General features: G+C 65.2%; 105 protein-coding genes, 1 tRNA gene and 1 pseudogene (1 of these 107 cut by a window edge). 41 read left to right on the plus strand and 66 right to left on the minus strand.

Annotated elements, in window-relative coordinates:
• Positions 1–294, plus strand: a 294-nt coding sequence (locus tag C4S71_RS07595; protein WP_200825256.1) for a transposase, incomplete at its 5' end; no start/stop codon positions are given.
• A 39-nt stretch (positions 295–333) separates the two neighbouring features.
• On the opposite strand, the gene C4S71_RS07600 is transcribed toward C4S71_RS07595, so the two are convergent.
• The 3 genes from C4S71_RS07600 to C4S71_RS07610 are packed head-to-tail and all read right to left on the minus strand — an operon-like array spanning position 334 to position 3,226.
• Positions 334–1,476, minus strand: coding sequence for a four-carbon acid sugar kinase family protein (locus C4S71_RS07600; RefSeq protein ID WP_103968738.1), 1,143 nt, complete (start codon positions 1,474–1,476; stop codon positions 334–336).
• Complete coding sequence (gene pdxA, locus C4S71_RS07605) at positions 1,473–2,465, minus strand: 4-hydroxythreonine-4-phosphate dehydrogenase PdxA (protein WP_103968739.1); 993 nt, start codon at positions 2,463–2,465, stop codon at positions 1,473–1,475. The genes C4S71_RS07600 and pdxA overlap by 4 nt, the downstream gene beginning before the upstream one ends.
• Positions 2,462–3,226 (minus strand): SDR family NAD(P)-dependent oxidoreductase, encoded by a 765-nt coding sequence (locus C4S71_RS07610; RefSeq protein WP_103968740.1) that lies wholly within the window; start codon positions 3,224–3,226, stop codon positions 2,462–2,464. The genes pdxA and C4S71_RS07610 overlap by 4 nt, the downstream gene beginning before the upstream one ends.
• A gap of 162 nt (positions 3,227–3,388) precedes the next feature.
• Here C4S71_RS07610 and C4S71_RS07615 point away from each other — a divergent pair, with 162 nt between their 5' ends.
• The gene (locus C4S71_RS07615) at positions 3,389–4,552 is read left to right on the plus strand and encodes a fumarylacetoacetate hydrolase family protein (protein ID WP_103968741.1); all 1,164 of its coding nucleotides are present in this window, start codon (positions 3,389–3,391) and stop codon (positions 4,550–4,552) included.
• Positions 4,553–4,577: 25 nt separating this feature from the next.
• Here C4S71_RS07615 and hpaI read toward each other — a convergent pair whose 3' ends face one another.
• A complete protein-coding gene (gene hpaI / locus C4S71_RS07620; protein ID WP_103968742.1) occupies positions 4,578–5,348 on the minus strand; it encodes a 4-hydroxy-2-oxoheptanedioate aldolase in 771 nt (256 codons plus the stop codon).
• A 160-nt stretch (positions 5,349–5,508) separates the two neighbouring features.
• Here hpaI and dgoD point away from each other — a divergent pair, with 160 nt between their 5' ends.
• The 3 genes from dgoD to C4S71_RS07635 are packed head-to-tail and all read left to right on the plus strand — an operon-like array spanning position 5,509 to position 8,323.
• Positions 5,509–6,657 (plus strand): galactonate dehydratase, encoded by a 1,149-nt coding sequence (dgoD, locus tag C4S71_RS07625; protein ID WP_103968743.1) that lies wholly within the window; start codon positions 5,509–5,511, stop codon positions 6,655–6,657.
• 11 nt (positions 6,658–6,668) lie between these two features.
• A complete protein-coding gene (locus C4S71_RS07630; protein ID WP_103968744.1) occupies positions 6,669–7,676 on the plus strand; it encodes a 2-dehydro-3-deoxygalactonokinase in 1,008 nt (335 codons plus the stop codon).
• On the plus strand, positions 7,673–8,323 hold the full coding sequence (locus tag C4S71_RS07635) for a 2-dehydro-3-deoxy-6-phosphogalactonate aldolase (protein WP_103968745.1): 651 nt from the start codon (positions 7,673–7,675) through the stop codon (positions 8,321–8,323). The genes C4S71_RS07630 and C4S71_RS07635 overlap by 4 nt, the downstream gene beginning before the upstream one ends.
• A 13-nt stretch (positions 8,324–8,336) precedes the next feature.
• Here C4S71_RS07635 and C4S71_RS07640 read toward each other — a convergent pair.
• The 4 genes from C4S71_RS07640 to lhgO all read right to left on the minus strand — a co-directional run bounded on the left by C4S71_RS07640 (position 8,337) and on the right by lhgO (position 11,717).
• A tRNA-Arg gene (locus C4S71_RS07640) sits at positions 8,337–8,413 on the minus strand.
• Between the two features lie 102 nt (positions 8,414–8,515).
• Positions 8,516–9,634, minus strand: a complete 1,119-nt coding sequence (locus C4S71_RS07645) for a hypothetical protein (RefSeq protein WP_086509085.1) — start codon at positions 9,632–9,634, stop codon at positions 8,516–8,518.
• The gene (locus tag C4S71_RS07650; RefSeq protein WP_235014249.1) at positions 9,631–10,464 is read right to left on the minus strand and encodes a hypothetical protein; all 834 of its coding nucleotides are present in this window, start codon (positions 10,462–10,464) and stop codon (positions 9,631–9,633) included. Before C4S71_RS07650 ends, C4S71_RS07645 begins: the two co-directional genes overlap by 4 nt.
• Positions 10,465–10,517: 53 nt before the next feature.
• Positions 10,518–11,717, minus strand: a complete 1,200-nt coding sequence (gene lhgO / locus C4S71_RS07655) for an L-2-hydroxyglutarate oxidase (RefSeq protein WP_103968747.1) — start codon at positions 11,715–11,717, stop codon at positions 10,518–10,520.
• A 235-nt stretch (positions 11,718–11,952) separates the two neighbouring features.
• Here lhgO and C4S71_RS07660 point away from each other — a divergent pair, with 235 nt between their 5' ends.
• A complete protein-coding gene (locus C4S71_RS07660; RefSeq protein ID WP_103968748.1) occupies positions 11,953–12,810 on the plus strand; it encodes a c-type cytochrome in 858 nt (285 codons plus the stop codon).
• Between the two features lie 122 nt (positions 12,811–12,932).
• Here C4S71_RS07660 and rep read toward each other — a convergent pair whose 3' ends face one another.
• Genes rep through pyrE form a run of 4 tightly spaced genes read right to left on the minus strand, consistent with a single transcriptional unit; the run spans position 12,933 to position 16,826 of the window.
• Positions 12,933–15,011, minus strand: a complete 2,079-nt coding sequence (gene rep / locus C4S71_RS07665) for a DNA helicase Rep (protein ID WP_103968749.1) — start codon at positions 15,009–15,011, stop codon at positions 12,933–12,935.
• Positions 15,008–15,502: a tRNA (uridine(34)/cytosine(34)/5-carboxymethylaminomethyluridine(34)-2'-O)-methyltransferase TrmL gene (gene trmL / locus C4S71_RS07670; protein ID WP_103968750.1), complete on the minus strand. Its 495-nt coding sequence runs from the start codon at positions 15,500–15,502 to the stop codon at positions 15,008–15,010. Before trmL ends, rep begins: the two co-directional genes overlap by 4 nt.
• Before the next feature lie 58 nt (positions 15,503–15,560).
• The gene (locus C4S71_RS07675; protein WP_103968751.1) at positions 15,561–16,127 is read right to left on the minus strand and encodes a YfaZ family outer membrane protein; all 567 of its coding nucleotides are present in this window, start codon (positions 16,125–16,127) and stop codon (positions 15,561–15,563) included.
• Positions 16,128–16,169: 42 nt separating this feature from the next.
• Positions 16,170–16,826, minus strand: a complete 657-nt coding sequence (pyrE, locus tag C4S71_RS07680) for an orotate phosphoribosyltransferase (RefSeq protein ID WP_103968752.1) — start codon at positions 16,824–16,826, stop codon at positions 16,170–16,172.
• A 169-nt stretch (positions 16,827–16,995) separates the two neighbouring features.
• Between pyrE and C4S71_RS07685 the strand changes: the two genes are divergently transcribed.
• Positions 16,996–17,763, plus strand: coding sequence for an exodeoxyribonuclease III (locus tag C4S71_RS07685; RefSeq protein WP_010625890.1), 768 nt, complete (start codon positions 16,996–16,998; stop codon positions 17,761–17,763).
• A gap of 72 nt (positions 17,764–17,835) precedes the next feature.
• Here the strand turns inward: C4S71_RS07685 and rph are convergent, their stop codons facing one another.
• Complete coding sequence (rph, locus tag C4S71_RS07690; protein ID WP_086509079.1) at positions 17,836–18,573, minus strand: ribonuclease PH; 738 nt, start codon at positions 18,571–18,573, stop codon at positions 17,836–17,838.
• A gap of 172 nt (positions 18,574–18,745) precedes the next feature.
• Between rph and C4S71_RS07695 the strand changes: the two genes are divergently transcribed.
• The 5 genes from C4S71_RS07695 to glsB all read left to right on the plus strand — a co-directional run bounded on the left by C4S71_RS07695 (position 18,746) and on the right by glsB (position 25,675).
• Positions 18,746–19,624: a YicC/YloC family endoribonuclease gene (locus C4S71_RS07695; RefSeq protein ID WP_086509078.1), complete on the plus strand. Its 879-nt coding sequence runs from the start codon at positions 18,746–18,748 to the stop codon at positions 19,622–19,624.
• Between the two features lie 55 nt (positions 19,625–19,679).
• A complete protein-coding gene (locus C4S71_RS07700) occupies positions 19,680–21,416 on the plus strand; it encodes a transporter substrate-binding domain-containing protein (protein ID WP_103968753.1) in 1,737 nt (578 codons plus the stop codon).
• Entirely contained in the window at positions 21,413–22,846 is a 1,434-nt protein-coding gene (locus C4S71_RS07705) for a sigma-54-dependent transcriptional regulator (RefSeq protein ID WP_103968754.1), read from the plus strand. The genes C4S71_RS07700 and C4S71_RS07705 overlap by 4 nt, the downstream gene beginning before the upstream one ends.
• 328 nt (positions 22,847–23,174) lie before the next feature.
• Entirely contained in the window at positions 23,175–24,653 is a 1,479-nt protein-coding gene (locus C4S71_RS07710; protein WP_103968755.1) for an alanine/glycine:cation symporter family protein, read from the plus strand.
• Positions 24,654–24,751: 98 nt separating this feature from the next.
• Positions 24,752–25,675, plus strand: a complete 924-nt coding sequence (gene glsB / locus C4S71_RS07715) for a glutaminase B (RefSeq protein WP_103968756.1) — start codon at positions 24,752–24,754, stop codon at positions 25,673–25,675.
• Here the strand turns inward: glsB and C4S71_RS07720 are convergent.
• Together C4S71_RS07720 and ppk1 are read right to left on the minus strand one after the other, a co-directional pair.
• Positions 25,656–27,170 carry a Ppx/GppA phosphatase family protein gene (locus tag C4S71_RS07720; protein WP_103968757.1) on the minus strand — a complete coding sequence of 505 codons (1,515 nt, stop codon included), beginning with the start codon at positions 27,168–27,170 and terminating at the stop codon, positions 25,656–25,658. The genes glsB and C4S71_RS07720 overlap by 20 nt on opposite strands.
• A gap of 88 nt (positions 27,171–27,258) precedes the next feature.
• Positions 27,259–29,508 carry a polyphosphate kinase 1 gene (gene ppk1, locus C4S71_RS07725; RefSeq protein ID WP_103968758.1) on the minus strand — a complete coding sequence of 750 codons (2,250 nt, stop codon included), beginning with the start codon at positions 29,506–29,508 and terminating at the stop codon, positions 27,259–27,261.
• 260 nt (positions 29,509–29,768) lie between these two features.
• On the opposite strand from ppk1, the gene gmk reads away from it, so the two are divergent.
• The 6 genes from gmk (at position 29,769) to C4S71_RS07755 (ending at position 34,508) form a co-directional block, all read left to right on the plus strand.
• Positions 29,769–30,383, plus strand: a complete 615-nt coding sequence (gene gmk / locus C4S71_RS07730; RefSeq protein WP_086509067.1) for a guanylate kinase — start codon at positions 29,769–29,771, stop codon at positions 30,381–30,383.
• A 133-nt stretch (positions 30,384–30,516) separates the two neighbouring features.
• Positions 30,517–30,777 (plus strand): DNA-directed RNA polymerase subunit omega, encoded by a 261-nt coding sequence (rpoZ, locus tag C4S71_RS07735; RefSeq protein ID WP_010625900.1) that lies wholly within the window; start codon positions 30,517–30,519, stop codon positions 30,775–30,777.
• 21 nt (positions 30,778–30,798) lie between these two features.
• Positions 30,799–32,934 (plus strand): RelA/SpoT family protein, encoded by a 2,136-nt coding sequence (locus C4S71_RS07740; RefSeq protein ID WP_086509066.1) that lies wholly within the window; start codon positions 30,799–30,801, stop codon positions 32,932–32,934.
• Positions 32,935–33,024: 90 nt separating this feature from the next.
• Positions 33,025–33,414 carry a RidA family protein gene (locus tag C4S71_RS07745; protein WP_086509065.1) on the plus strand — a complete coding sequence of 130 codons (390 nt, stop codon included), beginning with the start codon at positions 33,025–33,027 and terminating at the stop codon, positions 33,412–33,414.
• A gap of 6 nt (positions 33,415–33,420) precedes the next feature.
• Positions 33,421–33,933, plus strand: a complete 513-nt coding sequence (thpR, locus tag C4S71_RS07750; RefSeq protein WP_103968759.1) for an RNA 2',3'-cyclic phosphodiesterase — start codon at positions 33,421–33,423, stop codon at positions 33,931–33,933.
• Positions 33,934–34,001: 68 nt separating this feature from the next.
• Positions 34,002–34,508: an acyloxyacyl hydrolase gene (locus C4S71_RS07755; RefSeq protein WP_103968760.1), complete on the plus strand. Its 507-nt coding sequence runs from the start codon at positions 34,002–34,004 to the stop codon at positions 34,506–34,508.
• Positions 34,509–34,628: 120 nt separating this feature from the next.
• Here C4S71_RS07755 and C4S71_RS07760 read toward each other — a convergent pair whose 3' ends face one another.
• Positions 34,629–35,501, minus strand: a complete 873-nt coding sequence (locus tag C4S71_RS07760) for an NAD-dependent epimerase/dehydratase family protein (protein ID WP_086509062.1) — start codon at positions 35,499–35,501, stop codon at positions 34,629–34,631.
• A gap of 77 nt (positions 35,502–35,578) precedes the next feature.
• Here C4S71_RS07760 and C4S71_RS07765 point away from each other — a divergent pair, with 77 nt between their 5' ends.
• Together C4S71_RS07765 and recG are read left to right on the plus strand one after the other, a co-directional pair.
• Complete coding sequence (locus tag C4S71_RS07765; protein ID WP_086509061.1) at positions 35,579–36,499, plus strand: hydrogen peroxide-inducible genes activator; 921 nt, start codon at positions 35,579–35,581, stop codon at positions 36,497–36,499.
• Positions 36,409–38,589 (plus strand): ATP-dependent DNA helicase RecG, encoded by a 2,181-nt coding sequence (gene recG / locus C4S71_RS07770; protein WP_235014268.1) that lies wholly within the window; start codon positions 36,409–36,411, stop codon positions 38,587–38,589. The genes C4S71_RS07765 and recG overlap by 91 nt, the downstream gene beginning before the upstream one ends.
• Before the next feature lie 150 nt (positions 38,590–38,739).
• On the opposite strand, the gene yccS is transcribed toward recG, so the two are convergent.
• Positions 38,740–40,959 (minus strand): YccS family putative transporter, encoded by a 2,220-nt coding sequence (yccS, locus tag C4S71_RS07775; RefSeq protein ID WP_103968762.1) that lies wholly within the window; start codon positions 40,957–40,959, stop codon positions 38,740–38,742.
• Between the two features lie 205 nt (positions 40,960–41,164).
• On the opposite strand from yccS, the gene C4S71_RS07780 reads away from it, so the two are divergent.
• The 5 genes from C4S71_RS07780 to C4S71_RS07800 all read left to right on the plus strand — a co-directional run bounded on the left by C4S71_RS07780 (position 41,165) and on the right by C4S71_RS07800 (position 46,178).
• The gene (locus C4S71_RS07780; RefSeq protein ID WP_103968763.1) at positions 41,165–41,986 is read left to right on the plus strand and encodes a DUF3100 domain-containing protein; all 822 of its coding nucleotides are present in this window, start codon (positions 41,165–41,167) and stop codon (positions 41,984–41,986) included.
• Positions 41,973–42,473, plus strand: coding sequence for a hypothetical protein (locus C4S71_RS07785; protein ID WP_103968764.1), 501 nt, complete (start codon positions 41,973–41,975; stop codon positions 42,471–42,473). Before C4S71_RS07780 ends, C4S71_RS07785 begins: the two co-directional genes overlap by 14 nt.
• Positions 42,474–42,483: 10 nt before the next feature.
• Positions 42,484–43,644 carry an amidohydrolase gene (locus C4S71_RS07790; RefSeq protein ID WP_103968765.1) on the plus strand — a complete coding sequence of 387 codons (1,161 nt, stop codon included), beginning with the start codon at positions 42,484–42,486 and terminating at the stop codon, positions 43,642–43,644.
• A 99-nt stretch (positions 43,645–43,743) separates the two neighbouring features.
• Positions 43,744–44,631: an NAD(P)-dependent oxidoreductase gene (locus tag C4S71_RS07795; protein WP_103968766.1), complete on the plus strand. Its 888-nt coding sequence runs from the start codon at positions 43,744–43,746 to the stop codon at positions 44,629–44,631.
• Entirely contained in the window at positions 44,628–46,178 is a 1,551-nt protein-coding gene (locus tag C4S71_RS07800) for an aldehyde dehydrogenase family protein (protein ID WP_103968767.1), read from the plus strand. The genes C4S71_RS07795 and C4S71_RS07800 overlap by 4 nt, the downstream gene beginning before the upstream one ends.
• Here the strand turns inward: C4S71_RS07800 and C4S71_RS07805 are convergent.
• From C4S71_RS07805 to C4S71_RS07820, 4 genes are all read right to left on the minus strand, one after another.
• Complete coding sequence (locus tag C4S71_RS07805) at positions 46,175–47,104, minus strand: LysR family transcriptional regulator (RefSeq protein WP_086509054.1); 930 nt, start codon at positions 47,102–47,104, stop codon at positions 46,175–46,177. The genes C4S71_RS07800 and C4S71_RS07805 overlap by 4 nt on opposite strands.
• 49 nt (positions 47,105–47,153) lie before the next feature.
• Positions 47,154–47,510 (minus strand): hypothetical protein, encoded by a 357-nt coding sequence (locus tag C4S71_RS07810; RefSeq protein ID WP_103968768.1) that lies wholly within the window; start codon positions 47,508–47,510, stop codon positions 47,154–47,156.
• A gap of 79 nt (positions 47,511–47,589) precedes the next feature.
• On the minus strand, positions 47,590–47,868 hold the full coding sequence (locus tag C4S71_RS07815) for an HU family DNA-binding protein (RefSeq protein WP_010625919.1): 279 nt from the start codon (positions 47,866–47,868) through the stop codon (positions 47,590–47,592).
• A 192-nt stretch (positions 47,869–48,060) separates the two neighbouring features.
• Positions 48,061–49,221, minus strand: a complete 1,161-nt coding sequence (locus C4S71_RS07820; RefSeq protein WP_103968769.1) for an FAD-dependent oxidoreductase — start codon at positions 49,219–49,221, stop codon at positions 48,061–48,063.
• A gap of 105 nt (positions 49,222–49,326) precedes the next feature.
• Between C4S71_RS07820 and C4S71_RS07825 the strand changes: the two genes are divergently transcribed.
• The 4 genes from C4S71_RS07825 to phoR all read left to right on the plus strand — a co-directional run bounded on the left by C4S71_RS07825 (position 49,327) and on the right by phoR (position 52,901).
• Positions 49,327–49,884 (plus strand): chorismate--pyruvate lyase family protein, encoded by a 558-nt coding sequence (locus C4S71_RS07825; protein ID WP_234277982.1) that lies wholly within the window; start codon positions 49,327–49,329, stop codon positions 49,882–49,884.
• A gap of 29 nt (positions 49,885–49,913) precedes the next feature.
• Positions 49,914–50,807: a 4-hydroxybenzoate octaprenyltransferase gene (ubiA, locus tag C4S71_RS07830; protein ID WP_103968770.1), complete on the plus strand. Its 894-nt coding sequence runs from the start codon at positions 49,914–49,916 to the stop codon at positions 50,805–50,807.
• Between the two features lie 83 nt (positions 50,808–50,890).
• On the plus strand, positions 50,891–51,580 hold the full coding sequence (gene phoB / locus C4S71_RS07835) for a phosphate regulon transcriptional regulator PhoB (protein WP_086509050.1): 690 nt from the start codon (positions 50,891–50,893) through the stop codon (positions 51,578–51,580).
• Between the two features lies 1 nt (position 51,581).
• Positions 51,582–52,901, plus strand: coding sequence for a phosphate regulon sensor histidine kinase PhoR (phoR, locus tag C4S71_RS07840; RefSeq protein WP_103968771.1), 1,320 nt, complete (start codon positions 51,582–51,584; stop codon positions 52,899–52,901).
• A gap of 21 nt (positions 52,902–52,922) precedes the next feature.
• Here the strand turns inward: phoR and cysZ are convergent, their stop codons facing one another.
• From cysZ to C4S71_RS07870, 6 genes are read right to left on the minus strand one after another with little or no spacing between them, the layout of a single operon-like run.
• The gene (gene cysZ, locus C4S71_RS07845) at positions 52,923–53,654 is read right to left on the minus strand and encodes a sulfate transporter CysZ (protein ID WP_103968772.1); all 732 of its coding nucleotides are present in this window, start codon (positions 53,652–53,654) and stop codon (positions 52,923–52,925) included.
• 6 nt (positions 53,655–53,660) lie between these two features.
• Positions 53,661–54,389 carry a phosphate signaling complex protein PhoU gene (phoU, locus tag C4S71_RS07850; RefSeq protein ID WP_103968773.1) on the minus strand — a complete coding sequence of 243 codons (729 nt, stop codon included), beginning with the start codon at positions 54,387–54,389 and terminating at the stop codon, positions 53,661–53,663.
• A 24-nt stretch (positions 54,390–54,413) separates the two neighbouring features.
• A complete protein-coding gene (pstB, locus tag C4S71_RS07855; RefSeq protein ID WP_103968774.1) occupies positions 54,414–55,229 on the minus strand; it encodes a phosphate ABC transporter ATP-binding protein PstB in 816 nt (271 codons plus the stop codon).
• 17 nt (positions 55,230–55,246) lie between these two features.
• The gene (gene pstA / locus C4S71_RS07860) at positions 55,247–56,791 is read right to left on the minus strand and encodes a phosphate ABC transporter permease PstA (protein ID WP_086509041.1); all 1,545 of its coding nucleotides are present in this window, start codon (positions 56,789–56,791) and stop codon (positions 55,247–55,249) included.
• Positions 56,788–57,921 (minus strand): ABC transporter permease subunit, encoded by a 1,134-nt coding sequence (locus C4S71_RS07865; protein WP_103968775.1) that lies wholly within the window; start codon positions 57,919–57,921, stop codon positions 56,788–56,790. Before C4S71_RS07865 ends, pstA begins: the two co-directional genes overlap by 4 nt.
• A 45-nt stretch (positions 57,922–57,966) precedes the next feature.
• Positions 57,967–58,929: a PstS family phosphate ABC transporter substrate-binding protein gene (locus tag C4S71_RS07870; protein WP_103968776.1), complete on the minus strand. Its 963-nt coding sequence runs from the start codon at positions 58,927–58,929 to the stop codon at positions 57,967–57,969.
• Positions 58,930–59,083: 154 nt separating this feature from the next.
• On the opposite strand from C4S71_RS07870, the gene C4S71_RS07875 reads away from it, so the two are divergent.
• Positions 59,084–59,491, plus strand: coding sequence for an acyl-CoA thioesterase (locus tag C4S71_RS07875; RefSeq protein WP_103968777.1), 408 nt, complete (start codon positions 59,084–59,086; stop codon positions 59,489–59,491).
• Positions 59,492–59,548: 57 nt separating this feature from the next.
• Here C4S71_RS07875 and C4S71_RS07880 read toward each other — a convergent pair whose 3' ends face one another.
• From C4S71_RS07880 to hexR, 3 genes are all read right to left on the minus strand, one after another.
• A complete protein-coding gene (locus C4S71_RS07880; protein ID WP_103968778.1) occupies positions 59,549–60,637 on the minus strand; it encodes a TRAP transporter substrate-binding protein in 1,089 nt (362 codons plus the stop codon).
• 422 nt (positions 60,638–61,059) lie between these two features.
• Positions 61,060–63,267: a DNA helicase II gene (uvrD, locus tag C4S71_RS07885; RefSeq protein WP_103968779.1), complete on the minus strand. Its 2,208-nt coding sequence runs from the start codon at positions 63,265–63,267 to the stop codon at positions 61,060–61,062.
• Between the two features lie 191 nt (positions 63,268–63,458).
• Positions 63,459–64,322, minus strand: coding sequence for a transcriptional regulator HexR (gene hexR, locus C4S71_RS07890; RefSeq protein ID WP_086509035.1), 864 nt, complete (start codon positions 64,320–64,322; stop codon positions 63,459–63,461).
• Between the two features lie 192 nt (positions 64,323–64,514).
• Between hexR and C4S71_RS07895 the strand changes: the two genes are divergently transcribed.
• Positions 64,515–64,715, plus strand: a complete 201-nt coding sequence (locus tag C4S71_RS07895) for a PA3496 family putative envelope integrity protein (protein WP_086509034.1) — start codon at positions 64,515–64,517, stop codon at positions 64,713–64,715.
• An 88-nt stretch (positions 64,716–64,803) separates the two neighbouring features.
• Here C4S71_RS07895 and C4S71_RS07900 read toward each other — a convergent pair whose 3' ends face one another.
• Entirely contained in the window at positions 64,804–66,150 is a 1,347-nt protein-coding gene (locus C4S71_RS07900) for a sodium-dependent transporter (RefSeq protein WP_103968780.1), read from the minus strand.
• 130 nt (positions 66,151–66,280) lie between these two features.
• Positions 66,281–67,147, minus strand: coding sequence for a DUF72 domain-containing protein (locus C4S71_RS07905; RefSeq protein WP_103968781.1), 867 nt, complete (start codon positions 67,145–67,147; stop codon positions 66,281–66,283).
• A 99-nt stretch (positions 67,148–67,246) separates the two neighbouring features.
• Here C4S71_RS07905 and C4S71_RS07910 point away from each other — a divergent pair, with 99 nt between their 5' ends.
• Positions 67,247–67,849, plus strand: a complete 603-nt coding sequence (locus tag C4S71_RS07910; RefSeq protein ID WP_086509031.1) for a phosphatase PAP2 family protein — start codon at positions 67,247–67,249, stop codon at positions 67,847–67,849.
• A 42-nt stretch (positions 67,850–67,891) separates the two neighbouring features.
• On the opposite strand, the gene C4S71_RS07915 is transcribed toward C4S71_RS07910, so the two are convergent.
• The 5 genes from C4S71_RS07915 to C4S71_RS07935 all read right to left on the minus strand — a co-directional run bounded on the left by C4S71_RS07915 (position 67,892) and on the right by C4S71_RS07935 (position 74,965).
• Entirely contained in the window at positions 67,892–69,601 is a 1,710-nt protein-coding gene (locus tag C4S71_RS07915) for a DUF945 family protein (RefSeq protein WP_103968782.1), read from the minus strand.
• A 126-nt stretch (positions 69,602–69,727) separates the two neighbouring features.
• A complete protein-coding gene (gene glmS, locus C4S71_RS07920) occupies positions 69,728–71,563 on the minus strand; it encodes a glutamine--fructose-6-phosphate transaminase (isomerizing) (RefSeq protein ID WP_103968783.1) in 1,836 nt (611 codons plus the stop codon).
• A 21-nt stretch (positions 71,564–71,584) separates the two neighbouring features.
• Positions 71,585–72,952, minus strand: coding sequence for a bifunctional UDP-N-acetylglucosamine diphosphorylase/glucosamine-1-phosphate N-acetyltransferase GlmU (glmU, locus tag C4S71_RS07925; protein ID WP_086509028.1), 1,368 nt, complete (start codon positions 72,950–72,952; stop codon positions 71,585–71,587).
• Between the two features lie 98 nt (positions 72,953–73,050).
• Positions 73,051–74,121, minus strand: coding sequence for an FAD:protein FMN transferase (locus C4S71_RS07930; protein WP_103968784.1), 1,071 nt, complete (start codon positions 74,119–74,121; stop codon positions 73,051–73,053).
• A gap of 31 nt (positions 74,122–74,152) precedes the next feature.
• Positions 74,153–74,965 (minus strand): undecaprenyl-diphosphate phosphatase, encoded by an 813-nt coding sequence (locus C4S71_RS07935; RefSeq protein WP_086509026.1) that lies wholly within the window; start codon positions 74,963–74,965, stop codon positions 74,153–74,155.
• A gap of 352 nt (positions 74,966–75,317) precedes the next feature.
• On the opposite strand from C4S71_RS07935, the gene mgtE (C4S71_RS07940) reads away from it, so the two are divergent.
• Positions 75,318–76,667 (plus strand): magnesium transporter, encoded by a 1,350-nt coding sequence (gene mgtE / locus C4S71_RS07940; protein WP_086509025.1) that lies wholly within the window; start codon positions 75,318–75,320, stop codon positions 76,665–76,667.
• A 329-nt stretch (positions 76,668–76,996) separates the two neighbouring features.
• Complete coding sequence (locus tag C4S71_RS07945) at positions 76,997–78,154, plus strand: cation diffusion facilitator family transporter (protein ID WP_103968785.1); 1,158 nt, start codon at positions 76,997–76,999, stop codon at positions 78,152–78,154.
• Between the two features lie 289 nt (positions 78,155–78,443).
• On the opposite strand, the gene C4S71_RS07950 is transcribed toward C4S71_RS07945, so the two are convergent.
• The 18 genes from C4S71_RS07950 to argC all read right to left on the minus strand — a co-directional run bounded on the left by C4S71_RS07950 (position 78,444) and on the right by argC (position 95,652).
• Positions 78,444–79,124: a hypothetical protein gene (locus tag C4S71_RS07950; protein ID WP_103968786.1), complete on the minus strand. Its 681-nt coding sequence runs from the start codon at positions 79,122–79,124 to the stop codon at positions 78,444–78,446.
• 196 nt (positions 79,125–79,320) lie between these two features.
• A complete protein-coding gene (locus C4S71_RS07955) occupies positions 79,321–80,451 on the minus strand; it encodes an SLC13 family permease (RefSeq protein WP_422666843.1) in 1,131 nt (376 codons plus the stop codon).
• Between the two features lie 18 nt (positions 80,452–80,469).
• A complete protein-coding gene (gene mgtE / locus C4S71_RS07960; protein ID WP_086509020.1) occupies positions 80,470–81,843 on the minus strand; it encodes a magnesium transporter in 1,374 nt (457 codons plus the stop codon).
• Between the two features lie 157 nt (positions 81,844–82,000).
• Entirely contained in the window at positions 82,001–82,429 is a 429-nt protein-coding gene (locus C4S71_RS07965; protein WP_103968788.1) for a F0F1 ATP synthase subunit epsilon, read from the minus strand.
• 25 nt (positions 82,430–82,454) lie between these two features.
• On the minus strand, positions 82,455–83,831 hold the full coding sequence (gene atpD / locus C4S71_RS07970; RefSeq protein ID WP_086510229.1) for a F0F1 ATP synthase subunit beta: 1,377 nt from the start codon (positions 83,829–83,831) through the stop codon (positions 82,455–82,457).
• A 67-nt stretch (positions 83,832–83,898) separates the two neighbouring features.
• On the minus strand, positions 83,899–84,783 hold the full coding sequence (gene atpG, locus C4S71_RS07975; RefSeq protein ID WP_086510228.1) for a F0F1 ATP synthase subunit gamma: 885 nt from the start codon (positions 84,781–84,783) through the stop codon (positions 83,899–83,901).
• Between the two features lie 68 nt (positions 84,784–84,851).
• Complete coding sequence (gene atpA, locus C4S71_RS07980) at positions 84,852–86,396, minus strand: F0F1 ATP synthase subunit alpha (RefSeq protein ID WP_086510227.1); 1,545 nt, start codon at positions 86,394–86,396, stop codon at positions 84,852–84,854.
• Positions 86,397–86,412: 16 nt separating this feature from the next.
• Positions 86,413–86,949: a F0F1 ATP synthase subunit delta gene (locus C4S71_RS07985; RefSeq protein ID WP_103968789.1), complete on the minus strand. Its 537-nt coding sequence runs from the start codon at positions 86,947–86,949 to the stop codon at positions 86,413–86,415.
• Positions 86,950–86,961: 12 nt separating this feature from the next.
• The gene (locus tag C4S71_RS07990) at positions 86,962–87,432 is read right to left on the minus strand and encodes a F0F1 ATP synthase subunit B (RefSeq protein WP_010625957.1); all 471 of its coding nucleotides are present in this window, start codon (positions 87,430–87,432) and stop codon (positions 86,962–86,964) included.
• 73 nt (positions 87,433–87,505) lie between these two features.
• Positions 87,506–87,733, minus strand: a complete 228-nt coding sequence (gene atpE, locus C4S71_RS07995; protein ID WP_010625958.1) for a F0F1 ATP synthase subunit C — start codon at positions 87,731–87,733, stop codon at positions 87,506–87,508.
• 64 nt (positions 87,734–87,797) lie between these two features.
• Positions 87,798–88,625 (minus strand): F0F1 ATP synthase subunit A, encoded by an 828-nt coding sequence (atpB, locus tag C4S71_RS08000; protein ID WP_086510225.1) that lies wholly within the window; start codon positions 88,623–88,625, stop codon positions 87,798–87,800.
• Positions 88,626–88,636: 11 nt separating this feature from the next.
• Positions 88,637–89,023, minus strand: coding sequence for an ATP synthase subunit I (locus C4S71_RS08005; RefSeq protein ID WP_234277991.1), 387 nt, complete (start codon positions 89,021–89,023; stop codon positions 88,637–88,639).
• Between the two features lie 213 nt (positions 89,024–89,236).
• The gene (locus tag C4S71_RS08010) at positions 89,237–90,154 is read right to left on the minus strand and encodes a ParB/RepB/Spo0J family partition protein (RefSeq protein WP_103968847.1); all 918 of its coding nucleotides are present in this window, start codon (positions 90,152–90,154) and stop codon (positions 89,237–89,239) included.
• A 51-nt stretch (positions 90,155–90,205) separates the two neighbouring features.
• Positions 90,206–90,976, minus strand: coding sequence for a ParA family protein (locus C4S71_RS08015; RefSeq protein WP_086510223.1), 771 nt, complete (start codon positions 90,974–90,976; stop codon positions 90,206–90,208).
• 29 nt (positions 90,977–91,005) lie between these two features.
• Positions 91,006–91,671, minus strand: a complete 666-nt coding sequence (gene rsmG / locus C4S71_RS08020) for a 16S rRNA (guanine(527)-N(7))-methyltransferase RsmG (RefSeq protein WP_103968790.1) — start codon at positions 91,669–91,671, stop codon at positions 91,006–91,008.
• On the minus strand, positions 91,668–93,563 hold the full coding sequence (gene mnmG / locus C4S71_RS08025) for a tRNA uridine-5-carboxymethylaminomethyl(34) synthesis enzyme MnmG (RefSeq protein ID WP_103968791.1): 1,896 nt from the start codon (positions 93,561–93,563) through the stop codon (positions 91,668–91,670). Before mnmG ends, rsmG begins: the two co-directional genes overlap by 4 nt.
• Positions 93,564–94,099: 536 nt before the next feature.
• A complete protein-coding gene (gene erpA, locus C4S71_RS08030) occupies positions 94,100–94,453 on the minus strand; it encodes an iron-sulfur cluster insertion protein ErpA (protein WP_086510220.1) in 354 nt (117 codons plus the stop codon).
• Between the two features lie 164 nt (positions 94,454–94,617).
• Complete coding sequence (gene argC / locus C4S71_RS08035) at positions 94,618–95,652, minus strand: N-acetyl-gamma-glutamyl-phosphate reductase (protein ID WP_103968792.1); 1,035 nt, start codon at positions 95,650–95,652, stop codon at positions 94,618–94,620.
• Positions 95,653–95,791: 139 nt separating this feature from the next.
• Between argC and C4S71_RS08040 the strand changes: the two genes are divergently transcribed.
• The 6 genes and pseudogenes from C4S71_RS08040 (at position 95,792) to C4S71_RS08060 (ending at position 101,979) form a co-directional block, all read left to right on the plus strand.
• Positions 95,792–97,555, plus strand: coding sequence for a chloride channel protein (locus tag C4S71_RS08040; RefSeq protein WP_234293610.1), 1,764 nt, complete (start codon positions 95,792–95,794; stop codon positions 97,553–97,555).
• Between the two features lie 75 nt (positions 97,556–97,630).
• On the plus strand, positions 97,631–98,062 hold the full coding sequence (gene hemJ / locus C4S71_RS08045) for a protoporphyrinogen oxidase HemJ (protein ID WP_086510217.1): 432 nt from the start codon (positions 97,631–97,633) through the stop codon (positions 98,060–98,062).
• 2 nt (positions 98,063–98,064) lie between these two features.
• Positions 98,065–98,856: pseudogene (thiD, locus tag C4S71_RS22595) on the plus strand (bifunctional hydroxymethylpyrimidine kinase/phosphomethylpyrimidine kinase); the annotation flags it as partial.
• Between the two features lie 189 nt (positions 98,857–99,045).
• On the plus strand, positions 99,046–100,329 hold the full coding sequence (gene hemL / locus C4S71_RS22600) for a glutamate-1-semialdehyde 2,1-aminomutase (RefSeq protein ID WP_200825258.1): 1,284 nt from the start codon (positions 99,046–99,048) through the stop codon (positions 100,327–100,329).
• A 23-nt stretch (positions 100,330–100,352) separates the two neighbouring features.
• Positions 100,353–101,594 (plus strand): P-loop nucleotide/nucleoside kinase family protein, encoded by a 1,242-nt coding sequence (locus C4S71_RS08055; RefSeq protein WP_103968795.1) that lies wholly within the window; start codon positions 100,353–100,355, stop codon positions 101,592–101,594.
• 58 nt (positions 101,595–101,652) lie between these two features.
• Entirely contained in the window at positions 101,653–101,979 is a 327-nt protein-coding gene (locus tag C4S71_RS08060; protein ID WP_146064589.1) for a hypothetical protein, read from the plus strand.
• A gap of 27 nt (positions 101,980–102,006) precedes the next feature.
• Here the strand turns inward: C4S71_RS08060 and C4S71_RS08065 are convergent, their stop codons facing one another.
• From C4S71_RS08065 to C4S71_RS22290, 11 genes are all read right to left on the minus strand, one after another.
• On the minus strand, positions 102,007–102,327 hold the full coding sequence (locus tag C4S71_RS08065; RefSeq protein ID WP_103968797.1) for a hypothetical protein: 321 nt from the start codon (positions 102,325–102,327) through the stop codon (positions 102,007–102,009).
• Complete coding sequence (pgaC, locus tag C4S71_RS08070) at positions 102,320–103,567, minus strand: poly-beta-1,6-N-acetyl-D-glucosamine synthase (protein WP_103968798.1); 1,248 nt, start codon at positions 103,565–103,567, stop codon at positions 102,320–102,322. The genes C4S71_RS08065 and pgaC overlap by 8 nt, the downstream gene beginning before the upstream one ends.
• A complete protein-coding gene (gene pgaB, locus C4S71_RS08075) occupies positions 103,564–105,432 on the minus strand; it encodes a poly-beta-1,6-N-acetyl-D-glucosamine N-deacetylase PgaB (protein WP_307718939.1) in 1,869 nt (622 codons plus the stop codon). Before pgaB ends, pgaC begins: the two co-directional genes overlap by 4 nt.
• Positions 105,433–105,518: 86 nt before the next feature.
• Positions 105,519–107,948, minus strand: a complete 2,430-nt coding sequence (pgaA, locus tag C4S71_RS08080; protein WP_103968800.1) for a poly-beta-1,6 N-acetyl-D-glucosamine export porin PgaA — start codon at positions 107,946–107,948, stop codon at positions 105,519–105,521.
• Between the two features lie 114 nt (positions 107,949–108,062).
• Complete coding sequence (locus tag C4S71_RS08085) at positions 108,063–109,016, minus strand: hypothetical protein (protein WP_160113367.1); 954 nt, start codon at positions 109,014–109,016, stop codon at positions 108,063–108,065.
• 181 nt (positions 109,017–109,197) lie between these two features.
• Positions 109,198–109,752 (minus strand): hypothetical protein, encoded by a 555-nt coding sequence (locus C4S71_RS08090; protein WP_146064590.1) that lies wholly within the window; start codon positions 109,750–109,752, stop codon positions 109,198–109,200.
• Positions 109,753–109,901: 149 nt separating this feature from the next.
• Positions 109,902–110,738 carry a CsgG/HfaB family protein gene (locus C4S71_RS08095; protein WP_103968803.1) on the minus strand — a complete coding sequence of 279 codons (837 nt, stop codon included), beginning with the start codon at positions 110,736–110,738 and terminating at the stop codon, positions 109,902–109,904.
• A gap of 11 nt (positions 110,739–110,749) precedes the next feature.
• On the minus strand, positions 110,750–111,169 hold the full coding sequence (locus C4S71_RS08100) for a curli assembly protein CsgF (protein ID WP_103968804.1): 420 nt from the start codon (positions 111,167–111,169) through the stop codon (positions 110,750–110,752).
• Between the two features lie 34 nt (positions 111,170–111,203).
• Complete coding sequence (locus C4S71_RS08105) at positions 111,204–111,731, minus strand: CsgE family curli-type amyloid fiber assembly protein (RefSeq protein WP_103968805.1); 528 nt, start codon at positions 111,729–111,731, stop codon at positions 111,204–111,206.
• An 18-nt stretch (positions 111,732–111,749) separates the two neighbouring features.
• On the minus strand, positions 111,750–112,454 hold the full coding sequence (locus tag C4S71_RS08110; protein ID WP_103968806.1) for a LuxR C-terminal-related transcriptional regulator: 705 nt from the start codon (positions 112,452–112,454) through the stop codon (positions 111,750–111,752).
• 275 nt (positions 112,455–112,729) lie between these two features.
• Positions 112,730–112,969: a hypothetical protein gene (locus C4S71_RS22290; RefSeq protein WP_146064591.1), complete on the minus strand. Its 240-nt coding sequence runs from the start codon at positions 112,967–112,969 to the stop codon at positions 112,730–112,732.
• A 448-nt stretch (positions 112,970–113,417) separates the two neighbouring features.
• On the opposite strand from C4S71_RS22290, the gene C4S71_RS22480 reads away from it, so the two are divergent.
• On the plus strand, positions 113,418–113,500 hold the 5' end (the start) of the coding sequence (locus C4S71_RS22480) for a hypothetical protein (RefSeq protein ID WP_160113368.1). The gene runs 1,084 nt beyond the window's last position; only the first 83 of its 1,167 coding nucleotides appear in the window; it begins with the start codon at positions 113,418–113,420; the stop codon falls past the right edge of the window.

Below are 113,500 nucleotides of genomic sequence, written 5' to 3' on the forward strand. Positions count from 1 at the left end.
AAGGATCGGGAGGAGCTGCTGGCGTTCTATGACTACCCGGCAGAACACTGGGTGCATATCCGCACCACCAACCCGATCGAGTCGACCTTCGCCACGGTCCGCCTGCGGAGCAAGCGCAGCCGGAACTGCGGCTCCAGAGCGACGACCCTGGCGATGGTCTTCAAGCTGCTTCAGAGCGCCCAGAAGCGCTGGAAGCGGATCAAGGGGTTCAACAAGCTGGAGCTGGTCGTGAACAACGTCCAGTTCAAGGACGGCGAGCCCTTGACCGATCAGTCAGACAGGACTGCCGCCTGACTTGCCGTACACAGGATTTGACAATAACTCCGGGCAGGATCAGGCCCGACGAAAGACGCCGGAATCCGTGACTTCCTCATGTAGCCGCACCAGCAGATCCGGGTCGCCGAAGCCCCCCGCCTTGGTCATCACCAGGCGCTGCGGCGCGCCTTCCAGACGCCCCAGAGCAATCCCCGGGGCCCACTCCGCCTCCACCGCGATGGTGGTGGCCCCCAGCCTGGAGAGGACCGCCACGGCAATGTCGCCGCCGCTGAGAAAGAGCAGCCCCGTGGCCACCTGCGGCCAGCGCGACACCGCCCGGGCCGCCGCCTCGCCCATGGCGGCGGCAACCTGCGGCGGCGCCAGCGCGGTATCGCCATCAGCACCGGGGGTCAGCAGCACTGCCGTGGCCTCTTCATCGCCACCTTTCAGCGCCGTCAACCGGGCCAGGGCCGGGGCATGCTCACGCAGTCGCCGCTCCTGCTCCAGGGTTCGTTGCGCACGCGAGCCCAGCGCATAGAGCACTCGCTCGACGCCTGCCAGTGGGCAGGGGGCGGCTCGCAACAGGCCAAAGCAGCGCTGGGCGACGGCCGTTGCCAGCCCCGCGGCCCCCACCAGCAGCCAGTGACCGGTGGATCTCAGTACCGCATCGTAGAGGCAGGCCAGGTCGCGATCGCTGGCCGTATCGGCCACGCAGTCTCCCTCGGGAAGCGGCGCGTCACAGGGCCTGGCGTGCCTGACCAAGGGCACCCCCGCGGCAGCGAAAACACGGTCCAGGGAGCCGCCCAGCGGTTCCCCTTCGACCCACACCCGCCCCTCGCGCACCGTCCGCCCCTGGGCCGGCACCGCCGGTGCCACCAGCAAACGCCGCGGGACGACATCCCGCATGGCCAGGCTCTCGGCCACCACCTGGCCGCGCAGGGTGGAATCCACCTTCTTGAACCACACCCCGGGACCGAGCGGGGCGAGACGCCGGGTTACCGCGGCCACCCGCTCGGCTGCCGCGGCCGCCGACAGGTGGCGCGACTCCGTGTTCACGGCGATCACTTCTGGCGGGGCTTCGCCCCAGGCACTCAGCGCTGCCTCGAGCCGTTCGGGAGCGATCACCACACGGGTCTGCGCCCCACGGGAGGCAAAAGGAGCCGCCGCATCCAGCGCGCCGGTGAGATCGTCGGCGACGATGGCGACCCGACAACGGCTCATGACTCGCCACCCGTGGCCAGGCGGCGCGCGTAGGCGATGGCCGCCCCCAGGTTGGTGGCGTCCGCGCACCCCTGCCAGGCGATGTCGAAGGCGGTGCCGTGGTCCACCGAGGTGCGCTGAAGCGGCAGCCCCAGGCTGACGTTGACCGTGGTGTCGAAGGCGATCAGCTTCACCGGGATATGGCCCTGGTCATGGTACTGGGCCACCACCAGATCGAACTCGCCGCGCGAAGCCCGGTAGAAGACGGTATCGGCCGAGATCGGCCCCTGCACCTCGAAGCCGCGCTCGCGCAGCTCACGCACCGCCGGCGCGATGATCCGCTCGTCCTCGTCGCCGAAGATGCCGCCTTCGCCGCAGTGTGGGTTGAGTCCGGCCACGGCGATGCGCGGCTGCGGGATGCCCATGCTCACCAGGTGCTCATGCCCCACCGCCACGGTGGCGGCGATGCGCGCCTCGGTGACCCGCTCGATGGCGTCGCGCAGCGACACGTGGGTGGAGACGTGCAGCGTGGAGAGGGTCTCGGAGGCGAGCAGCATGAAGGAGGAGGGCGCACCGGTGAGTGCCGCCAGCATGCCGGTATGGCCATCGTAGTGATGCCCTGCGGCATGCAGCGCCGCCTTGTTCAGCGGCGCGGTGACGATCACCCGGGCACGGCCCGCCTGCACCAGCTCCACCGCCCGTTTCACGCAGCGAAAGGCCAGGTCTCCGCCGGCGGCACTGATGCGGCCATCGGCGATCTCTGCCTCGGCAGGCACCTCGGCTACCGCCACCCTGCCATCGCCGGCACGGGCCTCCTCCAGCGCAGCAAAGTCGAGCGCGGCACCGATCAGGGCGGCCGCCCGGCGATAGATGGCCGGATCGCCCACCAGCAGGGTGCCGTCGCGCTCCTCCGGCGACATCTCGGCCAGGGCGCGACAGATGATCTCCGGGCCGATGCCCGCCGGATCGCCCATGGTGATGACGATGGCGTAGGGTGCAGATTCCTTCATGGCATCAACTGACCTCCGTTGACCTCGATCACCTGGCCGGTGACATAGGCACTGAGCGACTCGCTGCCGAGGAAGAGATAGGCACCCACGCACTCCTCCGCCGTTCCCAGCCGCCCCATGGGAATGCCGGCGCGGGCCGTGGCCAGGTGTGCCTCGTTGGAGTGGCGAACGTGGAAGTCGGTGGCGATGGTACCGGGGGCCACGGCGTTGACGCGAATCCGCTCCGCCGCCAGCTCCTTGGCCATGTTGCGCGTCAAGGTGCTGACGAAGCCCTTGGCCGCAGCGTAGAGCCCCGCTCCCGGACCGCCGCCGTTGCGTGCGGCAATCGACGTGGTGTGAATGACATTACCGCCCCCGGCACGCCGGAAGTGGGGCAGCGCCGCCCGGGTAACCATCACCACCGAGCGGGCGTTGAGGTCCATGACCCTATCGTAGTGAGCGTCATCGATCTCCTCGAGGGCGACACGACCCAACATGTCGCCGGCATTGTTGATCAGCAACTCGAGACCGCCCAGCCTCTCTGCGGCCTCGTCCACCACCCGTTGCGCTTCGCTGGAGCGGCTCAGGTCGCCCGTCAGGGCGAAGGCCTCACCGCCCGCGGTGCGAATCGCCTCGACGACTTCTTCGGCCGCTTCGCTGCTGGCGTGGTAGTGCACGGCAACGCTGGCTCCGAGCGCTCCCATGCGCCGCGCCACCGCCGCACCAATGCCCCGGCTGGCGCCGGTCACCAATACCCGCTTGCCCTTCCACTCCTCGAACATCGTTTGCCCCTCGCGGTTCGTCTCGCCCCATCTTGCTCCTCGACCCCTCTGCGCCCTTGCGATAGAGTGAGGAGAGCTGGCATACCTGTCATACATGCCTACATCAATAACATGATAGGCGGAACCTGGCCAGGCGCCACTCCGCCCTCACCGGAGGCCCCCATGACCCCTCTCTCGTTACGCGACTGTCTGCCTAGGGACCTGGACCGTGCCTGCCTGGTCGGCCGGGTCTGGTGCGACACACCACATCCCGGCCCCGTCCTGATCACGGTGCGCAACGGAGAAGCCATCGACGTCACTCAACTGGGGCCGACCATGGCCGACCTGCTCGAACGCGACGACCTGCTCGAGGCGTTGGCGAATGCCGAAGGCCCCTCACTGGGCCCGGTGGAGCAGCTGCTGAAGAACGCCCTGGCCGAGCCGCAACAGGCCCCCTACCTGCTGGCCCCCTGCGACCTGCAGGCGGTAAAGGCGTGCGGCGTGACCTTCGCGGTGAGTCTGCTCGAGCGGGTGATCGAGGAGCAGGCGGGGGGCGATCCGGCCCGGGCCAGCGCCCTGCGCGCCGAGCTGCAGGCGCTGATCGGCAGCGACCTGTCGCGCATCGTGCCGGGTTCGGAAGAGGCCATGACGCTCAAACGCGAGCTGCAGGCCCGCGGCGGCTGGTCACAGTACATGGAGGTCGGCATCGGCCCCGACGCCGAGGTGTTCACCAAGGCGCAGCCGCTCTCCTCGGTAGGCTTCGGCGCCGGCGTGGGCCTGCACCCGGCGTCGCAGTGGAACAACCCCGAGCCGGAGATCGTGCTGGCGGTGGACAGCCGCGGCACGGTCAGAGGCGCCGCCCTCGGCAACGACGTCAACCTGCGCGACATCGAGGGGCGCAGCGCCCTGCTGCTGGGCAAGGCCAAGGACAACAATGCCTCCAGCGCCATCGGTCCCTTCATTCGGCTGTTCGACGAGAGCTTCGGCATCGATGACGTGCGCCGCGCCCGGGTCACCCTGCGCATCGAGGGCGCCGACGACGACTTCCTGCTGGAGGGCGAGAGCGACATGGGCGAGATCAGCCGCGACCCGCTCGATCTGGTCAGCCAGACCCACGGCGCCCACCATCAGTACCCCGATGGTTTCATGCTCTATCTCGGTACCATGTTCTCGCCGATCCAGGACCGCGATGGCGCCGGCCAGGGCTTCACCCATCATCTGGGCGACCGGGTCACCATCGCCACGCCGGCGCTGGGCGCCCTGGTCAATCACGTGGGCAGAAGCGACGCCCTGCCGCCCTGGCGCTACGGACTGCGCGCGCTGATGCGCGATCTTGCCGCCCGCTGAGCCTCAGCAACCGTTGCACGCGCGGTCAGGCCGGGCGGAAACGCCCTGCCAGGCCGCGCAGCGCCTGGGCCAGCAGCAGGGCATCGATACCCACCCCGACGAAGCCGCACCCCGCCGCCAGGTAGTCGTGGGCCTGCTGCTCGTCCAGCGTGAGAATGCCGGCCACGCTGCCGGCGGCGCGGATCCTGGCAATGGCATCGTCGATGGCGGCACGCACTTGCGGGTGCCCCGGGTTGCCGCGATGGCCCATCGCCGCGGAGAGGTCCGCCGGCCCGACGAACAGCGCATCGACCCCTTCCACGGCGGCAATGGCCTCGAGATTGGCCAGCGCACGGGGGCTCTCCAGCTGCAGGATCAGGCAGATCTCGTCATCGGCGCGGGCGACATAGTCTTCGATCTGGCCCCAGCGCGAGGCACGCGCCAGCATACTGCCCATGCCGCGAATGCCGTGCGGGGGATAGCGAGTGGCCGCCACCAGCTCGGCGGCTTGCTCGGCGGTCTCCACCATGGGGATCAACAAGTTCTGCGCGCCGATATCCAGGTACTGCTTGAGCAGCGCGGTGTCGCCATGGGGCGGGCGTACCACTGGCTGACTGGCATAGGGAGCGATGGCCTGCAGCTGGCCGAGCAGGCTGGCCAGGTCGTTGGGGGCGTGCTCGCCGTCCAGCAGCAGCCAGTCGAAGCCCGCGGTGGCCGCCAGCTCCGCCACATAGGGGCTGGCCAGCCCCAGCCAGATGCCGGTCAAGGGCTCGCCCGCGAGCAGCCGCCGCTTGAAGTCGTTGCGTCCCATGTTCATCCACACCCCCTCGTGTCCGGCCAAGCCGCCTCGCCATGGTGATGGCCCGTCATCTTGTCATACAAGCATACATGCTCTAATAGTGAATCCGCATGCCGACAGGCAAGCCTCGCTCCGGCCACCGTCGGTATGGAGCTCTGCGCAATCGAGGAGACCCCTGGTGAGAATCACCCGACTCAAGACCTGGCAGGTGCCGCCGCGCTGGCTGTTCCTCAAGATCGAGACCGACGAAGGCTGCTACGGCTGGGGCGAACCGGTCATCGAGGGGCGCGCCGCCACGGTGGAAGCCGCGGTACACGAGCTTGCCGACTACCTGATCGGCCAGGATCCGCATCGCATCGAGCATCTGTGGAATACGCTCTACCGCGCCGGCTTCTACCGCGGCGGCCCGATCCTGATGAGCGCCATCGCCGGCATCGACCAGGCGCTGTGGGACCTCAAGGGGCGCGACCTGGGCGTGCCGGTGCACCAGCTGCTGGGCGGCGCTGTGCGCGAGCGCATGCGCATGTACGCCTGGACCGGCGGCGACCGCCCCAGCGAGGTGGGCGCCGGCGCCCGTGAGCTGGTAGCGCGGGGCTTCACCGCGTTCAAGATGAACGGCACCGCCGAGATGCAGATCGTCGACTCGCACCGCAAGATCGACGAGGCGGTGGCGCGGGTGGCCGAGGCGCGCGAGGCGGTGGGACCCGAGGTCGGCATCGCCATCGACTTCCACGGCCGGGTGCACCGGCCCATGGCCAAGGCGCTGCTGCGCGAGCTGGAGCCCTACCACCCGATGTTCGTCGAGGAGCCGCTGGCACCCGAGCACCTGCCGGCGCTCAAGCACATCGCCGGTGGCCTGGCCTACCCGCTGGCCACCGGCGAGCGGCTGCACACCCGCTTCGAGTTCCGTGACCTACTCGCCGAGGGCATGATCGACATCGTGCAGCCCGACCTTTCCCACTGCGGCGGTATCAGCGAAGGGCTGAAGATCGCCGCGCTGGCCTCGGCCCACGACGTGGCCCTGGCGCCGCACTGCCCGCTCGGCCCGCTGACCCTGGCCGCCTCGCTGCAGTTGGACGCGGTGAGCCACAACGCCTTCATCCAGGAGCAGAGCATGGGCATCCACTACAACCAGGGCAACGACGTGCTCGACTACCTGGTCGACAAGTCGGCGCTGGCCATCGAAGAGGGCTTCTGCGCCATTCCCCAGGGGCCGGGGCTCGGCGTGGAGATCGACGAGGCCTTCGTCGAGGAGCGGGCCAAGCTGGGGCATCGCTGGCGCAACCCGGTGTGGAGCCACGAGGACGGCTCCATCGCCGAGTGGTGAGGAGGCCGAGCATGCACGAGGACATTGCTGAGCGGCTCGCCTGGGTCGCCGTGGACTGGGGCTCGAGCCAGCTGCGCGCCTGGGGCCTGGACGAGCGTGGCGAGGTGCTGGCCCGGGGCGGCAGCGACAAGGGCATGCTGGCGCTGACACAGGTGGAGTATGAGCCCGCACTACTCGAGGCCATCGGCGAGTGGCTGCCGCCATCCGGCCACGTGCCGGTGTGGATCTGCGGCATGGCCGGCGCCCGCCAGGGCTGGTGCGAGGCGGCCTATCTGCCGCTGCCGGCGCGTCTGGACCAGTTGGCCCGCGGCGCCGTTGCCCCGGCGGTAGGCGACCCACGCTTGAACGTATGCCTGCTGCCCGGCCTCTGTCAGTACGCCGACGGCGCGCAGCGGAGCTTCGACGTGATGCGCGGCGAGGAGACCCAGCTCGCCGGCCTGGTGGCCCGCGAGCCGGGCTTCTCGGGCCTGGCCTGCCTGCCCGGCACCCACGCCAAGTGGGTGTGGCTGGAAGCGGGCACGGTGGTGCGCTTCGCCACCTGCCTGACTGGCGAACTCTACGGCCTGCTGGCCGGCCAGTCGGTGCTCAGGCACTCGGTGGCCGACGCCGCGCTCGACGAGCCCGGCTGCCGCGAGGCCTTCGCCGATGCGGTACGCGAGGCCTCCAGCGCGCCCGGCCGCTTCAGCCAGCAGCTGTTCGGCCTGCGCGCCGCCGACCTGCTCGACGACTCGCTGCCCCACGGCCAGGCACGACGCGCCCGCCTGGGTGCACGTCTCTCCGGGCTCACCATCGGGCTCGAGCTATCCGCGCTCACCGACGAGCTGCCGAGCGATGCCGCCGTCACCCTGATCGGCAACGCAACCCTCTGCGACCGCTACGCCCTGGCACTGAGCGCCCTGGGCCGAAGCAGCCGGCACCTCGACGGCGAGACTGCGGTCTTAGCTGGACTCGAGCTAGCCGGGCTTGAACTGGCCGCGACCGGCATGGGCCCGGCGCACCCAACAGGAGAAACGCCATGAGCCTGCCATTGATCGCCATTCTGCGCGGCATCACCCCCGACGAGGCAGTGGCGGTGGGCGAGGCGATACTCGCCGCCGGCATCACCACCCTCGAAGTGCCGCTCAACTCCCCCGAGGCGCTGGAAAGCATCCGCCGGCTGAGCGTGGCGCTGGGCGAGCACGCCCTGGTAGGCGCCGGCACCGTGCTCACGGAAAAAGAGCTCAGCGAGGTGTACGCCGCCGGTGGCCGGCTTGCCGTCTCGCCCAACTGCCGCCCGGCGGTGATCGCCGCCGCCCGCCGCCTCGGCATGCAGAGCTGGCCCGGCGTGCTCACTCCCAGCGAGGCGTTCGACGCCCTGGATGCCGGCGCCACCGGGCTCAAGCTCTTTCCCGCGGTCCAGATGGGTACCGAGGGCATGCGGGCGCTGCGCGCGGTGCTGCCCCCCGGCACGCTGCTGTATGCCGTGGGCGGTATCGATGCCGACACCATGGCAGCCTGGCGTAGCGCAGGCATCGACGGCGCCGGCCTGGGCAACACCCTCTACCGGCCCGGCCAGACGCCCGAGCAGGTCGGCGAACAGACCCGCGCCCTGGTGGCAGCCTGGAAGGCTGCGGCAAAGGAAAGATTGGAAAAAGAACCAGAAAAAAGCCCCACGGTGAGACCGTGAGGCTTCGAATTCGTGGCGCGCCCGGCAGGATTTGAACCTGCGACCTTTGGCTTCGGAGGCCAACACTCTATCCAACTGAGCTACGGGCGCTTTGGGTGGTCCGGTTTCGCACTGGGCGACGGACGTATTGCTTGCTGAGAAGCGGCCAACATCGTAACCGCCGCCGCCCGGACTGTCCAGCCCGGGCGCTGCTCAGCGGCTTCCCAGGATGCGGTACTGCGTCGGCACCTGCGCCGCCTCTTCGGCGTCGTGGATGCCCTGCTGCAAGCTGCGCTCCAGGGTCTGCGTCCAGTCGCTCGCGGCGGCCTCGAGAGCCTGGCGTACCTCGGCCCTGGCGCGCGTGAGTTCGAGCTCCAGCTCGGCGTGCATGTCGTCGCGGTAGCGACTCTCCTCGGCCTTGAGCAGGGCGTACTCGGTGCCGGCAAAGCCGGCTAGTGCCACCGCCGTGGCGGCGGTGCCGGCCAACAGCGCCATCGGGCCGCTGGGTGCGGTGGCGGCCGTGGTTGCTGCGCCGGTGCCCACCGAACGCGCCGCATGCATGCCCAGGCGTGGCGCGATACGGGCCATCAGGGCACGCGAGCCCTGCATGGCCGTGCCAGCCACCAGCCGCTGTGTCAGTGCGCGCCCGGCGGCGAAGCCGACGACCCCGCCGGCCCCTGCCGCTCCCCAGCGCGCCTCGTCCCAGCGGCCCTGGAGCATGCCTTCGAGGGCCAGATCGAGATCGATGGTGGGGAGCTCATCCTCGTTTCGCGCCGCGGCCTGGCGGGGGGCGTAGCGTGTCTGCAGCGTGCTGCCGATCTCCCCCACGACTCGCTGCTGCACCTCGATCAGGCGGGCGCCGAAGTCGGCTTCCAGCTCTTCCAGCGCCGCGGCAATGTTGCTGCGCTCGAGGAGCCGTTCGTTCAGCTGTGCCTCGAGCCACTCGTCGAGATCGCCGCCCAGCGCCACCGCCAGACGCAGGTAGCTGCCCCGCAGCGAGAAGTGCCAGTCGAGATACTCGGGTATGGCCGCCTCCAGCGGTGCGAAGGCGGTATCGAGACGCGCATCCAGCCACGGCTGCATCTCGTCACGCAGATGAAGATCGAGCTGGCCGCTGAGCACGCTCAGCTCCTGACCCAGGGCGGCATGGGTTTCGCCGTCCAGAATCAGCGCCTCGCCATTGACGACGACCCGAAACAGCGGCGCCTCGCTGCGCTCCTGCAGCTGTCGATAGCCGTAGCCCAGCGCGAGCATCAACGTCAGCACGAGGAGCAGTGTCAGCCCCCAGTAGGCAGCCGGTACACGTCGCAGGGGCTCGGCCATCGATGTCATGGTGCATCCTTCCTTTCAGCGTTGCGCAAGTGCCCGAGCGTATCGCGCAGGGCATCGGCGCCGACCGTCAGCCTCACCACGGCCCAGGCGAAGGCGCTCTGGGAGAGCAGCAGCAGGAACCAGCCGAACACGGCCAACCCCTGGCCCAGGCCGTGCCGCTCGAGAGCATTCTGCATGGCCCAGTACTGGGTCAGTTCGAGCGCCTGGCCGAAGCGCTCGAACGCGCCCAGCAGGCCGCCGCCAGCCGTCGTCGAAGTGTGGCGTATCACGGCCTCTTCCCAGCCCAGCCCCACCAGGTAGGGTTGCGGCAGCCACAGCGCCGTGAGCACCAACAGCAATGCCAGCAGCGTACCGGCGGGCCACACCAGCAGACGTCGCACCAGAGCGGCGACGTACTCGTCAATGACGTGACGCTGCAGCTGTCGCCTCAGGAGCTGCTGAACGAGCACCAGCGTCACCAGCGACAGCAGCAGCACTGGCCAATAGACCGGTGGAAGGAGCCGCAGTTTCACCAGCAGCAGCAGGGCCAGCAGGATGGCGAGGCCCTGGTGCCACAGGGCCATGAGAAGACCGCCGCGCACCCAGCGATGCCAGGGCGAGGCGGAGTCGAGGTACTGCCCCAGCCAGGCCCGGCGGCGCAGACGTGCCGCCTCGAAGCTGCCGACGAAGATAAGCTGCGCCGCGATCACCCAGGCCGGCAGCAGCAGAGTGGCGGCAACTCCTGGCCCCAGCAGCGCCCACAGCCCCATGAAGCTGGCCACGCAGATGACGGGGCCATGCCGCCCCAGGACCTGCCGCCAACGTGCGGAAAGGCGCTTGGCCATGTTCATGCCTCGTTCGCCTGCGCAGCCAACACCTTACGATGGCCAGCGCACGGGTTCGATCAGCTCGACTGCACCATCGCGCTGACCTTGTCGAGAATGTGCCGGCCGATGGGCAGCGCCGAGGTGGCGGCCGGCGATGGGGCATTGCAGACGTTGACGGTACGCCGGGTGTTGACGAACAGGAAGTCGTCGATCAGGCGGCCATCGCGGGAGACGGCCTGGGCTCGCACCCCGGCGGGCCAGGGTTCGAGGTCGTCCAGCGTCAGGCTGGGGCAGTACTTGCGTACCTCTTCGAGATAACCGCGGCGCCACAGCGAATTCTTCAGCTCGTGTATGCCCGGCCGCAGGTTGCGCCCCAGCACCTTGAGAATGCCGGGGTTGCTGAACATGCGTGCCATGTCGGCGAGCGAGACGTCGCTCTTGCGGTAGCCTTCGCGCTTGAGCGCCAGCACCGCATTGGGCCCCACGGTCACCGAGCCGTCGATCATGCGGGTCAGGTGCACGCCGAGAAACGGCATGCTGGGATCGGGAATGGGATAGATCAGATGCTTGACGATATCGCTGTGACGGTCGGGCAGCCGGTAGTATTCGCCACGGAAAGGACAGATGGTGAAGCCCGGATCGCGGCCCAGCAGACGCACCACCCGATCGGCCATCAGGCCGGAGCAGGTCACCAGATAGCGGCTGTTGAACTCGCCCTGGGAGGTGCCGACGATCACCTCACCGGTGCGCTCGGCGAGGCCGGTGACATGGTGGTCGTAACGGATCTGGCCCCCGTGCCGCTGGAACTCGTCGGCCATGGCCTCGGCCACCCGGGCATAGCTGACGATGCCGCTGGAGGGCACGAAGATGGCACCCTGGCCGGTGATGTGCGGTTCGCGCTCCTTCAGCTCACCGGCGGAGAGCCACTCGCGCTCCAGCCCGTTGGCGGCGGTGCGCTCCCACAGCGCCTCCATGCGCTGCATCTCCTGCTCGTTGGTGGCCACCAGCAGCTTGCCGCAGACCTCGTAGGGGATGGCGTGACGGTCGCAGAACTCCTTCGTGGCGCGGTTGCCCTCGAGGCAGAAGCGCGCCTTGAGGCTTCCCGGCGCATAGTAGACGCCGGCATGGATCACACCGCTGTTGTGGCCGGTCTGGTGCTGCGCGGGGCCGCTCTCCTTCTCCAGCAGCAGCATCTTCTTTTCGGGGTAGCGTTCGATCAGCTGCATCGCGGTGGAAAGGCCGAGAATGCCGCCACCCAGAATGATGAAATCGTACACGTAGGCCTCGCGTCGCCAGTGTGATCGCCAGAAGGATGGCCATTACGATACTCTTGGCCCGTTGGGCTTGCCAGCCGTACCGCGAACCCTTCATGCCAAAGGCGTGGGCAACGGCGTTTTCCAGCGGTTTGGGTTGTCGGTATACTAGTGCGCATTGTTTGAGGCGCCCCGGTCGTTGCGTACAGACATCGCCATGGGCAGATAACGATTACAGGACCGTCGAGAGGTGGTGAGAGTGAAATCCAGCAAACTGATCTTGGGCTGTCTGGCCACCGTGGGCCTCACTGCAGGCGCTGCGACCGTGCACGCCGAAGTGGACCGCGATGCCATTGCCGAGCGCATCAAGCCCATCGGCCAGCTCTGCCTGGTGGGTGACGACTGCGGCACGGCTGCGGCACCCGCCAACGGCAACGGCGAGGCCGCGGCCAACGGTATCGATGGCGGGGCCATCTACCAGCGCGTGTGCATGGCCTGCCACGATACCGGCGCTGCCGGCGCTCCCCGCCGCGGCGAAGAGGGCGAGTGGAGCGAGCGTATCGACCAGGGCTGGGACACCCTGCTGGAGCACGCCATCAACGGCATCGGCGCCATGCCGGCCCGCGGCGGCAACCCCAACCTTTCCGACGAGGAGGTCGCGGCTTCCACCGCCTACCTGCTCGAGCCGGTGATGGACGTTCCCGAGATCGGTGACGATGCCGCTGCCGACGAAGAAGCCGTGACCGAAGAGGGTCCGGTGGAAGAGGAAGCCGAAGCGGCTGCCGTGGCAGCCGACGAGGCGGTCGAGGAAGAGGCCGTGGAAGAAGCCGCTACCGAAGAAGCGGCCGCTGGCGATGACGAGCCGGCATGGGCCGGTATCGACGGCGAGGCCATCTACAACCAGGCGTGCATGGCCTGTCACATGACCGGCGCCGCCGGTGCACCCCGCCGTGGCGAAGAGGGCGAGTGGGCCCAGCGCATGGAGCAGGACATGGACACCATCTACGAGCATGCCATCAACGGCATCGGCGCCATGCCGCCCAAGGGTGGCCACGCCAACCTCTCCGACGATGAAGTTCGCGCCGCTACCGACTACCTGGTCGAGCCGGTGCGCTGATCCAGCCTAGAGCGGTAACGCAAACGGGGCGCCAGTGGCGCCCCGTTTGCATTGGTGGCAGGAGCCTTCAGCTTGTGAAGAGCCTTCAGCTTGTGAAGAGCCCTCAGCTCAGTGGAGAGCCTTCAGCCCAGTAACGAACGCAGCCCGGCGATGGCATCCTGCCCCCGCGCCTGCTTCTTGTCCGGGTCCTCGCGGTCCGGCCGCCCCTCCCACTCCAGATCGTCCGGCGGCAGCTCGTCGAGAAAGCGGCTCGGCACGCAGTCCATCAGCTCGCCGAAGGCCTTGCGCTGTCGCGCCAGGGTCAGGGTCAGGGTCTGGCGCGCCCGGGTGATGCCTACGTAGGCCAGACGCCGCTCCTCCTCCACCGTGCCGGCCTCGATGGCGTTGCGGTGGGGAAGCAGCTCCTCCTCCAGCCCCATCAGGTAGACGTGAGGAAATTCCAGCCCCTTGGAGGCGTGCATGGTCAACAGCTGCACCCGATCGGTGTCATCCTCCTCGGCCTGCTGCTCGAGGATGTCGCGCAGCACCAGCCGCGAGATGGCCGCTTCCACGTCGTCGGTCTCGGCGTCGTCTTCTTCGCCGGCCTGCTCCGCACGCTCTTCGGGGCTCTCGTTTCCAAGGGCAGGCTTCATCGACTTCTCCAACTGGTCGATCAGCGTCCAGACGTTGGCCATGCGCTTTTCGGCGATGGTCGGCGCGCTGGCGTTCTGGTAGAGCCACGCCTCGTAGTCCATCTCGTGCAGCATGCCGCGAATGGCGGCCAGGGCGTCGCCCTGGTCCATGCGCCGACGCACGCCGTCGATGAAGTGAGTGAAGCGGCCAAGGCGCTCCACCGCCCGCGCCGGCAGCTGCTGCTCCAGGCCCAGCTCGTGGCAGGCGTCGAACAGCGAGACGCCGCGCTCGGTGGCGTAGTTGGCAAGCTTCTCCAGGGTGCCGGGGCCGATCTCGCGGCGCGGCACGTTGACGATGCGCAGGAAGGCGTTGTCGTCGGCCGGGTTGATCAGCAGGCGCAGGTAGGCCATGGCGTCCTTGATCTCGTTGCGCGAGAAGAACGAGGTGCCGCCGGAGAGCTTGTAGGGAATCTGGTAGTGCTGGAGCTTCAGCTCCAGCAGGCGGGCCTGGAAGTTGCCGCGGTAGAGCACGGCGAAGTCGCGCCACTCGGCGCGCTCCTTGATGCGTCGGGTGAGGATCTCGCTGGCCACCCGCTCGGCCTCGGCCTCCTCGTGACGGTTGACCACTACGCGGATCGGCGCGCCCTGGCCCATTTCCGACCACAGGGTCTTCTCGTAGACGTGGGGGTTGTTGGCGATCAGCGTGTTGGCCGCGCGCAGGATGGTGCCGGTGGAGCGGTAGTTCTGCTCCAGCTTGATCACGTTGAGCCGCGGGAAGTCCTCGCCCAGGGTCACCAGGTTCTCGGGCCGCGCGCCGCGCCAGGCGTAGATCGACTGGTCGTCGTCGCCCACCACGGTGAAGGTCTTGCGCTCCTCCATCAGCAGCTTGACCAGCAGGTACTGGGAGACGTTGGTGTCCTGGTACTCGTCCACCAGCATGTAGTGGATCTTGCGTCGCCAGCGCGCCAGCACCTCGGGGTCGCGCTGCAGCAGTACCACCGGCAGCAGGATCAGGTCGTCGAAGTCCACCGCGTTGTAGGCCTTGAGGTGGCGCACGTAGGCCTCGTAGACCCGCGCGGCGTAGTGCTCGTCTTCGCTGGCGGCATGCGACAGCGCTTGGCCCGGCAGCACCAAGTCGTTCTTCCACTCCGATATCTGATGCTGCACGGCATTGATCTGCTCGGCGTCGACCTGGGCGTCCTTGTTCATCAGGTCGCGCAGCAGCGCCTTGGCGTCCTCGGGGTCGAACAGCGAGAAGCCCGGCTTGTAGCCCAGCGCCTTGAGCTCGCCGCGGATGATGTTGAGGCCCAGGGTGTGGAAGGTCGAGACGGTCAGCCCGTGGCCCTCCTTGCCCTTGAGCATCTGCCCCACCCGCTCCTTCATCTCGCGGGCCGCCTTGTTGGTGAAGGTCACCGCGGCGATGCGCCGGGCGCTCATGCCGCACTCCTGCACCAGGTAGGCGATCTTGGTGGTGATCACGCTGGTCTTGCCGGAGCCGGCGCCGGCCAGCACCAGGCAGGGGCCGTCGATGTAGCGTACCGCTTCCTGCTGGCGCGGGTTGAGCTTGGCCAGGCGCTGCCGAATGCTCATGGGCGTGCCTCGGTTGGCCTGTCGAATTCCGCCGCCCCGGTGAAGCCGAGCTGACGCCAGGCCTCGAACACCAGGATGGCGCAGGCGTTGGAGAGGTTGAGGCTGCGGCTGTCGGGCAGCATGGGGATGCGCAGCCGCTGCTCGGGCGGCAGGGCGTCGAGCATGGCCTGGGGCAGGCCGCGGGTCTCGGGGCCGAACAGCAGCACGTCGCCGGGGCGGTAGCGCGGCTCGTGGTAGCCGGTGCGGCCGCGGGTCGAGACGGCAAAGACACGCTCCGGTTTCACGGCCTCGACGAAGCCCGGCCAGTCGCGGTGCACGCGCACGGCGGCCCACTCATGGTAGTCGAGCCCGGCGCGGCGCAGGCGCTTGTCGTCGAGCACGAAGCCCAGCGGCTCGATCAGATGCAGACGAAAGCCGCTGTTGGCGCAAAGCCGGATCAGATTGCCGGTGTTGGGCGGGATCTCGGGTTCGAAGAGTACGACGTCGAGCATGGCGGCCTGCCAGAGAACGCCGACGGACCCCGTCGGGGCCCGCCGGTACAGCGAGAGATCAGAAGCTCAGGCGAACCCCGACCTGGGCGCCACGATCCAGGGTGCGGTTGCCGTGACGGTTGTCGAAGTCGGCGGCCGCCTGGCGCAGGCCGACGTAGCCGTCGACGTTGGGCGTGAAGGAGTAGCGCGCACGCACGCCGAATTCGTAGCCGTCATCCAGGTCGCCGCTGGTCACCACGCTGGGGGTGTAGAAGCCGTAGCCGCCCACGGAGACGGACGGCGCCTGGGGCAGGTAGACGTAGCCATAGCCACCCAGGCCGAGACCGCCGCCGTTGCCGTAGTCGGTGTCGTACTGGGTCCAGCGGGCACCGATGCCCACGTCGCGCTCGCGGGTGCGCTGTGCGCCGAGCAGCTGGGCGTGGTAGATGGTGGCATCTTCGCGATAATCGCTGTGCAGGACGCCGCCGCCCAGCATCACACCGTGGGCAATCTCACCGGCTGCATCGAACTGCACGGCATCGGGCCCGAGATTGAGATCGAGACTGCCGGCGGCATGGGCGCCGGTGGCAGCGAAGAGAATGCCGGTGGCCAGCGCGGCCTTGGCGAAGTGTCCAAGCGTTTTCATCGACGACTCCTCAACAGATGCGCTTGAAGCGCGCTTCACGATTCACTCGGCGGTGACGCCGTAGCGCGCACGATAGTCGCGTATGGCGGCCGCATGTCCCTGTAATTCTTGGTTCGACTGCTGTTCGAGGTAGCTCAGCACCATATCCAGCGTGACGATGCTGACCACCGGCATGCCGTAGCGCGACTCGACTTCCTGGATGGCGCTCTGGCTGCCCTCGCCGCGCTCCTGACGGTCCAGCGCGATCACCACTCCGGCCGCCTCGGCGCCGGCGGCCTCGATCAGCGTCATCACCTCGCGAATGGCGGTGCCTGCGGTGATCACGTCGTCGATGATCAGGATACGCCCGGCCAGCTCGGCACCGACGATGTTGCCGCCCTCGCCGTGACTCTTCGCCTCCTTGCGATTGAAGGCGAAGGGCAGATCGCGGTCGTGATGGTCGGCCAGTGCCACCGCGGTGGTGGCCGCCAGCGGAATGCCCTTGTAGGCTGGGCCGAACAGCACGTCGAACGAGAGCCCGCTGGCCTCGATGGCATTGGCGTAGAAGCGGCCCAGTTGCGCCAGGGCGCTGCCGGTGCGAAACAGCCCGGCATTGAAGAAATAGGGGCTGACGCGGCCCGACTTGAGGGTGAACTCGCCGAACTTCAGCACGCCCTGCTCGATCGCGAACTCGATGAACTCCCGCTGATAGGCTTGCATGCTGGCCGACACCTCACTTCCCCTGCTATTCATAAGGCTCTGTTCATAAGCCCAGTTTTCTCATCCATGGGATGGGATCTGTGTCCTACCATGGAATATCCATGCGGGCCATTTACCCAAACGTCGAAACGTCGGGTATCATACACGCGCGACGTCAAAGGGACCATGTATGAAAATTGCCACCATCAATGTCAACGGAATCCGCGAAGCGGTCGGACGGGGCTTCCTCGACTGGCTGGCCGAGCAGGACGCCGACGTCATCTGCGTGCAGAACCTCAAGGCCAAGAGTTTCGAACTCGACGACAGCATTCTGTACCCGGAAGGCTACGAAGGCTACTTCCTCGACGCCGAGGAGGACGGCTTCTCCGGCGTGGGGATCTATTGCCGCAAGATACCCAAGGCGATCATGTACGGCCTCGGCTTTCCCCAGTGCGACCACGAGGCGCGCTTCCTGCAGGCCGATTACGACCGTTTCAGCATCGCCAGCTTCCTGATGCCCGACGGCAGCGATTATGCCGCCAAGCAGGCCTTCATGGCCCAGTATCAGGAATACCTGAACAAGATGGCACGCAAGCGTCGTGAGTACATCATCTGCGGCACCTGGCACATCGCCCACAAGACCATCGACCTGGAGAACTGGGCCGACAACCAGACCACGCCGGGCTTCAAGCCCGAAGAGCGGGCCTGGATGGACCAGGTATTCGGCCCCACCGGCTTCATCGATACCTTCCGCGAGATCAACCGCGACGCCGGTGAGTACACCTACTGGCCCAAGCTCGACCAGGATGTGCCGCGCTCACGTCAGGAAGGCTGGCGGATCGACTATCAGATCGTCGGACCCAACCTGCGCCGCCACGTGGTCGACGCCTGGATCGACTACGACGCCACCTTCAGCGAGTACGCCCCGCTGTTCGTCGAGTACGACCTGACGCTGTAAGCACACCCCTTCGTCGCGGCCCGACCGGGCTGCAGTGCGCCGGCATTGGATGCCGGCGCACTGCGTTTTGATTCAGCGACGAATGCCCAGGGCCTCGCGCTGGTGCTCGAAGAGCTGGGCGCCGGCGTTCTCGGCCAGCTCCAGCATGGCGTTGAGCTGCTCGCGGGAGAACACCCCCGCCTCGGCGGTGCCCTGCACCTCGATCAGCCCGCCCGACTCGGCCATCACCACGTTCATGTCGGTGTCGGCGCCGCTGTCCTCGGGGTAGTCGAGATCCACCACCGGCAGACCCTTGAACAATCCCACCGAGACCGAGCTGATCAGCTGCACGAAGGGATCGCCCTTGATCAGCTTCTTGCGCTGCAAATAGCGGATGGCGTCCACCAGCGCCACGCAGCCGCCGGTGATCGAGGCGGTGCGGGTGCCGCCGTCGGCCTGGATCACGTCGCAGTCCACGGTGATGGTGAATTCGCCCAGCTTCTTGAGGTTGACCGACGCCCGCAGCGAGCGGCCGATCAGGCGCTGGATCTCCAGCGTACGCCCGCCCTGCTTGCCGCGGGCCGCCTCGCGGCCGCCGCGGGTGTGGGTGGCGCGCGGCAGCATGCCGTACTCGGCGGTGACCCAGCCCTGCCCCTTGCCGCGCAGCCAGCGCGGCACGCCGGCCTCGACGCTGGCGTTGCACAGCACCTTGGTGTCGCCGAACTCCACCAGCACCGAACCCTCGGCGTGGCGGGTGAAATCACGGGTCAGGCGAATCTCGCGGGGCTGGTCGGGGCGCCGTCCGCTGGGGCGTTTCAGGTCGGAAGCCATGTTACCTCTCGAATCGATACGAACTGGGTGACGCCGGGCCGGGCGGGTGGCCCTGGGCATCGGTGTCGAATGGCTGGCCATTCTACACGGTCGGGGCGGGTAATCGGTTAAACTCCTCGTCTCACATCCCGTCCGTGCTGCCGAAGTGCCGACGACCGAACAAGGAGTTCCCATGGTTGACCAAAGCAAGGTTCACAGCATGACCGCCTTTGCCCGCCAGAGCCGTGAGGACGACTGGGGCAGCCTGCAGCTGGAGCTGCGCTCGGTGAATCAGCGCTACCTGGAACCCTTCTTCCGGCTGCCCGAGGCCCTGCGCGATCTGGAGCCCGCCTTCCGCGAGGCGCTGCGCACGCGCCTGGCCCGCGGCAAGGTGGAGTGTCACCTGCGCTTCGAACCCACCGACATCAGCGAGACCCTGGCGGTCAATCACACCCGCCTGGTGGCCCTGGCCGCGGCGCTGGGGGAGATTCGCGAAGCGCTGCCCCAGGTCGCCATGCCCGACGCCCTGTCGCTGCTGGAACACCCCGGCGTGCTCGATGCCCAGGGCATCGACCTGGACCTGGTGAAGGCGGAGGCCACGGCGCTGTTCGAGGCCGCCCTCGACGAGCTGATCGAGGCCCGCGCCCGCGAGGGCGACAAGCTCGCCGTGATGATCCGGGAACGCCTGAGCGGCGTGCGCGAGCAAGTCGCCGAAGTGCGCCGCCTGATGCCGACCATCCTCGAGCGTCAGCGCGCCCAGCTGCTGGAGCGTCTGGAGACGGTCAAGGCGGAACTCGACCCCCAGCGCCTGGAAGCCGAACTGGTGCTGCTGGCCCAGAAGGCCGACGTGGACGAGGAGCTCGACCGGCTCGAGGCCCACGTCAGCGAAGTGGAGCGCCAGCTCGGCCAGAAGGGGCCCAAGGGGCGCCGCCTCGACTTCCTGATGCAGGAGCTCAACCGCGAGGCCAATACCCTCTCCTCCAAGTCGGCGGTGGCCAGCACCACCCGCTGCGCGGTGGAGCTCAAGGTGCTGATCGAGCAGATGCGCGAGCAGATCCAGAATATCGAGTGACACGACCATGAAGGCGAACCGGGCAGTGCCTTGTCGAAGGCATCCATCCCGCGTCATGGGGTGGCTACGACGGCTGGCACTGGCCGTCTGCCTCATGGTACCCCTGCCGGGTTGGGGGCAGGCCGCGGTCGAGGGGCCCGAGGGGGCCAGAGACGTCATCGTCGTCGGTGGCGATTACTACCACCCGCCCTACGAGTTTCTCGACGATGACGGCGAGCCTGCCGGCTACAACGTGGAGCTGACCCAGGCCATCGCCGAGGTGATGGGCATCGAGGTGCGCATCGAGCTCAAGCCGTGGAGCGAGGTGCGCCGGGGGCTGGAGCAGGGGGAGATCGACATTCTCCAGGGCATGTCGTTCTCCGAGGCGCGCACCGAACAGTTCGATTTCGCCCCGCCCCATGCCATCGTCCATCAGTCGATCTTCGCCCGCCGCGGCGACCCGGTGGTCGAGGTCGAGGAGCTGCGTGGCAGGGAGGTGCTGGTCCAGCGCGGCGACATCATGCACGACTACCTGATCGAACATGACATCGGCGCCGTGGTGATCCCCGTGGACACCCACGCCGATGCGCTGCGGGCGCTGGCCGCCGGCCAGCACGACTACGCCCTGGTGGCCAACCTGCCGGCGCTCTACCTCAGCCGCGAGCTGGGCCTGACCAACCTGGTGCCGGTGGCGCGGCCCTTTTCGCTGCGCTACGGCTACGCGGTGCGCCAGGGCGACGCCAACCTGCTGGCCAAGTTCAGCGAGGGGCTGGCCATCCTCAAGAACACCGGCCGCCACCAGGCGATCTACGACCGCTGGCTGGGGCCATTGGAGGGCGGCGAGGGCTTCCCCTGGCACCGGGTCGGCCAGGTCGGCGCGGCGCTCTCGGCGCTGCTGCTGCTGATCCTGGGCGTCATCGTGATCTGGAACCGCCTGCTCAAGCGTGAGGTGGCGGCGCGCACCGAGGAGCTGCGGCTGCACCAGCAGCAGCTGATCCAGGCCGACAAGATGGCGTCGCTCGGCGTGCTGGTCTCGGGGGTGGCCCACGAGATCAACAACCCCAGCAGCCTGCTGCTGCTGAACCTGCCGGTGCTGCGCGACGCCTGGGCCGACGCCGAGCCGATCCTCGAAGCGCACTACCGCCGCCACGGCGACTTCCCGTTCGGCGGGCTGCCCTATTCGCGCATGCGCGAGGAGATCCCCGGCATGATCGACGACATGCAGGAGGGCACCCGGCGCATCAAGCGCATCGTCGGCGACCTCAAGGATTTCGCCCGCCAGGGCGGCAGCGCTCAGGCCGAGCTCTTCGATCTCAACGAGGTGGTGGCCACCGCCGTGCGCCTGGTGGACAATTCGATCCGCAAGGCGACCGGCCGCTTCGAGGCCCACTATGCCGACGACCTGCCGCCGCTGGTCGGCAACGCTCAGCGCATCGAGCAGGTGGTGATCAACCTGGTGCTGAACGCCTGTCAGGCGCTGGAGAACCCTGCCCAGGGCATCCGCCTGACGACGCGTCACGAGCGCAGCGAGGGCCGGGTGCTGGTGGAGGTGTGCGACGAGGGGTGCGGCATCGCCCCGGAGGACATGCACCGGCTGACGGACCCCTTCTTCACCACCCGCCGCGAGTGCGGCGGCACCGGGCTGGGCCTCTCCGTCTCCGCCAGTATCGTCAGCGAGCATCAGGGCGGCCTGACCTTCGACTCCCGGCCCGGCCACGGTACCCGGGCCGTGCTGTCGCTGCCAACCAGGCCGGCCGACGCGACGTCGACCAGCACGCCCCAGACCCGTGAGCAGGAGACAGACGCACCATGAGCACGCCCCTGACCACACCGCCCCTCTACCCCGCATTCGGCGTGCTGCTGGTCGACGACGAGCCCTCCTTCCTGCGCAGCCTGAGCATCGCCCTGGAGCGCAGCGGGGGCATCAACCACATTCACCGCTGCCAGGACAGCCGCGAGGTCATGGACATCCTGGCGCGGGAGAACATCGGCCTGGTAACCCTGGACCTGACCATGCCCCACCTGTCGGGCGAGGAGCTGCTGGCGCGCATCGTCGAGGAGTATCCCGACATCGGCGTGATCGTCATCAGCGGCCTCAATCAGGTGGAAACCGCGGTCAACTGCATCAAGCTCGGGGCCTTCGACTACTTCGTCAAGACCGACGAGGAGAGCCGGCTCATCGAAGGCATCCGCCGCGCCATTCGCCTGCAGGAGCTGAGCCAGGAGAACCAGGCGCTGCGTCGGCGCGTGCTCTGCGACACCCTGGAGCGGCCCGAGGCCTTCGCCCATATCCTCACCGCCGACAAGGCGATGCGCGCGGTCTTCCAATATCTGGAGTCGGTGGCGCTGACCCGTCAGCCCATCCTGATCACCGGCGAGAGCGGCGTGGGCAAGGAACTGATCGCCCGGGCCGCCCATGCCCTGAGCGGCTGCAGCGGGCCGCTGGTGTGCGTCAACGTGGCCGGCCTCGACGACAACGTCTTCGCCGATACGCTGTTCGGCCACCAGCGCGGGGCCTTCACCGGCGCCGATCAGCCGCGGGCCGGCATGATCGAGCAGGCCGCGGGCGGCACCCTGCTGCTCGACGAGATCGGCGATCTCAGCCCGGCCTCCCAGGTGAAGCTGCTGCGCCTGCTCCAGGAGGGGGAGTACTACCCGCTGGGCAGCGACCGGCCCAAGCGCCTGCAGGCCCGGGTGCTGGTGGCGACCCACCACGACCTGGCCGAGAAGCAGCGCACGGGCGCCTTCCGCAAGGACCTCTACTATCGCCTGCGCACGCATCAAGTACACATTCCGCCGCTGCGCCAGCGCAAGCAGGACATTCCTCTGCTGCTGGACCACTTCCTGACCGAAGCGGCCGAGGAGCTCGGCAAGCGCAAGCCGAGCCATCCCGCCGAGCTGGAGATCCTGCTCGGCGAGTACGCCTTTCCCGGCAACGTGCGCGAGCTGCGCGCCATGGTCTATGACGCCATGAGCCTGCACCGCAGCCACACGCTCTCCATGGAGTCGTTCAAGCGTGCCATCGGCCAGCCGGGAGCGGTGGTTCCCACGCACCAGCCCAGCCCAGGGCCCATGTTCGCTGCCGACGAGCCGCTGCCCACCCTGGAAGCGGTCGCCGAGGCGCTGGTGGAGGAGGCGCTGCGCCGCGCCGAAGGCAATCAGTCGATCGCCTCGCGCTGGCTGGGCATCTCGCAGCCTGCCTTGAGCAAGCGGCTGAAGAAGCGCCGCACGGAAGGGTCATAACCTGGGTTATAACGATAACTTGAGTTATAACTCTTTTTTGTCCTTCCAGTTCAATCAGTTAGCTTTATCGCTTAGCCCCTCTAGAACCTGGGTTATAGCGCTGACGATGGCGCAAAGCCTCACCCCTTGAATTTTTTCTCTCTGAATCAATAGGTTGCAGGAAAGCAGCGGAATGGCATGGAACTTGCGATGACAACCGGCCCGCTTACGGTGGGCCCAGTCGAAAAACATCAGCAAGAGGTTCCAGTTCCATGCCAAGAATAACGATACCCACCGCCACTCCCCGGTCCGTGCTGCTCCACGTCGCGCCCGAGCGGAGGAACGCCTGATGCTCGATCTGATCAACGACCTGCTGTGGGGCAAGGTGCTCATCGCCCTGCTGATCGCCGTCGGCGTCGGCTTCACCCTGAGCTCACGCTTCGTCCAGTTTCGCTATTTCGCCCGCATGTTCCGCATCCTCGGCGCCAGCCAGGCGTTCAAGCGTGACAAGCACGGCCATCTGAGCTCCTTCCAGGCGCTGCTGCTCTCCATTGCCGGCCGCGTCGGCGGCGGCAACATCGCCGGCGTGGCGGTGGCCATCACCCTCGGCGGCCCCGGGGCGATCTTCTGGATGTGGCTGGTCGGCCTGATGGGCATGGCCACCAGCTTCCTCGAGTGCACCCTGGCCCAGGCCTACAAGACGGCCCAGCCGGACGGCACCTACCGCGGCGGACCGGCCTACTACATTGCCCGCGGCCTCGGTAGCCGCTGGAAGTGGCTGGCCGCGCTCTACTCGGTGCTGCTGCTGGTCACCTTCGGTTTCGGCTTCACCGCGCTGCAGTCCTATGCCGTGGCCACCTCCTTCGACGACGCCTTCGGCATTCCGGTGCTCTATACCGGGATCGGCATGGCCGCGGTGGTCGGCCTGATCATCTTCGGCGGCATCAAGCGCATCGCCCGGGTGACCGAGGTGCTGGTGCCGGTCATGGCGGTGGGCTACCTGCTGATTGCCTTCGTGGTACTGGGCATGAACTTGCCGCGCATCCCCGAGGTCTTCCTGCTGATCGTCAACAGCGCCTTCGGCCTGGAGCCGGCGGTGGGTGGCGGTATCGGCGCCGCCATCATGATGGGGGTCAAGCGCGGCCTGTTCTCCAACGAGGCGGGCCTGGGCAGCGCGCCCAACGTCGCCGCGGTGGCCTATGTGCCGCACCCGGCCAACCAGGGGGTCGTGCAGGCCTTCTCGGTGTTCATCGACACCCTGATCATCTGCTCGGCCACCGCCTTCATCATCCTGCTCAGCGGCGCCTACGACCCGACCAGCGGTGCCGACATCGGCGGCGTGGCGCTGACCCAGGTCTCGCTGGCCGACCACGTGGGCGAATGGGGCCGCAGCTTCGTCAGCGTGGCGCTGCTGCTGTTCGGCTTCAGCACCATTCTCTACAACTACTACCTGGGAGAGAACAGCCTCAACTACTTCAGCGATGGCAACGTCACGCTGTTCAACCTGTTCCGCATCGCGATCGTCGCGCTTTGCGCCTGGGGCGCGCTGACCGACCTGGGCACGGTGTTCGCCTTCGCCGACGTGACCATGGGCTTCCTGGCGCTGGCCAACCTTATCGCCCTGCTCATGCTGTTCAAGCCTGGGCTGCGCCTGATGCGCGACTTCGACGAGCAGATCCGCGCCGGCATTCGCCACCCCGTGTTCGATGCCCAGAAGTTCGCCGACCTCGACATCGATCCCGCCGCCTGGGAGATCGAGCCCGAGGACATCGAGCGCCTTAAGCGTTACGGCGCAGCGGCACCGACCGCCGGCCAGCCGGTGAAGTAGCGGTGCGATACCCTCTGTCACGGCCTGCGGCCGGCCCCGATGCTTCGGGGCCGGCCGTTGGGGCTCAGAGCGTGCGAACCCTGCCGGAAGGGGAAGACATGCAGGCCTGGCTGGAGAGCATCCATGCCCGGGCCCGCTCCCGGCTCGGCAGCGGCCGGGTCGCCAGCTACATCCCGGCGTTGGCCGAACAGGACCCGGAACGGCTCGGCATCGCCGTGTGCACCAACGACGGCACGCTGTATGCCGCCGGGGACGCCGAGACGCCCTTCTCGATCCAGAGCATCGCCAAGGTGCTGCTGCTCACCCTTGCCCTGCGTACCCACGGCGAAGCGCTGTGGCAGCGGGTCGGGCTCAATCCGTCGGGCATGCCGTTCAACTCGCTGGCCCAGCTCGAGGCCGAACGGGGCAAGCCGCGCAACCCCTTCATCAATGCCGGCGCCATCGCGGTCACGGATCGCCTGGTCAGCGCCTTTGCCACCCCGGACAAGCACCTGCAGGACGTGGCCCGGCGGCTGGCGGGCAACGCCAGGATCCTGATCGACGACGAGGTGCTGGACTCCGAGTGGCAGCACCGTTCGCGCAACGCCGCCATGGCCTATCTGATGAAGGCCTTCGGCAACCTGGACAACGACGTCGACGAGGTGTTGCGCACCTACTTCTCCTGCTGTGCGCTGGCCATGAGCTGCACCGACCTGGCCGTGGCCATGAACTTCCTGGCGGCCGACGGCGAAGCCCGCGCCATGGGCGAGCGCTTCGTCTCGCCGGGACTGACGCGCCGCATCAATGCGATCATGGCGACCTGCGGCATGTACGACGCGGCGGGGGATTTCGCCTATCGCGTCGGGCTGCCGGCGAAGAGCGGCGTGGGCGGCGGCATCGTCGCCGTGGTGCCGGGACGGATGACGGTCTGCGCCTGGTCGCCGGCCCTCGACGACAACGGCAATTCCGTGGCCGCCCAGTACGCCCTGGAACTGTTCGCCGAGGAGCTCGATCCGGCTGGGATCAGCGTGCCCCGGGGATGATCTCGAGCCGATAGCCGGCGGCGAGCTGATGGTTTCTCTCCTGCTCGAGGGCGCCTAACAGCAGGGCGCTGCCGGTCAAGTCGCCGGGCAATGTCACGAGGAGAACATCGCCCTCGACGCCCAGGGTAACGTCGTCGGGCGGCGTTTCAGGTCGGGAGTGGTTGAGTATCGCCGCCAGACGCAGCAGTCGCGCCAGACGCGCATAGCGCTGGCGTACCGTTGCCGGAAACTCCTTGAGTTCCTTGATGGGGAACTTGCGCCGGTGCGCCCGTACCAGGAAGGCAAGGCCGCGCTGATCCGTGCGCGAGAAGCCCGGCAGGTCGGAATGCTCGAGCAGGTAGGCGCCATGCCGATGGAACTGGCTATGCGAAACGGCCAAGCCTATCTCGTGCAACCTGGCTGCCCAAGCCAGCAACTGGCGCTGCTCGTCGCCGAGCTGCCAGGCCTCGGCCACCTGGTCGAAGGCCGCCATGGCACTTGCAGCCACGTTGCCAGCCTGGCGCCTGTCGGTGGCATAGCGCAGATCGAGACCATCGAGTGTCTTGAGCCGCGAATCCTCCGGGGTGTTACGGCCGATCAGATCGTAGAGTATGCCCTCGCGCAACGCGCCGTCCGAATAGCGCAGAAACGGCAGGTCGAAGGCTTCGAAAACCGCGCACAGCACTGCCACGCCCGCCGGAAACACTCTGGCGCGATCGGGCTTGAGCCCAACCAGGGCGAGCTGGTCGATATGGCCGCAATCGATCAACTGCTGGCGCAACCGAAACAGCCCATCGCGACGAATGATGCCCTCGACGCTCGCCCCCTCGGCGGAGACGATGGCCGCCACGTTGCGGATAGTGCCGCTGGTGCCCACCGGATCCGACCAGCCCAACTGCAGGAATGGCTGGCGGATACTCTCCACTTCGTACAGCGCTGCGGTTTCGGCCTGGCGGAAGCGACTCTCGTCGATTGTGCCCTCGGCAAAGAAACGTCGGGTGTAGGAGACGCAGCCCATCTCCAGGCTCTCCAGGGCCTGAGGTTCGAACCGCTCACCGATGATGAACTCTGTCGAGCCGCCACCGATGTCGAGGATAAAGCGGCGGCCATGCACGTCGGCCAGCGAATGCGCCACACCCAGATAGATCAGACGGGCCTCTTCACGGCCGGAAACGATCTCCACCTCATGGCCAAGCAGGGCTTCGGCATGGGCAATCAGCTCCTGGCCGTTGCTGGCCACGCGCAGCGTTTGGGTACCGACGATACGCAGGTGCCTGGGGTCGATGTCGGCGACGAACGGCGCGAACCGGGCCAGGCACTCCATGGCGCGCTGCATGGCCTCGTCGCTCAGCCTGAGGTCATCGTCGAGCCCGGCAGCCAGTTGCACCTTCTCGCCGTACTTGGCGGTCACCTGGAAACGTTCGTGCTGATAGTTGGCGACCAGCAAGTGGAAGCTGTTGGAGCCCAGATCTATCGCCGCCAGGCGGCGAGGCTCGTCATGAGTCGATGGAGTCATCGGTGGCGAGTTCTTCCTTCAGAGGCCTGCCGAAGCAGACAAGAGCAAAGGGGGTGGCTACGGCCTCAGCCGGAACGGACAAAGCCACTCAGGCCTTCGCTGCATAAGCGTAGAGCAGTGTCTCCTGGGCGCTGATGGCCGGGACGCCCTCTTCGGGCACCTGTTTCACGTAGCGACCGTCAGCGGTCAGTACCCAGGCCTGGCAGTTGTCCACCAGGTAGGTCTCCAGGTCCTTGCGTACCTGCTGTGCCAGCTTCTTGTCGAGGATGGGGAAGCAGGTTTCCACGCGCTGGAACATGTTGCGTTCCATGAAGTCGGCACTCGAAGCCCACACCTCCGGCTTGCCATCGTTGTGGAAGGTGAAGACACGGGTATGCTCGAGGAATCGCCCAACGATCGAGCGTACCTGGATATTCTCCGACACCCCCGCCACACCGGGGCGCAGGCAGCACATGCCGCGTACGATCAAGTCGCAGCGCACCCCGGCCTGCGAGGCGCGGTAGAGCGCCCGGATGAGCTGGGGCTCGGTCAGCGAATTGCACTTGATGATCAGGTGCGCCTTCCTGCCTTTCTCGGCGTGCCTGGCCTCGCGCTCGATCATCTTCACCAGCCGGTCATGAAGCACGAATGGCGCATGCAGCAGGGTTTCGATCACCCTGGGCTTGCCCATTCCCGACAGCTGCTGGAAGACCAGATGCACATCCTCGCACAGCCGCTCATTGGCGGTCAGCAGGCTGTAATCGGTGTAGAGCTTGGCCGTGCGCGAGTGATAGTTGCCGGTGCCCAAGTGGGCGTAGTAACGCAGCCCACCCTTCTCGCGGCGCACGATATGCAGCATCTTGGCGTGGGTCTTGTAGGCCATCACGCCATAAATCACGATGGCACCCGCTTCCTGAAGGCGGGCCGCGAGAAGCAGATTGTCCGCCTCGTCGAAGCGCGCGCGAAGCTCGATCACCACCGTGACCTCCTTGCCGTTGCGAGCGGCCTCGACCAGCGCACTGACGATGGCCGAATCGGCACCGGTACGATACAGCGTCTGCTTGATGGCCAGCACGCCAGGATCGTTGGCCGCCTCGGCCAGCAGGCTCTCGATGGGCGTGAACGATTGAAAGGGGTGGTGGAGCAGAATGTCGCCCTGAGCGATCAGGCTGAACAGGCTTTCCTTGCGATTGTTGAGCACCTTGGGCAGCCCGGGAATGAAGGGCTTGTAGAGCAGATCGTGACGCTCGAAATCTCCCAACAGTGTCATCAACCGACTCAAGTTGACCGGGCCATCCACCAGATAGAGGTCGCGGGGCGCAAGGTTGAACTGGTTGAGCAGAAAGTCGGTGAGATGGGCCGGGCAGTCGTTGACCACCTCCAGGCGCACGCCGTCGCCATAGCGTCGCGCCAGCAGTTCACCCTTGAGGGCCGAGGCGAGATCGGAGATCTCCTCCGTATCCACCGAGAAGTCGGCGTTGCGGGTCAGGCGGAACTGATAGCAGCCGATGATCTTCATGCCGGGGAACAGCTCCTCGGCATGGGCATGGACCATGGAGGAAAGAAAGACGAACTCATCGCAGCCCGGACGACTCAGGTGCGCGGGCAAGCGGATCAGGCGCGGCAACGGTCGCGGGGCGGGCAGGATCGCCAGCCCGCCCTCGCGACCGAATGCATCCTGGCCCTCCAGCTCGACGATGAAGTTCAGGCTCTTGTTGACCAGGCGAGGAAAAGGGTGGGAGGGGTCGAGCCCGATCGGACTGATCACCGGCATGATCTCTTCGTCGAAATATTCCCTGACCCACTCCCGCTGGGATGCGGTCCAGCTCTCGCGGCGCAGGAAGAAGATGTTCTGCCGGGCGAGCTCAGGAATCAGCGTCTCGTTGAGAATGCGGTACTGTCGTTCCACCTGCTCATGCACTATGCGAGAAATCTCGTCGAGCAGCTCCGTGGGTCGCATGCCGTCGCTCCCCACCTCGTCGGGATGCAGGGCAATATGCCGCTTGATGCCCGCCACGCGAATCTCGAAAAACTCATCCAGATTGGAAGAGAAGATGAGCAGGAACATCAACCGATTGACCAGCGGATGCGACATGTCCAGCGCCTGCTCGAGCACGCGGATATGAAACTGCAGGGTCGACAGCTCGCGATTGAAGTAGAGGCTGGGAGACTTCAGGTCGAGTTCGGATGTGACAGAGGTCGGCTTGGCCCGCACCCCGGTACGGGTGTGATTGATCCGCAGCGGCGTTTCGTCAGGTGTTTCGGTGGCAGGCGCCAAAGGCTCGGGAAGCGCTGCCGCTATCACCTCCTGACTTCGCTGCGCCTCTATCTCCACCATGGTGCTCTGCTCTTCCGGCATGGCCTCTACCCCGCTGCAGCATGACCCCACCTCTCGGCGACATGACGCGCCGTGAGCCTAAGTGACGTTGTCACGTACCATACTCAGCCTTTGTGACAAGCTGATGTCCACCGGGCCGGAAGAGCGGTGTCGAGAGGCATTTTGGCGTAGTCTCGCCGGTGAAGACGGTCTGCCCCTGCAGCGCACCTGGAATTCATGAGATACTTCGCCTTTTCCTGCAGTCGCTCCATCACTCGTCGCCACATCAGGGACGCACGCTCATGTCTCAAGGTACGCTTTTCATCGTTTCCGCCCCCTCCGGGGCCGGCAAGACCACACTGGTACGCGAGCTGATCGAGAGCCTCGACGGCATCCAGGTCTCGGTGTCGCATACCACCCGGGGCCAGCGCCGTGGCGAGGTGGACGGCGTCAACTACCACTTCGTGACGGTGGACGAGTTCGAGGCGATGATCGCGCGGGGCGAATTCTTCGAGTACGCCCGGGTGTTCGACAACTTCTACGGCACCTCGCGGCCCGCGGTGGAAGCCCTGCTCGAAGCCGGCCAGGACGTGATTCTCGAGATCGACTGGCAGGGCGCCCGCCAGGTCCGCGAGCAGATGACCGATGCGGTGTCGATCTTCATCCTGCCGCCTTCCCGCGACGAGCTGGAGCGGCGCCTGGCCAACCGCGGCACCGACGAGCACGCCACCATCGCCCGCCGCATGCGCGATGCGGTCAGCGAGATGTCGCACTACGACGAATACGACTACCTGGTGATCAACGACGACTTCACCACCGCCCTGCGCGAGCTGCAGTCACTGGTGATCAGCCGGCGGCTGAGCCTGGCGCGGGTGAAGGAGAGCCACGGCCCGCTGCTGGATGCGCTGTTGTCCTAGCCGCGGAGCGCCTGTCCTGGCCCGCAGCCGCTTGTCAGGGTAGCCGAACGTCGAGTAATCTAGTCTGTCCTGTTCCATTTCGGTCCTCCGGCCGCTGCCGTGGGCCCACCACAGTTTTCGGGAAGTACCCTATATGGCGCGTGTCACCGTCGAAGATTGTCTGGAAAACGTCGAAAACCGCTTCAAGCTGGTGATGATCTCCACCCAGCGCGCTCGCCAGCTGTCGCGCGGCTCGCGCGATGCCCAGCTGCCCTGGGAGAACGACAAGCCCACCGTGATGGCGCTGCGCGAGATCGCCGCCGGGCTCGTCGACCATACCGTGCTAGACGAGCCGATCGAGGCACCGGTGAGAATTCGCCGCGAAGGCGAGCCGGGTATCGCTCTCGAGGAGTAAGCTGTCACTCAAGGCGCGCTAATGTTCACCATCGACGACCTGGCCGACAGACTCGGCGGCTATCTTCCTCCCGACGAGATCCAGCAGGTCAAGCGCGCCTTCTACTATGCCGAGCAGGCCCACGACGGCCAGCGCCGGCGCTCCGGCGAACCCTACGTCACCCATCCGCTGGCGGTGGCCAACATCCTCGCCAACATGCACATGGACCATCAGAGTCTGATGTCGGCCATGCTGCACGACGTGATCGAGGACACCGGGGTTTCCAAGGAGGCTCTCGCCGAGCAGTTCGGCAAGCCGGTGGCGGAGCTGGTCGACGGCGTCTCGAAGCTGACCCAGATCACCTTCGAGGACAAGGCCGTCGCCCAGGCCGAGAACTTCCAGAAGATGGTGCTGGCGATGTCCAAGGACATCCGCGTCATCATCGTCAAGCTCGCCGACCGCCTGCACAACATGCGCACCCTGGGTGCCCTGCGCCCGGAGAAGAAGCGCCGCATCGCCCGCGAGACGCTGGAGATCTACGCCCGCATCGCCAGCCGCCTGGGCATCAATACCATCCGCGTGGAGCTCGAGGATCTCTCCTTCCAGGCGCTGCACCCGATGCGCGCCGAGCGCATCAAGCGCGCCGTCTCCAGCGCCCGCGGCCATCGCCGTTCGGCGATCCGCCAGATCCAGAGCACGCTGCAGAAGAGCCTCGACGACGAAGGGCTGGCCGGCACCGTGGTGGGCCGCCAGAAGCACCTGCTGTCGATCTACAAGAAGATGCGCGACCAGCGCAAGCCGTTCGCCGAGATCATGGACGTGTTCGGCTTTCGCATCATCACCGAGGACGTCGACAGCTGCTACCGGATCCTCGGCGTGGTGCACAACCTCTACAAACCGGTGCCGGGGCGCTTCAAGGATTACATCGCCATCCCCAAGGCCAATGGCTACCAGAGCCTGCACACCACCCTGTTCGGCAGCGGCGGCATGCCCATCGAGGTGCAGATCCGCACCCGCGAGATGGAGGCCATGGCCAACAACGGCATCGCCGCCCACTGGCTCTACAAGGCCGGCCAGACCGATCACCCCATCGCCGAGGGCAGCCATGCCCGGGCCCGGGAGTGGGTCAAGGGGCTGCTCGAGATGCAGCGTCACGCCGGCGACTCGCTGGAGTTCATTGAACACGTCAAGAACGACCTGTTCCCCGACGACATCTACGTGTTCACGCCCCGCGGCGACATCATGGAGCTGCCCCAGGGCGCCACGGTGATCGACTTCGCCTACGCCGTGCACACCGACATCGGCAATAGCTGCATCGCCTGCCGCATCGACCGCCACCTGGCGCCGCTCTCGACCCGCCTGGAGAGCGGACAGACGCTGGAGATCATCACCGCCCCGGGGGCGCGTCCCAACCTGGCCTGGCTCAACTTCGTGGTCACCGCCAAGGCGCGCTCGGCGATCCGTCACGCCCTCAAGCACCAGCAGCAGACCGAGGCGGTTCAGCTCGGCCGACGGCTGCTCAACAAGGCCCTGGCGGATTTCGAGACCAGCCTGGAGGAGCTGCCGGAGAGCGTACTGCCGGAGCTGCTGACGGAGCTGTCGCTCAAGGACGAGGAGAGCCTGCTGGAGTCGATCGGTCTCGGCACGCGGGTGGCCCACGTGGTGGCCCGGCGCCTGATCGATCTGCTGCGCGGCGACATGGCCGAGGCCGGCGAGCGTGGGCTGGCCGCCCAGGGCCCCATCGTCATCAGCGGCGGCGAGGGCATGGTGATCAAGTTCGCCCGCTGCTGCCACCCGCTGCCCGGCGATCCGGTGGTGGGCCATCTGTCGGTGGGCAAGGGCATCGTGGTGCACCGCACCGAGTGCCGCAATCTCGACGAATTGAAGAGCGACCCGGACAAGCTGTTCGCCCTGGAGTGGTCCGAGGAGATCAGCGAGGACTTCCCGGTGGCCCTGCGCATCGAGATCGAGAGCCGCCGCGGGCTGGTGGCCGAGCTCGCCAGCCTGGTCACCGACGCCGACGCCAACATCGAGCGTATCGGCATCGAGGAGCGCGACGCGCGGCTCTCCATCGTGCACCTGACCCTGGCAGTACGCGACCGCGTGCACCTGGCCCGCATCATCAAACGCATTCGCAACCTGTCCCACGTCGGCAAGATCACCCGCGTCGGCAATTGAACCCGTTTCGGCCCGTTCGCCGCGCCGGCGGCGAACGGGCTTTTCATTGACCCTTGCCATGCAGTACATGGACACCAAGAGGAGCGCATCATGAGCAACAAGGCCGTGATCAATACCGATAAGGCCCCCGCCGCCATTGGCCCCTACTCCCAGGCCATCAAGGCCGGCAACACCGTCTATCTGTCCGGTCAGATTCCCCTCGACCCGGCCACCATGGAGCTCGTCTCCGACGACTTCGAAGCCCAGGCCCGCCAGGTCTTCATCAACCTCAAGGCCGTGTGCGAAGAGGCCGCCGGCTCGCTGGGCGAGATCGTCAAGCTCAACCTCTACCTGGTCGACCTGGGCAATTTCGCGGTGGTCAACAAGGTGATGGAGGAGTTCTTCGACAAGCCCTACCCCGCCCGCGCCGCGGTGGGCGTCAAGGCGCTGCCCAAGGGGGCGCAGTTCGAGGCGGAAGCAGTCATGGTAATTGGTGATTAAAGAGCCGTGAGGCTCTTCCTGGCACTGAATCCGCCACCCGAGCTGCGCGAGCGGCTCGGCGCGCTGGCGGATATCGCCCATGCCCGCTGCGGCGGAAGGCGCATGCCCGACCCTAGCCTGCACCTGACGCTGGCCTTTCTCGGCGAGGTGCAGGAGGCCAAGGCCGCCGAGCTCGTCGAGTGGGTCCAGGGCCTGGCCACCGAACCCGGCGAGTGGCGCCTCGACGGCTGGGGCTGCTTCCGGCGCCCCGGCATCGTCTGGGTAGGCGGCCGGCAAACCGACCACGGCCTGGCACGGCTGCAGGGCCAGCTGTGGGACGCGCTCGAAGCACGCGGGTTCGGTATTCGCCCCGGCGGCTTCACGCCTCACGTCACCCTGCTGCGCCGCGCCGCCTCGCTCGATCTGAACGGGCTTCCCGCCGTCGATCTGACATGGTCTTATGAACGGGTGGAGCTGCTTCACTCGGTCGTCGATCAGCGGGGCGCGCACTATCGCTCTCTGGCCGCAACTCAGCATTGATGCTGCAAGGATGAAGAGGCGCCGGACAAGCCAACACCAGATTGGCACACAAGAAAAAGGGGAACACTGTGAAACGTAGGAAGAACCTCGCCGCCGGGCTGCTGGCCGGCTTGGCACTGCTAGGCAGCTCTGCCGGGCTGGCCGACCTCTATCTCGACGCCGGCATGACCAGCGAATCGGCCGCCGCCGCCCGTATCGAGCTCGATACGCGTCCCGAACTCGAATTCCTGCCGTCAGCGCTCAGTCTGCGTCTGGCCACCGGTCTGCTGCTGCTGCAGGGCCGCGAGGGCAATCACAACGCGGCCTGGCTGGCCACCCCGGCGCTGCGCTGGACCTTCGGTGAGCAGCGCGGTGTGTTCGTTGAAGGCGGCATCGGCATGGCACTGTTTCTCGAATCGCGCCACGAGTCGCGCGAGCTCGGCAGCGCCTTCCAGTTCCAGGATCGCCTGGCGCTGGGCGGGCCACTGGGGCCCGGCGAGGTCGCACTGAGCCTGACCCATTACTCGAACGGCGGTATCCGCTCGCCCAATCAGGGCTTCGAGGTGCTGGCCATGGGCTATCGCCTGCCGCTCTAGCTCAGATTCAGCCCGGCTCGATACCCCTGCAGGTGTCCGACCAAGCAAACCGGACCTGGAATCGGTAACGCCAACGCAGGCACTTGGGCCCGCGTTGGCGTACCGCAATGACGAGCGGACTCAGACCGGCTCGGGCAGGAAGCCGCCCTCCTTCATGACCTGGGCATAGCCTTCCCGATAGCTGGGATAGCGGAACACATAGCCCGTTTCGCGCAGGCGGGTGTTGTCGCAGCGCTTGCTGGAGCGCTTGCGCAGCGGTGCCTGGATCACCTCGGTGGGCTCCACCTTGAGCTGGCCGGCCAACCACGCCATGACCTCGTGCAGCGGCTCCGGCGCACAGTCGCTGGCCAGATAGAGTTCCTCCAGCGACTCGCCTTGTGCCTCCAGGCCGATCAGGTGGGCCAGGACGCCTGCGCAATCGTCGCGATGGATGCGGTTGGAGTACATCGGCGGCGTTTCCGGCGCGATGCGGCCCTCCAGCACCTGCCGGATCAGGCGGTCCCGACCCGGTCCGTAGATGCCCGAGAAGCGCACCGTGGTACCCGGCAAGGGGCTCGCCCACAGGGCCTGCTCGGCCTCGCGCATCAGCGCGCCGGCAAAGCCCGCCGATTCGGCCGGGGTCTCCTCGTCGACCCGCTCACCCTCCTTCTGGCCGTAGACGCTGGTGGACGAAACGAAGAACAGGCGCTTGGGCGCCTGGTCGCGCCCTTCATAGACCTGCAGCACGGCCTTGAGGCCATCGAGATAGGCGGCCCGGTAGGCAGCCTCGTCGAAACGGTCGGCACTGAGGATGTAGACCACGTAATCGGCGTCGGGCAGCGCGGCCAGCGCCCCTTCGTCGTTCAGGTCGAGCGGTAGCGGCTCGATACCGCTGCCCTCCAGCGCCTTGGCGCTGCGGCGGGCCCCGATCACACGATGACCGGCCGCCAGCAGCTCCCTGCCCAGCACCATTCCGATGTCGCCACAGCCTAGAATCAGTGTGGTTTTCTTCACCTTTCTCTCGCCCCCTGATAAAAAGTCCCTATTGAAAGTCATCTATCGTCCGAGAGGATGCCCAAAGGGCACCAGTCATGACTCTAACAGAACTTCGGTACATCGTAACCTTGGCGCAAGAGCGTCACTTCGGCAGAGCGGCCGAGCGCTGCTTCGTTTCCCAGCCCACCCTGTCGGTGGCGGTGAAGAAGCTCGAGGAAGAGCTAGGCGTGGCACTGTTCGAACGCTCCAAGTCCACCGTGCAGGTCACGCCGCTGGGCGAGAAGATCGTCGAGCAGGCCCAGCGCGTGCTGGAGCAGAGCAGCGTGATCAAGGAGCTGGCCAATGCCGGCAAGGATCAGCTGGCAAGCCCGCTGCGCATCGGGGCCATCTACACCATTGGCCCCTACCTGTTCCCGCACCTGGTGCCGGCCCTGACCCGCAGCGCCCCGCAGATGCCGCTCTACATCGAGGAGGGCTTCACCGCCAGCCTGCGGCGCAAGCTGCGCAGCGGTGAGCTCGATGCGATCATCATCGCGCTGCCGTTCACCGAAACCGATGTGGTGACCAAGCCCCTCTACGAAGAGGAGTTCGAGGTACTGATCCCGGCCGATCACCCTTGGAGCCAGCGCGAGTTCATCGAGAAGGAGGACCTGCTCAAGGAGCGTCTGCTGCTGCTGGGCGAAGGTCACTGCTTCCGCGATCAGATTCTCGAGGCCTGCCCCGCCATCAGCCAGCAGCTCAACAGCCCCAGCAACACCCTGACCGCCGAAGGCGGCTCGCTGGAGACGATCCGTCACATGGTCGCCTCGAAGCTGGGCATCACCGTGCTGCCGCGCTCGGCCATCGGCACCGGCCACTACGAAAGCGGGCTGCTCACCAGCCGGCCGTTCAAGTCGCCGGCGCCATCGCGCACCGTGGCGATCGCCTGGCGCGCCAGCTTTCCGCGTCCCAAGGCCATCGACGCGGTGACCGACGCCATCCAGCTGTGTCACGAGGCGCTCCCCGAGCCCGCATGAGCGCCGACGTCAATGCGCTGGATGCGCCAGTCACCTCCCTGAAGGGCGTCGGGGAAGCGGTAGCGGTCAAGCTGGCCCGCCTGCGCATCGAGAGCGTGGCCGACCTGCTGTTTCATCTGCCGCTGCGCTATCAGGACCGTACCCGCATCACGCCGATCGGCACGCTGAGAGCAGGGCACGAAGCGGTGGTGGTGGGAGAGGTTTCGGCCAGCGATGTGGTGAAAGGGCGCCGCCGCAGCCTGCTGGTACGGCTGCGCGACGGCTCCGGCATCATCAGCCTGCGCTTCTTCCACTTCTCCCCGGCGCAGCAGCAGCAGTTCCGCCCCGGCACCCGGGTACGCTGCTTCGGCGAGGCGCGTGCCGGTGCCACCGGGCTCGAGATCTACCATCCCGAATACCGCCTGCTCAGCGCCGACGCGCCGCCGGTGGAAGACCACCTGACGCCGATCTACCCCACCACCGAAGGCCTCAATCAGGCGCGCCTGCGCTCACTGATCGAACAGGCGCTGGCGCGGCTGGACGAGGCCCCCGAGGCGCTGCCCGACTGGATCGGCGAAGAGCTGCGCACCCGCTTCGGCCTGCCCGAGCTGCACCACTGCCTGCAGACGCTGCATCAGCCGCCCCCCGACGCCGATCCGGAACGCCTCTCCAGCGGCAAGCACCCGGCCACGCGGCGCCTGGCCCTGGAGGAGCTGCTGGCCCATCGCCTGAGCCTGCAGCAGGTGCGCCTGAAGATTCAGGAGGACGGCGCCCCGGCGCTGCCCAGCGGGCGCAGCCTGCAGGCGCGCTTTCTGACTCATCTCCCCTTCTCGCTGACCGGCGCCCAGCGCCGTGTGCTCGACGAGATCGGGGCGGATCTGGCCCGCGAGGTGCCCATGCTGCGGCTGGTGCAGGGCGACGTCGGCTCGGGCAAGACGGTAGTGGCCGCCATGGCGGCACTGGCAGCGATTGCCGGCGACTGCCAGGCGGCCATGATGGCGCCCACCGAGATCCTGGCCGAGCAGCACTACCGCACGCTCAAGGCGTGGTTCGCGCCGCTCGGCATCGAGGTGGCGTGGCTGGCTGGCAAGCTCAAGGGCAAGACGCGGCTCGACACCAAGGCCGCCATCCTCGACGGCCGCGCGCAGATGGTGGTGGGCACTCACGCGCTGTTCCAGGGCGACGTGCACTTCAAGCGCCTGGGCCTGGCCATCGTCGACGAGCAGCACCGCTTCGGCGTGCACCAGCGCCTGGCGCTGCGCGAGAAGGGCGAGGCCGGCGGGCTGACGCCACATCAGCTGGTGATGACCGCCACGCCGATTCCGCGCACCCTGGCGATGAGCGCCTACGCCGACCTCGACGTCTCGATCATCGACGAACTGCCCCCCGGGCGCACGCCGGTGAAGACGGTGGTGGTGCCCGACGAACGCCGCCCCGAGGTGGTGGCGCGTATTCGTCACGCCTGCGCCGAGGGGCGCCAGGCCTATTGGGTCTGCACCTTGATCGAGGAGTCGGACGCGCTGCAGTGTCAGGCCGCCGAGGCGACCCGCGACGAACTCACCGAGGCGCTGCCGGAGCTGGCCATCGGCCTGGTCCACGGGCGCATGAAGCCGATCGAGAAGGCGGCGGTGATGGATGCCTTCAAGAGCGGCGAGCTCGATCTGCTGGTGGCCACCACGGTGATCGAAGTCGGCGTCGACGTGCCCAACGCCAGCCTGATGATCATCGAGAACCCGGAGCGCCTGGGGCTGTCGCAGCTGCACCAGCTGCGCGGACGGGTCGGCCGCGGCTCCAGCGAGAGCTTCTGCGTGCTGCTCTACCATGGGCCGCTGTCGGCCCACTCGCGGGAACGCCTGGCGGTGATGCGCGAGACCACCGACGGCTTTCGCATCGCCGAGAAGGACCTGGAGCTGCGCGGCCCCGGCGAGGTGCTCGGCACCCGTCAGACGGGCCTCGCCCAGATGAAGATCGCCGACCTGGAGCGCGACGCCGACCTGCTCGAACGGGTCGCGCCGCTGGCCGAGGCCCTGCTGGCCCGCCATCCCGAGGCGAGCCGGCCGCTGATTCGGCGCTGGCTGGGCGAGGAGGCCGGACGATACGGCCAGGTGTGAGCCGCTAAGGAAACGCTGCACAAATGTCTGCGCGGGCAAATCGCTACGTTGCGCGGTGCTCGGAATCCTCACATATACCCCATATGCTCCGGTTCCTCTGCTCCGTGCGCCTTGCGCTTCACTCCGCTCGCCAATTTGTTCAGCATTTCCCTAACCGGCGGCGTTCAGGGCCTCACGCTCAGGGCGGTCGCGCATCGCCACCAGCCGCTCGGCGGCCTCGCTCAGGGGCGTCAGCTGACGTGCGACCAGCAATAGCTGACCATGCATGGGCCGGTACTCCTGCTCCTCCTCTTCCGGCGACGGCCGCACCTCCTGCTCCAGGCTCGTCAGCAGGGCTTCGCGCTCTGCCTCCAGCTCCGCCACCGGCTGGCGCCGCTCGAGCCGTTCGGCCAGCGCGGCGAGGTACCCGGCAATCCGTTCGCCGTTCGGCAGCAGCTGCGCGTCGGCCTCTTCGGCATCGAGCCGATGGCGATGGGCGCCCAGCGCCGAGAGGTAGCCCAGCAGCGTATGCGAGTGCACCAGGAAGCGGAAGCCGTCGTCGGCGTCGCGCCGCCGGTAGTGCTCCGGCTCCTGCAGCATGTTGGCCAGCATCGTCGACAGTGCCGCATCGGCATTGTGGGCGTTGCGCCGCGCCAGGCGGTAGGCCAGGTCGTCCTGCTTGCCGCTGGCGTACTGATGCAGGATCTCCTCCAGGTAGCGCCGGCTCGCCTGCAGCGCCGCGGCAGCCTGGCGATGCAGGCGCCGGCCCTGCCAGTCGGGCAGGATCAGGAACACCGCGGCCCCGGCGATCGTGGCGCCGATCAGCGTATCGAAGAGCCGCGGCCAGATCAGATCGAAGCCGTCCCCCACCTGATTGAAGCTGCACAGCACCAGCAGCGTGATCGCCGCGGTGGCGATCACGTAGTGCCTCTCCCGCGTGGCGAAGAAGGTCACCCCCGCGGCTACCGCGATCAAGGTCTGCAGCAGGGGGCTCGGGAACAGCGTGATCGAGACCCAACCCGCCACCAGGCCCAGCACGGTGCCGACGATACGCTGGGACAGGAAACGCCGGGTGGCGGCAAAATTGGGGCGGCACACGAACAGCGTGGTGAGCAGGATCCAGAAGCCCTGCGTCGGATGGATCAGGTGCAGTACCCCGTAGCCGGCCAGCAGCGCCACGGCCAACCGCAGCCCATGGCGGAAGGTGGGTGAGGCCACCGTCAGATTGAGACGGATACGCTCCCAGGCATCCTTCACGCTGCCGGGCGAACGGTCGAACAGGCTGGTGTCACCGGGGCTCGAGTCGCTGTCGGGATTGTGCGCCAGGACCAGTTGGCTCTCGAGACTGGCCAGGTTGTCGGCCAGGGCGTTGAGCGGCGGCATCAGCTCGCGCCACGCGGGGTTGCGCATGCCTTTGAGATGATCGATGGAAGCGCGCAGATCGGCCAGCGCCTGCTCGCTCTGATCGTGCTCGAAGGGCTGATTGAGCAGCAGCGCCTTGGCCAGCCGCCGGCACGCCTGGCCCTGCTGGTCGAGCAGGCGCTGGCAGCGGAACAGCACGTCGTAATGGAAGAAGGCCTCGGTCAGCCGCGCGTAGGGGTAGTGCGAGGAACTGGCCCGCTCGTGGATGTCCTGGGCGATGAAGTAGATGCGCAGGTAGCGGTTGAGCTTGCCCTCGCCGCGCTGCCCCTCGAGGCGACGGAAGATCGTTTCCTTGGCCAGGTTCAGCGCCTCCACCACCCGGCCGTTCTGTCGCGCCAGGGCCAGACGTCGCGCCTCGACGTCGACACCGCGCAGCGGCTCGAACAGCTTGGCCTTGAGCATCAGGTAACGGGCCAGCTCACGGTAGAGCCGGGCCATGCTCTGCTTGACCGGCTGACGCGAGAACAGCGCGCACCACACCACCGAGATCGCACCGTACCAGGCCGCTCCGGAGAGGATCAGCAGCATCTGACTCCAGTCGCCCGCCTGAGGCACGCCGCCGTGGTGCTCGATGTTGATCATGGTGTAGATCGACAGGATCAGCGTGCCGGAGGCGATGGTGGCGTAGCGCTGCCCCACGGCGCCCAGCATCACCAGCACGAAGGTCGCGAGCCCCAGCCCCAGCGCGAACAGCCACGGCCAGGGAAACAGCCAGCGCACGATGAGCGAGGCGGCGGCAAAGCAGATCAGCGTGACCACCAGCGCCTGCAGACGGCCCTGCCAGCTGTCGTCGGTCTCGGAGAGGGCGCTGGCGATGATGCCGAGGAACAGCGGGATCACCAGCCCGATGTCGGCCAAGGCCCAGCTGAGCAACAGCGCCCCGCTGAAGGCGAGAAAGACCCGCAGGCTGTAGGCGAACTTGTCCAGCGTCCACAGACGCCGCAGCGACAGGGAGAGGGTGGTCGGCATGTGTTCGGCTTATGGTGGAATGACCATCGTCATGTTACTCGACGCTAGACTTTCGTATAAAGCCAAACCTTTCTTCGGCGCCGAGCCGCCCGTTCCCATGGGCACTGGGCCAAGCGTATCAAAAAGCAGAACACCGGCCACCTATCATTGGAACACCCTCCTTTCGATACTCGAAGACGTCCCCTAACACGACAAGGACAACCCAATGGACATGAAGCTGCTGCTCAACTGGCGCCTGCACCTGACGGTGATACTGGCGTCCCTGCTCGCCGAGTGGATCGGCATTCTGCGCATTCCCCTCGGCCCCGGTACCCTGCTGCTGCTGCCGCTGTTCTACGCCTTCATCATCGGCGTGCTGTTCAATCCTCACCTGTTCTCAAGCATGCAGCGGGTCATTCCCAAACCGGTCAGCAACGCTGCCGGGCCGCTGATCATGATCTCGATCCTGCCCTTCATCGCCAAGTTCGGCTCCACCATCGGGCCGGCCATCGAGCAGATCATCGCCGCCGGGCCGGCCCTGATCCTGCAGGAGCTGGGCAATCTCGGCACCATGCTGCTGGCGCTGCCCTTCGCCGTGCTGGTGCTGCGCATGGGGCGCGAGGCCATCGGCGCCACCTACTCCATCGCTCGCGAGCCCAACATTGCCATCATCTCGGACAAGTACGGCCTGAGAAGCCCGGAGGGCATCGGCATCATGGGCGTCTATGTGGTGGGCACCATGTTCGGCACCCTCTACTTCGCGCTGATGGCCGGCTATCTCGCCTCGCTGGACATCTTCGACATCCGTGCCCTGGCGATGGCCTGCGGCGTGGGCAGCGGCAGCATGGTGGCGGCCTGCTCGGGCGCCCTGGCCGAAGCCGCTCCCCATCTGCGCGACGACCTGCTGGCCTTCTCCGGCGCCAGCAACCTGCTGACCTACGCCACCGGTCTCTACGTTTCCCTGTTCATCGCCCTGCCCACGTCCGAATGGCTCTACAAGCGCCTCGGCGGCGCCACGCTCAAGGAGGCTCGCAATGAAACCCTCTGATACCACTGCATCCGACACCGGTTTCGACGCTTCCGCCCTGCAGGAGCTGCGCCCCGAGCAGCAGCTCGCCAAGACCGCGCTGCTGCTGGCCGTGGTGTGCGTCGCCGCCTGGATTGCCAACATCGTCAACGGCGCCCCGCTGCACCAGGCGCTGCCCGGCATGGTCATCCTCTACGGCATGGTGATGATCGGCCTGCTCATCGGCCGCTTCGCGCCGTTCTACCTGCCCAGCGTGGCCTGGGTCTCGCTGGTCAGCATTGCCATGACGCTGCCCTTCTTCCCCGGCAGCGGCTGGATCGTCGGCCAGCTCAGCCACGTGAACTTCCTCGCCGTGGTGACCCCGGTGCTGGCCTATGCCGGCCTGGCGCTGACCGGGCGCGAGTTCGCCATGTTCCGCCAGACCGGCTGGAAGCTGGTGATCGTCTCGCTGCTGGTTTTCACCGGGACCTTCGTCGCTTCGGCGTTCATTGCCCATTTGGTTATCTGAGGAGCCGCTCATGGATGAAAGCCTGCTGCCGACACCGGAACGCCTCGCGGCCTGGCGCCACGACTTCCACCGCCACCCGGAGACCGCCTTCGAGGAGCATCGCACCGGCGCCCGCATTGCCGAGCTGCTGCGCCAGGCCGACCTCGAGGTCGTCACCGGACTGGGCGGCGGCACCGGGGTGGTGGCGATACTCGACGGCAGGCGCGGTCCCGGGCGGGCCATCGGGCTGCGCGCCGACATCGATGCGCTCGACGTCGAGGAGGCCAACCGCTTCGCCCACGCCTCCCAGGTGCCGGGCAAGATGCACGCCTGCGGCCACGACGGCCACACCACCATGCTGCTGGGGGCAGCCTTTGCGCTGGCCGCCGATCCCGACTTCGCCGGAAGGGTATATTTCATCTTCCAGCCGGCGGAAGAGAGCGAAGGCGGCGGCCGCGTGATGGTGGAGGAGGGGCTCTTCGAGCGCTTCCCCATGGAGGCCGTCTACGGCCTGCACAATTGGCCGGGGCTCGCCGTGGGCGAGGCGGCGGTACACGACGGCGCGGTGATGGCCGCCTTCGACGTCTTCACCCTGAGGCTCAGCGGGCGCGGCTGCCATGCCGCCATGCCCCACCTGGGCAGCGACACCATCCTGGCCGCCTGTCAGCTGGCCAGCCAGCTGCAGGGGTTGATCAGCCGCGAGACGCCGCCCCACCAGAGCGCGGTGCTCAGCATCACCCAGTTCCACGCCGGCGACGCCTTCAACGTGATTCCGGAGACGGTGGAGCTGCGCGGCACCCTGCGCTGCTTCGACGGCGAGCTGCGCGCCTATCTCGAGCGCCGCTTTCGTCAGGCCGTCGATGCGCTGGCCGGCTTTCACGACCTCAGGGTCGAGCTCGACTATCAGTCGCGCTACCCCGCCACGATCAACGCACCCGAGCATGCGGCACGCTGCGCCGGGGTGCTCGAAGCGCTGCCGGGCATCACCCGCGTGCATCGCGACCTGCCGCCGAGCATGGCCTCTGAAGATTTCGCCTTCATGCTCGAGGCCTGCCCCGGCGCCTACATCTGGCTCGGCAACGGCGTGGAGAGCGCCGCCCTGCACAATCCGCACTACGACTTCAACGACGCCATCGCCCCGCTCGGCGTGGCGTACTGGCAGGCGCTGGTCACGACCCTGCTCGACGACTGACGGCGCCTTTCGCCACTGCTTCCATGGCCGCAGCGTCGCTGCGGCCCGGATCGACGCGCCTGCCAGGCACGACATCCTGCATCTTCTTGAGGAACGAGCATGAGAATCTGCGTTATCGGCCTCGGCCAGATGGGCGGCAACATGGCCCTGACCCTGCAAGCCGCCGGCTTCGACGTCACCGGCAGTGACCTGTTCGACAGCGCCCGCCAGCGCCTGGCCGACAAGGGGCTGTCGGTGGTTGCCCCCGACGAGCTGCCACCGAGCGACGTCTACCTGCTATCGCTGCCCACCTCGGCCCAGGTGCGGGAGGTGATCGAGACCGCCCCCGGCCTGCTCGGCCTGGCGCCGAAGGGCAGCGTCATCGTCGATACCTCGACCTCGGATCCGGTGGTCAGCCGTGAGCTGGCCGCCAAGGTCGGGGCCGCCGGGCTGGCGTGGCTCGACGCCCCGGTCAGCGGCGGTCCCAAGGGGGCGGCGACGGGCAGGCTCGGCATGCTGCTCGGCGGCGAGACGGCCACCATCGAGCGGCTGGCGCCGATGCTCGAGGCGATGTCGGCCCGCTACACCCACGTCGGCGGGCCGGGCAGCGGTCATGTAGTCAAGCTGGCCAACAACTACCTGTGCGCCGCCCACCTGCTGACCACCGCCGAGGCGGTGGCCATGGCCGCCCGCGCCGGGGTCGACCCCGCCGCCTGCCTGGCCGGGCTCAACAGCGGCTCGGGGCGCAGCGCGGTCAGCGAGGTCAACTTCCCCGAGTGGATCCTCTCCGGGCGCTTCGACTCCGGCTTCACCACCGGCCTGATGCGCAAGGACCTGCGCCTGGCCCGTAACGCCGCCGAGCGCCTCGACATGCCGCCGGGCCTGCTCCAAACCGTGGTCGAGGCGTGGCACGCCGACCCCGAGCACCCCGCCGACGGCGACGACTTCAACCGTATCGCCGGCGCGCTGCTGGCTGCCGCCACCCCCGCCGAGGAGAGCGCTTCATGAACCGTCTCAATCGACAGGCCCGGGAGCGTCTCTCAGCGCTGCTCGATGGCTTCGAGCTGCAGGGCGCAACGCCGCTCTCCAACTGGATCGACGGTACCGCCTGCCCGGGCGAAGGCGAGACGATCACGCTGATCGATCCCGCCACCGGCGAGGCGCTGCTCGACTACCGCGATGCCGGCCCGGCCCTGGTCGAGCGCGCCGTTTCCAGCGCCAGCCGGGCGCAGCAGGCGTGGATGGCGCTCACCGCCAGCGAGCGCGGCCGGCGCATGAACGCCGCCGTGCGCGGCCTCGAAGGCCACGAGGAGGCGCTGGCCCAGCTCGAGAGCGTGGTGGCCGGCAAGCCGATCCGCGACTGCCGGGGCGAGGTCGGCAAGGTGCGCGAGATGTTCGAGTACTACGCCGGCTGGTGCGACAAGCAGCACGGCGAGGTGATCCCGGTACCCACCAGCCACCTCAACTACGTGCGCCACGTGCCCTATGGGGTGGTGGGCCAGATCACGCCCTGGAACGCGCCGATGTTCACCTGCGCCTGGCAGCTCGCCCCGGCCATCGCCGCCGGCAATGGCGTGGTGCTCAAGCCCTCGGAGCTCACCCCCTTCACCTCGGTGGTGATCGCCCGGCTGCTCGAGCGCGGCGGCCTGCCCAAGGGGCTGGTCAACATCGTCAACGGCCTGGGGCCGAGCACCGGCGCGGCGCTCACCGGCAGCGAAGGCATCGGCAAGTTGGTGTTCGTCGGCTCGCCCCAGAGCGGTCGGCTGATCGCCGAGGCCGGTGCCCGGCGGCTGGTGCCGAGCGTACTGGAGCTGGGCGGCAAGTCGGCCAACATCGTCTTCGCCGACGCCAGCCTCGATGCCGCCGTGGCCGGCGCCCAGGCGGCGATCTTCGCCGCGGCGGGACAGAGCTGCGTGGCCGGCTCGCGACTGCTGGTCCAGCGCGAAGCGTTCGAGGAAGTGACCGAGCGGCTGGCGCGCGCCGCGGCCGGGATCGAAGTCGGCCTGCCCGGCGACGAGGCGACCCGCATGGGGCCGCTGCAGAACGCCCGCCAGTACGCTCACGTGACGCGCATGATCGAGGACGCCGTGGCCGCCGGGGCGCGGGTGATCGTCGGCGGCAGCCGCCCGGCAGGATTGCCCGAGGAGGCACGGGGCTACTTCCTGGCGCCGACGGTGCTGGTCGACGTCACCCCGGAGATGGAGATCGCCCGCGAGGAGGTGTTCGGCCCGGTGCTGGTGGCGATGCCCTTCGACGACGAGGCGGACGCCGTGCGCCTGGCCAACGCCACCCGTTTCGGCCTCGCCGGCGCGGTGTGGACCCAGGACCCGGCCCGCGCCCACCGCGTCGCCGCTCAGCTGCGCGCCGGCACGGTGTGGATCAACGGCTACAAGGCGATCAGCGTGATGTCGCCCTTCGGCGGCTTCGGCGACAGCGGCTTCGGCCGTTCCAGCGGCCTCGACGGCCTGCGCGAGTACACCCTGCCGCAGAGCGTATGGGTGGAGACCGCCAGCGAAGCCAGCGTGGCCATGGGCTACGGCAGCGGCGTGGGTTAACGGGTAGAGGTCGAATCGACGTTCTGGAAGGCCTGCATCCAGCGCTGCAGATGACGCAGCAGCAGGATGCTGGCCTTGGGCTGCTGGCGCCCGATGCGGGTCACCATGTGGGCCTGGGAGCGCTGGAACAAGGGGTCGTCGACAGGGCGTGCCACCAGACGCCCTTCGGCCAGATCGGCGGCCACGGCAAAGGCCGGCAGCAGGGTGATGCCCATGCCGCTGCGCACGTACTGGGCGAGAATGGCCATGGAGTTGGTGTTCATGGCCATGCGCGGCCGCAGCCGCGCCTGATGGAACGCCTCGTCCACCATGTGGCGCACCTGGTGGCTGGGGTCCCACATCGCCATGGGTGCCTCGCTCAGCTGCGCCAGGGTCAAGGGCTTGGTCTCTTCGGCCAACGGGTGCTCGGGCGGCAGAATGGCCATCAGCGGCTGCGGGCTCGAGACCCAGAAACGCAGCTGGTGATGGGTGCGCTCGTGAAACATCAGGCCGATATGCGCCTGCTCGTTGATCACCGCCTCGATGATGCCCGAGGTACCAGCCAGGTGGATGTCGATCTGAATGCCGGTATAACGCTCGGTGAATTCGCGCAGCGGCTTGGCCACCAGGTCGCCGACGAAGCCTTCTCCCACCACCAGCGATACGGTGCCGGTCTCCAGCCGCTGATAGGCTTCCAGCGAGGCGATGAAGCTCTCGTCCAGGGCACCGCGGCGCTCGCAGTATTCGAGCAGCATCTCGCCCACCGGGGTGGGCCGAATCCCCGTGCGCTTGCGCTCGATCAGCGTGGCGCCCAGCGCATCTTCCAGCAGGCTGATCTGTCGGCTCACCGCCGAGGGTGCGATATCCAGACGAGCGGCAGCCTGGCGCACCGAGCCCGACTCCAGGGTGACTCTGAAATAGACCAGACGCTGGTGGGGTATGTCCACGTCATGTTCCGCCGATTGAAGGCTCGATGATACGTGAAATGGTGAGAGTTCAGAGGTGCTTGAGCAGTTTCTGCAGCTTCTTGAGGTCGCCCGAATCGCCCACCAGACGTACCTTGCCGGCCATCATGCCGTCGAGAAAGGCCTGCTGGGTCGGCTTGCGCAGCACGCGAATGGCGGTGGCTTCATCGTCGAAGCGCAGCTCCAGGTCGAGGTCTACCGGCAGCCCGGCGCCTACCTGGATGCCCTGGGGGGTCATGCGGTAATGACGGGCTATGGAGAGGTCTTCGGTGGCGATGCCCCAGTCGAGACTGCGCATCTCGGCGAGCTGCTCGCGAAAGCGCGGCTTGCGACGCAGCGCGTGTTTCAGCATCCATCCAAGCAGCCACAACATCAGACGCAGCTTCATGTCGAATCCGTTTCGAGCAGGTGGTGGGGGTACCGCGGCCTGACGAGGCAGGCCGCGCCGGGTGCGATCCGTATTCGGATCAACCCTTGCCGACGGCGTCCTTGAGCCCCTTGCCCGGCTTGAAGGCAACGGTCTTGCTGGCCGGGATGGCCAACGGCTGGCCGGTCTGCGGGTTCTTGCCGGTGCGAGCGGCGCGCTCACGCACGGTAAAGGTACCGAAACCGATCAGGGAGACATCCTGCCCCTGGGCCACGCTGCCGGTGATCTCGTCGAGAATGACGTTGAGCACCTGGCTGGCCTTGTCCTTGGATAGTTCCGCACGCTCGGCGATTGCCGCGGCAAGTTCTGGTTTACGCATACAGCCCTCCTGATATGGCTATATCCCGGCAATATGCCGGTATGTTGTTATTCACGATCAAGTTGATGACGCCTGCCACTTCCCTTGGGAGAGCCCGCCCCCTTGGTTGGGGTTCTTCCCCTGCTCATGAAGTATCAAGCGCGGCGATCATCGACGCACCGAGCAGTGAAGCCGGCCGGAGCGATGACGACACTAGCCTAGCAACGGCGGCGTTGCCCGCGCCAGCTCAACTTTCCGCTTCACGCAGCCTCCTGTCAACGCAAAGCCGATCAAACGTTCGTCTTGATCTTCGGCAAGAGCGACCAGATCGCGTCCTTCGCCTTCCACCCGCCAGCGTACCGGTGTCTGCAGCGGCGGCAGGGCCACCACCGGCAGCAGGGGGGTCTTCACCAGTACCGGCCAGGCGCCATAGCTCACCGGGGTGGGCGTACCGGCAAGCGTACGCGCCAGCACCTTGGCGCTGGCCTGCAGCGGCTGCACGTACATGGCATTGACCCCGTCCACGCAGGCCACGTCGCCGAGGGCGAAGACACCGGCGGCCGAGGTCTGCAAGTAGCGGTCGACCTGGATACCCGCGGGCCCGGCCTGCAGACCGGCCGCCTGGGCCAGTTCGATGCGCGGCCGCAGGCCGGTGGCCAGCAGCACCAGATCGGCCTCCAGTACGCTGCCGTCGTCGAGCTCGAGCCCCACGTCGCTGCCGCTCTCTGCCAGCCGCTGCAGGCCGTGCCCCAGATAGAGCCCCATGCCGGCCTCGGCAAAGGCCTCGCCAAGCGCCTTGCCCAGAGGCTCCGGCAGCAGGCGCGGCAGCGGCGCTCGCTCGGGGGCGACCAGGGACACTGCATGACCGCCAGCGATCAGGTCGTTGGCGAACTCGCAGCCCACCAGGCCGGCACCCACGATGGCCACTCTGGCCGGCCGCCCCAGCGCCTCGAGGGCGGCATGAAAACTCCGATAGTCGTCCAGGTCGTTGATGCTGAACACACGCTCCGCGATCGCCTCGGGGATGGCGAAAGGCGTACCGGGGGCCGCGCCGGTGGCCAGCACCAGCTCGCTCCAGGCCAGCCGCTCCTCACCGATGCGCAGACTGCGCGCGTCGAGATCGATGGCATCGACTCGGGTGTGCGTACGCACCACCGCGCCCAGTTGATCGGCCACCTCCAGCGCGGAGCGCGCGGCCAGCCGCTCGGGAGGCAGGCGCTTGGCGAAGCCGGTGGAGAGCAGCGGCTTGGAATAGTCGTCGCCGCTGTCGGCGGTGATCAGCGTCACGGGACGTTCGGTATCCAGGGTGCGCAGCTGCTTGAGCAGGCCGATGCCTGCCATGCCGGATCCGATGATGGTCAGAGGAGCGGTCATGGGGTCCTTGTCTCGCACGGGGCCGCCGGCTCGCGCCACGGCTCGGTCAGATTCGTTCAGGTCGCATGGTACACTATGCGCCCCTAGTTCGACCGGAGAGTGCAGGTGAACCGCAACCCCACGGCGCACCACGGCAAGCCCCCCCTGACCCTGGCCTGGCGCCCTCTGGCCGCGGGCCGGCCGGCCATGAGCCCGGCCTGGTGGGCCTGGGTGGCGACCCGCGATTCGCTCACTGCACGCCTGATGGAGGCCGGCCACGGTCGAACCTTCCGCGTGCGCCTGCTCGAACAGCGTCTGGGGCGGCCGCGGCCCGACGAGGCTCGTGCCATGGGCTTGCCGCTCGACCGCATGGCCTGGCTGCGGGAAGTGGCCCTGTGTCTCGATGGGCGTCCCTGGGTGGTGGCTCGCTCGGTAGCCCCGCTGGCGCAGCTGCGCGGGCAGCGCCTCGAGCGGCTCGGCGAGCGCTCGCTGGGCAGTTGGCTGTTCCGTCAACCCGACCTCGAGCGCGGCCCCATCGAGATCACTGCCACGCCGGCCCCCTTTCACCCGCTGCCCGGCCCCTGGGGACGGCGCTCGGTGTTTCGCCACCGCCGTTTCGCGGTGCTGGTGCAGGAGTTCTTTCTCGACGCCATGGCGGATGAACTGCAGCTGCCGACACGCTAGGATGATCGGCATCGAATGAGGAGGTACCGATGGATCGCTCCCTGATGCGCCCCAAGGGGCTGGCCCGCCTGCCCGACTTCCTGCACCTGATGCGGCTGGACCGGCCCATCGGCACCTGGCTGCTGATGTGGCCCACGCTGTGGGCGCTGTGGGTGGCCGCACAAGGGCTGCCCGAACGGCACCTGCTGCTGATCTTCGTGGCCGGGGTCTACTTCATGCGTGCCGCCGGCTGCGTGATAAACGACTACGCCGACCGCCACTTCGACGGCCACGTCAAGCGCACCAAGGACCGCCCCCTGGCCACCGGCCGCATCAGCGAACGCGAGGCCAAGGGCCTGTTCGCCGGCCTGGTCGCCTCGGCCTTCGTGCTGGTGCTGTTCACCAACCTGTTTACCGTGATGCTGTCGCTGGTGGGCGTGGCGCTGGCCTTCATCTATCCGTTCATGAAGCGCTATACCCACCTGCCCCAGCTGTTCCTCGGCGCGGCATTCTCCTGGGCCATTCCCATGGCCTTCGGCGCGGTGCTGGGCCACGTGCCGTTGGAAGCCTGGCTGCTGTTCGCCGCCAACGTGGCCTGGACGGTGGCCTATGACACCGAATACGCCATGGTCGACCGCGACGACGACCTGAGGATCGGCATCAAGTCCACCGCGGTGCTGTTCGGCCGCGCCGATCGCGTCATGATCGGCCTGCTGCAGCTGATAACCCTGGCCCTGCTGGGCTGGGCCGGGCTGCGTCTGGGCCTGGGCGTGTTCTTCTGGCTGGGCCTGGCGGGCATGGCCGCCACCTTCCTGCACCAGCAGTTCCTGATCCGCGGTCGCGAGCGCGAGCGCTGCTTCCAGGCCTTTCTCAACAACCACTGGTCGGGACTGCTGGTATTCGCCGGCATCGCGCTGAGCCTGTGGCCGGTTACCGGCGTCTAAAGCCGCTGGCGGCGGTGTCATGCAAATGTCATGATCACGTGGTGAGATCGTCACCGACCCGTCACTGACCGCGAGGCCTCGGGATGACCGCCAAGACCGTTTTGATCGTCGATGACGAAGCGCCGATCCGTGAAATGATCGCGGTGGCGCTGGAGATGGCCGACTATCGCGTGCTGGAAGCCGCCAATGCCCAGAGCGCCCACAGCATGATCGTCGACAACCAGCCCGACCTGCTGCTGCTCGACTGGATGATGCCCGGCACCAGCGGCATCGAGCTGGCGCGCCGGCTCAAGCGCGAGGAAGCCACCCGCGAGCTGCCCATCATCATGCTCACCGCCAAGAGCGAAGAGGACAACAAGATCCTCGGCCTCGAAGCCGGTGCCGATGACTACATCACCAAGCCCTTCTCGCCGCGGGAGTTGGTGGCCCGGCTCAAGGCGGTGCTGCGCCGGACCACGCCCAAGGGCGTCGAGGAGCCGGTGGAAGTGGACGGCCTGGTGCTCGACCCCGTCAGCCACCGGGTCAGCTCCGATGGCAAGCCGCTGGAGATGGGCCCCACCGAGTACCGCCTGCTGCAGTTCTTCATGACCCACCAGGAGCGTGCCTATACCCGCAGCCAGCTGCTCGACCAGGTGTGGGGCGGCAACGTCTATGTGGAGGAGCGCACCGTGGACGTACACATTCGCCGCCTGCGCAAGGCGCTGGGCGATGCTCACCAGCATCTGGTCCAGACCGTGCGCGGCACCGGCTACCGCTTCTCCAGCAAGGGCTGACGTGCGCCTCTGGAGCCATGAACTCTGGCGCCTTGGCCTGCTCGCTGTCGCCGGCTCCCTCGTCGGCTGGCTGTTTTCCGCCCCCGGACTCGGGCTGGCCCTCGGGCTCGCCTTGCGTCTGGCCTATCATCTCAAGCAGCTGCACGCCCTGCGTCGCTGGCTCACGCGTAACCCGCACAGCGAACCGCCCGCCGCCACCGGCCTGTGGGGCGAGCTGTTCGATCGTCTGTACCGCTACCAGAAAGGTCAGCGACAGACCCAGCAGCGCCTGCAGACCACCCTCAAGCGCATCCAGGAATCCTCGGAAGCGATGCGCGACAGCGTGGTGATGCTCGACCAGCACGGCGACCTCGAATGGTGGAACAGCGCCGCCGAGCGCATGCTGGGGCTCGAGGCCGCCCACGACCGCGGCCAGCACATCACCAACCTGATCCGCGACCCGCGCTTCGTCACCTATTTCAATGCCCGCGACTACCGCGAGCCGCTGACGCTGAGCTCGCCGGTCAACGAACGCATGGTGCTGCAGTTCCAGATCACTCTCTACGGCGACGACGAGCGCCTAGTGATGGCGCGGGACATCACCCGCCTGCACCGGCTGGAGGAGATGCGCCGCGACTTCGTCGCCAACGTCTCCCACGAGCTGAGAACCCCACTGACGGTGCTGGCAGGCTACCTCGAGACCTATGCCACCTATGCCGAGCAGCTGCCGCCGCGGCTGGCGCAGGGGCTGACCCGCATGCAGGAGCAGACCAGCCGTATGCAGAACCTGGTCAACGACCTGCTGCTGCTGTCGCGCCTGGAGATCGATCGCGGCGGCGAGGACCACCTGCCGCTGGCCATGGACGCCCTGCTCGAGGAGGTACGCCGCGACGCCCAGGCGCTAGCGGCGGGCCGCCAGCAGGTGCACATCGAGCTCGAGGAAACCCGCCGCCTGATGGGCAGCGATGCCGAGATCCACAGCGCGCTGTCCAATCTGGCCTTCAATGCGGTGCGCTACACCCCCGAGGGCAGCCAGGTCGTGCTGCGCTGGAAGGCACATCCCAAGGGGGCGTGCCTCGAGGTGCAGGACGACGGCGAAGGCATCGACCCGGTCCATATCCCGCGCCTGACCGAGCGCTTCTACCGGGTCGACAAGGGCCGCAGCAGCGAAACCGGCGGCACCGGCCTGGGGCTGGCCATCGTCAAGCACGTGCTGCTGCGCCACGACGCCTATCTGGAGATCGAATCCCGCCCCGGCCAGGGCGCGCTGTTTCGCTGCGTCTTCCCCGCCGAACGGCTGGTGGCGGCCGAGACGACCGCCGATCCCATTGCGAACCGGTAACCTTTTCGTCCCGATGGCGGTTCAAGGGGCTGCGACATCCCCCTCGCCGCGATAGTGGCGGTCCCACATCAGCACGGCGCCGGCCACGGCGCCGGGCAGCAGGAAGAGGTTGGCCAGCGGGATCCAGGTGATCAGCGTCACCCAGCCGCCGAAGGTGAGGGTCTGCCAGGCGTGCGCGCTGAGGCGGCGGCGCATGTCGGCAAAGGTCACCTTGTTGTTGTCCATGGGGTAGTCGAGGTAGGTGATCGCCATCATCCAGGCCGAGAACAGGGCCCAGAGCAAGGGGGCGAACACGTTCAGCGCGGGTATCCAGCTGATCACGAACAGCGCCAGCGCCCGCGGCAGGATGTAACCGAGCTTGACCAGCTCGCGACCCAGCGCATCCACCGCGGTACGCGCCAGGCCGCGGTCGTCCAGCGGCGGCCGGCCGGTGACCTGCGTTTCGACCTTGGCCGCCAGGAAGCCGTAGAAGGGTGCAGCGATCAGATGGGTCACCAAGGTAAAGGTGAAGAACACGATCAGCACCAGGCTCAGCACGAACAGCGGCCACAGCAGCCACTCCAGCCAACCGAGCCAGGCCGGCACCATGGCCATCCACGCCTCCAGCCAGCCGCCGAAGCGGGTCACCACGTAGTAGAGCATGGCCGTATAGACCGTCAGGTTGACGGCTATCGGCGCGTAGACGTAGCGGCGCAGGCCGCGGCGATAGACCAGCCGCGTGCCGCGATTGAGTGCCGTGAAGGCATCCAGCATGGCCCCTCAGCCCTTGCGCTTCAGCGCATCCTCGTCGATCTTGTCCGGGTCCATGTGGCGGATATCGAGCCCCTTGACCAGATAGATCACGTACTCGGCGAGATTGTCGGCGTGGTCGCCGACCCGCTCCAGCGCACGCAGAATCCACATCACGTTGAGCACCGGGCCGATGGCGCGGCTGTCCTCCATCATGAAGGTCATCAGCGAGCGCATGGCGCTGCCGTACTCATCGTCCACCGAGTCGTCCTCATGCACCACCTGCAGAGCCAGCTCGGTGTCGAAGCGGGCGAAGGCGGTCAGGGCGTCGCGCAGCATGCGCCGCACGTGCTCGCTGATGTGGCGCACCTCGACCAGGCCACGCACGTTGTTGCCGCCGTCGATCAGGGTCAGGGCGTTGCGCGCGATCTTGCTCGCCTCGTCGCCGATGCGCTCGAGGTCGGCGGTGGCACGGATCACTGCCAGCACCAGGCGCAGGTCGGAGGCGGCCGGTTGACGCCGCGCCAGCACCCGCGTGCATTCGTCATCGATCTTGAGCTGCATGGCGTTGACGTCGCGGTCGCGGTCGCGCACCTTCTCGGCCAGACGACTATCGCCGTCGAGCAGCGCCCGGATCGCCTCCTGGACCTGCTGCTCGACCAACCCGCCCATGGTCATCAGTTGGGTCTTGAGGGCCTCCAGCTCCTGGTTGAACTGGCGGGAAATGTGCTGACTGTGAGTTTCGCTAGTGATGTCCATGGTGCTCTCCTCGGGCGGCCTGGATCAGGCCATGCGGCCGGTGATGTAGTTCTCGGTACTGCGCAGGCTGGGGTTGGTGAACAGGGTATCGGTGGGAGCGTACTCCACCAGTTGGCCATCCTGCAGGAAGGCGGTGTAGTCGGAGACCCGCGCCGCCTGCTGCATGTTATGGGTGACCAGAATCAGCGTGAGCTGCGATTTCAGGCTGCGAATCAGCTCCTCGATCTTCAGCGTGGAGATCGGATCCAGCGCCGAGGCCGGCTCGTCGAGCAGCAGTACCTCGGGGCGCACCGCCAGCGAGCGGGCGATCACCAAACGCTGCTGCTGACCGCCGGAGAGCGACCAGGCCGACGCGCGCAGCCGATCCTTCACTTCATCCCACAGCGCTGCCGACTGCAGCGCCCATTCGACGATGTCGTCCATGCGCCGGCGCGTCAGCCCGCCCTGCAGGCGCAGGCCGAAAGCCACGTTCTCGTAGATCGACATGGGGAACGGGTTGGGCACCTGGAACACCATGCCGACTCGCCTTCGCAACTCGTCCACGGCCACTTCGGGGGCGTGGATGTCCTCGCCCTCGAGCAGGATCCGGCCGCTGTGACTGACCTCTTCGTTGAGGTCATGCAGCCGGTTCAGCAGCCGCAGCAGCGTCGACTTTCCGCATCCGGAGGGCCCGATGAACGCCGTGACCCGATGCCGCGGCACGCGCAGGGAGATGTCGCGCAGCGCCGGCTTGCCGCCATAGGCCAGACTCACCCCTTCGATCTCGAAGCAACTGGCGGTGGGATCGAAGTCGATGATCGAACCCGAGGCGGACGGCTGAAATCGCGACAGTAGGGTCATCGGTGAGCGTTTTCTCCTCATGGGCGCGGCTGCACGCCGTGGCGCGAACGAAAATAATGCCGCAGAAATATGGCAGTCAGGTTAAGCACCAGGATCACCAGGACCAGCAGCAGCGCCGTGGCGTAGACCAGCGGCAGCGCCGCCTGGACGTCGTTGCCGTGAAAGGCCGTATCGAAGATGTGATAGCCGAGATGCATGAACTTGCGATCAAGATGGAGGAAAGGAAACTCGCCGTCCACCGGGATCTGCGGCGCCAGCTTGGCCACCCCGACCAGCATCAGCGGCGCCACTTCGCCGGCGGCGCGGGCCACGGCCAGGATCACCCCGGTGAGCATGGCCGGCACCGCCATCGGCAGCACCACTCGGGTCAGGGTCTCCAGGCGCGTGGCCCCCAGCGCCAGGGCACCCTCGCGCTGCTGCACCGGGATGCGTGCCAAGCCCTCTTCGGTGGCCACGATCACTACCGGCAGGGTCAGCAGCGCCAGGGTCAGCGAGGCCCACAGCAGCCCGCCGGTGCCGAAGGTGGGCGACGGCAGAGCATCGCTGAAGAACCAGTCGTCGAGCGTGCCGCCGATGCCGTAGACGAACACGCCCAGCCCGAACACGCCATAGACGATGGAGGGCACCCCGGCCAGGTTGCGCACCGCGATGCGTACCAGATTCGTCAGCCGCCCCTGGTGGGCCACCTCGTTGAGGTAGACCGCAGCCAGCACGCCGAAGGGCGTGACCAGCAGCGACATCAGCAGCACCATCATCACGGTGCCGAAGATCGCCGGCCACACCCCGCCCGCGGTATTGCCATCCCGCGGGCCCTCGGAGAGAAAGCGCCACACTCCCTGCGACCAGGCCCCAACCTTCTCGCCGAGCGACATGGCGTTGGGCTGCCAGGCGCGCAGCACCTCGTCGAGAGGCTGGACCAGACGCCGTCCATCGACGCTTTCGAGCAGCGCCGCCTGGCCACCCATGGCCTGCTGCAGCTCACGCACCCGCGCATTGGCCTCCGCCAGCGCCTGGCGGGCGGCCGTGTCGTCCGGGCGGGCATCGAGGCGTCGTATCAGCGGTCGCAACACGTCGCGGCGCAGCCGCTCGCGCTCGTCGCGTAGCTCCTGGAGTTCGGCCAGTTGAGCCTCGAGCCTGGCCCAGGCCGCTTCCCGGGACTGCGCCGACGCCAGCGAATCGGCCTCGCCCACCGCCACCAGACGACCGATGAAGGCACCGTGCCGCCGGCGCTCCAGCACCACCAGCTCGGCTGGCCGCTCGCTGGCCACGATGGTAGCCACCGGCAGCCAGTGCCAGACATGGCCGTCCAGATCGCGGTTGCCGGTGAAGTAGAGCCGCTCGCGCCCGGCCTGCCGCTCCAGCGGCAGCTCGCGCACCGCCTGCCCCGCCAGCAGCCGGCCATCCTCCAGCTCGACGAGCGTTACCGAGGCAGGCCAGAAGTGCCCCAGGCCGCGCACGGCCAGCAGCAGCAGCAACCCGCCCAGCAGCAGCAGCGACAGCGCCACGCTGCCGGCAGCCAGCCAGGCCCAGGGGCCTTCCGTGCGCGGCAGGCGTCGGCTCATGCCGCACCGCCCAGCCAGCGATAGCGTCGCCTCAGGCGACTTCTCACCACCTCGGCCAGGGTATTGACCAGAAAGGTGAAGATAAACAGCAGCAGCGCCGCCAGCATCAGCAGCACATAGGCTTCGCTGCCCGGTACGGCCTCGGGCAGTTCGACGGCGATGCCCGCCGCCATGCTGCGCATGCCCTCGAACGGACTCAGACTCATCAGTGCGGCGTTGCCACTGGCCATCAGCACGATCATGGTCTCGCCCACGGCGCGACCGGTACCGATCATCACCGCGGCGAAGATACCCGGCGAGGCGGCCGGCAGCACCACCCGCCACAGCGTCTGCCAGCGTGTCGCGCCCAGCGCATGGGCGCCCTCACCGAGCCGGCCGGGCACGCCGGAGAGCGCATCCTCGGCCAGGGCATAGATACTGGGCATGACCGCAAAGCCCATGGCCACGCCCACGATCATGGCGTTGCGCGTGGCGTAATCGAGCCCTAGCTCGCGGTCCAGCCACACACGCAGGTCGCCGCCGAACAGCAGCACCTCGAGCCAGGGTGCAAGCGAGAAGGTCGCCAACGCCAGCAGCAGCAGCCAGGGCACGAGCCACAGCCCGGCGCGCGCCAGCGACAGCCGGCGCCGCCAACCCGACGGCAAGCGGCGCCAGAGGCCGGCGGCAAGCAGCACCCCCAAGGGTAGCAACAGCATGAGCGTCAGGACGCCGGCCAGATGGCGCTCGACCCAGGGGGCCATGACCAGCCCGGCCACGAAGCCGACCACTACGCCTGGCATGGCCTCCATCATTTCCAGGGTCGGCTTCATGCGGCTGCGCAACCGCCGGGTCATGAACAGCGCCGAGTGAATGGCGGCCCCCAGCGCCAGCGGTACGGCAAAGAGCATCGCCCACAGGGCTGCCTTCAGCGTCCCCCAGGCCATCGGCGTCAGCGCGAGCCGCACCCGTTCCATCTCCAGCCTGCCATCGAACAGGGCCGGCAGCACCTCGACGACGAGGAAGGCACCGATCGCCATGACGGCCACGATCACGCCGATACCGCCCGCCGCGATGAGCCCCGTGGCCAGCCGATCGAGACGTCGGCGCCAGGGCGAGCGGGGGGCGGAAACGAGATTTGGGGGTTCTATCATGATCGGCAGCCTATAGCGGCTTGATGACAGTTTCGTGACAGGCGCTCAGGGCCACGTCGGGTCGAGGCCCAGCAGCTCACGCTGAGCCGCCAGGTGCTCCTCCGACAGCGCCACGAAGCCCATCTCGGAAACGGTGCGCTGCCCCTGAGGCGACAGGATGAGATCCAGCAGGGCCCGCTCCGGCCCGGAGAGCGCCTCTCCGGGGGGAAGGTTGACGTAGAGGAAGAGCGCGCGGCCAAGCGGATACTCGCCCTGACGCACCGGTTCGGCAGCGGGAACATGCCGGCGGCCCTCGCCATCCTCGATGGCGAGGGCCTTGACCCCGGGGGTCAGGTGATTGAGGCCGACATAGCCGATGGCCTCGCGGCTTTCGGTGACCGCCGCCACCACGGCGGCAGAGCCCGGGTGCTCGTTGAGCCGTGGGCTGTAGCTGCCGCCACACAGCGCCTGCTGGCGGAACAGGCCAAAGCTGCCGGAGGCGGGATTACGCCCGTTGAGCTCGATCCTTCCCGCTCGCCCCGCAACGCCGAGCTGTTCCCAGCGCAGGATCGCCTCACCGCCGCCGCAGCGGCGCGTGGTCGAGAAGATGGCATCGATCTCGTCGAGGCGCAGCGACTCCAGCGCATGGTGACGATGCACGATCACCGCCAGGGCGTCCCGTGCCACCTCCACCTCCTGCACCGGGTAACCGTGATGTTCCTGGAAGGCGTGACGCTCGCTTTCGCTCATGGCCCGCGACATCGGTCCTAGCCGGGTGGTACCGGCCGCCAGCGCCGTGGGCGCGCTGGCCGAGCCGCTGGCCTGGAGCTGGAGGCGAATGCCCGGGTGGCGCTCGCTGAGCTGTTCGCCCCAGCGCAACATCAGCCCGGCCATGGTGTCGGAGCCCACCACGCCGAGCGTACCGACCGGCTCATCGGCCTGAGCCTGGTACATTGCACAGACCAATAGCAGTGCCAGGCAGCACTGCCATGGCCTGCGCCGACCAAGTGCCTTGCCGAAAGGGTTCATGAGGGGCTCCTTGCCGCTGACTGAGACGATCGCTCACGAGTGACGGCTTGTCGCAGCGCTGGTGAGGCCGGGGCTTGGCGTATAAGATGGCCCCCAGCAGGCGCTGCAATGCAATATCGCCATCCACAACAACAAGCCGAGCATACGATATTCCATGACCGACCTCGACGACGTTCCCGCACCCCAAGGGCAATTGACCCTCAAACTGCTGGCCGATCGCCAGGATACCAACTTCTACGGCGACATCCCCGGCGGCTGGCTGGTACGCCACATGGATCAGGCCGCCGAGCTGGCGGCGGGCCGCGAGGCGCGTGGCCGCACCGCCACCGTGGCCATCGAGACCATGGATTTCCTGTGTCCGGTACGCGTCGGCTCGATGGTCAACATCTTCACCGCCGTACGCGAGATCGGCCACAGCTCGATCAAGATCGACGTCGAAGTGTGGATCCGCCACCCCCACGAGCGCGAGACCAGCGAGCTGCACAAGGTCACCGAGGCCCGCTTCGTGATGGTGGCGCTGGACGACAAGGGGCGCATCCGCGCGGTACGCCAGGGCGGCTGAACTCCCCAACGCAACGAGGGCGCCAATAGGCGCCCTCGCTGCGTTCGACGTCGTCGATCAGGTGACGACGGTGTCGCGGGTCTTGAGATACTCGAACTCGCCCACGTCGCTGAACGGGCGAACCAGCGCCTGGAACGCGCTGTAGGACTCGTAGACCTTGGCCGAATCGGGGTCGTTCTCCACCTGCTGCTGAATGACCCGCTGCGACGACTCGTAGAGCGCCTCGATGACGTCCTGGGGGAAGGTGCGCAACTGCACGCCATGCTCCTCCACCAGGGTGGCCAGCGCCTGGGCGTTGCGATAGGCAAACTCGCTGATCATGTCCAGGTTGGAGGCCTTGGCGGCCTCGCGCACCACGGCCTTGAGGTCGTCGGGCAGGGCATTCCAGGCATCCAGGTTGACGGTGCCCTCGAGCACGGCAGTCGGCTCGTTCCACGGCGAGGTGTAGTAGTAATCGGCCACCTGATGCAGGCCGAAGGCCATGTCGTTGTAAGGACCGACCCAGTCGGCGGCGTCGAGCACGCCGGTCTGCATGGAAGTGAAGATCTCCCCGCCCGGCATGTTGACGGTGGTCACGCCGATGCCGTTCATGGCCTCGCCGGCCAGGCCCGGCAGACGCAGGCGGATGCCCTGCATGTCGGCCAGCGAGTTGATCTCGCGCTTGAACCAGCCGGCCATCTGGGCACCGGTGTTACCCACCGCGAACGGCTTCAGGTTGTGCTTGGCGTAGATCTCGTCCCACAGTTCCTGACCGCCACCGTGGTAGAGCCAGGCGTTCATTTCGGTGGTGTTCATGCCGAAGGGCACGGCGGTGAAGAACTGCGAGGCGGCGACCTTGCCGCGCCAGTAGTAGGCGGCGGAGTGTCCCATCTCGGCGGTACCGGCGGCCACGGCATCGAACACCTCCATGGCGGGTACCAGCTCGCCGGCGCCGTGCACGCGAACGCGCATGCGGCCGTTGGAGAGCTGTTCGATACGCTGGGCGAATGCGTTGGCACCGGTACCCAGGGCCGGGAAGTTGGTCGGCCAGGAGGTGACCATGTCCCAGGTGATGGTTTCCTGCGCCTTGGCAGTGGAGACGAAGGGGGCAGCGACGACGCCGGCAGCACCGAGGCCGGCGGTTTTCAGGAATTTACGGCGTTGCATGGCGGGCATGACTCCAGGGTGGTTATTCTGAGTCGCGTCTAAGGAAACACTGCACAAATGCCTGCGCGAGCGAATTGCTCAGCGCTTCCCTAATCAAGCGCGATGTGTCCGTCAGTGAGTATGCTTAATGGCAATTTGGCCAGCAAGCGCGGCTTTTGACGTAGACGTCAACGTACCCAGGGATACGCTGAGCTCTCTATGGAAGCGCTGAACAAATCGGCGAGCGAGATGAAGCACAAGGCGCACGGAGCACAGTACCGAGCGAAGCGACAAACAGCCGTAGGCTGGCCCCGAAGGGGCGAGAAGCCGAAGGCGGCGAGTCAACCGGAGCATATGGGGTATAGGTGAGGATTCCGACGGTCCGACGCTTCGGCACCGCGCAACGCAGTGATTCGCTCGCGCAGGCATTTGTGCAGTGTTTCCTATAAGGGAGTGAGCTTGGCGAACCCTAGCACCAGCCACTTGTCGCCTTCGCCCTCGAAGCTGACCTGCACCCGGGCCCGCGCGCCCTCGCCCTCGGCGTTGAGTATCACCCCCTCGCCGAAGACGGGGTGATGTACCCGCTGGCCGAGACTCAGGCTGGGCAGGTCGTCACCGCCGTCGACCGAGGTCTGACGCGACAGCCCCACCGCCGGACGCATGGCCGTCACCGGACGCGAGATCTGCCCGCGCAGCCGCACCTCCTCCAGATACTCGGCGGGGATCTCGCGCAAAAAGCGCGACGGCCGCTGGAAGGTCTCCTTGCCATGCAGGCGGCGAATCTCCGAATGCGTGAGGTAGAGCTTGCGCATGGCGCGGGTCAGGCCGACGTAGCACAGCCGGCGCTCCTCCTCGAGCCGGCCGGGCTCCTCCAGCGACATCTTGTGCGGGAACAGCCCCTCCTCGACCCCGGCGATGAACACCACCGGGAACTCCAGGCCCTTGGCCGAGTGCAGGGTCATCAGCTGCACGCTGTCCTCGAACTCGTCGGCCTCGTGCTCGCCGGCGTTGAGCGCCGCCTCGGCGAGGAAGGCCTCCAGCGCCACGGCGCCCTCGCCGGCCTCGGGCGGGTCGAAGGATTCGCCCTGGGTGAAGGCGCGGGCGGCGTTGATCAGCTCTTCCAGGTTCTCGACCCGAGCCTGTCCCTTCTCGCCCTTCTCGTTGCGATGATGCTCGACCAGCCCGGAGCGCTCGTTCACGTGATCGATGATCTCGTACAGCCTCAGGCCGGCGGTGTCGTTGTCGAGCCCTTCGATGAGATCGGCGAAGGCCTGTAGCGACGCCCCGGCGCGCCCCTTCAGCGAACCGTCGGCCAGGCCGTCGTGCAGCGCCTGCCACAGCGACACCCCGGCCACGCGCGCCCGCTCGCGCAGCTGCTCCACGGTACGGGTGCCGATGCCCCGCGGCGGCACGTTGATGATGCGCTCGAGCGAAGCGTCGTCGTCGCGGTTGAGCAGCAGGCGCAGATAGGCCAGGGCGTTCTTGATCTCCAGCCGCTCGTAGAAGCGATGACCGCCGTAGATGCGGTAGGGCATGCCCTGGCGGATCAGGGTCTCCTCAAGCACCCGCGACTGGGCGTTGGAGCGGTAGAGAATGGCCACGTCGCGGCGCCGGTAGCCCTCGTCGACCTTCTCCTTGATAGTGTCGACGATGAAGCGCGCCTCGTCCAGGTCGTTGAAGCCGGCATACACCGAGATCGGCTCACCGCGGGCGCCGGCCGTCCACAGCTCCTTGCCCATGCGCTCGGCGTTGTGGCTGATCAGGGCGTTGGCGGCATCGAGAATGGCACTGGTGGAGCGGTAGTTCTGCTCCAGGCGCACGGTATGGGTGCCGGGGAACTCCTGCTCGAAGCGACGGATGTTCTCGATCCGCGCGCCGCGCCAGCCGTAGATCGACTGATCGTCGTCGCCGACCACGGTCATCGGCGTTTTCATGCCGGTGAGCAGCTTGAGCCAGGCGTACTGCAGGGTGTTGGTGTCCTGGAACTCATCGACCAGCACGTGGGCGAAGCGCTCCTGGTAGTGGGCCAGCAGCGCCGGGGTATCGCGCAACAGCTCCAGGCTCCTGAGCAGCAGTTCGCCGAAGTCGACCAGGCCGCCGCGCTCGCAGGTGAGCTGGTAACGCTCGTAGAGCTCGACCATCTGGGCCATGTAGGCATCGCCGTGCACGTCGACCTGATGCGGACGCAGCCCCTCTTCCTTGCAGCCGGAGATGAAGTACTGCACCTGGCGCGGCGGGTAGCGCTCGTCGTCGATCTGGTGATCCTTGAGCAGGCGCTTGATCAGACGCAGCTGGTCGTCGGAGTCGATGATCTGGAAATGCTGCGGCAGCCGCGCGTCCTGCCAGTGGGTGCGCAGCAGGCGGTGGGCGATGGAGTGGAAGGTGCCGACCCAGACGTTGCGCAGCGACAGCCCCAGCAGCGCCTCGAGCCGCGTGCGCATCTCGCGTGCGGCCTTGTTGGTGAAGGTCACGGCGAGCACGGCATAGGGCGACAGCCCCTCGGCCTGCATCAGCCAGGCGATGCGATGCACCAGCACCCGGGTCTTGCCGGAGCCGGCTCCGGCCAGCACCAGCATGTTGCCCTGGGGGGCGCTCACCGCCTCGCGCTGGGCCGGGTTCAACTGATCGAGAATCGCCGTGACGTCGTCCATGGAAGGGGTCTGCCGCTGGAAAAAATGAGCGCCCAGCTTAGCATATCCGCCCGTCCAATCCTCGACCCGAGCGGCGCCGGGGACAGGTCGAAGCGGAGGTCATCCTTCAGGGATGAAGGATGTAGCGCCCAGGGAAGGGTTCACAGCGCCTCCGCCTAGACCTGTCGCCGGAACAGCCGCGGGCTAGGCCGCTAGGGCTTGCCCTCCTGCTCCGGAAACCTCAACGGCGTCAGGCTCTTCTTGACCGCCTTGAGCTGCTCGGCGAGCTTCGGCCCGCGGGTCTTGGCCACACCCACGGCGAGCACGTCGATCAGCACCAGATGGGCGATGCGCGAGCTCATCGGCGTGTAGATCTCGGTGTCCTCGTGCACGTCGATGTAGAGCGGCAGGGTCACCTCCTCGGAGAGCGGTGAACCGCTGGGACACAGGCCGATCACCGTGGCACCGGCCTCGCGGGCCAGGCGCACGCTGGCCACCAGGGCGCGGGTACGTCCGGTCTGGGAGATCGCCACCACCACGTCGCCCTCCTTGAGGGTCACCGCCGACATGTTCTGCATGTGGGGGTCGGCGTAGGCCGCGGTGGAGATCTGCAAACGGAAGAACTTGTGCTGGGCATCGAAGGCCACCGCCCCGGAGGCGCCGAAGCCGTAGAACTCGACCCGGTTGGCCATGGCCAACGACTGGATCGCCCGGCTCAGGGCTTCGTTGTCGAGGCGGTCACGCACCGACAGCAGGGTACCCACGGTGGAGTCGAAGATGCTCTGGGAGAACTCGGCGACGGAGTCGTCGTCGTTCATCGAGAACTGGGCGAACTGGCTGCCCGAAGCCAGCATCTGCGCCAGCTTGAGTTTGAAGTCCTGAAAGCCGTTGCAGCCCAGGGCCCGGCAGAAGCGCACCACGGTCGGCTCGCTGACCTTGGCCTCGGTGGCCAGATCGACGATGCGCATGTGAATGACTTCATCGGGATTGCGCAGCACGAAGCGCGCCACTTTCTGCTCGGAGCGGCGGAAGAGCTCCATGCGGCGTCTCATTTCATCGAACAGGGCGCGGCTCACGCTGAACTCCTTGATTGGCCAATCGCTGGGTTCAGTATGCACGATACCGACTCGCTTGGGGGAGTTTCGCTCCTCAGCGTGGAAAGAGTCACTTCGTCACGATTCTGTCAAGTAGGGTATAGTAAAGATGCTGTGATTTGATCTTGCCGCACTGACGAAGATAAGGCACAGAAGAAGAAGGGAGAGTCGATCATGAGTAAGGTCGAACGAGTCACTTCCGTCAAGAATGAACTTCTCGACATCTTCATGAGCATCAACGTCGCCGAGCATGAGAAGCGCTCCCGCAGCGCCGCCCAGCGAAACCTGCGCGCCCGCCGCGGCATCGAGCTGCATCAGGAGTTCAAGCAGCTGGAGCGGGACATCGCCGATCTGGTCGACGAAGAAAGACACTGAAGCGGCCGCCCGAAGGCGGCCGCGACAAGCAGGAAATCCGGCCCCGGCATGCGGGGCCAGCTAGGCTCGTCACCCAATAATCCCTGGCTCATCCCAACAGGGAGTTGACGAACACCAGGATCACCCCCAGCGGCGCCACGTAGCGCGCCACCACCAGCCACACCTGTTCGCTGCCGCCCGTCAGATTCAGCTCGGCGGCCACGCTGCGGCGATCCAGACACCAAGCCACGAAGACGATCGCGCCCAGCCCCGTCAGCGGCAGCAGGATCTTGCTGGTGAAGGTGTCCAGCAGATCGAACACGTTGAGTCCGAACATCACCGGCTCGGGCCAGACGTTGAACGACATCAGCGCGGCAATGCCCAACAGCCACACCGCCACGGCGCTCACCAGCGTAGCCATGACCCGTGTCAGCGGCGTGCGCTCCTCGACGAACTCCACCACCGGCTCGAGCAGCGAGATGGCCGAAGTCAGCGCGGCGAAGGTCAGCAGCAGGAAGAACATCAGCCCCAGCAGCATGCCGCCGGTCATGTTGCCAAACGCCAGCGGCAGGGTGACGAAGATCAGCCCCGGGCCTTCTCCGGCACTCAGGCCGTTGGCGAAGACGATGGGGAAGATCGCCAGGCCGGCCAGCAGGGCGATGCCGGTATCCAGGATGATCACCGTGCGTGCGGTGCCCAGCAGGTTGACGTCCTCACCCAGGTAGGAACCGTAGGCCATCATGATGCCCATGCCCAGCGACAGGGTGAAGAAGGCCTGCCCCATGGCGGCCAGCACCACGTCGCCGGAGAGCGCGCCCCAGTCGGGGCGGAACATGAAGGCCAGCGCCTCGCCGAAATGACCGGTGGTCATGCCGTAGCCGACCAGCACCACCATCAGCACCACCAATGCCGGCATCATGGTGCGTACCGCACCTTCCAGCCCCTTGGTCACGCCGCGCGCCACGATCCATACCACCAGCGCCATGAAGGCGGTATGCCACAGCAGCAGCAGTCCGGGACTGCCCAGCAGCCCCTCGAAGATGGCGCCGACGCCGTCGGCATCCTGGCCGGTAAAGGTACCGGTGACCGAACCCAGGGTATAGGAGAGCGACCAGCCGCCGATGACGCTATAGAAGGAGAGGATCAGGAAGGCCGCCAGCACGCCGCTGGCACCCACCAGTGCCCACGCCTTGGGCTGAGCGTTCTTGCCGGCCAGCTCCGCCATGGCGTTGATCGGGTTCTTCTGACCCCGCCGGCCGATCAACCACTCGGCCACCAGCACGGGGAGGCCCACCACGGCCACGCAGGCCAGGTAGACGAGGACGAAGGCGGCACCGCCGTTGTCTCCCACCATGTAGGAGAAGCGCCAGATATTGCCTAGCCCGACGGCCGACCCGGCGGCCGCCAGCACGAAGGTCATCTTCGATGACCACTGCGCATGGACGAGTTTAGACATGAGTCACCTGTTGTTATGTATCCGATTGTTGATCTGCCTCAAGCACAAAAACCCGGAAAAACGATAGGTAATTGCACCGAATGGTGGCAAATCTATCCGATCATACGCTCGAAGGCCAGCGGCAGAGGACTCAGAACAGCGTGGTTTGACGCTCTCCGGCGAAGTCGTTGAGCGGCGGTTGGTCGAGGTGGGCGATCAGCTCGCCATGGAGGCCTCGGGCGAGCTCGGGGGCCTGTCGGTTATTCGCGGTATGCACAAAGAGAAAAGGGGTTTTCCCCTGTTTTATCCACAGCCTCAGCTGGTCTATCCAGGGTCGGAAGTAGTTGAGGTTGATCGCTTCATCGAGGTGTCCGATAAAGCGGACAAGCGGCTCGTTTCCCGTGGAAAGCACGTGTAATGGGCACCGTGGCTTTTCACTCTGCGCTTGTGCAAGCGCGGGGCAGCCCGCCGCCGAGGTCGAGAACAGCGGCCTCACATCGAGCATGACACGGTTGGCGCCATGAGTTATCAACAGGCGGTTGAGAGCGATCTCGGCCGCCCCCTTGTGGAAAAATTCAGGATGCCGGACCTCCACGGCGCAGGGAATCGCCGCAGGCCAGCGTACCAGCAGCGCTTCGAGCCGGGGCAGTAGATCAGGGCCGAAGTCCCGCGGCAACTGGACGAGCAGTGGTCCCAGCCGATCGTGCAGTGGGGTCAGGGCCTCGACGAAGGCATCGAAGTCCGTCTCGATACCCTCGAGACGACGCTCGTGGGTCAGCGCCGCCGGCAGCTTGAAGCAGAAGCGAAAATCAACAGGCGCCAGGCGCGACCAGCCAGCCACCGTCTCGGCCCGGGGCGCCCCGCTGTAGAAGGTCGTGTTGCCCTCCACCGCGTTGAACACCCGCGCATAGTCGGCCAGCCAGCCCTCCTGGCCGCCATAGGGTGGGTAAAGGGAGCCACACCAGTCGGGGTTGGCCCACATGGCCAAACCCAGATACAGTCTGGACAACCTTGTCATGCTCCTGTAACAAAATTAATCGGAAACGCCGCCCGGCGAATGGCAGCATGGCTGCCTGCTCAAGAATGCACAAGGAAGCGCGCCCAGCGCACCCAGCCCATGGATACGACTCTCAACCTTGCCCTGTTCGCCCAACTCAACGCGGCGCCCGGCAGCGACCCACGGCTGCTGCTGATGGCGGAAGTCTTCGCCGTGTACTTGATCTGGCTGGTGCCGGCTCTGCTGGTCATTGGCTGGCTGCGCGGCAGTGAGCGCCTGAAACGCCCGCTGTGGGAGGCCTTCATCGCCACCCTGCTCGCGCTGGCCGCAAGCTGGGTGATCGGCTGGCTGTGGCCGACGCCACGGCCGTTCATGATGCCCGTGGGACAGACCTTCCTGGAACACGCCCCGACCCCGGCATTTCCCAGCAATCACGCCACCATCATGCTGACCATGGCCTTCAGCCTGCTGCTGCATGCCGGCACCCGAAGGATAGGGCGCTACCTGCTGCTGTTGACACTGCCGGTGGCTTGGGCGCGTGTCTTCCTCGGTGTGCATTTCCCCCAGGACATGCTCGGCGCCCTGGTGCTGGCGGCGGCGATGGCCACGCTGGTCGGCGCCAGCCGCAGCTGGCTGATCCTGCCCTTCTATCACCGGGTGGCCATGCGGCTGTATCGAATACTGTTCGCGCCGTTGATTCGCCGCGGCTGGGTGGAGCGCTGAGCGCTCCACCCAGCCCACTCTTCAGCGCTGCTTCGCAGCGGCTCAGAACTGCTCCAGCAGCCACTCGCCGGGTTCGCCGTTCACCAGCAGCTGGCCGTCCTGTAACTGCACCTTCAAGGTGTAGCTCCCGTCCTGCTCGCGGCGAACGACGCCCATCTCGAGCATCGGCTCCACGCTTCCGGCCACCACCTCCTTGGCCATGGCATCGAGCTCATTGCCCGAAAGCATGCCATTGTACTGCTGACGCAGGACTTCACGGCTCACCCGATGCAGCAGCATGGCGGAAGCCTCCACGCTCAGATCCAGGCGGTTTTCCGCATCGAGCAGAAAGCTGTCGTCGAAACCGGCAATGTCCTGAAGCAGCAGGTCGGCTTCCAGCGCCAGCGTGATGTCCGCATCGCCCATGCTGAACGACGCCGGCTTGATGGTGAGTACGGAGCGGCCCGCCATCAGCGCCTCGCCGGCCTCCTCCATGCGCTCGAAAATGGGCAGCAGGGCCTCAGGATCGTCCCACTGGAAGCTGGCAATGGCTTCGTAGATCAGGCTCCACAGGGTGTCGTACTCGGTGCGCGACAGCTTCCCGTAGCTGGACTCCACATGGAAGGCGATCGACTCCTCCAGGCCCTGAATCTGCAGCCCCTCTGCCGCCCACAGCTGCGCCAGCTGGAAGTGCGCCTCGGATTCCGGCTCCAGCCCCAGGCGAACCGTGGCGCTTTGCGCAGTAAAACCCGGCGAGTACTGCTCGCTCACCGTCAGGCCGTCGAGGCTGAGGCCAAGCTGGCCATACCAGCTGCTGTCGCCATGGCGAGTCGCCGTGAAATCGGCCGCCAGACCGTCCATGGTGAGGTAAAGATCAGGCGCTTCGGACTCGAAGCCCTGCATCTCCAAGTGCGCCACCAGGTCGGCGAAGCGGCCCTGCTCATCGAACAGCAATTTGACCTCGACGCTCTGCCCTTCGATGCGGGAGTTGCCCACCTCTTGCAGATCGCGGCTCTCCGTCGACATCGGCGCATCGTCCGAGCGCAGCGTGATTTCACGCAGCACTCCCTGGGGGAAAGAAATCACCAGGTCGGTGGTAGAGCCCTCGAAGGTGTGAACGGCCGAAGGCTCCACCAATCGGGACTGCCCCAGACGATTCGTACTGCGATACTCACCCGAGCTTGAGTCGTAGCGGAACTCACCGCCCAGGTATTCACCCTGGTAACGCATCTCCACACCCAAATCATCGAGTAGCGGACCCGAGGCCAGCGTTACCGCCATGGGCTCCCATTCGCCTTCTACCACTTGGTCAAAACCGACCCTGCCGGCATAGCGGGCGAAATCCTCGTCTTCTTCCAGGTGGATCGCCTGCTCGAACAGCCAACCCGACGCCTCGGCTCGCCCCTCGAACGTGGCCAGAGCGCCCACGAAGGGGCCATGGGTGATGCGGTCGTTGACGACTATTCTGAGCGGCTCTCCATCGAATGACAGCCCCATCTCTGCGCCAAGAAGACGCTCGTAAGCCTGCGCAAGTTCGGGCTCGATGATGAGTTCATAGCTGGCACTGGCTTGGAACCAGTCACGTTCATAAACCAGGTTCTCGACCTGGATATAGCCGAAGCGCTGCAACTGTTGCAGATAATCGGCGTAATGCTTTTCCACCTGCTGGCCCAACCAATAGGGAACTCCCAGACCCACCACAAGCACGGGCCCTGCGCCAATCACCAGCAAGCGTTTCAGGAAACTTCCCTGACGTTTCTGTCCGTTCCCCACGTCGATATCCTTTTCTCGTTCTTCGTTTAATTGAAATGAGGCAGCAACAAGTCTCTTGTTACTGCCTAGTTCAATGCCGAAGTTTAACGATAGGAAACGAGAAAAGTAAGCTGAAGTATCCTGAGTTCACTCCACCGTTACCGACTTGGCCAGATTACGCGGCTGATCGACGTCGGTACCCTTGAGTACCGCCACGTGATAGCTCAACAGCTGCAGCGGCACGGTATAGAGAATCGGCGCCAAGGCGTCGTGCACATGTGGCAGATGCAGCACCCTGACGCCATCTTCCTCCACGATGCCGACCTGCTCGTCGGCGAACACGAAGAGTTCGCCGCCACGGGCACGCACTTCCTGCAGGTTGGACTTGAGCTTGTCGAGCAATTCGTCGTTGGGAGCGACGGAAATGACCGGCATCTCGCTGTCCACCAGCGCCAGCGGGCCGTGCTTGAGCTCGCCGGCGGGATAGGCCTCGGCGTGGATGTAGGAGATCTCCTTGAGCTTGAGCGCGCCCTCCAGGGCGATGGGGAAGTGCGCGCCGCGCCCGAGGAAGAGGGCATGATGCTTCTCGGCAAAGGCGGTCGACAGCCGCTCGATGGCATCATCCAGTTTCAGCACCTGACCCACCAGTTGCGGCAGCGAGCGCAGCCCGGCCACCAGTTCGGCCTGGGTCTCGGCCGCCAGCCCCTTGACCCGCCCCAGGGCCAGCGTCAGCAGCATCAGGGCGGTGAGCTGGGTGGTGAAGGCCTTGGTCGAGGCCACGCCGATCTCGGGGCCGGCCTGGGTCATCAGGGTGAGATAGGACTCACGTACCAGGGAGCTTCCCGGCACGTTGCAGATGGCCAGGCTGCCGAGATAGCCCCGCTCGCGGGCGAAACGCAGGGCCGCCAGGGTATCGGCCGTCTCACCGGACTGCGACAGCGTGACGAACAGGGTGTCGTCCGGCACCACCACCGTGCGGTAGCGGTACTCCGAGGCGACTTCCACCTGCACGGGGATGTCGGCATAGCGCTCCAGCCAGTAGCGCGCCACCAGACCGGCATGATAGCTGGTACCGCAGGCGACGATATGCACCTGCTTGACCCGCTCGAACAACGCCTCCGCATCGGGCCCGAAGCACTCGACCGGCACCGCGCGCTCGCTCAGCCGCCCTTCCAGCGCTGCCGCGATCACCGCCGGCTGCTCGTAGATCTCCTTCAGCATGTAGTGACGGTATTCGCCCTTGCTGGCGGCGCCGTCGCCATGCTCGAAGGTATGCGTCTCACGCTGCGCGGCTTGCCCCTGCGCATCGCGGATCTCGATCCGGCCGCCGTCGGAGAGCCGGACCACGTCACCCTCCTGCAAGTAGATGAAACGGTCGGTGACCTGCAGCAGCGCCAGCGGGTCGGAGCCGAGGAAGGCTTCGTCGATCCCCACTCCCACCACCAGCGGACTGCCCTTGCGTGCACCCACCACGACGTCGGGCTCGTCGGCATGCACCACGGCCAGGGCATAGGCGCCTTCGAGGCGAGCGAGCCCTCGCTGTACGGCGGCCAACAGGCCGTCGCCACGGCGGTATTCACGCTCCAGCAGGTGCGCCACCACCTCGGTATCGGTCTGCGAGGAGAAGACATAGCCGTCGGCTTCCAGCTCGCGGCGTAGCGGCTCGTGATTCTCGATGATGCCGTTGTGCACCAGCGCCAGCCGGCTTCCCGACTGGTGCGGATGAGCGTTCTCCTCGCTGGGCTTGCCGTGGGTGGCCCAGCGGGTGTGGGCGATACCGCAGCGCCCCGGCAGGGCTGCCTCATTAAGCATGGTCTCGAGGGCTGCGACCTTGCCCAGCGCGCGGCGGCGCTGCAGCTCGTCATCGGGAGAGATCACCGCCATCCCGGCCGAGTCGTAGCCGCGGTACTCCAAGCGCCTCAAGCCTTCGAGCAGGATGCCTTCCACGTTGCGCTGGGCAACGGCACCGACGATTCCACACATGACGATTCCTCGCGCTGGTTGTCAGTCTCGGGTCTTCTTGGCCGGTCGCACCCAGTCGGCCTTGCCGATCTGGCGTCCACGGGAAACGGCCAGGGCGTTGTCGGGCACGTCCTTGCTGATGGTCGAACCGGCCCCCACCGTGGCACCTCGCCCAACGCTGACCGGCGCCACCAAGGCGGTGTTGGAGCCGATGAAAGCATCGTCGCCGATGTCGGTGTGGTGCTTGTTGGCCCCATCGTAGTTGCAGGTGATGGTACCGGCGCCGACGTTGACGCCGCGACCCAGTCGCGCATCGCCCACATAGCTAAGATGATTGATCTTGCTGCCCTCGCCCACTTCGGCATTTTTCGTCTCGACGAAATTGCCCACCTTGGCGCCCACCGCCAGGCGCGTTCCCGGACGCAGCCGGGCAAAGGGACCGATACGGTTGTGGCCAGCTGCCACGGCCCCTTCGATCACGCTGTGCGGCTCGATGACGGTTTCGGCGCCGATATGGCTGTCGCGGATCACGCAGTGGGGTCCGATGCGAACGCCTTCGCCCAGCTCCACCTCGCCCTCGAACACGCAGCCGACGTCGATCTCCACGTCATGACCGCAGTTGAGGCGACCGCGCACGTCGAGGCGCGCCGGGTCGATCAACGCCACGCCCTGGGCCATGAGTTCATCAGCTATCCGCATCTGGTGGGAACGCTCCAGGCGGGCCATCTGCTGGCGGTTGTTGACCCCCTCCACCTCCATGGCATCGGCCGGCTGGGCCGTGGCGATGGCTACTCCCTCGGCGGCTGCCATGGCAATGACGTCGGTGAGGTAGTACTCACCCTGGGCATTGTCGGCGGAGAGCTGCGGCAGCCAGCGCTTCAGTTGTGACGCGGTCATGGCCATGATGCCGGTGTTGCATTCGCGGATTGCCAGCTCACGCTCGCTGGCATCCTTCTGCTCGACGATGGCCACCGCCTCGCCGTCGGCGTTGCGCAGGATCCGGCCGTAACCGGTGGGGTCGTCCAGGGTCACGGTGAGCAGCGCCATGCGCGATTCGCTCACTTCGGCCAGCAGTGCCGCCAGCGTCTCGCGACGGATCAGCGGCACGTCGCCGTACAGTACCAGCACCTTGCCTTCGCCCAGGCCATCCAGCGCCTGGGCCACGGCATGGCCGGTGCCCTTCTGTTCGGCCTGCAGGGCAAAGCGTACCGGGTAGTCGCCGAGTGCCTCGCGCACCCGCTCGGCACCGTGGCCGACCACGACGTGCAGGCGCTCCGCCTCGAGTTCGAGGGCGGTATCGAGTACGTGACGCACCATCGGCTTGCCGGCCAGGCGATGCAGCACCTTGGGCAGGGTAGAACGCATCCGCGTACCCTGCCCGGCGGCAAGGATCACCACATCCAGGGTCATCGAAGACTCCTTGTCCATTCGATTGGCTCTTCAGTTCATCAGGGACCAAACGGCACCCATGGCTCAACATGGGCCGTGCACCGCTCTTTTTCGGCGGTTCAGCGCACCTCGAGGTTCATTTCTTCGCTCAGTTCCCCACCGAAGCGTTCCGCGAAGGCCGGGCTCGCCACGCTGCGCCAGCCTTCGCCTTCACGTACCAGCAGCAGCACCTTGAGGTCCTGCTCACGGGCCAGGGCCATGCTCTCCTCTTCACCCAGCACCAGCATTGCCGTGGCCCAGGCGTCGGCCCAGGCATTCGAGGGATGCGCCACCGTCACCGAGGCCACCCGATGCTCGATGGGCCGACCGGTTCGCGGGTCGATGGTGTGCGAGAAGCGCCGCCCCTCCTCTTCGAAATAGTTGCGGTAATCGCCGGACGTGGCGATCGAGATGTCGTGCACCGGCACGATCTGCGTCGCTTCCTGACGGTCGTCCAGCGGCGCCTCGATGCCGATGCGCCAAGGCTCACCGTCGGCATCCCGGTAGCCACGCGCGATCAGATCGCCGCCCAGGTTGACCAGATAGTGCTCGATGCCTTCGCCATCGAGGTAGGCGGCCACCCGATCGGTACCGTGACCCTTGGCCACGCCGCCGAGATCGACGAACACGTCGCGCAGCCGGCGTGCCTGCATGGCGTTCTCGTCGACCTCGATGCTGTCGGGCCCCACCTCGGCAAGGCGGGCCTTCAGGGTCTCGTCATCCGGTACTTCGCGCGGTCGCGCCTCGGAACCGAAGCTCCACAGGTTGACCAGCCCGCCGATGGTCACGTCGAAGGCGCCGTTGCTGCTTTCGGCCACCGACTGGCTGATCGCCAGCACCTCGATCAGCTCGTTGGAGAGCGGCTGCCATTCGCCCACCGGTGACTGATTGAAGGCTATCAGCTCCGCATCTTCACGATAGATCGACATCGATGCATCCACCTGCTCGAGCACCTCGCGCAGCCCCTCTTCCAGTTCGCGCGCCTGCCCCTGGGTCAGGCCGTCGGCGATGGTCACCTGATAGAAGGAGCCGAAGATGGCGCCTTCGAGGCGCACCGGCGAATCCAGCGGACGATCGTTTTCCGAGCATCCGCTGAGCAGCAGCGCCAGGCTCAGGGCCAAAGCCACCATGGGGCGCAGGAAAGAGGTCATGATATCAAGACTCCTCGATAGAGTGGGTGGGCTACCAGAAGATCCACAGCAGCCACAGCCCAAGCACGATGCGGTAGACAACGAAAGGCTGCATTCCGATCCGCTTGATGAAAGCGATGAAGTAGTGAATGCAGATATAGGCGCTCAGCCCCGACAGCACCACACCCACCGCCATCGCCTGCCAGTCGATCTCGCGCGGCACCTGCAGCGCTCCATGGATTTCCAGGCCCGAGGCCAGAGCCGTGACCGGGATCGACAGCAGGAACGAAAAGCGCGCCGCGCCCTCGCGGCTCATGCCCAGCAGCAGCGCCGCCGTCATGGTGATGCCGGAGCGCGAGGTACCGGGGATCAGCGCCAGCGCCTGGGCGGCACCGATCAACAACGCGTCGCGCAGGGTAAGCTGGTACTCACTTCTCCCCGCTCGCTTGTTCCAGTCAGCATATCCCAGCAGCAGGCCGAAGCCGATCAGGGTGAAAGCGATCAGAAGCGGCGAGCGCATGCTGACGCTGATGGCGTCATGCAGGACGAAGCCGGCAACGCATACGGGTATGGTGGCCAGCAGCACCCACCACGCCAGCCGGGCGTCCGGATCTTCGACGCCCTGGCGCAGGCTGCGCCGTTGCAGCGACATGGCCCAGCTGGCGCCCATGCGGCGCAGGTCGTGACGGAAATAGAGCACCACCGCCAGCAGGCTGCCCAGATGCACCGCCACGTCGAAGGTCAGCCCCTGGTCGTCCCAGTCGGTGAGTACCGGCACCAGGATCAGATGGGCGGAACTCGAGATCGGCAGGAACTCGGTCAAGCCCTGAACCACTGACAGTACGACGACCTGGAGCCAATCCATTCCTGGTATTCTCCCGATGGCAAGGCTTATGCAGTGCAGCAAACGCACGACCGGACGCGAAGAGGATACACGCCCCCTTGCCGATTGTCCGCCGTCGCTCGTTACAATTCCGCGGCTCGCGGCAATATTGCGGATCGGCGATGACCGGCCTAGAATGCCCGCGCCACCGAATGGCGGCGACACCCAATTTTCCCGAGGACGTTATGGAACCTCCGAGTCGACAGACAACGACGGACATTCCAGCTATCAGCGCTGCACCGCCGCGCGCGCCACGGCCCTTGCCTGACCTGATTCTCTAAGGTCCCGCCAAGGCTTCTGCGCGCACGTGCCGATGCGCGCCAGGAGCCCGACCATGAGCTATGCCATTCTCGCTGCCTCACTGCGCAGCGCCATGCAGCGTCGCGATCAGGAAGCCATCGAGCGCCTGATCGCCGACATGCAGCCGGCCGACCTGGCCGAATTCGTTCAGCATGAGCACACCGATACCGTGCTTTCGCTCTTGCAGCACCTGCCGCTCGATCAGCGCGCGGTGGCGTTCGGCTACCTCAGCGAAGCGCTTCAGGAGGAGATCGCCCTTCGCCTGAGCGACACCAAGCTGGCCGAGCTGCTGCTGCACATGAGCGCCGACGAGCGCACCGACCTGTTCAAGCAGCTCGATGAGGATCGTCAGCAGGCGCTGCTGCACGCCATGCCGCGTGCCGAGCAGGAAGATCTGCGCAAGCTTTCCAGCTACGAAGAAGGTACCGCCGGGGCGATCATGACCTCGGACTACGTGGCGATCCCGGCCTACTACGACGTCACCCGCGCTCTGGCTACGCTGCGTGCCACCGGCACGCATGCCGAAACCGTCTATCAGCTCTACTGCATCGATACCGACGGACGCCTGCTCGGCACCGTGTCGCTGCGCGAGCTGATCCTGGCCGAGCCCGACAGTCAGGTCGCCGAGCTGATGACCGAGGAGGTGGTCTTCGTCACCGCCGATACCGCTCAGGAGGAGGTGGCCCGCCTGGTGGCTCGCTATGATCTTCTGGCGCTGCCGGTCATCAACGGCGGCGAGCGCCTGGTCGGCATCGTCACCTACGACGACGCCATGGACGTGGCCGAGGAGGAGGCCACTGAGGACATGCACAAGGGCATGTCCATCGGCAAGCTCGAGGGCGGACTGCGCAGCGCCAGCCTGTTCGATCTCTACCGCAAGCGGGTGGTGTGGCTGGTGCTGCTGGTGTTCGCCAACATCTTCTCCGGCGCCGGTATCGCCTACTTCGAGGAGACCATCGAGGCCTACATCGCGCTGGTGTTCTTCCTGCCCCTGCTGGTGGACAGCGGCGGCAATGCCGGCTCCCAGGCCGCCACCCTGATGGTGCGCGGCATGGCCACCGGCGACGTGCGCACCCGCGACTGGACCCGGCTGCTGGGTCGCGAGGTGCTGGTGGCCGTGGGCCTGGGCCTGACCATGGCGCTTGCAGTGTCGGTAGTGGGCATCTTCCGCGCCGGCACCGAGATCGCCATGGTGGTGGCCATGAGCATGGTGCTGATCGTGATCGTGGGCAGCCTGATCGGCATGATCCTGCCGTTCGTTCTCAATCGGCTGGGCTGGGATCCGGCCACCGCCTCGGCGCCGCTGGTGACCTCCATCGCCGATGCTTCGGGGGTGTTGATCTATTTCGCCATTGCCACTGCCGTGCTGGGCCTACCGGTCTAGGGAAACACTGCACAAATGCCTGCGCGAGCGAATCGCTGCGTTGCGCGGTGCGCGGAATCCTCACCTATACCCCATAGGCTCCGGTTGACTCGCAGCCTTCGGCTTCTCGCCCCTTCGGGGCCAGCCTACGGCTGTTTGTCGCTTCGCTCGGTACTGTGCTCCGTGCGCCCTGCGACCCACAGGGATGTGGGAAGTGCGTTGGTTCGTCGGGAACGAACCTAGCCGCTTCATCTCGCTCGCCGATTTGTTCAGCACTACCCTAAGCGCTTCAACTGGCTCGGTGTAAATGAGAACATATAGCAGTTGGATGCAGGGGAGCTCGGACGACCATGATCTCGACTGACGATCAGGCCATGCACAGCCGCGATGCCAAGCGCGCCACCTACATCGCCGCCTGGCTGGACGGCCTGCTCGGCTGTGCCAAGGTGGTGGTGGGTGTCCTGGTCGGTTCGGCGGCCCTGGTGGCCGACGGCATCCACTCGTTCTCCGACCTGGTCACCGACGGCTTCGTGCTGGCGGCCACCCACTATGGCCGCCAGGGCCCCGATCAGGACCACCACTACGGCCACGGCCGCATCGAGACCCTGGCCACCCTGCTGCTGGGCAGCGTGCTGATCTTCGTCGCCGGCGCCATCGCCTGGTCGAGCCTGCAGCGCCTGCTCGCCGGTACCGAGATCGCCGCGCCGGGGATCGGGGCCATGCTGTTGGCGCTGGCGGCCCTGCTGGCCAAGGAGTGGCTGTTCCATTACACCATGCGCATTGCCAGGCGGGTGAGGTCGAAGCTGCTCGAGGCCAACGCCTGGCACTCTCGCTCCGACGTGCTCTCCACCGCGGTGGTGCTGGTAGCGCTCATCGGCGCTCAGTTCGGCTTCGGCTGGCTCGACGCCGTGGCGGCGGTGATCGTCGGCCTGCTGGTAGGCAAGGTAGGCTGGGATCTGCTGTGGGAGTCGGCACGCGAGCTGGTCGACACCGCTCTGCCGGCCGATGCACAGCAGCAGATGCATCAGGTCGCCCTTGGCGTTCCCGGCGTGGAAGGCGTGCACGACCTGCGTACCCGCCAGTCGGCCGGGCATGCCATCGTCGACCTGCATGTGGTGGTGGGCCCGCGCATCAGCGTGTCGGAGGCCCACGAGATCGGTAACGAAGTGAGCCGCCGGCTGCGCCGCGCCTATCCCGCGCTCAGCGACGTGACCTTCCACATCGACCCCGAGGATGACGCCGGCGAGGGCGATCCCAGTCGCTTCCCCGGCCTGCCACTGCGGCCCGAGGTGGACCGGGTACTGCGGCAGCGCTGGTCGTCGCACCCCTGCTGGCCTCATATCGAGCACTATCGCCTGCATTATCTGCAGGGTCGGATCAGCGTGGACGTGTTCATGGATGGCCAGCTGTCCTACTCGGAACTCACGGCGCTGCCCCATCAGCTGAGAGACCTCATTCGCGACGTGCCGTGGCTGGCAGACGTCGAGATCAAGCAGAACGTGCGCTGAAACCCAGCGTCTGCCGTGCTAACATCGCCTGTCCAGTCGACGCCTAGCGCCGGCGCTCCCCCTCATCGCTCTCAAGGAGTTCGCCATGGCCGCCGACATGATCGTGCCCGCCGTTTCGCTCATCGCCATCCCCTTCTCGCTACTGCTGACGGTCATTCTGTTCGTCGCCATCCGCTCGTTCTTCGAGCACCGGGAATGAGGCCGTCGAGTGGACCAGGCGAGCCTAGGCAATAAAGGAAGAAGACGGCTGCATCAGCCGTCTTACATGTGCACTACCGCCTTACCGACCTCAGAAGGCGTAGGTCAGGGCCAGGGTGTAGGCACGGGTATTCTCCCCACCCAGCTCCCTTTCGAACAGGGCGTCGATCAGCACTTTTTCGTCCAGCAGCGCTAGCCTGGGGCCCACCTCGATGCTGCTCTCGCTGCTGCTGCGGTCATTGCCGAACACGTTGGCAATCGCCACCAGCGGCCCGACGATTCCGACTTCGCTGCCGAGCCCCCAGGTCAGGGCGTTGCGTGTCTCCGCACTGCGCTCCCTCTCCCAGCCCAGATTGAAGTGCACCAGAGCGCGCTCATCGGCAAATCCCAGCGTGAGCGGCACCAGCGCATACTGGGTTTCCCAGCGGCTCGTTTCGGTCAGGTACTCGCTGCCGACGACCAGACCCAGGCCATAGCCATGCGCCTCGAGGCTGGTGAACAGCATCTTGGCTTCGAGGCCGTACACCTGCTCGCTCTCGCCCTCCTCATGCTCGTTGCCGAACACCGCGGTGAACTGGTAGTTCCCGCCGGGACGACAGGTAGGTGAAACATAGTTCTGATAGCCGCCACCATCGATACGGGTATGCCACAGATCGATGGAACAGCTGTTGGCATCGATCAGGGCGGCATCGTCCACCCCGGCCAGCGCAAGGGTGGGCAGCAAGCCCAGGCCACACAGCAGACCGCCGACAAGAGGTCGAAGTTGCAACATGAGGTGAATCTCCCATTGCCGAAGCCATTCGCTTCGGTCGGCTCCCGGCATCACCGGCAAGCTCGCTAGCCCAATTGAATGTCCAAACTCCGGTTCTCTGACCCACCTGATATGCCACAGCCAGCCGGTAAATCAGAATCTACACGGCAGGCGCTTGAAAGTCCTGGAGGAAGTGAGATGCTCCAGCGTACGGCTATTATATGGACAGCAACAACAGCGCCAGCAGCCAACTCGCCAATAGCATCGGCAACGACCAGCAATGGAAGTCCCGCCACAGTCCCTTCTCCCGAGCCAGCCGCAAGGCAATGATATTGGCCATGGAACCGATGGCGAGGCCGAAACCGCCCACGCTGACGCCCCAGGCCAGGGTTCGCCAGTCATCGGTGAAACCCTCCAGCAGAATGGCAGCCGGCACGTTGGAGATGCCCTGGGACAACAACGCGCCCGCCGTCATCATGCCACCGGGCCAGATTGCCAGGAACCCGACCAGGCTCACCACCGGGTCGAGCATGGCGGCAAGGCCGAGCACCATGAACATCAGCACGAAGACCAGCAGCAACAGCCAGTCGACATAGCGCACCACACGGGGCTGGAACAGCAGGTAGAGCGTGATGATCACCACGGCGGCGGGTAGCGCCAGCCCGGCATCGATCGCCAGCAGCAGCGGCAGGTACAGCGCCAGCGACACTCCGGCCAACCTGGGTTTGAGCGCCGGTGGGGATCCCGCCGGCTCGATATGGATGGCCTTGGCGGGGAAGGCCAGCGGAATCGCAGCGACCAACAGCGCCATCATCGTCAGGGCCAGGGGGGTCATGGCAAGGAAAAACGTCGTGAAATCGACCCCTGCCTGCTGCCAGATGAACAGGTTCTGCGGGTTGCCGATGGGGCTGATCGTCGAGCCGGCATTGACCGCCAAGGCTTCGAAGACGATCAGCCGGCCTATCGGCAACGACGCCACCAGGCGCAGGCCCAGGGTCAGCGGCACCACGATGAACAGTGCCACGTCGTTGGTCACCACGGCAGCAAGCGCCGCTGAGAGCACTATCAGAACCAGCGCCAGATAACGCTCGGTGTCGACCCGTGCCAGCAAGCGGCGACCGACTCGCGTCAGCGCTCCGCTCTCCTCGAGCCCCCGGGAGAGCACCATCAGCCCCGCCAGGGCAGCCAGCGTGTCCCAGTGCACCAGATGGTGCAGATTACCCGCCTGCTCGGGCAACGCCAGCAACAGCAGCGGCAAGGCGGCCAGCAGCCCCAGGAGCAGTAACTCCTGGCGCAGCCTCGATAACAGTAGGCGCAGCTCGGTCGTCTCCCCTTGTCGGGCCGGGATAGAGTCCGGTACCGCTTTCTACAGCCCCGTCAAAATCGCCGTGGCGATGGTGAAATAGATCACTACACCGCAGGCATCGATCAAGGTCGTCACCAGAGGCGCCGAGGCGGTAGCCGGGTCCCAGCCCACGCGATTGAGCACGAACGGCAGGCACATGCCCAACAGGCTGCCGAACAGCACGATGGTGACCATGCTCATGGCCACCACGATGGCTACCGCCTCGCCACCGCGCAACACGCCGATGGGAGCCACTGCCAGTGCCATGGTCAGACCCAGCGAGCCCGCCACCAGCAGCTCTCGCCCCAACAGCTTGCTCCAATCCTTGACCCCGACGTCCCCCGTCGCCATGCCGCGCACCATCAGCGTGGCAGCCTGGGCGCCGGCGTTGCCGCCGCTACCGATAAGCAGCGGCAGGAAGAACACCAGCGCCACCTGGGCGGCAATGGTGTCCTCGAAGTAGGCGATACCGGCACCGGAGAAGAGATTGGCGAATACCAGCAGTACCAGCCAGGTCACGCGCTTGCGATAGAGACTCCAGATCGGCACACGGCTGACGCCGTCTTCCAATTGGCCGATGGACATCCCCTTGTGGAAGTCTTCGGTGGCCTCCTCTTCGGCCACGTCCATGGCGTCATCGTGAGTAACGATGCCCACCAGGCGCTCATCGTGGTCGATCACCGGCACCGCCAGCATGTCGTAGCGGGCCACCAGGCGCGCGACCTCCTCCTGTGCCTCATCCACCGACACGCTGATCACATCCTTGATCATCAGGTCGTCGACCTGAGCGCCCGGGCGCGCCACCATCAGCTGGCGCAGCGACAGCGTGCCCGCCAGCTTGCCATCCTGGTCGATGATATAGAGCTGATAGACGGTTTCGGCGTCCGGCGCGGTCTGGCGCACCCGCATCATCGCTTTGGATACGGTCATGCCGCTGGGAATCGCCACGTAGTCCGAGGTCATGATCGAACCCGCGGTGCCCTCTTCATAGCTCGCCAGCCGCTTTAGATCCTCGCGCTCCTGGCGGGCCATGCGCCGCAGCAGCACTTCCTGGCGATCCTCGCCGAGCAGGTTGAACAGGTCGGCACGCTCGTCCGAGCCCATCTCCTCCAGCACCGAAAGGAGGACTTCATCGGACATGGCTTCGGCAACCTCGACCTGGACCTCGCCAGTGAGATAGCCCAGGACGTTGGCGCGACGTTCCAGCGGCAGGCAATCGAGCACCTTCAATACCGTCGGCAGGTCGCCATCGTCCTCGGCCATCTCTTCGAGTATTTCGGAAAGATCTGCCGCCCGCAGCTCCGGTAGCCACTGGTCGAGCAGCTCGCGATCCTCCTGCTCGATGGCGGCAACGAGGGTTTGCTTGTGTTCCTGCAGCTGTTCGCTCAACTCCATGGCATTCTCCTGAGTCCTTCACGCAGCTGCCAGGCAGTCGTTGCGTGATGGCATGAGTGTGGACCGGGCCTCCGGTACCAGAGACTTCATCATAACAGAGACGAAAACGCCCCTCGAACACTGTTCGAGGGGCGTTTCGTGACAGACAGGCCTGGAATCAGCCCTTGCCGGCCTTCTTGCGCAGCTGCTGAATGGTACGCAGCTGGGCCACGGCTTCCGCGAGTTCGGCGGCGGCGCGGGAGTAATCCAGCTCCGACGACTTGTCGTTGAATGCCTTGAGCGCATGCTGACGGGCTTCCTCGGCGGCGGCCTCGTCGAGGTCGCCGGCACGGGAGGCCGCGTCGGCCAGCACGGTCACCACGTCGGGCTGCACTTCGAGGAAGCCGCCGGAGACGTAGAAGTTCTCTTCCGTACCGCCTTCCCGGATGACGCGGACCGGACCAGGCTGAAGCTCGGTCAGCAGCGGGGCGTGCCCGGGCAGGATGCCCAGGTCGCCCATGATGCCGGAAGCGACGAGCTGCTCGATCTCACCCGAGAAGATCGCCTCTTCGGCGCTGACGATGTTGCACTTGAAGCTATTCGCCATAGCGAAGTCCCCCTGGTGGACGGCCTTACTTCATCTGGTTGGCTTTCTCGACGGCCTCGTCGATGCTGCCCACCATGTAGAAGGCCTGCTCCGGCAGGTTGTCGTATTCACCGTCGAGGATGCCCTGGAAACCGCGAATGGTATCCTTCAGCGATACGTACTTGCCGGGTGCACCGGTGAAGACCTCGGCGACGAAGAACGGCTGCGACAGGAAGCGCTGGATCTTACGCGCACGGGCCACGGTCTGCTTGTCCTCGTCGGACAGTTCGTCCATGCCCAGGATCGCGATGATGTCCTTGAGCTCCTTGTAGCGCTGCAGCACGTTCTGCACGCCGCGGGCGGTGTTGTAGTGCTCCTCGCCGACGACCAGCGGGTCGAGCTGGCGCGAAGTGGAGTCCAGCGGATCGATGGCCGGGTAGATACCCAGTTCGGCGATCGAACGCGCCAGTACCACGGTGGCGTCCAGGTGGGCGAAGGTGGTGGCCGGCGACGGGTCGGTCAGGTCGTCCGCGGGCACGTAGACGGCCTGCACGGAAGTGATCGAGCCCACCTTGGTGGAGGTGATGCGCTCCTGCAGAACGCCCATCTCCTCGGCCAGGGTCGGCTGGTAACCTACCGCCGAGGGCATACGACCCAGCAGTGCGGATACCTCGGTACCGGCCAGGGTGTAACGATAGATGTTGTCGACGAACAGCAGCACGTCGCGGCCTTCATCGCGGAACTTCTCGGCGATGGTCAGGCCGGTCAGGGCCACGCGCAGACGGTTGCCCGGCGGCTCGTTCATCTGACCGTATACCAGCGATACCTTGTCGATAACGTTCGACTCGGTCATCTCGTGGTAGAAGTCGTTACCTTCACGGGTCCGCTCACCCACGCCGGCGAACACGGAGTAACCGCTGTGCTCGATGGCGATGTTGCGGATCAGCTCCATCATGTTGACGGTCTTGCCCACGCCGGCGCCGCCGAACAGGCCGACCTTGCCGCCCTTGGCGAACGGGCAGACCAGGTCGATGACCTTGATGCCGGTCTCGAGCAGCTCGTTGGAAGCCGCCTGCTCGGCATAGGTGGGTGCCGGACGGTGAATGGGCATGCGCTCCTGCTCACCGATGTCGCCGGCCTCGTCGATCGGCCGACCCAGCACGTCCATGATGCGACCCAGGGTCTCCTTGCCTACCGGCACGGAGATCGGCGCTCCGGTGTTGGTGGTCTCCATGCCGCGCTTCAGGCCCTCGGTGGAGCCCATGGCGATGGTACGCACCACGCCGTCGCCCAGCTGCTGCTGGACCTCGAGCACGGTCTCGGAGTTGGCGACGTTGAGCGCGTCGTAGACCTTGGGAACCGAGTCCCGCGGGAACTCGACGTCAATCACCGCGCCGATGATTTGTACGATACGTCCGCTCATCTTGCGATCCTCTCAAATACCTGCAAATGAAACCTGTAGCGGGAGAGCCATGGGCTCTCCCCCGGCGCTATACGGCGGCGGCACCGCCGACGATCTCGGAAATCTCCTGGGTGATGGCGGCCTGGCGGGCCTTGTTGTACACCATCTCCAGATCGTCGATCAGTCCGCCGGCGTTGTCGGTGGCGTTCTTCATGGCGATCATCCGGGCCGCCTGTTCGCAGGCCCCGTTCTCGACCACCGCCTGATAGACCTGCGATTCGATGAAGCGAACCAGCAGGCTATCCAACAGCGCCTTGGCATCCGGCTCATACAGGTAGTCCCAGCTACCGGGACGCTTGTTGTCCTCGTCATCCGCATCGGCCCCCATGTCGGGGGAGAGCGGCAACAGCTGACGAACCACCGGCCTTTGCGTCATGGTGTTGACGAACTCGTTGTACACCACGAACAGGCGGTCGACCCGCCCCTCGTCGTAGGCGTCCAACATCACCTTGACGCTGCCGATCAGGTCCTCGACCTCGGGCGCTTCGCCCAGGCCGCTCTTGGCTGCCACCAGGTTGCCGCCGTAGTTGCGGAAGAAGCCGCCGGCCTTGCTGCCCAGGGCGCAGAAGTCGAGCTCTGCACCCTCGTTGCGCCACGCCATGGCGTCCTTGATGACGGCCTTGAACAGGTTGACGTTCAAGCCGCCACACAGGCCGCGGTCGGTGGAGACCACGATGTAGCCGACCCGCTTCACCTCGTCGCGCTCGATCATGTAATCGTGGCGATACTCGGGGTTGGCGTCGGCGATATGGCCCACCACGTTGCGGATCTGCCGGGCATAAGGCTGGCTGGCCTTCATCAGATCTTGCGCTTTACGCATCTTCGACGCAGCGACCATTTCCATGGCGCTGGTGATCTTCTGCGTATTCTTGATGCTCCCGATCTGGGTGCGTATCTCTTTTGCAGCTGCCATAGCGATCTACTCCGTTCGTGGCCCTCAGAAAGCTCCAGGGCCCGCCCTTGCCGGGCGGGCCGGCGGAATTACCAGCTCTGAGTGGCCTTGAACTGCTCGAGACCCTGCTTAAGCCCTTGCTGGATCTCGTCGTTGTAGTCGCCGGTCTGGTTGATCTTGTCGAGCAGCTCGGCATGCTCGGACCTCATGTACTCGTGCAGAGCACGCTCGAAGTCCAGCACCTTGCTCACGTCGACGTCATCCAGGAAGCCTTCGTTGGCGGCATACAGCGACACGCCCATCTCGGCCACGGACAGCGGCGAATACTGCTTCTGCTTCATCAGCTCGGTGACGCGCTGACCGTGCTCCAGCTGCTTGCGGGTGGCTTCGTCCAGGTCGGAAGCGAACTGGGAGAAGGCCGCCAGCTCGCGGTACTGGGCGAGTGCCAGACGCACGCCGCCGCCGAGCTTCTTGATGATCTTGGTCTGGGCCGCACCGCCCACGCGGGATACCGACAGACCGGCGTTGATGGCCGGGCGGATACCTGCGTTGAACTGGTCGGTTTCCAGGAAGATCTGGCCGTCGGTGATCGAGATCACGTTGGTCGGAACGAACGCGGAAACGTCGCCGCCCTGGGTCTCGATGATCGGCAGCGCGGTCAGCGAGCCGGTCTTGCCCTTGACCTCACCGTTGGTGAACTTCTCCACGTAGTCGGCGTTGACGCGAGCGGCACGCTCGAGCAGACGCGAGTGGAGATAGAAGACGTCACCCGGATAGGCTTCACGGCCCGGCGGACGACGCAGCAGCAGGGACACCTGACGGTAGGCCCAGGCCTGCTTGGTCAGATCGTCATAGACGATCAGTGCGTCCTGACCGCGGTCGCGGAAGTACTCGCCCATGGTGCAGCCGGCGTAGGGCGCCAGGAACTGCATCGGGGCCGGGTCGGCGGCGCCGGAAGCGACGACGATGGTGTGATCCATCGCACCGTGCTCCTCGAGCTTGCGCACCACGTTGGCGATGGTCGACTGCTTCTGACCGATGGCCACGTAGATACAGGTGACGCCCTTGCCCTTCTGGTTGATGATGGCGTCGACGGCGATGGCCGACTTACCGATCTGACGGTCGCCGATGATCAGCTCACGCTGGCCGCGGCCGATCGGCACCATGGCGTCGATCGCCTTGAGACCGGTCTGGATCGGCTGGTCGACCGACTGACGGGTGATGACGCCCGGGGCGACCTTTTCCACCGCATCGGTCAGCTTGGCGCCCACGTCGCCCTTGCCATCGATGGGGTTGCCCAGCGGGTCGACCACGCGACCGACCAGCTCGGGGCCCACCGGCACCTCGAGGATACGACCGGTACAGCTGGCGGTCATGCCCTCTTCCAGCTTCAGATAGTCGCCCAGCACCACGGCGCCCACGGAGTCGCGCTCGAGGTTGAGCACCATGCCGTAGATACCGCCGGGGAATTCGATCATCTCACCGAACATCGCGTCCTCGAGACCGTGAATCTTCACGATGCCGTCGGAGACGCTGACGATGGTGCCCTGATTGCGGGCCTCGGATGCGACATCCAGCTTTTCGATACGCTGCTTGATGATGTCGCTGATCTCGGAAGGATTCAGTTGCTGCATGCCATGTCCCTCAGACTCAGGCGGTAAGGGCTTCGGAGAGGCGGTTCAGTCGACCGCGCACCGACCCGTCGATGACGGTGTCGCCGGCGCGCAGGATGACGCCCCCGATAAGCTTCGGATCCACCTGAGTGGTAATGGAGATTTCGCGATTCAGCCGCTTCTTGAGCGCGCCTGCGAGCTTGTTCTGCTGCTTGTCGTCGAGCGCGAAGGCCGTGACCACGGTGACGTCGACACGCTTGTCATGCTCGGCGCGCAGACGTTCGAACTGCTCGGCGATGGCACCAAGGGCGGTAAGACGCCCTTTCTCGGCAAGCGTCTCCAGGAAACGACGGCCGGCGTCGTCGACCTTGGCCTCGGCCAGTTCGATGACCAGCGCGACCTTGCGCTCGTCGGTCAGCTTGGGGCTCGCGAACAGTTTCTGCGCATCACGTTCCGCTACGACCTGGCCCAGCTTGACCAGCATGTCGGACCAGGCTTCCAGCGCCTTGTGGTCACGCGCATACTCGAAAGCCGCCTTGGCGTAGGGTCGTGCGACGGTTGACGTTTCCGCCATGGGTCACCTCCTTCACAGTTCGGCGGCAAGCTTGTCGAGCAGCTTGCGGTGTGCCTTCTCGTCGACGGAGGCTTCCAGAACACGCTCGGCCCCGACGATGGCAAGTGTCGCCACCTGGGCGCGAAGCTCTTCCTTGGCGCGATTGATTTCCTGATCGATCTCGGCACGGGCGCCGGCCACCAGGCGTTCGCCTTCGGCACGAGCCTGCTCACGCGCTTCCTCGATCATCTGAGTGGAGCGCTTGTGGGCCTGTTCGAGGATCTGGGAGGCCTGCTCCTTGCTCTCGCGCAGCGTCTGAGCAGCCTGCTCCTGAGCAAGCTCGAGGTCGCGGGAAGCCCGGCTGGCCGCGTCGAGGCCATCGGCGATCTTCTTCTGGCGCTCGTGAAGCGCGGAGCTGATCGGCGGCCACACGTACTTGATGCAGAACCAGACAAAGATCGCGAAGGCGATCGTCTGCCCGATGAGCGTCATGTTGATATTCACGGGTATGTACCTCTGACGGGTTCGTGGCAACCGGAGAGAAGCGAACCGAGCGCCTCAGCGCTCGGTGCTGTCTTTAACCGGCAACGACGAAGATCAGGTACATCGCGATACCGACGCCGATCATCGGCACGGCGTCGAGCAGACCGGCCATGATGAAGGTACGAGTCTGCAGCTGGTCGCCCAGCTCCGGCTGGCGAGCGGTGGACTCGAGCAGCTTACCGCCCAGCATGGCGAAGCCGATGCCGGTAGCCAGGGCGCTGACGCTGATGATGATGGCGGCGGCAAGGTAGACGATTTCCATGATGTTGCTCCTAGTAGGTCAGGTTGAGGTTAGTTTCAGTACTTCGTTGCAAGGGTTGCTTGGTTCAGTGGTGCTCGTGAGCGGCACTCAGGTACACGATCGACAGGGTCGTGAAGATGAAGGCCTGCAGCGATACCACCAGAATGTGGAAAATGGCCCACGGCACGTCGAGCACCCAGATGGCCCAGAACGGCAGCAGCGCGATCAGGATGAAGATCACCTCGCCGGCGAACATGTTGCCGAACAGACGCAGCGCGAGACTGATGGGCTTGACGATCAGGCCGACGATTTCGAGGATCAGGTTGAACGGGATCAGCAGCCAGTGATTGAACGGCGTGAGCGAGAGCTCCTTGGCGAAGCCGCCGACACCCTTGACCTTGCAGCTGTAGTAGACGATCAGACAGAACACGCCCAGCGCCATGCCCAGGGTGGCGTTGACGTCGGTGGTGGGCACGATCTTCATGTACTCGACGCCGAGGCGACCGAACAGCTCCGGGAAGTAGTCGACCGGCAGGATCTTCAGCGTGTTCATCAGCAGGATCCACATGAACAGCGTCAGCGCGATGGGCGCGATGTGCGGATTCTTGCCGTGGAAGGTGGAGCGGGTCAGGTTCTCGATGAACTCGATGACCATCTCGACGGCGTTCTGCAGCCCGCCGGGCACGCCGGTGGTCGCCATCTGGCCGGCCTTGCGGAACAGCCACAGGAACAGCACACCCATGGCGATGGACCAGCCCATGGTGTCCACGTGAATGGCCATGAACCCCATCTCCTGGGCTTCGGTCGAGCTGCTGGCGAATTTCCAGCCGAGCTCGGGATGCCTGCCGAAGGTCAGATTCTGAAGGTGGTGCTGTATGTAATAGATGGCGGTTATTTCATTACCTGCTGCCATACGCTGCTACCTCAGGTTCGTTGGGTCGGTCGGTCACGCAGTAGCCAGGGTGTCAGCCAGTGCATGAGCTGCGCCGCCACATATGCGACAAAGAAAAAAGCCGGGTTTGAGGGGGGCACTGTGACGAACACGATCACGAACAGTGCCACCGTCAAACCGAACTTTCCCATCGCTGCCTGATAGAGATTCATCACGCTGACCCGCGGCCGCCGGCCGTCCCGGACGCGTAGCCCACGCCAGACGAAGTAGAGCGAAGGCAGCAGGCTGACCAGGCCGCCCATCAGGGCCGACAGCACCCCTTCATGACCATGTCGCAGGCCAGCCAGCAGGGCTACCAGCAAGGTGGCGAAGCCCTGAGCCAGAAAGAGGCGGGTGAAATCCGGGCGCCGGCGCCTCATGGCAGCGTGTCCATGCATCCTGTCGACATTTCCTGCCCTGCCTAGACAGGGTTTGGGTGCCGGCTTGGCCGAGCGTGACACTCAGGCAAACAACGGCGGATTATAGGGAAGCGCCCCTGGCCCTTCAACCGGCGAGGACGCTTTTAGGGTCTAATGACGTGGCTATGCGACCAAAGGTGGAAGTCATTGTCGACATCCCACGGGTCGCATCGCTCAACGAATGTGCTCGAGGATGCCGTCGAGTTCCTCGAGGCTGGAATAGCGGATGGTGACCCGCCCCTTGCCGCCGCGACCGTGCTGAATCCTGACCGGGGCGCCCAATACTTCGCCGAGCCGGGTCTCCAGGCGCGCCACGTCGGGACTGACCGGCGCGGCCGCGGTCTTCTTCGGTTCGCCCTGGGCCAAACGCTTCACCAGTGCCTCGGTGTCGCGCACGGTGAGATCCTTGTTGACCACCTCATGGGCGGCACGACGCTGCTTGGCGGCAGGCAGAACGAGCAGGGCACGGGCGTGGCCCATGTCCAGGTCGCCGCGCTCGAGCAGGGTCTGTACCTCGGGATCGAGCGCCAGCAGGCGCAGCAGGTTGGCCACCTGGGCGCGGGACTTGCCCACCGCATCGGCCACCTGCTGCTGGGTCAGCTCGAACTCGTCGATCAGTCGCTTGAGCGCCAGCGCCTCTTCCACCGGGTTGAGGTTCTCGCGCTGGATGTTCTCGATCAGCGCCAGGGCCAGCGCGACTTCGTCGCTGACGTCCCGAATCACCGCCGGGATGGTGTCGAGCTCGGCCAACTGCGAGGCACGCCAGCGCCGCTCGCCGGCGATGATCTCGTAGCGGGACTCGCCGATCGGCCGCACCACGATGGGCTGCATCACGCCCTGGGCGCGAATCGAGTCGGCCAGTTCCTCCAGCGCCTCGGGCTGAATGTCGCGGCGCGGCTGATACTTGCCACGGGTGAGCTGGCTCAGCGGCAGGCGTTCGAGTCGCTCCTCGATCTCGGCTGCCGCCGCCACTGGCTCGCTCGCCCCCTCGGACAGGGCTTCCCCTTCGGGCAGCTCGAGAGTCTCGCGGCGGCGGGCGCCGGCACCGATCAGGGCATCCAGGCCGCGGCCCAGGGCGCGTTTTCGCGTCATCAGCATTCCCTCATCACGAGCGGGTCACGACAGTCGGTTTCACCCGGCGCACTACAGCGCCAGGCGACGAATCAGTTCCTTGGCCAGCACCCGGTGGGCCTGACTGCCGCGCGAGAAGCGCGCGTACTTGGTCACCGGCAGGCCGTGGCTCGGTGCCTCGGCCACCCGCACGTTGCGCGGGATCGTGGTCTTGAGCAGCGCCTCGCCGAAATAGTCGCGCAGCTGCTTGGAGACATCCCGGGTCAGGCTGTTGCGACCATCGAACATGGTACGCAGGATGCCATAGATCGCCAGGTCGGGGTTCACGCTGTCCTTGATCTGCTCCACCGTGTCGAGCAGCGCCGAGAGCCCTTCGAGAGCGTAGAACTCGCACTGCAGCGGAATCAGTACGCCGTTGGCCGCGGTCAACGCGTTGACGGTGAGCATGTTGAGCGAGGGCGGGCAGTCGATCAGCACCACGTCGTATTCGTCGGCGACACTGGCCAGCGCCTCGGTCAGGCTGCGCTCGCGGCCCTCGGCGCGGTCGAGCAGCTCGACCTCGGCGGCGGTGAGATCGCCGTTACCCGGCAGCAGCGAGTAGCCGGCGGTGGGGCAGTCGAGCATCACCTCGGGGGCGCTCTTCTCGCCCAGCAGCAGATCGAGCACGCTGCCCTCGAGCGTGTGCTTGTCGATGCCGCTGCCCATGGTGGCATGGCCCTGGGGGTCGAGATCCACCAGCAGCACGCGGCGATCCAGCGCGGCCAGGCTGGCAGCCAGGTTGACGGCGGTGGTGGTCTTGCCCACGCCGCCCTTCTGGTTGGTCAAGGCGATGATTTGACTCACGGGCGACTTCCTTGCGTCGACGGCTCGCTTCAACGGCGGCCTGGGTTGGAATCGGTTCGCTCGACGATCAACAGCTGACGCTCCCCCACGCTGAACGGTACCTCGAGCACGTGGCGCTCGCGTATCACCACGCCGGCATCCAGTGCCGCCAGCTCCTCGTCGACGGCCGGCCCCTTCATGGCCAGCCAGCGACCGTCGCGGGCCAGCAGCGGCTCGGTCAACCCGACGAAATCCGCCAGGCTGGCGAAGGCGCGCGAGATGATCTGCTCGAAACCGCCCGCTGGCGGCTCGAAGGCCTCGACCCGGGCCTGCACCGGCGTCACGTTAGCGAGCCCCAGCTCCATCACGGCCTGGCGCTGGAAGCGCACCTTCTTGCCGTTGCTGTCGAGCAGCGTGACCGCCAGATTCGGCTCGAGGATCGCCAACACCAGCCCCGGCAGCCCGGGTCCGGCGCCGACGTCGAGCAGCGGCGCTGCGCCGACATGAGGCAGCACGGCAGCGCTGTCGAGCAGGTGCCTTGACACCATCTCTTCCGGTGAGCGTATCGCGGTGAGGTTATAGGCGCGATTCCACTTGTGCAACAGCCCGACCAGACGCAGCAGCCGTTCGCGCTGCAGGTCATCGACGACGATGCCCAGTGCTGCCAGCCCCTGGTCGAGGCGCGCTGCCACCTCGGCGGTGATGGCTTCGGTCATCCGTTGGCCACTCGCGTATCGTCGAGTAGGCGACGTTTCTTGAGATGAATCAACAGGATGGAGACCGCCGCCGGGGTCACGCCGGAGATCCGTGAAGCCTGTGCCAGGGTTTCTGGACGTGCCTCGGCGAGCTTCTGACGAATCTCGTGGGAGAGCCCCTCGACCTGGGCATAGTCGAGATCGGACGGCAGCGGAGTGGCCTCGTGACGCTTGAGCTTGTCGATCTCGTCCTGCTGACGGTCGATGTAGCCCTGGTACTTGGCCTGGATCTGCACCTGCTCGGCCACCGCCTCGTCGTTCACCGGCTCGCCGGCAAGGTGGGCCACGTCGGCATAGCCGAGCTCGGGCCGCTTGAGCAGGTCGAGCAGGCTGTACTCGCGGGCCAGCGGCTTGCCGGTCCTGGCCTCGATGGCCTCGGCAGCGGCCGTGCCGGGCTGTACCCAGCTGGCCTTGAGGCGAGCACTCTCGCGCTCGATCGCTTCGCGCTTGACGCTGAACGCAGCCCAGCGCGCGTCGTCGACCAGCCCCAGCTCGCGACCGGCCTCGGTCAGGCGCAGGTCGGCGTTGTCCTCGCGCAGCAGCAGGCGGTACTCGGCGCGCGAGGTGAACATGCGGTAGGGCTCCTTGGTGCCCAGGGTGATCAGGTCGTCGACCAGCACGCCGAGGTAGGCCTCATCGCGGCGCGGCCACCAGGCCTCGAGCCCCTTGGCGCGGCGCGCGGCGTTGAGTCCGGCCAGCAGCCCCTGGGCGCCAGCCTCCTCGTAGCCGGTGGTGCCGTTGATCTGTCCGGCGAAAAACAGGTTGTGGATGAATTTGGTTTCCAGCGAGTGCCTGAGATCGCGCGGATCGAAGAAATCGTACTCGATGGCGTAGCCGGGCCGGGTGATATGGGCGTTCTCCAGTCCCTTGATCGAGCGCACCACCTGCAGCTGCACGTCGAACGGCAGCGAAGTCGAAATCCCGTTGGGGTAGAGCTCGTGGGTATCGAGGCCTTCGGGCTCGATGAACACCTGGTGGCTCGCCTTGTCGGCGAAGCGGTGCACCTTGTCCTCGATCGACGGGCAGTAGCGCGGCCCGACCCCCTCGATCACGCCGGAATACATCGGCGAGCGGTCGAGGTTGGCGAAGATGATCTCGTGGGTGCGCTCGTTGGTGTGCGCAATGTGGCAGCTCACCTGGCGCGGGTGCATCTCGCGGCTACCGAGGAAGGACATCACCGGCGTCGGCGTGTCGCCGGGCTGCTCCTCGAGCACCGAGAAATCGACGCTCTTGGCATCCAGCCGCGGCGGGGTGCCGGTCTTGAGGCGATCGACCCGAAACGGCAGCTCGCGCAGGCGGCTGGCCAGGGCGTTGGAGGGCGGGTCGCCGGCGCGGCCGCCGCGGCTCTGGTCGAGCCCGATGTGGATCACCCCACCGAGGAAGGTGCCGGTACACAGCACCACGGTTTCGGCACGGAAGCGGATGCCGGTCTCGGTGACCACGCCACGCACGGTGTCGCCATCGACGATCAGATCCCCGGCCGCCTGCTGGAAGATCGTCAGGTTAGGGGCGTTCTCCAGCATGCCGCGAATGGCCGCCTTGTAGCGTACACGGTCGGCCTGGGCGCGGGTGGCACGCACCGCCGGTCCCTTGCGTGCGTTGAGCACACGGAACTGAATACCGCCGAGATCGGTGGCCAGGCCCATGGCGCCGCCCAGCGCATCGATCTCCTTGACCAGATGGCTCTTGCCGATCCCGCCGATGGCGGGATTGCAGGACATCTGACCGAGGGTCTCGATGTTGTGGGTCAGCAGCAGGGTCTGACAGCCCATGCGGGCGGAGGCCAGGGCGGCTTCGGTTCCCGCATGGCCGCCGCCGATGACGATGACGTCAAAGCGGTCGGGATACTCCAAGGTTCACCTCGTTGCGCTTGCGCGCGGATATTGCCTAGGGATGAAAAACAGCCTGCCAGTATAAACCGACTGTGGGTAACCGTCAGGGTTTTCCACACCGCGTTTTGTCAGTCAGGTCGATCTACCATCCACTAAACAAAACAAAATGATTAAAAGAGAGAAGTTCTGCTGTGGTAGTGACTATTGGTGTGGACAAATTCTGTGGGTAACCGTGGATAGTGTATAAATTTCAAAATCTTGCATTGTTGACTTTCATGCTGAGAAGAGGGTGACGAGCTGAGGGCGAGCGGTGTCGAGGCTGTGCATAAGAGAGCGGCTTTTCCACAATGCCAACGCTACACCGCTTTTCCACCGCTGCCTACCGGGCTTGTCACCGTGGCTGTGAACAATCGTGCTGGCGAGTGCAAGAGCCACGCCTCATGCGGCTTGTCGGCCAATAGGGAGCATGTTGCAAGAAAATTTATCCACAGGCGAAAAAAAGCCCTGTCGACAACGACAGGGCTTGCGATCGAGCTCAAAAGTGGGGGCAGCCGGGATCAGACCATGAAGGAGGCACCGCAGCCGCAGGTGGTTGTCGCGTTGGGGTTCTGCACCAGGAAGCGAGCGCCCGCGAGTCCCTCTTCGTAGTCCACGGTGGACCCGACGAGGTATTGATAGGAGAGTTCGTCGACCACCAGGGCCACCTCACCGAATTCGATGACGGTATCGTCCTCGCCTACGGTGTCGGCAAAGTCGAAGCCGTACTGGAAACCCGAGCAGCCGCCGCCCGTCACGTAGACGCGCAGCTTGAGTTCGGGCTTGCCCTCCTCCGCAATCAGCGCCTGGAGCCGCTTCCTGGCGGCTGCGCTGAGCATCATGGGAGTGGGGACGAAAGATTCTGCGCCGCTCATGGGCATCCTCCCGTGAGCCGAATGAATGGATAACAGTCGATTATCTTCAATTCCTAGCAAAAGGGTCAACTATTCCGGAAAAGGACTCGCCGATGATGCCATCCCTGGCGTCGAACTGCCCCTGCGGTCTGACCCCGGAGCCCCAATACCTCCGGGTGACATCATCAGGGCATCAGGGCGGGGGCGGCGAGTCCGGCATGCTCGTCGAAGCCGAACATCAGGTTGAGGTTCTGCACGGCCTGCCCGGAAGCGCCCTTGACCAGATTGTCGATCACCGAGAGCACTACTACGGTGTCGCCGTTACCCGGCCGATGCACGGCCAGACGGCAGACGTTGGCGCCCTTGACGCTGCGCGTCTCGGGGTGGCTGCCGGCAGGCATCACGTCGACGAAGGGCTCGTCGGCGAAGCGCTGCTCGAACAGTGCCTGCAGATCGCCGGGCTCGCCGGTCAGGCGCCCGTACAGGGTGGCATGAATGCCGCGGATCATCGGCGTCAGGTGGGGCACGAAGGTCAGGCCCACCGGGCCGTTGGCAGCATCGCGGAGGCCCTGGCTGATTTCCGGCAGGTGGCGGTGGCCGGAAGCGCCGTAGGCCTTCATCGATTCGCTGGCCTCGGCCAGCAGCGAAGGCACCTTGGCGCCGCGCCCGGCGCCGGTGACTCCGGACTTGCAGTCGGCGATCAGGTGGTCGGCATCGATCAGGCCGGCTTCCAGCAGCGGCAGCAGGCCCAGTTGCACCGCGGTGGGGTAGCAGCCGGGCACGGCAATCAGGCGTGCCTGACGAATGCGCTCGCGATGCATCTCGGGCAGGCCGTACACGGCTTCTCCGAGCAGCTCCGGGGCGCCATGGGGCTGGCCGTACCACTCGGCCCACACCTCGGCGTCACGCAGGCGGAAATCGGCCGAGAGGTCGATCACCCGGGTACCCCGCTCGAGCAGCTCGCCGGCCAGGGCATGGGCGACGCCGTGGGGGGTGGCGAAGAAGACCGCGTCGCAGGCGCCCAGGCGCTGCGGGTCTGGCTCGCTGAAGGCCAGCTCGTCGTAGTGGCCGCGCAGGTTGGGGTACATGTCGCAGACGCGCACACCGGCTTCGGAACGCGAGGTGATCGCCTCGACCTCGACTTGCGGGTGCTGCGCCAGCAGCCTGAGCAGTTCGACTCCGGTGTAACCGGTGCCGCCGACGATTCCGACCTTGATCACGATGCGACTCCTTCGATGGTTGCCTGGCAGGGAGCGGCTGCCAACGGGACCGCCCCGTCCGGATATGATACACAAGAGAGGGGGCGACCACCCAGCCGGCGCGCCCCACTCACAAGAAATGCCTGGACAGGGAACTGCCGTGCCGCGTCTTTCGCTACCTAGCTTCAGTCTCGAGAGGTTTCGCCGCCAGCTGGCCAGCGTCGATGCCTTGCCGCAGCTGTGTGTGCTGGGCGTCGTCTCGGGGCTCGTTACCGGTGCGGTAATGGTCGCCTTCCGCTTGCTGCTCGAGCTGGGGGGCGTGCTGTTCATGCCCGGTGGCGATCACGAGGCCTTCGAGGGTCTGCCGCCGATGGTGCGCTCGAGCCTGCCTTTGATCGCCGTGGCCGTGATCGGCATTTTCCTGTGGCGTCAGCCTGCAGCGGCACGCAAGTTGGGCGTCGGTCACGTGATCGAGCGGCTCACCTACCACCAGGGGCGCTTTCCGCTGCGCAACTGGATCAACCAGTGGTGGGTGGGGGTGACTACGGTGCTGGGCGGCCTCTCCGCCGGGCGCGAGGGGCCGGCGATACATCTCGGCGCGGCCGCGGCCAGCGGCCTGGGCCAGCAGCTGCGCCTGCCGCACAACAGCCTGCGCGTGCTGGTGGCCTGCGGCACGGCGGCGGGCATCTCGGCCTCGTTCAATACGCCGATTGCCGGTGTCATCTTCGCCATGGAAGTGGTGATGATGGAATACACCATTGCCGGCTTCATGCCCGTGATTCTGGCCTCTACCATGGGGGCGCTGGTGGCCATGCTGGTATACGGCTCCGAGCCGGCCTTCCAGGTACCCAGCGTCAGTCTGGGCTCGTTGATGAACCTGCCGTGGATCGTGGTCACGGCGCTGTTCATCGGGCTGCTGGCCGGACTCTTCATCCATGTGGCGCGCAGCGAACGCATCGCCGGGCTGCCGGTGCCGCTGCGTCTGGCGCTGGTGGCATTGGCCACGGCAACGGTGGCGTGGTGGTATCCCGAAGTCCAGGGCATCGGTTACGACAGCATGGAAGCCGCATTGGCCGGCAATCTGGCGGTCGAGGTGCTGCTGGCCCTGGTGGTGGCCAAGCTGTTGCTCACCGCCCTCACCGTGGCCAGCGGTATCCCCATCGGCATCATCGGCCCGGTGCTGGTGGTCGGGGCCGCCGCCGGCGCACTGGCAGAGCTGCTGGGTGCCTGGCTGTTCCCGCAGTTGGACATGGAACCGGGGTTCTACGCCATGCTGGGCATGGCAGCGATGATGGGGGCGGTACTGCAGGCGCCCCTGGCGGCGCTCATGGCGCTGCTGGAACTGACCCACAACCCCAACATCATCCTGCCGGGCATGCTGGCGGTGGTGGTGTCGGGGCTGACGGCACGCCAGCTGTGTCGCTGCGACGGCTTCTTCATCAGCGTGACCCGCCACGGCCTGCACCCGCTGCAACAGCCGCTGATGCAGGCGCTGTCGCGGGTCTCGGTGCCGGCGGTGATGGAGCGCAGCTTCGTTGCCACGCCGCGCATGGTCACCCGCGATCAGGCTCGGGTGCTGCTCGACGCCAGACCGGCCTGGATATTGATCGTGCGTTCGAGCGACGACAAGCCGACGCTGGCGCTCAAGGCCGCCGACCTGGCCCGCGCCTTGATGGACGAAACGCAGGAAGCCGAAGCGGTTGGCGAAGACGAAGACGCGCTGATCGATCTGCTCGAGGTGCCGGGGCTGCGCCTGGAAATGGCGCCGATCCATCACCAGGCAACCCTGTCGGAGGCGTTCGAGCGACTCAACGATCAGGCGGTCGATGCACTGTTCGTGGAACAGGGCCGGCGCCCGAAGCAGCAGCGAATTTCCGGTATCATCACCCGCGGCTCCATCGAGCGTTACTACTCATTGAAGTGAGCCGGCCAAGTTCTTGAAGTACGTTCCATGAAACGAGGCGGCGGCGATCGTCGTCGTCATCTCTGAGGAGACTGCATGTATCTCTGGATCAAGGCGCTGCACATCGTGGCCGTGGTGACCTGGTTCGCGGCGCTGTTCTACCTGCCGCGCCTTTATGTTTACCACGCCATGGCCCGCGACAAGGGCGAGCAGCAGGCTATGGACTATTTCCTTGTGATGGAGCGCAAGCTCTATCGCGGCATCATGACGCCATCGATGATCGCGGTGATCGTGTTCGGTCTGTGGCTGCTCTACCTGATGCCGCACTGGCTCGGCATGGGCTGGATGCACGTCAAGCTGACGCTGGTACTGCTGCTGGTGGCCTACCACCATGTCTGCCTGATCTATCTCAAGCAGTTCGCCGCGGGGCGCTGCCGACGCAGCCACGTGTTCTTCCGCTGGTTCAATGAGCTGCCGGTGGTCGTGCTGCTGGCCATCGTGATCCTGGCCGTGCTGAAACCGTTCTGACCATGGCCGGCGCAACGAACGTACAGCCGCCTGTGGTACTGGTACTGGCCGGCCACGACCCTACCGGCGGCGCGGGGATCATGGCCGACGGCGAGGCGATTGCCGCCTGCGGCGGCTGGGCGCTGACGGTGCCGACGGCGCTGACCATGCAGGACTGCCGCGACGTTCATCGTGTGGTACCGGTGCCGGCCGAGCTGATTCGCGAGATGACGGCACGGCTCTCCGGTTTTCGTCTGGCGGCGATTAAGGTCGGCCTGCTGGCGAGCCGCGAGACGCTCGATGCCGTGGTCGACATCATCAAGGCACGGCCGGGCATCCCCGTGGTGGTCGATCCCGTGCTCAAGGCGGGTGGCGGAAAAGAGTTATCCACATCCGCTTTGGTCGAGGTCTTCCGCTCTCGTCTGCTACCGCTTGTGGATATCCTGACGCCGAATCGTCTCGAGCTCGAACGTCTGGCCGGAACGGAGCCACAGGATGACGAAGCGCGTGCGCGTCGATTGATGGCGCTGGGCTGCCGTGCCGTGCTGGTGACCGGTAGCGACGATCCCTCCAGCGACGTGCCGCAGGATGTCGTCGAGCAGATGCTGTACACGTCGGAACAGAGCCGTGCCTGGCGCTGGCCGCGGCTAGCAGGCAGTTTTCACGGCTCGGGCTGCACGCTGGCCGCAGCGCTGGCGGCACGGCTCGCGGCCGGTGAGCCTTTGGCGGCTGCCTGCGAACAGGCCCAGCGCTTCACCTGGCAGGCGCTGGCCAAAGCCTGGCAGCCGGGCAACGCTCAGGCGCTGCCGCGGCGAACGGCTTCTCAGGGCAGCTGGCACGATCCCGTACAGGGCGTGGCCAAAGCCCCTTCAATGAGCGAAGATCACCGTAACTTCACCACGCATTCCAAGGTTATCCAAGAAGTTATCCACAGACCGGGCAGCGTGAGCCTGGCACTACCCGTGACGGGGTTACACCATTCTCGTGACAGCAAAGAGGCTTCCATGACCACTTCCGAAACGCTCTTCGAACAGGCTCGCCGCCATATTCCCGGTGGCGTCAACTCTCCCGTGCGTGCCTTCAAGGGCCTGCATCGGCCGCCGGTGTTCATGGAGCGGGCGCAGGGTGCCTACCTGTTCGACGTCGAGGGCAAGCGCTATGTCGACTATGTCGGTTCCTGGGGGCCGATGATTACCGGCCACGCCGATCCGGACGTGCTGGGTGCCGTGCGCAGCCGACTCGACCATGGTCTTTCGTTCGGCACGCCGACGGCCATCGAGACCACCATGGCCGAACTGATCTGCGAGATGATCCCCACCATCGAACTGGTGCGCATGGTCAACTCGGGCACCGAGGCCACCATGTCGGCGATTCGACTGGCGCGTGGCTATACCGGACGCGACAAGATCGTCAAGTTCGAGGGCAACTACCACGGCCACTCCGACTCGCTGCTGGTCAAGGCCGGCTCCGGCGCCCTGACCCATGGTGAGCCCAGCTCCCCGGGGGTGCCGGCGTCACTGGCCGAGCACACCATCACGCTGTCCTATAACGACCTCGATGAGGTGGAAGCCTGCTTCGAGGAGATCGGCAGCGAGATTGCCTGCATCATCGTCGAGCCGGTGGCGGGCAACATGAACTGCATCCCGCCGCAGCCGGGTTTCCTCGAAACCTTGCGCCGGGTTTGCACCGAGTACGGCAGTGTGCTGATCTTTGATGAAGTGATGACCGGTTTTCGCGTTGCCCTGGGTGGGGCTCAGGCGCACTTCGGCATCGAGCCCGACCTGACCTGTCTGGGCAAGATCGTCGGTGGCGGCATGCCGGTGGGCGCCTTCGGCGGCAAGCGGGCGATCATGGAGCAGATTTCACCGCTGGGGCCGGTCTATCAGGCGGGTACGCTGTCGGGCAACCCGCTGGCCATGGCGGCCGGTATCGCTCTGTTGACCAAGCTGCGCGAGCCCGGCTTCCACGATGCCCTGGCGCAGCGCGTGGAAACGCTCTGTCACGGGCTGCAGGAGCGCGCCGATGCCGCCGGGGTCGACATGATCACCCAGCGCGTGGGCGGCATGTTCGGGCTGTTCTTCACCGGACAGACCCGGGTCGACAATTTCGCCCAGGCCACGGCCTGCGATGCCGAGGCCTTCCGCCGTTTCTTTGCGGCGATGCTGGAAGAGGGCGTTTACCTGGCTCCCTCGGCCTACGAGGCGGGATTCATGTCGAGCGCGCATACGCCGGAAGACATTCAATTCACGCTGGACGCTGCCGAGAAAGCATTTGCCAAGGTACGCTAGGCCAATAGAAAACAGGAGTGAACATGGACGCCACTTCAGTGACCTGCTCGACCTCAGCCACCGCCCTCGAGCTGGATGAGCTGATCGATTCGCTGGTGGCGTCGCACCGCTCCTTCGTCGACGACCTGCCTTATGTGGGGTCGTCGGGCTGCCTGGCGGCAACCCGGGCGCTGGTCAAGGAGGAAGTCGGCGTGCTCGATGCACGCCTGAGCGGTGAGGAGGATCGCTCCCACCTGCAACGGCTCGAGGCCTGGCTGGAGCAGGAGATGGTGAGACTCGAGCCATGGTTTGACGAGCGCGGCGAACCGCGTCCGAGCTGGATCGTGGGGCGGCAGGTACTGCCGCTGTGCGATCGGCAGCGTCTCATCATGACCAGCGCACTCGATCTCGAGCCATCGGATCCCATGATCAGTCGTTGCCTCGATCCGGGTTTCGACCTGGTCTCGCTGCTGGTGGGCCTGTATGTCCGTGACGAGACGCGACTGGCGCACTATGCCCTGGATCGCTATCTGCGTCTCTCCGGCGATTATTCCCTGATGCGACTGATCTCGGTCTTTGCGGTGTGCCGTTGCCTGGCGGGGGCACGGCGAGCGCTGCAGCGTTCGGAGTCGGGGCGTGAGCCGGCATTCCGCCTGGCGGAGATCATGACCGAGTGTCGTCGCTATCTCGACCTGGCCGAGCAGGTATCCAACTTCCGCTTTCCGCCGTTGGTCATCGGGGTTGGGGTCTCGGGCAGCGGCAAAAGCCGTTTCATGGCCGAGATCGTCGAGCGGCTGGGGGCCGTCAGGCTGTGCTCGGATGCCGAGCGTAGACGGCTGTTCGGAATCGATCCACAGGCGGTCGAGCTCGACGAGGGTGTGGATATCTTCAGCGCCAAGTCCACCGAGCGTACCTATCAGCGTCTGGCCAGCCTTGCCGGCCTGCTGCTCAATGCCGGCATACCCACCTGTATCGATGCCACCTGCCTGACACGAGCGCAGCGACAGCTGTTGCGCCAGCAGGGCGAGGCGCGCGGTCTGCCGGTGCTCATCGTCAGCTTCGAGGCAGACGAGGCTACCTTGAGGGAGCGTATCATCAAGCGTTCAGGAGAGTATGGGGTAGAGCCTGATGCAAGCCTTGCAGTACTGGATGGCCAAATGAAAGTCTTCGAGGATTTTTCCCCTGACGAAAGGCGCAATTTGTTGCACATAGATACCACGGCGGAACATGTCGGTGATACATTGGCCTTATTGGTCGAGAAGCGTTTCAATCTGAGCTATAGCTGAGGATATGATGAACAGACTTTCATGGATCCTCTTGGCCAGCTTGATAGGTGTTAGCTGCATGTTGACCGTTGCCGGAGCGAATGCCATGTCGGAGCAGATAAGCCGGGGGGATCCACCCAAAAGTGAGATCGTGATCGTCTTCGATGGCGTACCGAACACCCGCTTTCAAGCTTCATTGGCGATCGATGACGGGGATCAGGTCGTCACTCATGAGCTGGAAGAGAGCGTTCCCAGTGAATATCGCTATCAAGGCGAGGCATTGGAAGCGCACATCCGCCAGACGAGCCAGGAAGGTGCACTGAGCGTTGAGGTGCGTAAGCAGGGAAGTGTCAGCCGTTCCAGCACCCAGGGGCAGGGCAGCGAAATCAGGCTTAGGGTCAGATAGCGGATCTGATTTCGCCCCCTCCGTTGGTCAGGCCATGGCGTCGGATTGTCTGGAGGCATGCAGGCCGAGCCTGTCTTTCTGCCTGCGGTGATAAAGATATCGTTTGTAAATGGCCCAGCAGTGAAAGCTGAGAAATGTCAGTATGAACCCTAGGGCGATGACCCTTGGCAGCAACGAAGTTGCAATCGTCAGTATCCAGACATCACTGCTGACGATGGAGATGATCGTCTTGGCGATCAGCGCCAGCCAAACGGCCAAGGTCAGTGCGGTAATGGCTAGGTCCCTTGCCCGATAGGACAGGCTCCTTTTGCCTGGATTGTTGATGACCACTGGATGCAACTTATTCATGGAAAATTTCTCCTCTGTCTGGGCTGGTCCAGGTAGCCAATCGGCCTTTCTGTCGCTTTGCGGCCTTGGGTACTGCCAAGACAACCGTTGCCATGTTCAATAGCCAGTAGACGAGTGGGTACCAGATACACCAATATGCGCAACGCAACATGCCTCGCTCATAACGACTGTCGATAGCAAAACTGACGGTAAACTGAGCGAAGTTCAGTATGATGAGGGCACTTCCTACATAGGAAAGAAGAGCGCCAGAGTGGAGCGCGGACGATGTCAGGAAGGCCAAGGAAAAGAGCCAGGACAGCAGCATGAACAAAGCCGAGTAGCACCACACCACACTGACCATGTACTCCAGCAACAATGGCCAGAAGCGTCGGTTCTTCCATCTCACCGTTTGAGTGAAGTAGCGCAGAAACACTTCTGCACCGCCTTGGGCCCAGCGCAGGCGCTGACGAAACAGACCGCGGAGTGTTTCCGGCATCAGCACCCAGCACAGCGCTCTCGGCTCGTAGCGGACCTGTCCACCTGCCATTTGCAGGCGCCAGCTGATATCGATGTCCTCCGTGATCATGTCGGTATTCCAACCTTCGATGGCTTCTAACGCGCTCCTTCGAAACGCGCAAACCACGCCGGAAATCGTGAACACCATGCCGTAGATTCGCTGGGCTCGCTTGATCAAGCCGATGATGGAGGAGAACTCGCCGGTCTGTATCTTGCCGATCACCGTGGAGCGTGTTCTCACTCTGGGATTGCCGGTTACGCCGCTGACGTTGGAACTTTGCAGGAAGTGTCCCACCATGTAGCCGATGGCGTCGTAATCGAGGATGGCATCACCATCGATGCCAACGATGATTTCACCAGTGGCTTCCTTGAGTCCATGGTTGAGAGCGCTGGCCTTGCCCTGATTGCTCTGATGCAGGACCTTCAGGTTCGGGCAGGTGAGCTTGAGAGACTCAAGTAGCTCCCCTGTTGCATCTCGACTGCCATCATTGATGGCGATAATTTCCAGTTTTGGATAATTTTGATGCTTCAGGTGCTCTATGGTTTCCTGGATATTAGCGGCTTCATTATAGCAGGGCAGTAACAAGGAAACATTGGGACATGCTTCGTCCCATACATGGGGTTCAGGCCAAGCCTGTTTTCGCTCCCAATGGAGGTAAAAATAGAGCCCACCGCAGATCCATATTGTGGCCATGACGCTGGGATAGGCATAGGTAAATATCGATATAGCATCAAGGATGTTCATTGCTGCACCCCGAATCTTCGGCCAAGGGAAAAAGTCGGACGCAGCATGTAAATATCAGGATGATTGATGTGAAAGTCGTCGGGATAGTAGCCGATGTGCCTGATGCCGCTTTGCTTGACGGTATCGATCCAGTTCATGAGGACTTCATTGGGGACGAGAGTATCGTCTCGCCAGTCACGTGTTTGCAATTCGAACACCAATCTATCGGCAGGAACGGCAGCCAGAGAGGCCCGTGCCAGTTCCTCCAGCCAGCGTTGCGGATTGCCAGCCTCCTCCATGTAGGGCATGGCCATGACCGCGACATAGTCGTAGGCGGCAGCGAAATCCTCTGGTGATTGAGCGAACCAGGCCTGACTTTCCGGCTCGAGAATGGGCAGGGCATAGATGTTTCGGGAAATCGTGAAAGCCTTGTTGTCGGATTGCCGATAGTAGTTGGCAGCCTCGACCAACTCGAGAGTGAACTGCGTCAAGAACGAAGTCTTGCGCTGGGTCCACTCGTGAAGAAGCACCTCATTGGTGCGTATGCTGTCGACATCGGGTGGCAGGTTCCATTCGGCTGCGTAGACACTTCGAGCCTCTTCACTGGCATCCTCGAAATCGGTCAGGAATGCATCATCGTGGAAGAGCAGACCATCGAATTTGGTCATGCGGCCGAGATCTTCGTAAATCTCGGCAATGAGCTGTCGATTGGCTGCCGAGTAGGGTGAGAGACGCAGGTAGTGTTCCGCGGCCTGCTGCCCGCTCCTGACATCTGTGACGTAGGTGTGTCCCGGCCCCAGGTCGAAGGCGAGCACCGGCATCCAGGCATAGACCTTTACATCGGCGCGTTTCTTCAGCTGCCAGGCAACGCGATTGAACAGATCTTCGCGCATCGGGAGATGACGGTTGGGAAAATAGAGAGCCTCGGCCACGCCATTGCCGTTGGGGTCGGCGAAAGCCTGTAGGTAGACCGTGCTGACGCCGAAGCGGTAGATGCGGTCGATCAGCAGGTCCAAATTGGCTTCCTGCTGAATGGGGTCGGGATCGTATACGTAGTCGAGATCCACATGCACGATACGCAGGACGTCGCGTTCCCACACCCGGTTGCTGAGTAGCTCCTCGAAGGTCTGCAGGCTGGTTTCCTGATCGATGAGATAGCGACCCATGACCCTGGTGCCGTCACCGATGCGGTTGGGCTGGCTGAGCAGGCTGAAGCTGTGTGGCATGCCGTGCTCGGCGGCAATGTCCAGGGTGGCCTGACTGTAGGCTCCGTAGGGCCACACCATGAGACGCGGTGGCGTGCCGGTGATCTCCTTCAACTGCTCGCTGGCCCGATGCATGTCGTCGCGTATTCGCTGCAGATAGTCGGCCTCGCTCTCGTAACCGTCTGTCTGCCAGCGGCTGGTGACGGCGGCCGCCTGCTCATTGCCTTGGGGGTTACCGATCACCCCATAGTGCAGGTCGTAGGTATGTGACGCGATCTCCACCAGCGGATCGTCATGCAGCTCGCGCAGCTGCTCTCGGGTCATGATGCGATCCCGTTCGAGAAAGCCGTCGCCATAGGGCACGGGGTCGGTTGGCGGAACATCGATCCAACTGCCGACTATCGCCGTAATGGCAGGGTAGCGATAGAGCTGCAGAAGTGGGTAAACGATGTCGTAAAAGCTTCGATAACCATCATCGAAGACCAGCATGACGGCCTTGTCGGGCAAGGGGGCGATGCCGGCCTCGGCATCGAGTACCTGTTGCAAGGAAACGGGCTGGTAGCCGTGGGCCCTTATCAGGTTGAAGTGTTCGATGAGGCGCGTTCGTGTGATCGTCTGCGGCAGCAGGGCAAGTTCCGGTGTCACATCGAAATCGACCACGTCATGGTAGCTGATCACCACGAAGTCGTTGCTCTCGCGGGCTGCCATGGCGGGCTGTGCGAGAGCGCCTAGGCACAGCAGGCCGAAGAGAAGGGCTATCCTGACGCTCATGGGAATCTCCATACCAGGGTTCCGGTCAGTACCGTGTCGTGTTCGGCCTGGCCATCGTAGACGGCTCGCTGGCGGGCAATGCCGTATTCGATGGATACGCTCGGCAACAGCTCCCAGCGCTGGTGGTAGCCGAGGCTCCAGGTATCGTCGGCGTCTTCGCCTTGTTGCCAATACCGGCCGGCACCGGCCGTGATGCCCTGAGTGAAGGTACGGCGATAGCCCAGGGGATGGGCGTACTCGAGCATCAGCTCGCCACTGAGGTAGGTGTCCCGTTCGGGGTTGTAGTAGCCGGCATCCACCTCATCGTTGAGAGAACCGCCGAGCCAAGCCGTTGCGGCAAGCAGCCAGCGGTCGCGGTGAAAGAGCCGCTCCTGCCAATAGCCGAGCGCGCTGCGACGCAGGTTGCCATCGTCGAAATCGGTCAGGCTCACCTCGGTGCCCAGGCTGCGCCTTTCATCACGTCGATAAGTCAATGCTGCGTGGTAGCGGTCGGCGTTGACGTCGTCGCTTAAGGCACGTAACGGCGTGGTGAGACTGTTGTATTCGGCGCCGAGCGTGACGGCGACATGGTCGGTGAAGTCATGGCGCAGCGTGGTGCTGAAATGCGGTTCGTCATTGAGTTGCAGGCCATGGCCGACAGCCAGCGTGAGCAGACTGGGGAAGAGGTTCCACTCGTATCCAGCGATGGCATATCCTGCGCGCAGCGAGCCTTCGTCGAAGGTGCCCTGCTGATGACGATGCTGCAGGAAGTAGCGTGACCCGTTGTCGCTGCGGGGCGAGCGAAAGACGATATCGCTGCGCCACTCCCTGGAGGCCTGGGTGCCACCACCGCCTTGGCCATCGCTTTGCTCGACGGAAAAGCTGAGCTCAGCGGCGCGCTGCTCCCGCCACTCCCGCTCGAGGTTGTCTCTCGATACGCTGGGTTTGGCGTTGTCGAGTTCCTGCCGTACCTGCGTTACCGTGCCTTGCCAGTTGCCCTGCTGAAGCCTGGCCATCAATTCACCGTGGCGGGCCGTATCGTGCTGGTCGGGCCCCAGTAGCGAAACGGCTTGGCGGTAGTCGGCCTGGGCCTGTTCGGGCCAGCCGCGCCAGCGTCCGATGTCCCCCCGCAGCTGCCATAGATAGGCATTGGCTGGCGCTTCGGCCAGAAAGGCGTCGACCTGAGCCAGCGCCCCCCGTTCGTTGCCCCGCCAGGCCTCGAGCATGGTATCGAGCAGGAGCACCTTTGAAAGGTTGGGGTTCTCGATATGGCTGGTGCCGGTGAAATCCCGGCGATAGGGATGTTCGGTGCGGCGCCACGCTTCGAGCAGACGCTGCGCCTCGCGAAACTGTCTGGCATCCGTATGACTGAAGAACAGCGCCTCATAGAGAGGATCGCTCAGGTCTGCGCCCCGCTCTGGCTCATCCCGGAGCAGGGCTTGATAGATCGCTATGGCTTGCTCGGGCTTCCCCAATCCGTTGAGTGCATGCGCCCTGGCCCGCAGGACATAGTTGGGCAGGCGGTCGTATTGGTGAAGCAGCCTCTCGCTCAATGCCTCGGCCTGGGTGAATCGGCGTAGTTGAGCCATCGCCACGACGCGATCGAAGTTCGCCAGCCGTGCCAGATCGGGGTGCAGGTCATCTGCCGGCACTACCTGATCGAGCAGTGCCAGACCTCGCTCGATGCCGCGGTGATCGTCGATGTGAATGCCGAGGCGAATGGCGTCGACGCCCTCGTAGTAGCGCAGCCAGAGTGCGTCACTGGAGGTGAAGAGTTCGGGGTGTTGCTCGACCATGCGACGTGCCGGCTCGCTGGCGCCGAGTCTCAAGGCCAGCCGATACAGAGCGCGTATCTCGTTGGCGCGATCCGGGCCTCTTTCGACCAGGGTCTGGCGTGCCTGGAGTTCGGCGAGGACATTGCCGGTCTCGGCCGCCAGGTAGCCTCTCGCTTCCATGGCTTCCAGCGTGGTACCGGAAAGCATCTCGTAGCGACTCAATGCGCTCTCGGCCAGTGCGTACTGCCCAAGATCGGTATGCGCCAGCGCCTGACCCAGCCAGGCAGCCGGATCCTCGGGCTCTCGCAGGGCTAAGTGCGAGAAGAAGCTCAGGGCGAGCTCCGCATCCCCTTGCCGGCGCGCTGCACCGCCCAGATCGAGCAATTCACTTTTCGTGTACACATCGACGGGGCAGCCTGGGCAAACGGAGAGAGCTTCGTCGAGTCGATCGGCTCGTATCAGAAGTGCGATCAGGTCACTGCGCACCGCAACGTCACTCGTGTGTGAGTAGAGCGTACCGAGACGCGATATCGCCGTTTCCCATCGGCCACTGTCGATGGCCTGCCGCACAAGGACCTGACGCTGAGTGTCGATCGACATCTCGGCAAAGGAGTTAGCTGGGTGGAGCGCAATCAAGCAAAGAGGCGCAACGGCAAGCAACAAGCGTTTCATCAGGCCTCGTCTCGCGCAGGTGGTATCGCGGCGAATCTCCGGTATTACTCAAGCCGTATCGCGGCGATGGTGAAGTGAAAAGGCCCCGCCCGAGCGGGGCCTTTTCGATCAGGCTCAGTGCTGGAATACGTGAGCCGTGTTGCCGCCACCCACCTGAGTGGTGGTCGCTGCGTTGTTGCTACCCAACTGCACGTGAGTGGCCGTGTTGCTGGCCAGGCTCAGCAGGCCGGCACCGGACTGGGTGATTGAGGAGTAGTGGTTCTTGCCGGACTGGAAGGAGTCGGCCAGGTCGTTATAGCCGCTCTGAGTGACCTCGGAGACGTGGCTGCGACCGTTCTGGACGATGACAGCGTCGTTGTTGAAATTGCTCTGGTCGACACTGGCATAATTGTTGGTGCCAGACTGAGTGATGTCGGAAGTGTTCTTCAGGTCGCGCTGGCGTACTTCGGCGATGTTGGAAGTTCCGCTCTGGACGACGGTGGAGTCATTGAAGCTGCCGCTCTGATCGACATTGGCGTAGTTGTTGTTGCCGGACTGGGTGATGTCAGAAGCGTTCTTGACACCTTCCTGCTGGACCTGAGCGACGTTGAACTTGCCGTCTTGCACCACACCGGAGCTGTTGGCGAAGCCATCCTGGCTGATTTCGGCAAAGTTGTTCCAGCCGTTCTGATAGGTGGAGGCGCTGTTCTTGGCACCTTCCTGGCTCACTTCCAGAACGTTTTTAGTGCCGATCTGCTGGCTATCGGAAGTATTGAACATGCCTTCCTGGCTGACGGAAGCGCTGTTGTTGGTACCGTTCTGGAAGACATCGGCATCGTTGCCCAAGCCTGCCTGTTCGATGTCCGATACGTTATGCCCCCACCAGCCCTGCTGATGGACGGTCGCGCCATTGCCTACGCCATCCTGGCTCACATCCGAGGTATTGTTACCCCCGCCAAACTGCGTGAGCTGGGATACGCTGACGTCGTTGTTGAAACCGGTTTGATCGACGTTGGAAACGTTTCCATTGGCGAGAGCCGCACCGGAAAAAGCGATAGCGGCAGCCATAACGGTCATCTTGAATTTCATGTTCATTCCCTCTCGTTTGATATCCCTGGTTGAGCGTTGTTGCCGCCAGGGTGGATTCAGGATTCGATAGCATGGCTATCGCTTCCATTTGCCACTTACGGAATCAAGTAATTATCTTTTATATGGAACATTCTTCTTGCACTTCTCCATGGCAGGCTCCGAGAAGTCGTTGGCCACAAAATTAGTAGCGATAGACTTGAACGGCTGCCTGGCCACGTGAGAACTGGGTGATGGTGATGGGACTCGTGCGATGAGTTCCCAGCTGATGAATCTCGGCACTGCCATAAGCGCCATGCTGATGAATGGTCGCTTCTTTGCCGTACCCGACCTGCACGATGCCGGCGTCATGGCCTAGGCCATTTTGCAGGATCGATGCTTCCAGGTGAGCACCGCTCTGCACCACACGAGCCTCGTTGGCGTGTCCGGCCTGCCTCGAGCTGGCAACGTTGGCAAAGCCCTGCTGCATGATGTGCGAGCCGTTTTGAATACCCTGCTGCAGAATAGTGGCCTCATTCCCCTGGCCGGCCTGGTAGATGGTCGCCACCTGTCGAGACGCGGAACCCGGCGATTCGACATCGAGTTCGGAACTTGGCATAAGATCGCCAGCCAAGGCGGCTTTGGCCACGACTAGAGCCATCCCTACAGAAAATGTAACAATTCCATTTTTCTTCATGGCACTTACTCTAGCGATTTTACGTTCAGTTACAGTGTCGGTATGCAGGTGCATTTCTTCCATAATTCGGAAGTTCTATTTTTGGTATTAAATTTTTAGCACTTGTGCTTTTTGCAGAAGAACTAGTTTCTTGTCTTCAAAAATTAACCGTGCCGAAATGCAATTGTAAAAAAAAGCGCCAGAATATGGCGCCTGAAAATATGCGGTCTGTTTCACAGCATGGGGGAGGAGGCATCGCGGTACGCCATGAGCACATCGTTGTCGTATTCTGATGGGTCTGCCAGGTTCCAAAGGCCTCGATCGACTCCCTGAGTGACGAGGTGAATGACGGCGGATTCGATCGCCGACATCACGGCCATCTGCACCGGCTCGTTGTGGGTATATCCAGCCTCGGCTTCAAGCAAGCGGCGGAAACTGACGAAACGATAGACACCTGCCCGTACCTCATAGGAATAGACCGTCTTGCTGGTATTCACGTTAGCGAGCACTTCTCCCGTTGCGATATCCACGGCGCGAAGGTTGACTGTCACCTGGTCGACTTGATACTGGCCGGATGCACCGATACCGAAATATTCCGCTCCTACACCGCCTGTCTTCATGTTGGAGTCGTAAGCGATGATGCCGCCTTCCATCAGGATACGCGCCGCATTGAGCGAACCAAGCTCATGTTCTCGCCCGTTTCGTTCGAGGTTCGCGCGAATGATACGGCGCTCCGTCAGCAGATTCTGCAAGCCGACGCGCTCGAGCGGCACGAACCAGCCAGAGTCGGCCAGAGCGGAACTCAGCATGGCAGCGCCGCCCTGGGTCACTGCCGTCGAGAAGGTGCTAGCGGGCTGGGGGCGATACTGCCCCGTCTGATCTCTGAAGTCGTACACGGCAGTGAAGATAGGTGCAGCGGGCCGGGGAAGGTTGGTCAGGTCCACATAAGTGCCAGACCGAGGGATCAGGGTCGCCGGTGCTCCTTCCAGCCCCTCCGGAGAAGTGACCATGCCGACGCACCCACCGAGGAAGATCAGACCTGACATGAGGCCGATTCTGAATACGTTCATGCCCATCTCCCTTAGAATGGTGTTCCGAAGTCGATCCGCGTCACTTCGTTGGTTCTCTTGTCGGTGATGACCATCTGAAACGCGCCGCCACCCACATTGACGAACCTGACATTGAGGGAGGAGTTGTCGATGACGCTTTCGCTGCCGCCGGGATTGTTAGGATCGAGCGCGTCGTCGATGGCTCGATTGATGAGGTCGGCCCGAAGATCCTGAAGAAAGAAATCCACTTCCGAAAATCTACCGAAATCGGGAGCGTTTGGATCTCTATTGGTATCCTGTGCCTGTGCTTTATTGAGCAGATGATTACCAAGTAGAGGGTCGCCACCGAACGATGGGTTGATAGGGCGGTAAATCAGCTCTCCTGCCTGTACTCCTGCAGGAGGCAGCAGCAGACAGAAAAGCCAGGCAAATTTCAATGGGCGGATCTTCATAATGGTCTCCTTCTTGTGACGTTGGCTCTTTCCGCTAGATCTCGTCGTCAGCCAGGTCCGGGTCGCTCTCCAGCGCCTGCATGATGCTGCGCTGTACCAGGAGCTGCTCCACTTGCTCAGCAGCTGCCTCGGCATAGCGGTCGATGTCGCTCTGTCTGGGTGGCAATGTCGCCTGGAACAGAATGCGATTGTTTTCCGATACCCAGATCTGGCTGCCCCAGCGTGCATCCGGGCGTTCGTGCACGGACAGCGTCGTGCTGGTCAGGATGTGGCTGTCGTGACTTAACTGACTGAAACGCCGGTAAAACGTCTTCCCCATCATGGTGATGGTGCGGTCGACGATGACGCCTGAGAGACCTGGCTCGCCGAGGCGGAATTGACGGGACAATGCTTCTCCGGCTTCTTCCTCTTCCAGGCCTTCTTCGATGGCGCTTTGGGGAGGCTGCGATTCCCTCGGCAACGTCGGTAGGTCTGGGGCCGGGGCCTGCGGCTCCGCCAGGGCAAGGGATCCGAACGCGATCAGGACGATGCCGACTACCGGCGTCTTTGGGAGGAAAGCCATGGCTATAGCCCGCTCTTGTCAGTGTCTGGGTGAGGTTCTTTCGTAGCGCTGAAGCGACAAGGGAGGTGGAGAGCCCAGATTTTGCCTAGCCCAGTTCACTGCCTGCATACGATTACTGACATTGATTTTTCTAAATATATTGTAGAGGTGGGACTTTACCGTGTGTTCACTAACAAAAAGAATTTCGGCAATTTTCGTATTGGATGCGCCCGAGCCCAGCAGTCCGATAATTTCCAGTTCGCGCTGCGTGATGCCACAAACGGGGCGATAGCAGTTGAACTGCTGACGGCGGTAAAACTCTATCAGGCGTGCCATCAGTGCACGTGTCATCCACAGGTCGCCATCAAGAAGGCTCTGAATGCCTTTACAGATCAGCTCGAGGCTGTCGCTGCGGTAGAAAACTCCCTTGAGCTGCATGAAGCTGAGCAGTTGAGCTGCATGTTCTTCATCCCTGAGATTGAACGCAGTCAGTACCCACTGAGGCTGGTTATGGTACCTCGCCTGCCAGGCCTGCAAGTCTGCTTCGTCGAGATGATCCAGGTCGAGAAGAACGACGTTGCAAGCCTCTCCTTCTTCGCCCACGTGTCTGGCTGCCTCCAGGGATGACTTGGGTGAGACAATGCTCAAACTATGCTGCAATTCCTGGTAAATGTAATTGACGAAAAGTTGGGTCTGTGGGTTGATTTCAGTAGCTAGCAGGACGATCCCTTTACCTGTTTCCATGCTTGTCTTCTCCTGATGTACCTACCTTTCTGGGTGTGATATTTCCAAGCCCCGATGAAAAGGGTACAGGGAAGCCTCGCCCAAGGCACTCTGTTTGTAAATATATGTTATCGTATGTTTAGCCTAATCCTAAGCGGATGGTTTTTCTCATGCCTGTCATGAAATGATTTATAAAACAATAATATGCATGACTATTTCTCTCATCTGTCATGAATTTATTGAATATAAATTGACTTTAGGATGAGTTGTTTTCATTCTAAATGTATTTTGTTACATTATGATACGCGTATGGCTTCCGTCATACTGCGGCCATACCACTCTTCATGCTCTGTTTTGGCAATCATCTGGAGTTCTGCCAACCCACCATGTATTTTCTCGCCGGGGCGACAGGCACGCTTCAATTCTTCCTGCTGTACTATTGAGTATTTGATACTCGGGTGTTGTTCTTCTGGTAGTGCTGGATTAGCGGAAATATTTCCTTGGTCATTCAGATAAATGCCTGCCTTGTTGCGCACGGCATCTTAAAATGTGGTGCCCCGCAAAAACCTGTGGGCCTTCAATTGCCTAAATTTTTTTAGCATCTGTGTGTAATTAAGCCGGTACATAGCTTGACGTTCATAGTTGATTGAATTTCAACCTGTTTTTCAGAAAATTCCGGGTGGGCTGAATCTAGTGTTAGCATTGCGATACGTTTTTTTTACTTTTGTGACTTCTGCGCTGCTGGTTTTCCCTATGCTAGTCAAAAGTGCATGATCTCCCAATTCATTATTTCATTGATCTATATGTCAATTTTTAACTCCCGGCATAAAGTATGCGATAGATTTTCCGACCGTTGGCTAGGGGCTTTTGGAGGAAAGGAGAGGGGTGAGGGAAAAGGTATTCCTGAGAAGGATCCGGTCGAAAAGCGTCAGCCAGCTTGGTCATTTCTGGAAGAGATCATCATGCATGATAGGGAGATGTACCATGAAAAAACATTATGTAATCGCGGGGTCATCGCTGTTGGCACTGGTGCTGGCCATTTCCAATGCGCATGCCAACCCCAGCTC

This window comes from Billgrantia desiderata (genome assembly GCF_900108215.1).
GTDB classification, from domain to species: Bacteria; Pseudomonadota; Gammaproteobacteria; order Pseudomonadales; family Halomonadaceae; genus Halomonas; species Halomonas desiderata.

Excerpts from the sequence above, each read along its gene's own strand:
- C4S71_RS07610 (WP_103968740.1), bottom strand. The coding sequence starts at position 3,226 with ATGTTCGAGGAGTGGAAGGGCAAGCGGGTATTGGTGACCGGCGCCAGC.
- C4S71_RS07865 (WP_103968775.1), bottom strand. The coding sequence starts at position 57,921 with ATGATAGAACCCCCAAATCTCGTTTCCGCCCCCCGCTCGCCCTGGCGC.
- pstB (WP_103968774.1), bottom strand. The coding sequence starts at position 55,229 with ATGACCCTACTGTCGCGATTTCAGCCGTCCGCCTCGGGTTCGATCATC.
- atpE (WP_010625958.1), bottom strand. The coding sequence starts at position 87,733 with ATGGAAATCGTCTACCTTGCCGCCGCCATCATCATCAGCGTCAGCGCC.
- phoU (WP_103968773.1), bottom strand. The coding sequence starts at position 54,389 with ATGGACATCACTAGCGAAACTCACAGTCAGCACATTTCCCGCCAGTTC.
- atpA (WP_086510227.1), bottom strand. The coding sequence starts at position 86,396 with ATGCAGCAACTGAATCCTTCCGAGATCAGCGACATCATCAAGCAGCGT.
- rpoZ (WP_010625900.1), top strand. The coding sequence starts at position 30,517 with ATGGCGCGTGTCACCGTCGAAGATTGTCTGGAAAACGTCGAAAACCGC.
- mgtE (WP_086509025.1), top strand. The coding sequence starts at position 75,318 with ATGAGCTATGCCATTCTCGCTGCCTCACTGCGCAGCGCCATGCAGCGT.
- C4S71_RS07910 (WP_086509031.1), top strand. The coding sequence starts at position 67,247 with ATGGATACGACTCTCAACCTTGCCCTGTTCGCCCAACTCAACGCGGCG.
- C4S71_RS07795 (WP_103968766.1), top strand. The coding sequence starts at position 43,744 with ATGAGAATCTGCGTTATCGGCCTCGGCCAGATGGGCGGCAACATGGCC.
- C4S71_RS07645 (WP_086509085.1), bottom strand. The coding sequence starts at position 9,634 with ATGACATCGATGGCCGAGCCCCTGCGACGTGTACCGGCTGCCTACTGG.
- phoB (WP_086509050.1), top strand. The coding sequence starts at position 50,891 with ATGACCGCCAAGACCGTTTTGATCGTCGATGACGAAGCGCCGATCCGT.
- C4S71_RS07700 (WP_103968753.1), top strand. The coding sequence starts at position 19,680 with ATGGGGTGGCTACGACGGCTGGCACTGGCCGTCTGCCTCATGGTACCC.
- C4S71_RS07615 (WP_103968741.1), top strand. The coding sequence starts at position 3,389 with ATGACCCCTCTCTCGTTACGCGACTGTCTGCCTAGGGACCTGGACCGT.
- C4S71_RS07785 (WP_103968764.1), top strand. The coding sequence starts at position 41,973 with ATGAAACCCTCTGATACCACTGCATCCGACACCGGTTTCGACGCTTCC.
- mgtE (WP_086509020.1), bottom strand. The coding sequence starts at position 81,843 with ATGGAGTTGAGCGAACAGCTGCAGGAACACAAGCAAACCCTCGTTGCC.
- C4S71_RS07790 (WP_103968765.1), top strand. The coding sequence starts at position 42,484 with ATGGATGAAAGCCTGCTGCCGACACCGGAACGCCTCGCGGCCTGGCGC.
- C4S71_RS07710 (WP_103968755.1), top strand. The coding sequence starts at position 23,175 with ATGCTCGATCTGATCAACGACCTGCTGTGGGGCAAGGTGCTCATCGCC.
- C4S71_RS08010 (WP_103968847.1), bottom strand. The coding sequence starts at position 90,154 with ATGACGCGAAAACGCGCCCTGGGCCGCGGCCTGGATGCCCTGATCGGT.
- hemL (WP_200825258.1), top strand. The coding sequence starts at position 99,046 with ATGACCACTTCCGAAACGCTCTTCGAACAGGCTCGCCGCCATATTCCC.
- C4S71_RS08105 (WP_103968805.1), bottom strand. The coding sequence starts at position 111,731 with ATGGCTTTCCTCCCAAAGACGCCGGTAGTCGGCATCGTCCTGATCGCG.
- C4S71_RS07630 (WP_103968744.1), top strand. The coding sequence starts at position 6,669 with ATGCACGAGGACATTGCTGAGCGGCTCGCCTGGGTCGCCGTGGACTGG.
- glmS (WP_103968783.1), bottom strand. The coding sequence starts at position 71,563 with ATGTGTGGAATCGTCGGTGCCGTTGCCCAGCGCAACGTGGAAGGCATC.
- C4S71_RS07810 (WP_103968768.1), bottom strand. The coding sequence starts at position 47,510 with ATGAAGCTGCGTCTGATGTTGTGGCTGCTTGGATGGATGCTGAAACAC.
- C4S71_RS07945 (WP_103968785.1), top strand. The coding sequence starts at position 76,997 with ATGATCTCGACTGACGATCAGGCCATGCACAGCCGCGATGCCAAGCGC.
- C4S71_RS08005 (WP_234277991.1), bottom strand. The coding sequence starts at position 89,023 with ATGAGGCGCCGGCGCCCGGATTTCACCCGCCTCTTTCTGGCTCAGGGC.
- C4S71_RS07905 (WP_103968781.1), bottom strand. The coding sequence starts at position 67,147 with ATGACAAGGTTGTCCAGACTGTATCTGGGTTTGGCCATGTGGGCCAAC.
- atpB (WP_086510225.1), bottom strand. The coding sequence starts at position 88,625 with ATGGCAGCAGGTAATGAAATAACCGCCATCTATTACATACAGCACCAC.
- pgaA (WP_103968800.1), bottom strand. The coding sequence starts at position 107,948 with ATGAAACGCTTGTTGCTTGCCGTTGCGCCTCTTTGCTTGATTGCGCTC.
- C4S71_RS08095 (WP_103968803.1), bottom strand. The coding sequence starts at position 110,738 with ATGAACGTATTCAGAATCGGCCTCATGTCAGGTCTGATCTTCCTCGGT.
- C4S71_RS07950 (WP_103968786.1), bottom strand. The coding sequence starts at position 79,124 with ATGTTGCAACTTCGACCTCTTGTCGGCGGTCTGCTGTGTGGCCTGGGC.
- C4S71_RS07765 (WP_086509061.1), top strand. The coding sequence starts at position 35,579 with ATGACTCTAACAGAACTTCGGTACATCGTAACCTTGGCGCAAGAGCGT.
- C4S71_RS07895 (WP_086509034.1), top strand. The coding sequence starts at position 64,515 with ATGAGTAAGGTCGAACGAGTCACTTCCGTCAAGAATGAACTTCTCGAC.
- C4S71_RS08085 (WP_160113367.1), bottom strand. The coding sequence starts at position 109,016 with ATGAAATTCAAGATGACCGTTATGGCTGCCGCTATCGCTTTTTCCGGT.
- C4S71_RS08055 (WP_103968795.1), top strand. The coding sequence starts at position 100,353 with ATGGACGCCACTTCAGTGACCTGCTCGACCTCAGCCACCGCCCTCGAG.
- erpA (WP_086510220.1), bottom strand. The coding sequence starts at position 94,453 with ATGAGCGGCGCAGAATCTTTCGTCCCCACTCCCATGATGCTCAGCGCA.
- pgaC (WP_103968798.1), bottom strand. The coding sequence starts at position 103,567 with ATGAACATCCTTGATGCTATATCGATATTTACCTATGCCTATCCCAGC.
- pdxA (WP_103968739.1), bottom strand. The coding sequence starts at position 2,465 with ATGAAGGAATCTGCACCCTACGCCATCGTCATCACCATGGGCGATCCG.
- trmL (WP_103968750.1), bottom strand. The coding sequence starts at position 15,502 with ATGCTCGACGTCGTACTCTTCGAACCCGAGATCCCGCCCAACACCGGC.
- C4S71_RS07745 (WP_086509065.1), top strand. The coding sequence starts at position 33,025 with ATGAGCAACAAGGCCGTGATCAATACCGATAAGGCCCCCGCCGCCATT.
- C4S71_RS07740 (WP_086509066.1), top strand. The coding sequence starts at position 30,799 with ATGTTCACCATCGACGACCTGGCCGACAGACTCGGCGGCTATCTTCCT.
- C4S71_RS08060 (WP_146064589.1), top strand. The coding sequence starts at position 101,653 with ATGTTGACCGTTGCCGGAGCGAATGCCATGTCGGAGCAGATAAGCCGG.
- C4S71_RS07880 (WP_103968778.1), bottom strand. The coding sequence starts at position 60,637 with ATGCAACGCCGTAAATTCCTGAAAACCGCCGGCCTCGGTGCTGCCGGC.
- C4S71_RS07600 (WP_103968738.1), bottom strand. The coding sequence starts at position 1,476 with ATGAGCCGTTGTCGGGTCGCCATCGTCGCCGACGATCTCACCGGCGCG.
- atpD (WP_086510229.1), bottom strand. The coding sequence starts at position 83,831 with ATGAGCGGACGTATCGTACAAATCATCGGCGCGGTGATTGACGTCGAG.
- cysZ (WP_103968772.1), bottom strand. The coding sequence starts at position 53,654 with ATGCTGGATGCCTTCACGGCACTCAATCGCGGCACGCGGCTGGTCTAT.
- C4S71_RS07720 (WP_103968757.1), bottom strand. The coding sequence starts at position 27,170 with ATGACTCCATCGACTCATGACGAGCCTCGCCGCCTGGCGGCGATAGAT.
- C4S71_RS08090 (WP_146064590.1), bottom strand. The coding sequence starts at position 109,752 with ATGGAAGAAATGCACCTGCATACCGACACTGTAACTGAACGTAAAATC.
- glsB (WP_103968756.1), top strand. The coding sequence starts at position 24,752 with ATGCAGGCCTGGCTGGAGAGCATCCATGCCCGGGCCCGCTCCCGGCTC.
- yccS (WP_103968762.1), bottom strand. The coding sequence starts at position 40,959 with ATGCCGACCACCCTCTCCCTGTCGCTGCGGCGTCTGTGGACGCTGGAC.
- C4S71_RS07815 (WP_010625919.1), bottom strand. The coding sequence starts at position 47,868 with ATGCGTAAACCAGAACTTGCCGCGGCAATCGCCGAGCGTGCGGAACTA.
- C4S71_RS07780 (WP_103968763.1), top strand. The coding sequence starts at position 41,165 with ATGGACATGAAGCTGCTGCTCAACTGGCGCCTGCACCTGACGGTGATA.
- C4S71_RS07875 (WP_103968777.1), top strand. The coding sequence starts at position 59,084 with ATGACCGACCTCGACGACGTTCCCGCACCCCAAGGGCAATTGACCCTC.
- C4S71_RS07900 (WP_103968780.1), bottom strand. The coding sequence starts at position 66,150 with ATGTCTAAACTCGTCCATGCGCAGTGGTCATCGAAGATGACCTTCGTG.
- C4S71_RS07965 (WP_103968788.1), bottom strand. The coding sequence starts at position 82,429 with ATGGCGAATAGCTTCAAGTGCAACATCGTCAGCGCCGAAGAGGCGATC.
- gmk (WP_086509067.1), top strand. The coding sequence starts at position 29,769 with ATGTCTCAAGGTACGCTTTTCATCGTTTCCGCCCCCTCCGGGGCCGGC.
- rsmG (WP_103968790.1), bottom strand. The coding sequence starts at position 91,671 with ATGACCGAAGCCATCACCGCCGAGGTGGCAGCGCGCCTCGACCAGGGG.
- C4S71_RS08110 (WP_103968806.1), bottom strand. The coding sequence starts at position 112,454 with ATGGAAACAGGTAAAGGGATCGTCCTGCTAGCTACTGAAATCAACCCA.
- pstA (WP_086509041.1), bottom strand. The coding sequence starts at position 56,791 with ATGAGCCGACGCCTGCCGCGCACGGAAGGCCCCTGGGCCTGGCTGGCT.
- C4S71_RS07985 (WP_103968789.1), bottom strand. The coding sequence starts at position 86,949 with ATGGCGGAAACGTCAACCGTCGCACGACCCTACGCCAAGGCGGCTTTC.
- C4S71_RS08065 (WP_103968797.1), bottom strand. The coding sequence starts at position 102,327 with ATGAATAAGTTGCATCCAGTGGTCATCAACAATCCAGGCAAAAGGAGC.
- C4S71_RS07695 (WP_086509078.1), top strand. The coding sequence starts at position 18,746 with ATGGTTGACCAAAGCAAGGTTCACAGCATGACCGCCTTTGCCCGCCAG.
- C4S71_RS07650 (WP_235014249.1), bottom strand. The coding sequence starts at position 10,464 with ATGAACATGGCCAAGCGCCTTTCCGCACGTTGGCGGCAGGTCCTGGGG.
- pyrE (WP_103968752.1), bottom strand. The coding sequence starts at position 16,826 with ATGCAAGCCTATCAGCGGGAGTTCATCGAGTTCGCGATCGAGCAGGGC.
- ubiA (WP_103968770.1), top strand. The coding sequence starts at position 49,914 with ATGGATCGCTCCCTGATGCGCCCCAAGGGGCTGGCCCGCCTGCCCGAC.
- rph (WP_086509079.1), bottom strand. The coding sequence starts at position 18,573 with ATGGCTTCCGACCTGAAACGCCCCAGCGGACGGCGCCCCGACCAGCCC.
- C4S71_RS07705 (WP_103968754.1), top strand. The coding sequence starts at position 21,413 with ATGAGCACGCCCCTGACCACACCGCCCCTCTACCCCGCATTCGGCGTG.
- glmU (WP_086509028.1), bottom strand. The coding sequence starts at position 72,952 with ATGACCCTGGATGTGGTGATCCTTGCCGCCGGGCAGGGTACGCGGATG.
- C4S71_RS07935 (WP_086509026.1), bottom strand. The coding sequence starts at position 74,965 with ATGGATTGGCTCCAGGTCGTCGTACTGTCAGTGGTTCAGGGCTTGACC.
- C4S71_RS08100 (WP_103968804.1), bottom strand. The coding sequence starts at position 111,169 with ATGAAGATCCGCCCATTGAAATTTGCCTGGCTTTTCTGTCTGCTGCTG.
- rep (WP_103968749.1), bottom strand. The coding sequence starts at position 15,011 with ATGAGCATTCGGCAGCGCCTGGCCAAGCTCAACCCGCGCCAGCAGGAA.
- C4S71_RS07685 (WP_010625890.1), top strand. The coding sequence starts at position 16,996 with ATGAAAATTGCCACCATCAATGTCAACGGAATCCGCGAAGCGGTCGGA.
- C4S71_RS07870 (WP_103968776.1), bottom strand. The coding sequence starts at position 58,929 with ATGAACCCTTTCGGCAAGGCACTTGGTCGGCGCAGGCCATGGCAGTGC.
- C4S71_RS07635 (WP_103968745.1), top strand. The coding sequence starts at position 7,673 with ATGAGCCTGCCATTGATCGCCATTCTGCGCGGCATCACCCCCGACGAG.
- C4S71_RS07820 (WP_103968769.1), bottom strand. The coding sequence starts at position 49,221 with ATGACCGCTCCTCTGACCATCATCGGATCCGGCATGGCAGGCATCGGC.
- uvrD (WP_103968779.1), bottom strand. The coding sequence starts at position 63,267 with ATGGACGACGTCACGGCGATTCTCGATCAGTTGAACCCGGCCCAGCGC.
- atpG (WP_086510228.1), bottom strand. The coding sequence starts at position 84,783 with ATGGCAGCTGCAAAAGAGATACGCACCCAGATCGGGAGCATCAAGAAT.
- C4S71_RS07930 (WP_103968784.1), bottom strand. The coding sequence starts at position 74,121 with ATGACCTCTTTCCTGCGCCCCATGGTGGCTTTGGCCCTGAGCCTGGCG.
- hpaI (WP_103968742.1), bottom strand. The coding sequence starts at position 5,348 with ATGAACATGGGACGCAACGACTTCAAGCGGCGGCTGCTCGCGGGCGAG.
- ppk1 (WP_103968758.1), bottom strand. The coding sequence starts at position 29,508 with ATGCCGGAAGAGCAGAGCACCATGGTGGAGATAGAGGCGCAGCGAAGT.
- C4S71_RS07675 (WP_103968751.1), bottom strand. The coding sequence starts at position 16,127 with ATGAAAACGCTTGGACACTTCGCCAAGGCCGCGCTGGCCACCGGCATT.
- C4S71_RS07800 (WP_103968767.1), top strand. The coding sequence starts at position 44,628 with ATGAACCGTCTCAATCGACAGGCCCGGGAGCGTCTCTCAGCGCTGCTC.
- hemJ (WP_086510217.1), top strand. The coding sequence starts at position 97,631 with ATGTATCTCTGGATCAAGGCGCTGCACATCGTGGCCGTGGTGACCTGG.